This window comes from Streptomyces sp. NPDC008139 (assembly GCF_042957025.1).
GTDB lineage: Bacteria > Actinomycetota > Actinomycetes > Streptomycetales > Streptomycetaceae > Actinacidiphila.
Genome location: NZ_JBIBHM010000013.1, coordinates 169819 through 272134 on the forward strand (window position 1 = coordinate 169819; position 102316 = coordinate 272134).

Here is a 102316-nt window from a genome sequence, read left to right on the forward strand (position 1 = left end):
CGGACCTGCACCTGAACGACCCGCTGTGGAAGCAGTACGTGCTCTACATGGGGAACATCTTCCGCGGCGACTTCGGCACCGCCTTCAACGGGCAGTCCGTCACCTCCCTGATGGGCAGCGCCTTCCCGGTCACCATCCGGCTCACCGTCGTCGCCATCATCTTCGAGATCATCATCGGCATCCTGCTCGGCGTGATCACCGGCATGCGGCGCGGCAAGCCGATCGACACCGGGGTACTGCTGATGACCCTGGTCGTCATCTCGGTGCCCACGTTCGTGACCGGCTACGTGCTCCAGTACCTGTTCGGCGTGAAGCTCGGCTGGGTCAGCCCCTCGGTCTCGCCCAGCGCGCCGTTCAACGAACTGATCCTGCCGGGCCTGGTCCTCGCCCTGGTCTCGCTCGCGTACGTCACCCGGCTGACCCGTACCTCGATCGCCGAGAACACCCGCGCCGACTATCTGCGCACCGCCGTCGCCAAGGGCCTGCCACGCCGCAAGGTGATCTTCCGGCACCTGCTGCGCAACTCGCTGATCCCGGTGGTCACCTTCATCGGCACCGACATCGGCGGCCTGATGGGTGGCGCCATCGTCACCGAGCGCATCTTCAACATCCACGGCGTCGGCTTCCAGCTCTACCAGGGCATCCTGCGCAACAACTCGCCGACGGTGGTCGGCTTCGTCACGATCCTGGTGCTGGTCTTCCTGCTGGCGAATCTGCTAGTCGACCTGCTGTACGCGGTCCTGGACCCGAGGATTCGTTATGCCTGAACAGAGCAACCCTCTCGACCCCGGCCAGTCCGTCTCGGCCGCGGGCGGTGGCGGCGGCTTCGACCTGGCGGCGGAGGAGGCCGGGTCACTGGAGAAGGGGCCGGGGCACGACGGCGGCGACCCCGCGGAGAAGCCGCGCAGCCTGTGGTCGGACGCCTGGCGCGACCTGCGGCGCAACCCCATCTTCATCATCGCCGCGCTGATCATCCTCTTCCTGGTGATCATCTCGATCTGGCCCGGACTGATCGCCACCCAGGACCCGCTGAAGGCCGACCTGTCCAAGGCCCAGCAGGGCGCGAGCCCCGGCCACCCCTTCGGCTACGACCAGCAGGGCCGCGACGTCTACACCCGCGTGGTCTACGGCGCCCGCGCCTCGGTCACCGTCGGCGTCTGCGCGACCCTGGGCGTGGTCCTCCTCGGCAGCGTCCTCGGCGGCCTGGCCGGGTTCTTCGGCGGCTGGTGGGACGCGGTCCTCTCCCGGATCAGCGACATCTTCTTCGGCATCCCGGTCATCCTCGGCGGCCTGGTCTTCCTGTCCGTGGTCACCAACAGCACCGTCTGGCCGGTGATCGGCTTCATGGTGCTGCTCGGCTGGCCGCAGATCGCCCGTATCGCCCGCGGCTCGGTGATCACCTCGCGGGAGAACGACTACGTGCAGGCCGCGCGGGCGCTGGGCGCGGGCAACTCCCGCATCCTGCTGCGGCACATCACGCCCAACGCCGTCGCGCCGGTCATCGTCGTCGGCACCATCGCGCTGGGTACGTACATCGCGCTGGAGGCGACCTTGTCCTACCTCGGCGTGGGCCTCAAACCGCCCACCGTCTCCTGGGGCATCGACATCTCCGACGCGTCCTCGCAGATCCGCAACGCGCCGCACATGCTGCTGTGGCCCGCGGGCGCGCTGAGCATCACCGTGCTGGCCTTCATCATGCTCGGCGACGCGGTGCGCGACGCCCTCGACCCCAAGCTGCGCTGAGGAGCCCGTACATGAGCACCGAGTACCTGGCCGCAGAACACACCAGCGCCCCGCCCAGCGGCAACCTGCTGGACGTCCACGATCTGCACGTCGAATTCCGTACCAGGGACGGGGTCGCCAAGGCGGTCAACGGCGTCACGTACTCGGTGGCCGAGGGCGAGACGCTGGCCGTGCTCGGCGAGTCCGGCTCCGGCAAGTCCGTGACCGCGCAGGCGATCATGGGCATCCTCGACTCGCCGCCCGGCTTCATCACCAAGGGCGAGATCGTCTTCCAGGGCAAGAACCTGCTGACGATGGTCGGCGAGGAGCGGCGCAAGGTCCGCGGCGCGAAGATGGCGATGGTCTTCCAGGACGCGCTGTCCTCGCTCAACCCCGTGCTCACCGTGGGGGAACAGCTCGGCGAGATGTTCACCACCCACCAGGGCATGTCGAAGAAGGACTCGCGGATCAAGGCCGTCGAGCTGATGGAACGGGTCCGCATCCCCGCCGCCGCCGAACGCGTCAAGCAGTACCCGCACCAGTTCTCCGGCGGTATGCGGCAGCGCGTGATGATCGCCATGGCGATGGCCCTGGAACCCGCGCTGATCATCGCCGACGAGCCGACCACCGCGCTCGACGTGACGGTGCAGGCGCAGGTGATGGACCTGCTGGCCGAACTCCAGCGGGAGTTCAACATGGGCCTGATCCTGATCACCCACGACCTGGGCGTCGTCGCCGATGTGGCCGACAAGATCGCGGTGATGTACGCGGGCCGGATCGTGGAGAGCTCGCCGGTCCACGAGATCTACAAGCGGCCCGCGCACCCGTACACCAAGGGCCTGTTGCAGTCGATCCCGCGGCTGGACCAGAAGGGCCAGGAGCTGTACGCGATCAAGGGGCTGCCGCCCAACCTGCTGCACATTCCGCCCGGCTGCGCCTTCAACCCGCGCTGCCCGATGGCCCAGGAGATCTGCCGCACCGATGTGCCCCCGCTGGCGAAGGTGAGCCCCGACCGGGCGAGCGCCTGCCACTTCTGGAAGGAGACGCTCGGTGAGTGAACAGCCCGTCATGCACAAGGACCCGGTCAAGGCGGCGCACGAGCCGATCCTCGAAGTACGCGACCTGGTCAAGCACTTCCCGCTGACCCAGGGCATCGTGTTCAAGAAGCAGATCGGCGCGGTCCAGGCCGTCGACGGTGTCTCCTTCGACCTCTTCCCCGGCGAGACGCTGGGCATCGTCGGCGAGTCCGGTTGCGGCAAGTCGACCGTCGCCCGGCTGCTGATGAACCTCGAAGTGCCCACCGCCGGACGCATCCTGTACAAGGGCGAGGACATCAGCAAGCTGTCGGGGCGGGCCCTGAAGGCCGTCCGGCGCAACATCCAGATGGTGTTCCAGGACCCGTACACCTCGCTCAACCCCCGTATGACGGTCGGCGACATCATCGGTGAGCCGTACGAGATCCACCCCGAGGTCGCGCCCAAGGGCGACCGGCGCAAGCGCGTACAGGACCTGCTCGACGTCGTCGGCCTCAACCCCGAGTACATCAACCGCTATCCGCACCAGTTCTCCGGCGGCCAGCGGCAACGCATCGGCATCGCACGGGGGTTGGCGCTGCGACCCGAGATCATCGTGGCCGACGAGCCGGTCTCCGCGCTCGACGTCTCGGTGCAGGCCCAGGTGATCAACCTGATGGGCAATCTCCAGAAGGAGTTCAACCTCTCCTACATGTTCATCGCGCACGACCTGTCGATCGTCCGGCACATCTCCGACCGGGTCGGCGTGATGTACCTCGGCAAGATCGTCGAGATCGGCGGCGACGAGGCGATCTACGAGCACCCGACCCACCCGTACACCCAGGCCCTGCTCTCGGCCGTCCCGGTCCCGGACCCGGCCGCGCGCGAGCACCGTGAGCGGATCATCCTCTCCGGCGACGTGCCCTCCCCGGCCAACCCGCCCTCCGGCTGCCGCTTCCGCACCCGCTGCTGGAAGGCCCAGGAGCGCTGCACCCTGGAGGAGCCGCTGCTGGCGGTCCCCCCGGCCTTCCGCGGCACGGCGGGCCCGGCCGAACACGACTCGGCGTGCCACTTCGCGGAGGAGAAGCAGGTCGTCCCGAACGACTGACCGCGCGCCGCGGCCGGGAACGTGCGAGGGGCGCCGGCAACGCGAGACGGCCCGTACCCGGGTGGTGCTGGGGTGTCCGGGTACGGACCGTTTCCGAGCGGAGGCTGAACTGAGCCCGGGTCAAAGGGTCTTGTCAGCCGCCTCCTCGATCGCGGCCAGCGCGGGGTCGAGGACGATGTCCTCGTCCCGCGCCGCGATCGTCGGCTCTTCCGGGAAGTGACAGGCCGTCAGGTGCCCGTCCGTGTTCCCGCCGATCTGGACCAGCGGCGGTTCCTCCGTCGCGCACTTGTCCTGCGCCTTCCAGCACCGGGTGCGGAAGCGGCAGCCGGACGGCGGGTTGATCGGCGACGGCACGTCACCGGCCAGCCGGATCCGCTCGCGGTCGTCCGCGTGGTCCACGTCCACCTCGGGCACCGCGGACAGCAGCGCGTGGGTGTACGGGTGGCGCGGGCGCAGGTAGATCGAGTCGCGGTCGCCGACCTCCACGACCTTGCCCAGGTACATCACCGCGACGCGCTGCGAGAAGTGCCGCACGATCGCCAGGTCGTGCGCGATGAACAGGAACGCGATGCCCATCTCCTCCTGCACCTTCTGCAGGAGGTTGACGACCTGGGCCTGGATCGACACGTCGAGCGCCGACACCGGCTCGTCCGCCACGATCAGCTTCGGCTTGAGGGCCAGCGCCCGTGCCACGCCGATGCGCTGCCGCTGACCGCCGGAGAACTCGTGCGGGAAGCGGTTGTAGTGCTCCGGGTTGAGACCGACGGTCTCCAGCAGCTCGCGCACGTGCTTCTCGCGCCCGCCGGGCGGGTTGATCCCGTTGATCTCCATCGGGCCGCCGATGATGGTGCCGACCGTCTGGCGCGGGTTCAGCGACGAGTAGGGGTCCTGGAAGATCATCTGGATCTCGGACCTGATCGGCGCCAGGTCCTTGCGCGAGGAGTGCGCGATCTCCTGGCCCCGGTACAGCACGCTGCCCGCGGTCGGCTCCAGCAGCCGCGTGATCAGCCGGCCGGTCGTCGACTTGCCGCAGCCCGACTCGCCCACCAGGCCGAAGCTCTCGCCGGCGTGGACCTCCAGGTCCACCCCGTCCACGGCCCTGACGGCGCCCACTTGGCGCCTGAACGGAAAACCGCCGTAGATCGGGAAGTGCTTGGTGAGGTCCTTGACCTCCAGCAGCTTCTCGCCGATGGGCCTTTTGTCGCGCTGTTCCGGGACCGTTTCGGTCACGGTAGCGCTGGTGTCGTTGCTCATGGTGGTATGCCTGCCCCTGGTGACCGGTCAGCCCAGCCGGGGCTGAATCTTCTCGATGAATACGGACTGCCGCTGTTCTGCGGTCAGATGGCACGCGGAACCGCGACCAGCCGGCAGGTCGGGCCGCGACGTGACGCAGGTGTCGCCGCCGACCAGCGCGGGGAACTCGCAGCGCGGGTGGAACGGGCAGCCGGTCGGCGGCCTGAGCAGGCTCGGCGGAGCGCCCGGAATCGGCGTCAGCGGGTCGTCGACATTGCCGCTGAGGCGCGGCATCGAGCTGAGCAGACCCCATGTGTACGGGTGCTGCGGCTCCTTGACGATCTCCCGCACCGAACCGCGCTCCACGGCGCGCCCGGCGTACATCACGAGCAGGTCGTCGGCGACCTTGGAGACCACACCGAGGTCGTGGGTGATCAGGATGATCGCGGACCCGAACTCCTGCTGGAGGTCCTTGAGCAGGTCCAGGATCTGGGCCTGCACGGTCACGTCGAGCGCGGTGGTCGGCTCGTCGGCGATCAGCAGATCGGGGTTGCACACCAGCGACATCGCGATCATCGCGCGCTGCCGCATACCGCCGGAGAACTGGTGCGGGTAGTCGTCCACGCGCTGCTTGGGCTGCGGGATGCCGACCTTCTCCAGCATCTCGATCGCCCGGTCCCGGCCCTCGCGCTTGCTGGCGCCCAGGTGCTTCCGGTACGGCTCCGCGATCTGCCGGCCGACCGTGTAGTACGGCGACAGGGCGGTCAGCGGGTCCTGGAAGATCATCGCCATCTTGTTGCCGCGCAGCCGCTCCAGCGTGCGATTGCTCGCACCGGTCAGCTCCTGGCCGTCCAGGATGATCTCTCCGGCGATCTCGGTGGTCGCCGGATTGTGCAGCCCGAGGATCGACAGGTTCGTCACCGACTTGCCGGAGCCGGACTCACCGACGATACCGAGCGTCTGGCCGCGCTCCAGGTCGAAGGAGAGACCGTCGACGGCCTTGACGGTGCCGTCCTCGGTGGAGAAGTGGACGTACAGGTCGCGTACGGACAAGAACGAGTCCGACCCGCCCTTGTGCGTGCCCTCCTCGGGCTTGGTCATGGTGGTCACTGACGTTCTCCTAGGACAGTCGCACGCGCGGGTCGATGAACGCGTAGGCGGCGTCCACGATGATGTTGAACAGGACGATCAAGGTGGCGCTGAAGAGCATCACGCCCATGAGCATGGGCAGGTCCGTCTTCATCACGGAGTCGATCGCCAGTCGGCCGAGCCCGGCGAGCTGGAAGGTGTACTCGGTGATCATCGCGCCGCCGAACAGCGAGCCGAGGTCGATACCGAGGATCGTGACGATGGGGATCAGCGAGCCACGCCAGGCGTACCGGAAGAAGACGTACGCCGACGACATGCCCTTGGCACGCGCGGTCCGTACATGTTCTTCCTGTAGCTGCTCGATCATCGTCGAGCGCGACATACGCGTGTAGTTGGCGGTGAAGATCACCGACAGCACACACCATGGAATGAGCAGTCCGTTGAACCAGGAGAGCGGATTCTGCGTGAACGGCACGTACTTGGGCTGATCCAGGATCTGGTTGTTGTAGACCAGCAGGGCCAGCACGATCGGGCCGAGGAAGTAGATCTGCATCGAGCTGAGAACCAGCGACGCGGAGCTGAAGATCTTGTCGATGAACGTGCCGCGCTTCCAGGCGGCCAGCATGCCGGAGCCGAGACCGACGAGCAGGAAGACCACGGTGCCGCCCGCGGCGAGCGAGATGGTCGTGGGCAGGCGGTTCATCAGGGTCGGCCAGACCGGCTCACTCGTGGCGAACGAGTAACCGAGGCAGGGCGCGGGGCAGTTGCCGGCACTGAACCTGTGGCCGGTGAATATCCGCACCATGTAGTTCCAGTACTGGACCGGCACCGGGTGGTCGAGACCCAGGTTGTGGTGGATCAGCGCGATGTTCTGCGGCGTGCAGTTCTTTCCGCAGGAAAGGAGCGCGGGGTCGTGCGGAATGGCGAAGAAGAGGAAGAACGTGAAGGCGCTGATGAACAAAAGAATGACCAGAGCGCCGAGCGTCCGGCGGACGAGGAATCGAAGCATGGCGGTCGCAGCTCTCAGAGGACGGCGGCGGTGGGCGGGTGATCGCACCCCAGGTGGGGCCGGGCGGCTGCCCGGCCCCACCGAAGGCCGCGAGGGTGCTTACTTCTTGACGTACAGCTTCGTCAGGTCGATGCCCGAGGTGACGTTGTTGTAGACAACGCCGCCCACCTTCGAACCGAAGATCTGGAGCTGCTTGTAGTACACAGTCGGAACACCGGGAATCACCTTGGTGGTGATGTAGGTGTTGAGCTGGAACCAGGCGTCAGCCGCTTCCTTCGGGTCCGTGATCTTCTTGATGCGGTCGATCTCGGAGTTGATGTGCGGGTCGTTCACGTGCGAGTAGTTCGGCGCCTGGTCGGCGATCGTCCGGCCGTCGAAGACCGGGGGGATCACCGTCAGGGTCGACGGCCAGTCGGCACCCCACGCGGAAGCGTAGATGTCGTACGGGTTGTCGACCTTACCGATCAGGTCGTAGTACGTGTCCGACGGCAGTTCCTTGCGCTGGACGTTGAAGCCCGCCTGGGTCAGCGTGTTGGCGATCGCCAGGGAGTACTGCTGGCCGGCGGTGGTGTTGATGTACGCGTAGGTGATCTTCATGCCGACCTTGCCGGCGTCCGTGAGCAGCTTCTTGGCCGCCACCGGGTCACCGTCGGGCTTGGCGACCTTGCCCAGCGGGTCGGCCTTCTGGTAACCGGCGAGGGTCGGGCTGATGAAGCCGCCCGCGTACTCGGCGCCGTAGGAGGCACCGAGCGCCTGCCACACGGGCTTGGTCGGGATCGCGAGCGCCAACGCCTTGCGGATGTTGACGTCCTTGATCTTGTTCATGTTGAAGTTGATCTCACCCACGAACGGCTGGTAACCGGCCACCGTGCGCTTGTAGATCGACGGGGTGCCCACCACGGTCGGGGTGTCGTCCGGGTCGACCGCGTTCGCGAAGCTCAGCGAGGTCTGGTTGTCACCGGAGTCCGACATCAGGCGCTTGGTGGAGTCCTCGGCCTGGTGGTTGAACGTGATGTCGTACGTGTCGACGTACTGGTGACGCGCCGCGTCCGTCTTCGGGTCCCAGGCGGGGTTCTTCACCAGGGTCATGGACTTGCCGGTGTCGAAGGTCTTGATCATGTACGGACCGGACGCGACGGGCGCCTTGTCGTACTTCTCCTTGGTGTCCTTCGCGTGGTCCACCACCGAGTAGCCCGGCATCGCGAACAGGTACGGAGCGTCGGGCTCCGGGTTCGGGAAGTGGAAGACGATGGTCTTGTCGTCCGGCGTCGACAGCAGGCTGTCCGGCAGGTGCTTGCCCTTGTACGGGCCGTCCGGGAGCAGCTTGCGGAAGTCCGAGCCGCTGGTGTTGGCCAGCCACTGCTGCAGGTACTGCGGGCCGTTGGTGACGAACGGGGCGAACAGCCGCTCAACGGTCCAGCGGATGTCCGTGGCCGTGATCGGCGTGCCGTCCTGGAACTTGATCCCGTCCTTCAGCTTGAAGGTCCAGGTCTTGCCGCCGTCGGTCTCCGCACCGCTGTCCGTGGCGAGGTCGCCGACGACGGTGTAGTTGCCCTTGCTGTCCAGCTTGTACGTGGTCAGACCACGGTGGATCAGGGTGGCGAGCTGGCCCTCGTTGCTGACGTAGATCTGGCCCGGGTCGAGGTGCGTGTAGCTGTCGCGCTCCAGGGCGTGCAGCGTGCCGCCCTGCTCGGCGCCCGCGATGGGCTCCGCCGGTCCGGTGGAGGCCGCGGCGTCACCGAAGGTGATCTGCGACTGAAGCTGGGTCTTGCTCTTGTCCTGCTTCTGCTTGGCGTCGTTGTTCTCGCCCTTGCCGCCCCCGCCGCCGCTGCTGCAAGCGGTGAGAACCAGCGCACCGGCGGCGACCGCCACCAACGCAGCCCGGGTTCTACGCATGGAAAGGTTCATAGCGGTGAATGCACCCCTGTTCGTTGTTACCTGTTAGCTGCCTGGCTCTCCTGGTGAGAGGGGCGGCAGCCACCCCCTGTTGCTGTGCTTCCTCAGCGTGCGGTCTTCGGATCGAACGCGTCCCGGACCGAGTCCCCGAGCAGGTTGAACGCGACGATGAAGATCACCATGGCGATACCCGGGAAGAACATGTAAGTGAGGTCGTTCTGGTAGATCTCACCGGCTCTGGCGAACATCCGTCCCCAGTCGGGGGTCGGCTCCACGAGGCCGACACCGAGGAAGGACAGGCCCGCCTCGGCGGTCACGAACCCGGGCAGCATGAGCGTGCTCTGCACCAGGATCGGGGTGACCAGGTTGGGCAGCAGTTCCCGGCGGACGATGCGCCAGGGCGAGGCGCCGGTGACCCGGGCGGCCTCGATGAACTCACGCTCCCGAAGCGTGAGCACCTGGCCGCGCAGCAAGCGGGCCAGACCCATCCAGCCGAGGAACCACTGCACCACGATCAGCGCGATCACGCGGATGTAGGTGGGGGTCGCGTCGGACGGCGACACCAGAAGCGCGGTGACCACGGGCATGAAAGCGACGAAGAAGAGCTGGGCGGGGAACGCCATCAGCAGGTCGCTGATCCGGCCGATGAAGTAGTCCGTCTTGCCGCCCATGTATCCGGCGACCACACCGAGGATGATCGCGGTGATGGTGACGATGATCGTCACCGCGATGCTGATCGCCAGCGAGGTGCGGATGCCGTAGAGGAGCTGGGTGAAGACGTCGCGGCCCAGCGTGGGTTCGATGCCGAACCAGAAGTGGCTGCTGATACCGCCGTTGGGCGCGACCGGGTAGCCGAACTCGTTGAGCAGGTCCGGACTGTTCTGCCCGTAGAGAGTGTACGGGTTCTTGCCGTACAGCTTGGCGATCAAGGGAGCGAAGATCGCTATCGCGAAGAAGAACAGGACCACATAGGCCGATATGACACCGGTTCGGTCGCGCCTGAACCGCCGCCACATGAGCTGGCCCGGTGACCGCCCGACCAACTCGGGGTCCACCTTCGTGGCCGCTGCCCCCTCCTTCCCGGGGTCGCCGGGGTCACCGATCGGCTCGGTGACCGTGGTCGATGTGGAACTCGTCATCGCGATTGCCCCCGCAGCAGGAGTCTGGTCGACGCGACGGGGTTGTGCGTCGCGGGTTGAGCGGACTTTCGCAATGGAATCAACCTTCAGTCAAGGGGGGAAGGAGGGAAGAAAGCTTGTTGTTTGGCATCTTGAGCGAAGATTTTGCAGATCGTCCTCCGTACGTGCTTGACAGTGATCCAAAACATCGGGCATTTCGGATATATCCAGGCGAAGCGCGTTAACATGCGTGCAACTTAGCCGTCGCAACTCCGATATACGGACGTAGCAGTCTGAACAACGTACGGCCGTGCGGGTGCCGTAGGCCGGTCGGGCGTCGCGAGCGACCCCGGCCGGCCGCTCGTCAACTCCCCGCAGTCTCCTCCTGGTTCGCGAACCGACTGTTCCTACCCCAAGTGGCACGGGTATATCTGGGGGAACACTGGGCCATGGGGGAGAAGGCCATGCAGCAGGGTATGCAGCAGCAGTCGCCGTACGGACAGGGGTCCGGCTTCACGCCGCCAGGTCCGGTCGGACCGCGGACACTCGCGCCGGGAGCGCGGATCGCGGGGGCGCTGATCTGCGCGGTTCTCGTCGCGGTGGAGATCGCCTGGACGGTCCGCGACATCAAGCACGTCGGATTCCACGACACGCTCTGGGCCTGGCTCGGCCTCGACCACGCCGTCTACCAGCACGCCTTGCTGGCCACCGCGGCGCTGGACGGCGTACTGCTCGTGGTCCTGCTCGGCGCCCTGGTGTGGTCCGCGCGGCCCGCCGCCGGGTGGGCCTTCGTGACCGCCGGGGTCTTCGCGTTCGGATATCGGTTGCCCGGTCTGTGGATCTTCCAGTCGGACTGGACCGCCGGGGCGCAGATGCACACCCGGGCGCTGACCACCGCGGTCGCCTTCACGCTCGGCGGGATCGCGCTCGTGGTCATCGGCCTCGCGGGCAGGCGCCCGGTGCGGGGCGGCGCGCCGGGCGGGGATGTGCCGCTGAGCGGTGCGCCGTCGGACACCGCGCCGTCGAGCGGGCCCGGCGCCGCGCCGGTGGTGCCGCGGCGCGGAGCGGCGGTGGCCGCGGGGGTGCTGCTGGTGCTGCTCGCGATCGAGGGGGCCGGCTGGCAGATCTTCGAGACGCACAAGTACACGACGGCCAACGACTTCCCGCCGCACTTCTACCGGCACCTGCTGACCGGCGAGGGCACGCTGACCACGCTGCTCGGCATGCCGGTCGCCTACGCGGGCTGGCTGCGGGTCGTGTTCGCGCTGCTCGTCGCCTGGGTCGCCTTCGCGAAGTCGGCGGCTTCCAGGGCGCTCGGCGTCGCCTTCGGCTTCGCGGCGGTCGTCTTCTCCGTCGTCGCGCTGGACAACTGGCACAGCTACCACGAGCTGTTCGAGTTCGACCACCTGCCGCTGTATCAGAAGAGTCAGCAGATCTTCCTGGTGGTCGAGTTGGTGGTGGGGCTGGCGGTGCTCCTGCTGCTGGCGGTGCCCGGTAGGAGTACGGACGGCCCTCGGCCGGTGCCCGGTTGGGGTCCGCCGCAGCAGGGATACGGCGCCGCGCCGGGGTCAGTGCCGGGTTCGGCGCCGGGGTCCGCGCCCGCTCCCGGCGGCTGGGGTCAGCCGCCTCACGCGTCCCCTTATTCCCAACCGCCTCAACAGCCGCCCGCGGGCGGGGGATTCGGCCCGCCGCCGCAGTTTCCGCCGCAGTTTCCGCCGCAGTCCCCGCCGGGCTACCCGCCGCCCCCGCCCGGCTTCCCGCAGGAGCCGGGCGGCGACGGACGCTGATCATCCGCGCGGCTGGACCTCAGGGCTTGTCCAGGCCCAGGGACCGCTTCAGGAAGTCCACTTGGAGCAGCAGCAGATTCTCCGCGACCTGCTCCTGCGGCGTCATGTGCGTGATGCCGGACAGCGGCAGCACCTCGTGCGGGCGGCCCGCGGCGAGCAGGGCGGTGGACAGCCGCAGGCTGTTGGCCACCATCACGTTGTCGTCGGCCAGGCCGTGGATGATCATCAACGGCCTGGCGGGCTCGGCGAGTTCGGTGATGCCGTCCCGCGTGACCACCGAATTCGCCTCGTACACGCCCGGCCGCTCGCCGGGCTGCCCCAGGTAACGCTCGGTGTAGTGCGTGTCGTAGAGCCACTGGTCGGTCAACGGCGCGCCCGAGACGCCCGCGTGGAAGACGTCAGGACGGCGCAGCACCGCCGCGGCGGCCAGCGTGCCGCCGAACGACCAGCCGCGGATCGCCACCCGGCCGAGATCCAGCGGATACGTCCCCGCCAGCGCGTGCAGCGCGGCGATCTGGTCGGTCAGCGACACCTCGATCAGCTTGTCCGCCATGGCCTTCTCCCAGCCGGGGGAGCGCCCGGGGGTGCCGCGGCCGTCCGCGACGATCACCGCGAAGCCCTGGTCGGCGAACCACTGCGAGACCACATGCGCGTTGTGCGCCGCCTGCACCCGCTGGCCGTGCGGGCCGCCGTACGGGTCGAGCAGCACCGGCAACGGCCCGTCGCCCTCGGCGTATCCGCTCGGCAGCAGGACGGCGGCCGGGATGCGGTCCTCGCCCGCCTCGGTCAGCCGCGCCCTGGCGGTCAGCGACGGCGTCTGCGCGTACGAGGCGATCTCCGCGATCCGCTCGCCGTCGCGCAGCACCCGCGCCGTGCGCCCCGGACGGTCCGGCGTCGCCGATTGCAGCACCGTCACCCGCCCCGAGCGCGTCGCCGTGTGCACCCCCGGCTCGGTCGAGACGCGCTCCACGCCCCGCTCGCTCACCCGCAGCACATGCAGCTCGCCGATCTCCGGCTCGGCGGCGGCGGCGCCCGCCGACGCGGCGATCAGCACGTCCTCGTCGCCGACGTCCAGCACCGCCCGCACATGCGACTCGGGACCGGTCAGCGCCCGGTCGCCGACCATCAGCACCCGTACGTCGCCCTCGTCGGCGATCCGCACCAAGGTGCCGTCGGAAGTGGTGGCGGGGACGCCGGGGAAGAGATCCAGCCAAATTCGATCTTCCTCCGTGCGCAGCGTCCGCGTCGTACCGGTCGCGATGTCCACGCTCAGGTAGAGCTGTTCGCGCTGGTCGCGGGCCTGCACCAGCAGGACCGGCGGACCGGCCGCCGACCAGTGGACGGCCGCCAGATACGGGTAGCGCTCCCGGTCCCACTCCACGTCCACCCGGGAGCCGTCCAGGCCGAGCAGCGCGAGCGTCACCACCGCGTTGTCCGTACCGGCGGCCGGGTAGGCCACCTCGGCCGGCGGGCGCTCGGGGTGCGCCGGGTCGGAGATCCACCAGCGGCCGACCGGTGACTCGTCCACCCGCGCGGCGAGCACCGCGGAGCTGTCCGGCGCCCACCAGAAGCCGCGGCTGCGCGACATCTCCTCGGCGGCGATGAACTCCGCCAGCCCCCAGAACACCGACTCGCCGTCCGGCTCCGCCAGCGCCCTGTCGTCCGCGCCCGAGGCAGCCACGACCCGCAGCGCGCCGCCCGAGGCGTACGCCACCCACCGGCCGTCCGGCGAGGGCCGCGGATCGACCACGGGACCCGGCACCGTCAACTCCCGTGGCCCCGCGGCCCCCGGCAGCAGCCCGGCGGTGAACAGCCGCCCGGAGAGCGCGAAGGCGGCCAGCGACACCGTGTCGTCCACCGCGTAGCCCACGACGCCCGCGGAGCCCTCCCGGCTGCGCTCCCTGCGCGCCCGCTCGGCCACCGACAGCTCCTCCTGGCCGCCGCCGAGCAGCGCCGCGGGGTCGGCCGCCGCGTACTCCGTGCCCGCGCCCTCGCCCGCTCCTTCTTCCCGCAGGTCACGGACCCACAGCAGATGTGACGGGTCGTCCCCCGCACGGGATCTGAGGAACACCACCCGGCCGCCGTCGGGCGACACGGTGAAGGAGCGCGGGGCGCCGAGGGTGAACCGCTGCGTACGGGCGTGCTGTCGGGGGAATGAGAGCTGCGTCATATCCGTGACACTAGGCCGTACGTCCGACACTCGCCGTTCTTCCCTGGGGCCGGCCGCCGCTGTACCTCCCCACCTGCGCCGGAGCACCACCGCGAGGACCGCGCCCGGTGGCTGGATCTGGTCATGCGCCCCCATGTGCTTCCGTGCCCCGACATATGCGGTGGCACGGAAAGTTATGATCAGTAGCCGTGGGTGGGTAATAAGCATGTGGCAACTGACATGACCCTGCGTACTGGGAGGTGAGCCGCTGTGGCACTCTCGATTTCGGCGGTGCTGCTGCTGCTGATCGTCGTCGTCCTGTTGATCCGCCGTTCCGGGCTCAAAGCCGGGCACGCGATCGCCTGTACGTTGCTCGGTTTCTACCTGGCGAGTTCAACCTGGGCGCCACAGATCACAGACCTCACCAACAACGTTGCGGGGATGATCTCGGACATCAAGTTCTGAGCGGCCCGTGCCGGGCTCGGTGAGCTGCGGGGAAGAGCGGTACGCCGGGGAGCCGTAGGCTTCCCTCATGACCGATCTTCCCGCGCGGCGTCTGCTGCTCGTCCACGCCCACCCGGACGACGAGACGATCAACAACGGCGCGACCATGGCCAAGTACGCGGCAGAGGGCGCCCTTGTCACCCTGGTCACCTGCACCCTCGGTGAAGAGGGCGAGGTGATCCCGCCCGAGCTGGCGCACCTGGCCGCCGACCGCGACGACACCCTCGGCGAGTACCGCATCGGTGAACTCGCGGCCGCGATGGCCGAGCTGGGCGTCACCGACCACCGCTTCCTCGGCGGCGCGGGCCGCTACCGCGACTCCGGGATGATGGGCGTCTCCCAGAACGACCGCGAGGACTGCTTCTGGCAGGCCGACCTGGACGAGGCGGCGGGACACCTGGCCGAGGTGATCCTCGACACCCGCCCGCAGGCGCTGGTCACGTACGACAGCAACGGCGGCTACGGCCACCCCGACCACATCCAGGCGCACCGGGTCGCGCTGCGCGGCTACGAACTCGCCGCCGAGCGGGGCCACCGGATCGCGCGGGTCTACGAGATCTGCACCCCGCGCTCGGTCGTCGAGGCGGGCTTCGCGCGGCTGGCGGCGGCGGGCAAGGACTTCCCCTTCGGCGGGATCGCCTCCGTGGACGACGTGCCGGGTGTCGTCGACGACGACCTCGTCACCGTCACCGTCGACGGCGCCGCCCACACCGGGCAGAAGACGGCCGCGATGCGCGCGCACGCCAGCCAGATCGCCGTGGACGGCCCCTTCTTCGCGCTCTCCAACGACCTCGGCCAGCCGTTCTTCGCCACCGAGCACTACCGGCAGGTGCGCGGCGAGGCCCTGACCGAGGGCCGCGGCGACGACCTCTTCCCCGCCGAAGGCTCCGACTCCGACTCCGACGGCGGTGCGCGGTGAGCCAGCCGCTGCGCGTGGTCGCGTACGTCGTCCTCGGTGTGCTCGGAGCGCTGGTCGCGGCGGCCGGGGCGCTCGTCCAGGCGGGCTGGTTCCCCGGCGGGCTGCTGCTGGGCCTCGCGGGCTGCGTGGCGGTCTTCTACGGCGGTGTGACGCTCACCCGCACCCGGCTCGGCGCGGTGGTGCCCGCCGGGGTCTGGCTGGTGTGCGTGATGCTGCTGAGCACCACCCGCCCCGAAGGTGACTTCCTGTTCGCGGCCGGACTCGGACCGTATGTGTACCTGCTCGGCGGGGCCATGGCGGGCGTGATCTGCGCCACCCTGCCCCAACTGCCCCCATCCGGGCCGAATACCGCCTGACTTGGCGGGCGGGGGCGGCCTCGTGATTGGCTGAGACCGAGCGTTCCGCCGGACCAGAGTCGTCGTTACACGCCGGTCGGTATGGTGGTGCGCGCCGGCGAGCCGCCCGCGGAGAACCGTGACGGGTGGCGAAGCTAACCGGGAGAGCCTGCTTTGAGTCGTGAAACTGACAGTTCGTCGTCCGGGCCGCAGGGCCGCGGCGGTGCCGCGTACCCCTCGGGCACTCCGCCGTACGGCTCGCGCCCGTTTCCTTCGCTGCACCCGCAGGAGCGTCCGCGACCGGGCGGTACGCCCGAGCCGGCCGCCGCGCCCGAACCGCCGCCGGCCGACGAGCCGAAGACCGAGACCACGCTGACGACGCGCATCCGGATCAACATCCCCGGTTCGCGCCCGATCCCGCCGGTCGTGGTCCGCAAGCCGGTCGACGAGAACAACCCGGCGCCCGAGCCGCCCGCTCCCGAGCCCGCGCCCGCCGCGGAACCGGCCGCCGAGGCGTCGGGCGAGCCGGAGCCGCAGCCGGAGAAGACCAGCGACTGGTTCGCGCCGCGCAAGTCCCAGGCCGGGCAGCCGGGTCCTGGCTCCGCTCCCGCCCCCGGCGCGGGTTCCGGTACGGGTGCCGGACCTGGTGCCGGTGCGGGTGCGGGTGCCGGTGCGGGCTCCGACTCCCGTACCGGTTCGAGCCCGTACCCGTCGTCGGCGTCCGCGCCCGGTACGGCGTCCACGCCGTACCTCCCGCCGCCGGTCGGCACCCCGCAGGGCGGCGACCCTTCCGCGCGCGGCCCGCACGACACCCCGGCCGCCGGTGTCCCGTCGCTCTTCGCCGGGGAGTTCGGCCCGGAATTCGGTACGGAGCCGCAGCCGGAGCCGCCGTACGGCATCGACGCGTTCCCGCCCGGAGTGCCGCGGCCCTCGGGCGCCTTCCCCGGACCCGACCCGTACGGCCGTCCCGAGGGCCAGGGTCAGGGGCAGAGCCAGGGTCCCGATCCGCTGAGCACCCCGTACGGAGCCCAGGCCGCCGCGGCCCCCTACGCGCCGCCTGCCGAAGGGCCCAACAGCCCCTTCCCGGAGTACCAGCCGCCCACGGGGCCGACCTCCGGCCCGGTGACCGGCCACATGCAGGTGCCGCCCGCCGCCGACCAGCGCGGCCGGTCCGCCCCCTCCGCCTTCCGCCCGCCGACGCCCGGCGACGGACCCGGCCCCGAGGACACCAGCGGCGGCTTCCCCGCCCCGACGCCTCCCGGCGACGGGCTCGGTCCCGAGGACACCAGCGGCGGCTTCCGGCCGCCCGTCGTGCCGGACGGCCCGGGCGGACGGCTGTCGGACGACACGTTGGTCAGCGGTATTCCGGCCGTGCAGCCCGGAGGCCCGGGAGCGCGCACGCCGCGTGCGCCGGGCCCCGCCGCGCCCGTGCCGGGCGGCCCCGGCGCCGGTCCCGTGCCCGCCCCCGTCATCGCCGAGCCGCGCGCGGCGCAGCCGGCGCCCGCCGCGCCGCGTCCGCCCGCGAAGAAGAAGGGCCGCTCCAAGGTGGCCCTGCTGGGCGTCGGGGTGTGCACCATAGCGGTGCTCGCGTACGGCGCCGGACTGCTGATGACCCACGGCGACGTGCCGAAGGGCACCACCGTGGTGGGCGTCGACATCGGCAACCAGAACAAGGGCGACGCGGTCAAGATGCTGGACACCGCGCTCGGTGACCGCAAGACCGCGCCGCTCGAACTGACCATCGGCGACCGCAAGTTGAGCCTCAAGCCGTCGGTGGCGGGTCTGTCGGTCGACACCGACGCGACGGTCCGGGGGGTCGCGCACTCCGACTACAACCCGGTCTCCGTCGTCGGCTCGCTCTTCGGCGGCAGCCGCGTCGCCGACCCGGTCATAGTCGTCGACGAGGACAAACTGCGGGTCGCGCTCAAGTCACTGGCGGGCCAGAGCGGTTCGGGCTCCGACGGCATGGTCCGCTTCGCCGACGGCAAGGCCGTCCCGGTGGCGGGCAAGTCCGGCCAGTCCTTCGACGTGAACGCCGCCGCGGCCAAGGTCGCCGCCGCGTACCGCACGCGCGCGGAGACCGGCTCCAACCCGGCCATAGCGCTGCCGGTCACGACCACCCCGCCGAAGGTCACCCAGGCCGAACTGGACGCCGCCGTCAACGGGTTCGGCAAGCGGGCCATGTCCGACTACGTCGTCGTCCGGGCGGGCCTGAAGTCCATCAAGTTCGGGCCGATGAAGTCGATCCCGAAGTTCCTGACGATGGTGCCGGACGCGGACGGCAAGCTTCAGCCGCACATCGACCTCGCGGTCCTCAAGGGGCTGTACGGCGGCACGTTCGACCCCGTCAAGCTCAAGGCGAAGGACGGCTCCACCAGGGCCGTCACCCCGCAGGACGTCGCGGACGCCCTCCTGCCCGCGCTGGACGCGACCGGCGCCAAGCGCGATGTGACCCTGCCGAACGTGGCGGGCTGAGACGGCCCCAGGGGTTCTCAGACGCCGGTCGGACTCGTCTCGTCGGCGCCGACCGGCACCGTCGCCGTCAGGCGGAAGCCGCCGTCGCCCGAGGGCGCGGTGCGCAGGGTGCCGCCGGCCAGGATGAGGCGCTCGGTCAGGCCGTTGAGGCCGTTGCCCGGGGTGTGATGGGGAGCGGGGCCGCGGCCGTCGTCGGAGACGGTGAGGGTGGCGGCGGCGCCATCCTCGCTGGTGCTCAGGGCGATCACGCAGGTGAGGGCGCCGCTGTGGCGTACGACATTGGTCACCGCCTCGCGCAGCGCCCAGGCCAGGGCGCCCTCGCCGTCCGGGGCGAGACCGGGCAGCCGGTCCGGCTGGTGGACGCGCGCGGCGATCCCGGCGGAGGCCAACGCGGAGCGCGCGGAGGCCAGTTCGGTGGCCAGCGTCGGGCGGCGGTAGCCGCTGACCGCCTCCCGTACGTCGACCAGCGCCTGCCTGCTGACCTTCTCGATGTCGGCGACCTGCCGCGCCGCGTCCTGCGGCCGGTCCGGCAGCATCCGCCCGGCCAGTTCGCTCTTGAGCGTGATCAGGGACAGCGAGTGCCCGAGCAGGTCGTGCAGGTCACGGGCGAGCCGCAACCGCTCCTCGGTCGCGGCCAGATGCGCCACCGTCTCCCGCGCCTCGCGCAACTCCCGCATGGTCCGGACGAGTTGCCGCACGCCCACCATCGCGAAGCCGCCGAGCAGGGCCGGGATGACCAGCGCGGGGTAGAGGTCGCCGCTGCTGTCGACCCAGGCGCCGACCCCGGCGAGTGCCGCCGTGACCGCGGGAATCGCCCACCGGGACTGCGCGCCCGGCAGCGACGCCCCGCAGGCGACGGCCACGTAGACGAACATCACCAGCCAGTCCTTGCCGAGCGTCGCGGACAGCGTGAAGGCGAGCGCGAGCTGGGCGGCGAGCACCCCGTACACCCAACGCTCCTGCATGTACGCGGTGTTGGTGCGCAGGAAGACGACGGCGAGGTAGGAGACGACGAAGACGAGCAGGCCGCAGCCGGCGACGACGGTGACCAGGGCGCCGTGGTGGCCGTCGGCCAGGTCGCTGACGGGGGAGCCGAGGTAGAGCAGCCAGATGCCGATCCACATCAGCTTGACCAACGCCTGGCCGCGCGTCTCGGGGGCGCGGCCCATGGCGGTGGTGTCCGCGTCCTCCACCGCCTGCCGCCACGGCGGCCACGGCCGGTCCCGCGCGCGGGCCTGTTCCACCGCCCGGTCCCGGTCCTGTGCCCGCTGCTGCCGCGCCCGCTCCTCCTTCGCCATCCGCGTCACGCCTTCTGCGTGTCCTTGCGGTACAGCCAGGCGGCCGTACCCGCGAAGAGCAGCAGGTAGAAGGCGAGGACGGCGATGTCACGGGCGTGCGGCGCGTTGCCGAACTCGATGGACTGGCCGAGCGCCGCGTACGGCCGTCCCGGCAGGTAGTCGGCCATCGTCCGGAGCCAGTGCGGGAAGGTGGTGATCGGCACCCACAGCCCGCCGAGCATCGCCAGGACGAAGTAGGCGAGCATCGAGATCGGGCGGGCGACGTCGGCCGTGGCCACGTATCCGATGGCGACGCCGAGCGCCGCGAAGACCATGCTGCCCGCCCAGGTCGCGGCCAGGATCGCGATCCACTGCCAGGCGTCGAGCCGGACGTTCTTCACGGTCGCGCCGAGGATCAGCACGATCAGGATCGACGGCAGGCTGACAGTCGCGGCGGAGGCGATCTTCGCGGTGACATAGCCGCGGCCGGGCAGCGAGGTCAGCCGCAACTGCCGCACCCAGCCCTTCTCGCGCTCCCGCGCGATCCGCTCGGCGTTGCCCATCAGCACGGCCGTCATCGCGCCGAACGCCGCCATCGCGACCATGTAGTACGCGACCAGCGTGAGATTCAGGCCGTCGATCCTCTTCGTCTTGTCGGCGCCCGCCGTGATGATCAGGAAGAGCAGGCCCGGGTAGAGCACCGAGAAGAACATGAACTTGCGGTTCCGCAGGGTGCGGACGATCTCCAGTCTGACCAGGGTCTTCATCGGTTCTCCGCCTCCTCGGCGGACGCTGCGTCGGTGATGGCGAGGAAGGCCTGCTCCAGGCCGAGGCCCGAGACCTCCAGATTGCGCGGGTACAGGCCGAGCGCGTACACGGCGTGCGTCGTGGCGTCCGCGTCGTCGGAGCGGATGCGGACGGTCGGGCCGGTGATGTCGATGCCGACGATGTGCGGCAGCGCGCTGAGCGCCCGCTCGTCCGGCGTGCCGTCCAGGTCGAAGGTGATCCGGCGGGCGCCCGCCCGCGCCTTGATCTCCGCGGCCGTCCCGTCGGCGATCAGCCGCCCCCGGTGCAGCACCAGGACGCGGTCCGCGATGGCGTCCGCCTCCTCCAGGTAGTGGGTGGCGAACAGCACGGTCCTGCCCTGCTCCACCTGGCCGCGCATCGTGGCCCAGAACGCCTGCCGCGCGCTGACGTCCATGCCGACCGTCGGCTCGTCCAGCACGATCAGGTCGTTCGCCCCGGCCGTCGCGAGCGCGAACCGTACGCGCTGCTCCTGACCGCCGGAGAGCTTGTTGACCTTGCGGTCGCGGATGTCGGCGATGTCGGCGCTGGCCAGTACCTCGTCCACCGGGTACGCCTTCGGGTGCAGGTCGCACGCCAGGCCCACCAGCTCCCGTACGGTCACTTCCTCCATCAGGCCGCCGCTCTGGAGCATCGCGCCCACCCGGCCCGCCGCGATGGCCTGCGCCGGGGTCGTGCCGAACAGCCGCACGCTCCCGCTGTCCGCGTTCCGCAGCCCCAGCATCAGGTCGAGCGCGGTCGACTTCCCCGCGCCGTTCGGGCCCAGCAGGGCCACCGTCTCGCCCGGGTGCAGCGTCAGGCTCAGCTCCGCGACGGCCCGCACCGGCCCGAAGCTCTTGTTCACATCGCTGAAGGCGACCACGGGCTCGCCCTTGACGGCGGCCCCCGGCCCGTTCACGGTCGTCATCCCCATCGCGCTCATGCCACCAAGCTTCGCCCGCCCGCCCCTCGCCCGTGCAGTGCCGCGAGTCGTGTCTTCCCCATGACAGATGTCATACGGCGGTCCGCGTCCGGGGCCGGCTGTCACCGCCGGGTCCTCACGCTGTAACCATCCGTGCCGGGGGTGGGACGCCGGGCCTCCGCGCTCGGTACGGTCCGGCCACCGGGCGCCGCCGTGGCGCCTTCTTGGGGGGAGTCGACGTGACGCGTTCCGCTACGAGACGTGTGATCAGACGTACGGTGCCGACGGCCGGGGTCGCGGTGGCAGGAGTGCTCCTGCTGGCCGCCTGCGGCGGGGGCTCGGGGGGTTCCAGGCCGTCCGCCACGGGGTCGGCCAAGGCCACCGGCAGCGCTCCTGCCGCCTCTCCGTCCGCCTCCGCCTCCGCCACCGGTGGCTCCGGCGGTGCCAATCCGGTCGACGGCCCGACCTTCTGCGCCTTCCTCGCCAAGGAAGGGCCCCGCATCAAGGACTCCGGCGCCCCCGCGGGCGCCAAGGCGTTCTTCGCCATCGACCTCGCCAACTGGATCGAGCAGCACCCCGATCAGAAGCCGCGCACCGCCGCCGATCTTGACGCTGCCGCTCTGGGCTCCTGCCCCAAATACCGTGCCACCGTCACCTCTGCCATGGGCGCCACCAGCTTCACCGAAGCCCTCGGCTAACCCCGCCGCGGGGGTTCCCCCACGCCCACGCCCCGCCGACCTTTCGCGGGGCCCCTGGGCGGTACTTCTGCGGGGTCGGTGGGCCGATCTTCTCAGGGGCGCGGCCCCTGTACCCGCGCTCGCGGGCCGGCGGTCCGCCGATTCAACCTGGGCGGTGGGCCGATCTTCTCAGGGGGCGCGCCCCGGGGCGCGTTCTTCTGCCGGGCGCCGGCCACGTGTTTTTAGGGGCGCGGGGAACTGCGCGCTCAGCCACGACGGTGGCGCGGTGTTCGCACGGGCGGGTCGTGCCCCGAAGGGGCGCGGGGAACTGCGCGCTCAGCCACGGCGGTGGCGCGGTGTTCGCACGGGCGGGTCGTGCCCCGAAGGGGCGCGGGGAACTGCGCGCTCAGCCACGGCGGTGGCGCGCCTTTGAAAACCGGCCCCAGCGGGGCAGATGCTGTGTGTTCTCGGGCTGAAAGCCCGGTGGGGGCTGGCCGCGCAGTTCCCCGCGCCCCTGAAAGGATCGGCCCACCGCCCTGGCAGAAGAACTGCCTCGGGGGTGCGCGCCTGAGAGGATCGGCCCGCCGCCCTGGCAGAAGGACTGCCTCGGGGGCGCGCCCCTGAGAGGACCGGCCAGCCGCGCTGGTGAGGAAGCCGTCTGGGGCCGCGCCCCTGAAAGATCGGTCTGCCGCCCGGGTAGAGGAACCGTCTGGGGGTGCGGCCCAGGGGATCGGGGCTGCCGTCCCACGGCGGGGGACCGCCGGCGGGGTGGACCTTCTAACCTGGGCGCATGAGCGTGAGGAATGTCCGGGTGCTGCTCGCGGAGGATCAGTCGATGGTGCGAGAAGCACTGGCGACGCTCCTCGGCCTCGAAGAGGACCTCGAGGTCGTCGCCCAGGTGGCCCGCGGCGACGAGGTGCTGGCGGCGGCCAGGACGCACCGCCCGGACGTGGCGCTGCTGGACATCGAGATGCCGGGCCTGACCGGCATCGAGGCGGCGGCGCGCCTCCGCGAAGAGCTGCCGGAGGTCAAAATCGTGATCGTCACGACCTTCGGCCGCCCCGGCTATCTGCGCAGAGCGATGGAATCGGGCGCGGAGGCGTTCCTGGTCAAGGACGCTCCGGCGGCCCAACTGGCCGACGCCGTACGGCGGGTGCTGCGCGGCGAGCGCGTCATCGACCCCACGCTGGCCGCCGCGGCGCTCGCCGACGGCGCCGACCCGCTGACGGCCCGCGAGCGGGAGGTGCTGCGGGCCGCCGCCGACGGTTCGGTCAACGCCGACATCGCGCGCGGCCTGCTGCTGTCGGAGGGCACGGTCCGCAACTACCTGTCGACCGCGATCCAGAAGACGGGCGCGCGCAACCGCGCGGAGGCGGTCCGTATCGCCCGCGAAAAGGGCTGGCTCTAAAGCGGCGCGCTCAGTTCAGCAGCGCCCGCGCCGCACGGGCCTTGCGGCGGATCTTCTCCGCGGTCTCCGGGTCGAAACCGCCGATCAGTTCGGCGTATTCGTCGAGGGCCGCGGCGCCGCCGGTGAAGTCGCCGAGGCGGACGAGGAGTTGGGCGCGCTCGTAGCGCAGGCGGGCCGGGTGGCGGGGGAGGAGCAGGGCGAGGTCGATCGTCCACAGCTCGACGGGGGCCTGTTCGAGGCGGGCGGACGCCCAGGCGCGGATGTTGTTCAGGACGCGGTGCACGGTGTCCAGCGGATCGGCGGGCGTGAGCATGCCGGGGGCCAGCGGGGCGCCGGTCGCGCCCGCGACCAGGAGTTCCGCGTCGGGCCCCGACAGCACCCGGCCGCCCTCGAAGGGGTCGACCAGGACGTACGCGCCCGCCGGATCGCCGAAGCCGACGACGTAGTGGCCGGGCAGCGCGACCCCGTACACCGGCGCGCCGGCCCGCCGGGCGACCTCCGTCCAGACCACCGACAGCAGGATCGGCAGCCCGCGCCGCCGCCGCAGCACCTGCTGGAGCAGCGACGACGAGAGCTTCTGGTAGTCGCCGGGCTCGCCGTGGAAGCCCAGCCGGGCCCCGAGCAGCCGGTGCAGGGCGTTCGCCCACTCCAGCGGCGTCGTCAGGCCGTACGGGAGCATCCCGGCGAGCCGGTCCAGCTCGATCTGGGCCGCGTCGATCGCGACGCCGTCCAGCGCCGGGTCGGCCTCCGCGCCGATCAGCAGGCACAGCTCGGCCAGGTCGGGGCGCTCCTCGCGCGCCGCCGCCGCGAACCGTTCCCGTACGTCCGCGCTCATACCGAGGGACGCCGGTAGTGGTAGCCGTGGTGGTCGGTGAAGCCGAGCCCGTCGTAGAGCGCGCGGGCCGCCTCGTTGTCGGCCTCCACCTGGAGGTACGCGCTCCTCGCGCCCTCGTCGGCGGCGCGCCGGGCGAGCGCGCCCATGACGGCGGTGGCCAGGCCCCTGCGGCGGTGCGAGGGCGCCACCTCGACCGCGCCGAACAGCACCCACGGCCCGTCGACCACGGCCCGCCCGATGGCGCCGGGGGCGGTCGCGAACCACACCGAGGGCCCGCCGGAGACCACTTTCAGCGCCGCGTCGGCGAGCGAGCCGGTGCGGTGGTACGCGGCCAGCCACGCCGCGTCGGGCGTCCGGGACAGCGTGACGGCGTCCGCGCCCGGCAGCCGGGTGAGCGGCGCCAGCGGCGCGACCCTGACCAGCGTGTCCGCCTCCCGCACCCACCCGCGGCGCTCCAACTCGGCCGCGTAGGGCGAGGTGTCGGGCACCTGGAGATACGGCGTCGTGCCCCGCGCCCCGTACCAGCCGACGACGTGGTCGAGCGCGGCGTCCAGCGGGCGGTCGGGATCGCCGTCCACCAGGACGGAGTTGGCGCGGCGGGTGAATCCCTCCCGTCGCCCACCACCACCCTTGACCTGATGCGCTTCGCGCGCCCCTCCTGTCGGCCGCCCGCCGCCGCCCTTGTCCTGATCCGCTTCGCGCGCCCCCGCGACGGCCGAGCGCAGCGTCCACCGGCCCAGCGGCTCGGTCTCGGTGGCGGGCCAGGCGCGCGAGGCGAAGGCCTCAAGCTCCTCGGGGGACGCGGACGTCACACGCGACATTCTCCGTGACGGCGGGGTGGGCGGCACCACCTTCCCCGCGACGAGGAGCGATTCGTCGATGCGTACCGTTTCCCCGGACCTCCGCGTGACGCACACCACTCCCGCGTCCCACGATACGAGAACACCGACCGTATCGGTGAACGTAGGATGCCCGTCGGTGATCTCCAGAACCTGCCGTACCGATACGCGTTTTCCCACATCAGACGGGGTAATCCGGATCACGAGCCGCGCTCCGGAAGAGAAATCCCCTGCCATGCGTGCCCCTCCTGTTCGGATCGTGCTCAGGAACGGAGATACTAGGTGCGGGCATCGACGACGCCGCGCTCCCGCGCGAGATGAGCCCTATCGAGGAGGAACGACAGCGTGACCTACGTCATCGCGCAGCCTTGTGTCGACCTGAAGGACAAGGCGTGCATCGAAGAGTGCCCGGTCGACTGTATCTACGAGGGCTCCAGGTCCTTGTACATCCACCCGGACGAATGCGTCGACTGCGGCGCCTGTGAGCCGGTCTGCCCCGTCGAGGCGATCTTCTACGAGGACGACACCCCGGAGGAGTGGAAGGACTACTACAAGGCGAACGTGGAGTTCTTCGACGAACTGGGGTCGCCCGGCGGCGCGTCCAAGCTCGGTCTCATCGAGCGCGACCACCCCTTCATCGCAGCGCTGCCCCCGCAGAGCCAGGACCACTGATCCCGGTCGGGCAGTCTCCGCCCGGCCCCGTACGGCGCACCGAGCCACGCTCGGCGCTGTGCGGGGCCGCGGCGTACGTCCGTCATGGACATTTCGATCACGGACAATCGATCGACAAGCGAGAGTGAGCACGTGAGCATCTCCGCCCGCCTACCGGTCTTCCCGTGGGACCGTCTGGAGCCCTACAAGGCGACGGCCGTCGCGCACCCGGACGGCGTGGTCGATCTGTCGGTGGGGACCCCGGTGGACCCGGTGCCCGAGGTGATCCGCCGCGCGCTCGCCGCCGCCGCCGACAGCCCCGGCTATCCGCTGACGTACGGCACGCGCGCGCTGCGCGAGGCCGCCGCCGGATATCTCAGCCGCTGGCACGGCGTGAGCGGCGCCGACCCGGCGAACATCCTGCCGCTGCTCGGCTCCAAGGAACTGGTCGGCTGGCTGCCGACGCTGCTGGGCATCGAGGCGGGCGACCGGATCGCGTACCCGCGGCTCGCCTACCCGACGTACGAGATCGGCGCGCTGGTGGCCCGCGCGGAACCGATCACGTACGACGACCCGGTGACCGAACTCGACCCGGACGGCCTGAAGCTGCTCTGGCTCAACAGCCCGTCCAACCCCACAGGCCGCGTGCTGTCCGCCGCCGAGCTGCGCCGGATCGTGGCGTGGGCGCGCGAGCACGGGGTGCTCGTGGTGTCCGACGAGTGCTACATCGAGCTGGGCTGGGAGGGGACGGAGCCGGTCTCCGTACTGCACCCGGACGTGTGCGGGGACAGCCACGAGGGGCTGATCGCCGTCCACTCGCTGTCCAAGCGGTCCAACTTCGCGGGCTACCGCGGCGCCTTCCTCGCCGGTGACGCGTCCGTCGTCGCCGGTCTGCTGGAGGTCCGCAAGCACGTCGGCATGATCGTGCCCGCGCCCGTACAGGCCGCGATGGTCGCCGCGCTCGACGACCGCGAGCACGCCGTGGAGCAGAAGGAGCGGTACGCGCGCCGCCGCGCCGCGCTGCGGACCGCCTTCGAGGGCGCGGGTTTCCGGATCGAGCACAGCGAGGCCAGCTTGTACCTGTGGGCGACCCGCGCGGAGAACTGCTGGGACACCGTCGGCGACCTGGCCAAGCGCGGCATCCTGGTGGCGCCCGGCGAGTTCTACGGGCCGACGGGCGAGCGGTTCGTCCGGATCGCCTTCACGGCGGTCGACGAGCGGGTGGCGGCGGCCGTCGAGCGGCTGCGCTGAACCGCTCCCGCTGGGCTGACCCGCTGGGCTGACCCGCTGGGCTGAGCCGACCAGGCCGGCCTGAGGGCGCCTCGCTGGTGTGAGAGCGCTGCCCGGCAGACACGCGCGGGGGCCGGGAGCGGTCGCTCCCGGCCCCCGCTGTCGTGCGGTTCGGCGATCAGCCCAGGGGGAGGCCCTTGAGCGGCAGCATGTCGGTGGTGGGCAGCGCGCCGGTCGGCAGTTGGCCGGCGTTGGGGAGCGCGGAGACCGGCAGCGTCTCGGTGTGCGGGGCGACGCCGCCGGCGGACTCGGCGGTCTGGCCGACGATCCGGCCCGCGGAGTCGGCGGCGTCGCCCGCGGCCTTCTGCGCGGCCGGGGCGGCGGTCTTGCTCGCGGTGCCCACGATGCGGCCGGTGGCCGGGAGCGTGGTCCTCATCGTCTGGGTACCGGCCTGCCCGGCCACCCCGGTGGCCTGCTGGGAAGCGCTGTCCAGCGTGTTGCCGACATTGGCGCCGTCCAGATTGCTCAGCCCGCCCAGGTCCGTCGGCGGCAGCGCGGCGGCCTGCGCGGCGCCCGCTCCGATCAGCGGCGCGGCGGCGGCGCCGATCAGCAGGGCGGCTTGGGCGAAGCGGCGGGTCAGGGGGAGGGACATGGTGCTCCTTTTACGGAGTTGGCTCCGTGAGGGGACGTATTGCGTCCGCCGGGCGGACGTCGTGACTACCGCTCAAGGAGCCCGAAGGTTGCGGCCGTTCGAAGTAAAGAGTTGGCAATGTGTCGCATTATAGGAATCCGACAGATCGGATATAGCGGACAGCTCATATGACTTTGATGAAACGTCACATCCCTGCTGCGGCAAGGGAATTGCCACCCGGTCGAGCGGTTTTCCCGCAGCCCGCGTTTGACCGCGGGAGCGGGCACTTCCGAGTGAATGCGCGCACTATTGCGCGACGGTGATCCGTACGTATCCGTCCGGCTTGACGGCCGCGGAACCCTGCGCGCCGCCCGCTTTCTGCTTCTGCCAGCCCTTGCCGGACTGCGCCGCGGCCCACTTCTGGCCGCCGAAGGTCACCTGCTCGACCTTCAGGTCCTGCGCGTGCGCGACCGCCCACTGCGCCAACTCCCAGCCGCGCCGGGTGCCGTCGCCCTCCGCCGCGCCGCCCGCGGGCCTGGCGGGCACCGCGACCGTACGCGGCTCGTCGGCCGCCACCGGCTTGACCTGGCTGCCGAACTCCCGCGTCAGCCTGGCCGTGACCTGCGACGTACTGCCCAGCTTGCCGCCCGCGCTGAAGGGCGTGTCCGAGCCCGTCGTACAGCTCAGCGCGCCCGCCTTGCGGCCGTACAGCGCCGCCGACAGCAGCGTCGCGTCCGCCTCGTGCTTCGCGTACGCCTGGGGGAAGCCGCTCTTCTGCACGCGCTGCGCCGCCACGGTCAGCGGCAGCCGCGAATAGCCCTCGATCTTCACCAGGCCGTCGAAGAAGGCATTCGTCGAGTACACCGGGTCCTGGACCTGCTGCGCGGTGCCCCAGCCCTGCGAGGGGCGCTGCTGGAACAGGCCGAGCGAATCCCGGTCGCCGTGATCGAGATTGTCCAGCCGTGACTCCTGCAACGCCGTGGCCAGAGCTATGGTGAGCGCCCTTTCCGGCAGCCCGCGCGAGGTGGCCACCGCGGCGATCGTCGTCGCGTTCGCCGCCTGCGACGGGCTCATGTCCAGCGTGTCGCCGTCCGCCGTCACCGTGCAGTCCGCGCTTTCCGGCGCTTTGTTCTCCTCCGCGGCGCGGTAGAGGCCATAGGTGGCGAGCCCCAGCAACACCACGGCCGCTGTGGCGATCCTGCGGCCCCGGCGCTTGCGCTTGGGGGGCTTCTGAGGGGGGGAGCTGGGCACGCGCCGAGCGTACCGAAGGCGGCGGGCCCCGAATGACCTACGACGGCGCCGTCTTCGGCTTTCTCCTCCGTGCGCGTGAACGGGGCAGGCGCCCGGGGCCTTCGGGGCATCCGGGCCCGAGGCCCTACGCTCGGCGTATGCGCAGCGAACTCGACCTCAGCCAGGATGCCGCTCGGCTCACCGCCCAACTCGTGGACGTGCCGTCCGTGAGCCAGCAGGAGAAGGCGCTGGCGGATCTGGTGGAGGACGCGCTGCGGGGGCTGCCGCACCTGACGGTGGACCGGGACGGCGACGCGGTGGTGGCGCGAACCCGGCTCGGGCGCGCCGAGCGGGTGGTGCTCGCGGGCCACATCGACACCGTGCCGATCGCGGACAACCTGCCGTCGCGGCTGGACGAGAACGGGCTGCTGTGGGGCTGCGGCACCTCGGACATGAAGGCGGGCGTGGCGGTGCAGCTGCGGCTGGCGGCGACGCTGACCGCGCCGAACCGCGACCTGACCTACGTCTTCTACGACGCCGAGGAGATCGCGGCGGAGTTCAACGGACTCAAGCGGCTGGTCGAGCGGCACCCCGAGTGGCTGGCCGGGGACTTCGCGGTGCTGATGGAGCCGACCGACGGCAAGGTCGAGGGCGGCTGCCAGGGCACCCTGCGGATCCGGGTCGAGACCACCGGCCGCCGGGCGCACTCGGCGCGGAGCTGGCTCGGGGACAACGCCATCCACAAGGCCGCGCCGATCCTGGACCGGCTCGCCGCGTACGAGCCCCGCCGGGTCGTCATCGACGGCCTGGAGTACCGCGAGGGGCTGAACGCGGTGCTGGTCGAGGGCGGCCACGCGGGCAATGTGATCCCCGACTCCTGCGCGGTGACCGTCAACTTCCGCTTCGCGCCCGACCGGAGCGAGGCCGAGGCGCTCGCGCACGCCGAGGAGGTCTTCGACGGCTTCACCGTGGTGCTCACCGACAGCGCGCCGGGCGCGCTGCCCGGCCTCGCGCACCCGGCCGCCGCCGCCTTCCTGCACGCCATCGGCACCGAACCCGCCCCCAAGGACGCCTGGACCGACGTGGCCCGCTTCTCCGCGCTCGGCGTGCCCGCGGTGAACTACGGCCCCGGCGACCCCAAGCTCGCCCACGCCCGCGAGGAGCACGTCGCGGTCGCCGCCGTACTGGAGGCCGAGGAGCGGCTGCGCGGCTGGCTCACCGACTGACCGGGCCCGATCCCGCGGCCCCGGCGACCGCCCCGCCTCACTCGTCCGACTGATCCGGCGAAAGGCGGAGCAACCGAACAGGGGTGCCCATCGGTCTTCCCTCGCGGCATGGTGTGATCGGAGCCGTAGGGATCGGTTGGGGGAAGAGGCGTGTCGTGGGACTGACCAGCAGATGGTTCGCCGTACTGCTCCTCGCCGTCGCGGTGGCCGCGGTGGCGGGCGCGGTGCTGCTCTGGCCGCGGGTACGGGGCCCGCGGCCGGTACGGGTCGCCGCCCGCGTCGGGATGATCGTGCTCTGTCAGGTCACCGCGATATTCGTGGTGATGGTCACGGTCAACAACGACTACGGCTTCTACGCCTCCTGGGACGACCTGCTCGGCAACGCCAACAGCGGCGGCAAGTCCGTCGCGGGCCCCACCGCCACGCCCACCCCCACCAAGCCCGACTACCGGGTCAAATTCGCCTCGTACTCACAAGGCTTCGAGAAGGCCACCGTGCGCGGCTGGAAGTCCGGGACGAAGGGCGACGTCATCGTCTGGACGCCGCCGCAGTACAAGAAGAAGGAGTTCGCGCACACCCGCTTCCCCGTCATAGAGGTCCTGCACGGCATCCCCGGCACCCCGCACAGCTTCCTGCGCGGCATGCGGCTCGGCCAGATCATGCAGGACGAGATCACGGCCGGCCGCGCCGAGCCCGCGATACTCGTGCTGCCCACCATCACCCCCGACCGGGCCAACACCGGCTGCGCCGACGTGCCGGGCAAGAGCAAGGTCGGCACCTGGCTCACCGACGACGTGGCGCAGACGATCGCGCACAATTTCCGTACGCTTCCGGCGCCGCGCGGCTGGGCCGTGATGGGCATATCCACCGGCGGCTACTGCGCGGTGCGGATGGCGCTCGAACACCCCGACCGGTTCGTGGCCGCCGCCGCGATGGCCCCGGACAATCCGGCCGAGTCCGCCCGCGGTGTCCGCTCGCCGCTGTGGCTGGCCCAGAACACCCGCCCCGACGTGCACATCCTCATCGAATCCAGCAAGCAGGACCCGGAGAGCCCGCCGAAATTCGGCGACCGGATCACCGCCGCCGTCCGGCCGCCCACCTCGGTCAGCACGCTGCGGATCGACCGCGGCGGGCACAACTGGAAGACCTGGGGCGGAATGTTCCCGGCGGCCTTCACCTGGGTCAGCGCCCGCCTCGAAGCGCCCCGGGCGGTCCCATTGGCGCCGTCCGCCGCACCTTGATGCGTACGCTTCCCGTATGACTGACTCACACACGGGAGCGGCCGGGCAGAGTCCGGACGCGCAGGAGGCGGCTGCCGCGGCGAACGAGGCGGCGGAGACCGTGCTGACCGGCAAGGGCTGGCCGGAACGGCACACGGGCCCTGTCGTACGGCGGCGCGGCCAGGTGCAGGCGGGGACCACCGATCAGCGGTTGCTGGACAGTCGAGGAGAGTCGGACTGGGTGCACGGCGACCCGTGGCGCGTGATGCGGATCCAGTCGGAATTCGTCGAGGGCTTCGGCGCCCTGGCCGAACTCGGCCCCGCCGTCAGCGTCTTCGGCTCCGCCCGCACCCCGGTGGACTCCCGTGAGTACGCGGCGGGCGTACGGATCGGCCGCGCCCTGACCGAGGCCGGTTTCGCCGTCATCACCGGCGGCGGTCCCGGCGCGATGGAGGCCGCCAACAAGGGCGCGCTCGAAGCGGGCGGAATCTCGGTCGGCCTCGGCATCGAGCTGCCCTTCGAGCAGGGCCTCAACTCCTATGTCGACATCGGCGTGAACTTCCGCTACTTCTTTGTCCGAAAGACGATGTTTGTGAAGTATGCACGGGGATTCGTCGTGCTCCCCGGCGGCTTCGGCACCCTCGACGAACTCTTCGAGGCGCTCACCCTCGTCCAGACCAAGAAGGTCACCCGTTTTCCGATCGTGCTCTTCGGCACCGAGTACTGGGGCGGCCTGGTCTCGTGGATCCGCTCCACGCTCGTCGCGGGCGGCAAGGCGTCCGAGGCCGACCTGGAGCTGTTCCACGTCACGGACGATGTGGACGAGGCCGTGGCGCGGGTGACGAAGGAGAGTGCCTAGGGCGTGCCCGGCTGCCCCCAGGGCCTGTCGTGTGGATCTCCGCGGCGTCCCCGGGGCCCGGCGCGCACGTCTGCCGCGTAGTCCTCGGTCGACGACGCTCCGCGTCGCCTCCCTTCTCCGCCTTGCGTCCGCACGCACCGGACACCGCTCCTTCCCCACCCAGATCCACACGACAGGCCCTAGGCCAGGCCCCTGCGGGCCACGGCGGGCGGGCGGTGACCCGCGATCGAGGCCACCATCTCCAGCACCTGACGGGTCTCGGCGACCTCGTGGACGCGGTAGACCCGCGCCCCGAGCCACGCCGACACCGCCGTGGTGGCCAGCGTGCCGATCAGCCGCTCCTTGACCGGCCGGTCGAGCGTCTCCCCGACGAAGTCCTTGTTCGACAGGGAGACCAGCACCGGCCACCCCGTGGCCGTCATCTCCGGCAGCCGCCGGGTCGCCTCCAGCGAGTGCCGGGTGTTCTTGCCGAAGTCGTGACCCGGGTCGATCAGAATCCCGTCGCGCGGCACGCCCAGCGCCGCCGCCCGCTCGGCCAGCCCCACCGTCACCCGCAGGATGTCGGCCATCACGTCCTCGTACCCCACCCGGTGCGGCCGGGTCCGCGGCTGCGCCCCGCCCGCGTGCGTGCACACCAGCCCCACGCCGTACCGCGCCGCGACCTCCGCCAGCCGCGGGTCCACCCCGCCCCACGCGTCGTTCAGCAGGTCGGCGCCCGCCTCGCACACCGCCTCGCCGACCTCGTGCCGCCAGGTGTCCACGCTGATCACCACATCCGGGTGGCGGCGGCGCACCTCCGCCACGAAGGCGACCGTACGGCGGATCTCCTCCTCCGCCGAGACCTCCTCGCCGGGGCCCGCCTTCACCCCGCCGATGTCGATGATCGCCGCGCCCTCCGCGACGGCGCCTGCGACCCGCTCCAGCGCGGGTTCGTCGGTGAAGGTGGCGCCCTGGTCGTAGAACGAGTCCGGCGTACGGTTCACGATCGCCATGATCACCGGCTCCCGCTCGCCGAATTCGCGGGTCCCCAACCGAAGTGCCACTGCCGCTCCTCATCTCAGACTCATGCGATCGTGGCACGATCGTGCCTGACACGTAGGCCGGACCCCGGGAGATCGAGTTGTTCTGGTTCATGCTCATCGCGCTGGTCGCGGTGGTCGCCGCCGTCGCGATGGCCGTACTCGGTGACGGCGGCACCCTGCGGGACTCCGAACCCGACCGGATCGACGACCGGCTGCCCGCCGACCGCCCGCTCATCAGGTCCGACATCGACGCCGTCCGGCTGCCGATCGCCGTACGCGGCTACCGCATGCTCGACGTCGACGAGGTGCTGGACCGGCTCGGGGCGGAACTCGCCGAGCGGGACGCCAGGATCGCCGACCTGGAGGCCGTGCTGGCCGGGGCGCGGGCCGGCGCGGTCGGCGCCCCCGTGACGCCGTCCCTGGACAAGGACGAGTCGCCGCGGGACGACACCGGTGAGTGACGCGATCGTCGGGCCCGACGGGCTCGCGCGCTGCCCCTGGGGGCTGTCCGCGCCGGATTACGTGACCTACCACGACACCGAGTGGGGGCGGCCCGTGCACGGGGACGACGCCCTGTTCGAGCGGACCTGCCTGGAGGCGTTCCAGTCCGGGCTGTCCTGGATCACGATTCTCCGTCGCCGCGAGGGGTTCAGGGCCGCCTTCGACGGCTTCAAGATCGACGCGGTGGCGGGCTTCACGGCCGAGGACGAGGCGCGGCTGCTGCTCGATCCCGGGATCATCCGCAACCGGGCGAAGATCGCCGCCTCCGTCGCCAACGCGCGGGCCGCGCAGGTCCTGCGCGACAGCTACGACGGCGGGCTCGACGCCCTCATCTGGTCCTTCGCGCCCGACCCCGCGACCCGCCCGGCGCCGCGCCGCCTCGCCGACGTGCCCGCCACCACCCCCGAGTCGGTGGCTCTCGCCAAGGCGCTCAAATCCCACGGGTTCCGCTTCGTCGGCCCCACCACCGCCTACGCCCTGATGCAAGCCTGCGGCCTGGTCAACGACCACCTCGCCGACTGCTCCGCCCGCTAGGGCCTGTCCACCCGGACGGGCCGGGGGTCGCGCCACACCCGCGCCCCCTTCAGCCGGTCCGGCGATCGATGACCGGCCGGAGCGGCGACGGGCGTCCCGCGTCAGCGGCCCACGTAGCGCGGGGGCTGCTTGGCCACGAAGGCGTCGACCGCGATGCGGTGGTCCTCGGCGGCGCCGGCCAGGGTCTGGAGCTCGTCCTCCTTGGCGAGGGTGGAGAGCAGGGAGTGGGCGGCCCCGTGGGCGAGGGACGCCTTGATGGCGGCGTAGGCGACGGTCGGGCCCTCGGCGAGCCGCCGGGCCACGGCGACGGCCTCGGCGGGAAGATCCGCGGCGGGCACGACCCGGTTGGCGATCCCCAGGTCGTACGCCTCCGCGGCCCCCACCGAGCGCGGGAAGAGCAGGAGATCCGAGGCCCGGCTGTGCCCGACCAGCCGCGGCAGCGTCCACGACACACCCGAGTCCGCGCTGAGCGCCACCCCGGCGAAGGACGTGTTGAAGGCGGCGGTGTCCGCCACGATCCGGTAGTCCGCGGCGAAGGCGAACCCGGCCCCGGCGCCCGCGGCGACCCCGTTCACCCCCGCCACCACCGGCTTGGGCATCGTCGCGATCGCGGTGACGATCGGGTTGTAGTGCTCGGCCACCGTCGTGAGCCCGCCGCCCGCCGCCAGCGTCGCCAGATGCTCCTTGAGGTCCTGTCCGACGCAGAAGGCCCGCCCGGTCGCGGTGAGCAGCACCGCCCGCACCGCGGTGTCGTCGGCCGCTGCCCGCAAGGCGTCCCGCAGGGTGTTCTTCGTGTCCGTGTCGAGCGCGTTCATCGCCTCGGGACGGTTGAAGGTGACGGTCGCGAGCCCGTCGCTCACCTCGTACAGAACGCTGTCGGCCATGGCTGAACCCCTTCGTCGCGGCATCGGTCCTGGCCAGAATGCCGGACTTCACGGCACCCCGACATGTGACGTACGTCAAACGTCCGACCGAACCGATACCCTTCGGGAACCCGGTCGATCACTGTCCACTCGCCGAATTGGCCGGTTTTGGGGAGGGCCCATGCTGAACGTAGTGCGACCGATGTTGGTCATCGGGTCGATAGATGCGGGATAATGGCCGAGAACCAATGTGTTCGAGTCCGAGCTGGTTTCAGGAAGGGGAACGAGCATGGCGGCCATGAAGCCGCGGACGGGTGACGGCCCGCTCGAGGTGACCAAGGAGGGGCGGAGCATCATCATGCGCGTTCCGCTTGAGGGCGGCGGGCGGCTTGTTGTCGAGCTGACCCCGGACGAGGCGGATGCCCTCGGCGACGCGTTGAAGAAGGCCATCGCCTGAGACCAGCGGTCCCATAAATCGTCGCGGCCCCGTACACGGAATGTTGTGTACGGGGCCGCCGTCGTTTTCTTACGCGCGCCGCCGCGTCACTTCCGGCGCACCGCGCACAGCAGACCGTCGTCGGTCGGCAGCAGTACGGGGGAGAGCCGGGGGCTGTCCCGGACCGCGCGCATCAGCTCGCGCAGCCGCACCGACTCGGCGTCCTGGTGGGCGGCGTCCAGCGCGCGCCCGCGGGCGAAGGCACCCTCGAAGCAGACCAGGCCGCCGATCCGCAGCAGCCGCAGCGCCTCGTCGAGGTAGTCCAGGTACTCCAGCCGGTCGGCGTCGCAGAAGACCAGGTCGTAGCCGCCATCGGTGAGCCGGGGGAGCACGTCCAGGGCCAGGCCGGGGATGACGCGGGAGCGGTTGGCGGCGAAACCGGCCTCGCGGTACGCCTCGCGCGCGAGCTGAAGGCGGTCCGGCTCGGTGTCGACGGTGGTCAGGATGCCGTCGGGGCGCATGCCGCGCAGCAGGTGGATGCCGGAGACCCCGGTGCCGGTACCGATCTCGACGACGGACTTCGCGTCCCCCGTGGCGGCCAGCAGCCGCAGGGCCGCACCGGTGCCGGGCGAGACGGGCCGCAGACCCGCCGCGTGGGACCGGGCGCGGGCGCGTATGAGGGCGTCGTCCTCGGCGACGAACGCGTCGGCGAACGCCCAGCTCGCCTGCCGGTTGCCGGTAATGTCCCTCTCCCTGTCCCCGGGTCGATCCCTGTCGTAGGTGCAGCCCGCCCGGCGACTGTATCCGCTGGGGGCGGGAACCCGCTGATGGGACTGTGCGTTATCCGTAAGGACGGCTACCGGCGGGAGAAGGCCCCGGCTCTCCCCGCCGGGTGGAAGTCCTTGGAAGTCAATGGCAACAGCGCACTTATCCGGAGCTAACGGGCGAGGTGGATATGGTAGGGGCTCTACTGGACACCACCAGAGCCGACAGGGGAGGTGCGGCTGCGGCCGGTGACAAGGGAGGAACGCTCAGGCGTATTCTCCGGTCCGCCGGACAGCCGAAATCCGTGACCAACACTGCTGATGACCGTTCACGCGAAAACACTCCCGCGACCGCGACGTTCGCCACCGACGGGGACGCTCAGGCGTGGACGCCTCCCTCTTGGGAGGAGATCGTCAGTACCCACAGTGCCCGGGTGTACCGGCTGGCGTACCGCCTGACCGGCAACCAGCACGATGCGGAGGACCTCACCCAAGAGGTCTTCGTGCGGGTCTTCCGTTCCCTGTCCACCTACACGCCCGGCACGTTCGAGGGCTGGCTGCACCGCATCACGACCAATCTCTTCCTGGACATGGTGCGCCGCCGCCAGCGGATCCGCTTCGACGCCCTCGGGGACGACGCGGCCGAGCGGCTGCCCAGCCGCGAGCCGTCCCCCGCGCAGCACTTCAACGACACGCACTTCGACGCGGACGTCCAGCAGGCGCTGGACACCCTCGCCCCGGAGTTCCGCGCCGCCGTGGTGCTCTGCGACATCGAGGGACTGTCGTACGAGGAGATCGCCGCGACGCTGGGTGTGAAGCTGGGCACGGTGCGGAGCAGGATCCACCGTGGCCGCTCCCACCTGCGCAAGGCTCTGGAACACCGGGCGCCCGGCGCCCGGCCGGCTCCCGCGCTCGCTGCCGCCACACAGAAACCTGGCCAGGAGGGCGGGAGAACGTGAGCAGTAGCGGTTCAGGCGAACAACGTGCAGCGCCTGCCGAGCAGCACCTTGGCGACCGGCTCGCCGCATTTGTCGACGGCGAGCTCGGTGACGACACCCGGGACCGGGTGCTCGCCCATCTGGTGACCTGTCCGCAGTGCAAAGCCGCTGCCAGCGAGCAGCGGCGTCTCAAGAGCGTCGTGGCGGCCTCCGAGCAGCCGATGCTCTCCGCCGGGCTGCTGGCCCGGCTCCAGGGCCTGCCCGGCCTACCACCGACCGGCGACGGGACCGAGGACGCCGACCGTACGCGTGACTGGCGCGACCGGGACGACGAGGGCCACGGCCCCGGCGCCGCCGGCGGGCGCGACCAGGAGCGGCGCGGCCCCTTCGACGGCGGCCTGCTCGGCTCCGGCGTGTTCGGCTCCGGCGGTTCCCGGCGCCGCGAGGAGTTCTCGTACCTCACACCGGGCCGCGACCTCGTGCCCGGCGGCTCCGGCGGTCGCGGTTTCCGCATCCATGAGCTGACCCGCGCCGCCGCGGCCGACGGGCGCCCCGAGGACCGGGAGCGGCCGGAGCCCCCCGCGCACAGCGGCTCCGGCACCGCGGCCTCCCGCGGCAGGCGGTTCGCCTTCGCCGCCGCGGGCGCCTTCTCGATGGCGGCCATCGCCCTGGGCAGCGCACTGCCCATGGAAGCCGCGGTCGACGGCGGCGCCCGCCCCGACGACGGCCCCGCGGTCAGCCCACTGAGCGCCAACTCCGTGCCGGACACCCGCGGGGTCACCCCGCGCGGCGTGCTCGACGCCGGGGACCGGCGCACGCTCCGCGCACCCGCCGCGGTCACCTCGGTGACACCCGTTTCGGTGACCCGGCCGCTGATGGCGCCCGGCGCCCTGCCGCTCGTGACGCCCGCCGCTTCCCCCGTATCGCCCGGCCCCCAGGCCCCCGCGATACGGCGCTGACCGGCTACCGGCCGGCCACCGGAGCGGGCTCGGGGGCTGACCCTTTACCCCCTGGCGACGTACTGTTAGCCGGAGCCACTCCCGCACCGCCCGCGTGGACAGGTACCGTAAAGTCCGCCGGACCCTGCCTTCCCGGCTGTGGACGTCCCAAGGAGCTGCAAGGTGTTCTTCGACATAGGCCCGCTGGAGCTGGTCGCGATCGTGGTCCTTGCCGTCCTCGTCTTCGGCCCCGACAAGCTGCCGAAGGTCATCCAGGACACCATGAACTTCATCCGGAAGATCAGGGAGTTCTCGGACAGCGCCAAGGAAGACATCCGGCGGGAGCTGGGTCCGGAGTTCAAGGACTTCGAGTTCGAGGACCTCAATCCGAAGACGTTCATCAAGAAGAATCTGATGAGCGACAGCGACATGGACGAGTTGGGCCTCAAGGACATCCGCAACGGCTTCGACTTCCGCAAGGAGATGGCCGAGGTCACCGACGCGGTCAACGGGGTGGAGCCCGCCTCCGCCGCCAACGGCTCGTCCGGCGCGGCCGGTTCGTCCTCCGGCGTGCCGGGACCGACCTCCGGCGGCGGCTCCTCGGCCACCCCCGACAGGCTCCGCAAGAAGGACGGCCTGGAGCCCGGCGAGGCTCCGCCGTTCGATTCCGACGCGACCTGAGTCAACCAGATCACGCCTTTTCACCCCTCCAGGTGGCTATTGTCCGTGTGTTCGCCGTCACCGTGAGCCGGTTCGGCTCCCGAACCCACCCAGGGTCGGGCAAGATGGCGAGTCGCCCAGATGGGCACGGAGGAGGCGTAACACCGCATGGAGACGAAGACCGGCAGTGCTCGTGGGACGGTCGACGGCTACTTGATGGCCGACTTCCCTTGGTACGGGCTGGACGAGGCGTTCACCGGACGGCGCTGGCTGGGCACGGTCGGCGTGAGCGGGGACGGCACGGTCGAGCACGGCTCAATAGGGCATGGTGACGAGCCTTCGCTGAAGGCGGCTCCGGCGGATGCGGAAGGGCTGCGGTTCGCCGCGGTCGTCACCCTCGCCAACCGCCCCGGACGGCGCAGCTCCGACGGCACCGGCGTACTGGAGGCGACCTCGGTCTCCTCCGCGGCCTGGCTCGCCGGGTCCGGGCTGCTGTCCTGCACCTGGCCCACCACCATGGACCGGGCCCTGCGCCAGGACTGGCTCGACCAGCAGACCGCCACCGCGTGGGAACTCGCCGACGACCTGGCGGGCAGCGGCTGGTCGACGCTGACCCTTCCGGTCGACGGCGACCCGACGCCGTTCCACTACCGCGAGTCCGAGTACGGCTGGGTCATGGCGGGCTCGGCCCGCGGTGTCCACCTCGGCGCGTACGGCCGCGGCATGAGCGCGTACGGCCTCGGACTGGCCGTGGTCAAGGACGTGACCCTGTACGAGGTCTGAGGCGCCCTCAGGGCGCTCTCAGGGACCTTTGAGGCGCTACGCGGACGGCGGGGGCGGGCTGATCACCGATCAGCCCGCCCCCGCTGTCCCGTACCGGTCGGCTGTCCCGTACCGGTCGGCCGCTGAGCGCTCAGAACTTGTTGCGCGGCGTGATCCCCAGCGACATCCCCGCCAGGCCGCGCTGACGGCCGCCCAGCTTGCCCGCGATGGACCGCAGGGCAGCGCCCGCGGGGGACTCGGGGTGGCTGAGCGCCACCGGACGCCCGTCGTCGCCGCCCTCGCGGAGCCGCACGTCGATGGGGATCTGCCCGAGGACGGGCACGGTCGCGCCGGTCATCCGGGTCAGCCCCTCGGCGACCCGCTCGCCGCCGCCCGAGCCGAAGACGTCGATGACCTCGTCGCAGTGCGGGCACGGCATGCCCGCCATGTTCTCCACCACGCCGACGATCTTCTGGTGGGTCTGCACGGCGATCGACCCGGCGCGCTCGGCGACCTCGGCCGCCGCCTGCTGCGGGGTCGTGACGACCAGGATCTCCGCGTTCGGCACGAGCTGCGCGACGGAGATGGCGATGTCACCGGTGCCGGGCGGCAGGTCGAGCAGCAGCACGTCGAGGTCGCCCCAGTACACGTCCGCCAGGAACTGCTGGAGCGCGCGGTGCAGCATCGGCCCGCGCCACACCACCGGCTCGTTGCCGGGGGTGAACATGCCGATCGAGATGACCTTCACGCCGTGCGCGGACGGCGGCATGATCATGTTCTCGACCTGGGTGGGCCGGCCGTCCGCGCCGAGCATGCGCGGCACGCTGTGCCCGTAGATGTCCGCGTCCACGACGCCGACCTTCAGCCCGTCGGCCGCCATCGCCGCCGCCAGGTTGACCGTCACCGAGGACTTGCCGACACCGCCCTTGCCGGACGCGACGGCGTAGACGCGGGTCAGCGAGCCGGGCTGGGCGAACGGGATCTCGCGCTCCGCCTGCCCGCCGCGCAGCGACGACGCCAGGCCGCGGCGCTGCTCGTCGCTCATCACGTCGAGCGTGACCTGTACCGAGGTGACCCCGGCGACGCCCTCGACCGCCGCCGTGACGGCGTTGGTGATGGTGTCGCGCATCGGGCAGCCGGACACCGTGAGATAGACGGTGACGGCGACCGAGCCGTCGGCGCCGATGTCCACGGACTTGACCATGCCGAGGTCGGTGATCGGTTTGTGGATCTCCGGGTCGTTCACCGTCGCGAGCGCGGCGCGCACGGCGTCTTCGGTCGGCGTGGAGACTGCGGTGTCGGTAGCCATACGTCGATGGTACGGCGGTGGCCGAGCGCCGTTCAGCGCCCCCGGCCGTCGCCTTCGTCACTGCCCTCGCCGTCGGAGCCGGGGCCGGTCCCGGAGCCGCGCCCGCCGTCCGTGCCGCGCCTGGCCTCGGGGCCGCGTTTGGTGTGGGTCCTGCCGCCGCTGGGCCTGCCTCCGGGGCTCGTGCCGTGGCCGCCCCCGGCCTGCCGGTCCTCGATGTCCTTGAGCAGGTCCTGGAGTTCGGAGCGGATCCAGTCGCGGGTGGCGACCTCGCCGAGGTTCATCCGCAGCGCCGCGACCTCGCGGGTCAGGTACTCGGTGTCGGCGATGCTGCGCTCGCCCTGCTTGCGGTCCTGTTCGAGGTTGACCCGGTCCCGGTCGTCCTGCCGGTTCTGCGCGAGCAGGATCAGCGGGGCCGCGTACGACGCCTGGAGGGACAGCATCAGGGTCAGGAAGATGAACGGGTAGTTGTCGAAGCGGATCGACGGCGGCGCGAAGATGTTCCACAGCACCCACAGGATGATGAGGACCGTCATCCAGACGATGAACCGTCCGGTGCCCAGGAAGCGGGCCACGCGCTCGGAGAGCTTGCCGAACGCCTCCGGGTCGTACGTCGGCAGCAGGCTGCGACGCGGGGCGCGCGGCTGGTCGAGCCGCACCCGGGGGCGCGAGGTGGCGGTCGCGCCGGGCGGGTGCCGGAAGCGCTCCCGGTCGTGGTCATCGGCCGCCATCGTCGCCCACCCCCGTCATGCCGCCCCGCGCGTCGTCGTCCGCCGCGTCGTCCGTGCCGTCGTCCGTGCCGTCGTCCGTCATGTGGTGCCCGTGCGGCCCGACCGCGCCGTGCAGATCCGTCTCGCGCCAGTCCTCGGGCAGCAGGTGGTCCAGCACGTCGTCCACCGTGACCGCGCCCAGCAGCCCCCCGGTCGCGTTCACCACGGGCGCCGAGATCATGTTGTACGTCGCCAGATAGCTGGTCACCGCGGGCAGCGGGGTGTCGGGCGTCAGCGGCTGGAGGTCGGTGTCCACGATCGAGGCGAGCAGCGTGAACGGCGGGTCGCGCAGCAGCCGCTGGAAGTGCACCAGGCCCAGGTACTTGCCGGTCGGCGTCTCGTCCGGCGGCCGGCACACGTAGACCTGCGCGGCCAGCGCGGGGGACAGGTCGGGGTTGCGGATCCGGGCGAGCGCGTCGGCGACCGTGGCGTCCGGGCGCAGCACGATCGGCTCGGTGGTCATCAGCCCGCCCGCGGTCCGCTCCTCGTACGACAGCAGCCGCCGTACGCCCGCCGCGTCCTGCGGCTGCATCAGCGTGAGGAGTCGTTCCTGCTCGTCCGCGGGCAGTTCGGCCAGCAGGTCGGCCGCGTCGTCCGGGTCCATCGCCTCCAGGACGTCCGCGGCGCGCTCCTCCTTGAGCTTGCTGAGGATCTCCACCTGGTCGTCGTCGGGCAGCTCCTCCAGGACGTCCGCCAGCCGGTCGTCGTCGAGCGCCGCGGCCACCTCGCCGCGTCGCTTGGGCGACAGGTGGTGCAGGACGTTCGCCAGGTCGGCCGGGCGGAGCTGCTCGAAGGTCGCCACCAGGTTCTCCGCGCCCTGGCCGTCCTCGGCCAGCCGGAAGCCGGTCACCGCCGACCAGTCGACGGTGAGGGTGGCGCCCGCCCGTCGCCCGCCACCACCCTTCCAAGGAAGCGCTGCGCGCGCCCCTCTTGACCGGCGCAGTGCGCCGGGCCTGCCGCGGCGGACGAAGACCTTGTCGATCTCCCAGTCGCGGCGGGCCGGGAGCTGGGTCATGGAGACGTCGAGGACGGTGACCTCCGCGCCGGACTCGCCCGCGCTCGCGTCCGCCGCGCCCTGCCCGCCGTCCCCTCCGGCGTCCTGCCCCGCGTCCTGCCCCGGATCCTCGGAGACCAGGCGCACCCGGCGGTCCAGCAGCTCGCCCAGCACCAGCGTCTCGGTCGGCCGCTGCTCGAAGCGGCGCATGTTCAGGACCCCGGTGGTGATCACCTGGCCGGACTCGACCCCGGTGACCCGCGTCATGGGCAGGAAGATCCGGCGGCGGCTGACCACCTCGACCACCAGGCCGAGCACCCGCGGCGGCCGTCCGCCGACCCGCAGCATCACCACGACGTCACGGACCCGGCCCACCTGGTCGCCGTTCGGATCGAAGACCGCGACGCCCGAAAGATGGGAGACGAAGACCCGCGGGCTGCCTGCGGCCATCGGGGGGCCTCCTACCGGTCCACGGAGGGCTGCTCCGGTCCACTCGTCATCCGTCGCCAGGCTACTCCCAGCCGATCTTGCCCGCCCCATGGGGTGCTCGCCGGGGGTACCGTGCGGTAGCTTCTGGACGCCTCCCCGGACTCGTCCGGGGTGCCCCCCGCCGTCTCCGCAGGAGGACGAGAACACGTGTATCCCGGCCGCCGGACCGCAGCCGCCGCTCTCGGAACACTGTGCGCGGCGACCGTACTCACCGGATGCCTCGGCTTCGGCGGCGACCCCGACGCGGGCACCAACGGCGTCGCCAAGCTGCCTCCCGCGACCGTCGAGCAGAAGGCGAAGACCGCCGCCGAGACCGCGCCGACCGTACGCCTGGCGGGCACGGTGATCAGCAAGGGGCAGAGCTTCCGCCTCGACATGCGGCTGCGGGACAACGGCGGCGTCGGCGAGGTCACCACCAAGGGCACGACCTTCCAGCTCCTGCGGGTCGGCGCCGACCTCTACCTCAAGGCGGGCGCCGACTTCTACGGCGACGCGGGCGCCGACAAGAACGGCAAGGCCGCCGCCCAGAAGCTCGACGACAAATACGTCAAGGTGCCCACCGACGACCCCGCGTACAAGCAGTTCAGCGGCTTCACCGACAAGAAGGTGCTGCTCGCCGACCTCTTCGTGCTCGACGGCGACCTCAAGCTCGGCGACCACCGCAAGGTCGGCGACACCAGGACCGTCGCCCTCAACGGCACCAAGGGCGGCTCGCTCGACGTCTCCCTCAAGGGCACGCCCTACCCGCTGCGCTACCAGCGCGCGGGCAACGCGGGGACGCTCACCCTCTCCGACTGGGGCGAGGAGTTCACGCTCGCGGCGCCGAACAAGTCCTCGGTGGTCGACTACGGCAAATCGGTGACGACGAAGTAACCGAGGCCCGGCGCGCTACGCCTTGCGGCGGCGGGCCAGCAGCTTCGGCAGACCGGCCGGGACCGGGTGCCGGGTCGTGGCCGAGGTCGCGGCCGGGACCGCCGCGCCCGAGGCGTCCGGCATCGCGCCGGGGTGCTCGACCGGGGCACCCTCGGGCGTCAGCCGGAAGACCCGGCAGTCGCGGGCCCAGCGCTCGGTGACCGTCTCGGCGTCGACGGAGTTGAGCCGCTTGCCCTTCAGCTCCGCGACGGCCGCCTCCCACGCCTCGCCGTCCGGCGGCAGTTGGGCGACCAGGGCCGTCCAGGCCACCAGCCGCCCGCCCTTGTCCTTGCTGCGGACGACGACCGTGGCGCGCCCGCCGTCGGCGAGCCCCGGCGGCAGCGGCTGCTCGACGGGCCCGCCGCCGACCACGCACATCGCGCCGTCCACCCACGCGTGCCACAGCGCCTGGCCGTCCACCCACACCAGGCCCGACTTCTTGGTGGCCTCCTCGACGAGGGCGGTCTGCTCTGCGCTCACAGCGGTCGTCATGCCGCCACTTTATGGCCTGCCCGCCGGGGCCGGACGGGCCCGTCCGTATCCGGCCCCCTGCCCACGAAGGCTCGGGCTCGTACGTGCCGGACCGACTGGGCCCCGGGCGGGGCTCCCGGCGGCACGGCCTGACGGTACGACAGGTACGTGAGTCCGTCATGGGCCTTACGCTGGTGGCTGCCGTCCACGACCCCGGACCGTCACGGCCGCCTCGGCCGGTACACGTCCAGGGCGTGGACTCGTACGTGATCGGCAGCCGTGCCGCGTCCGCCGACCCGTAGCCGTAGCCGTAGCCGTAGTCCCAGTCCCACCACCAGCCGTATCCGCACCGCGTCCGCCTGAGGAGTCCCGTGACCGCCGAGCCCGCCGCCGCCGCGCTTCCGCTGCCGGACACCGGTACGGGGCCCGCCGCCGCGGGAGGGCCGGGCGCCGAGCCCGCCGCCACGCGGACGCTGGACTTCACGCTGCTCACCGTGGCCATCGCCAGCGTCTCGATGTCGGCCCCGCTGATCGCCTCGACGGCCGCGCCGGCGCTCGCCATCGCCTTCTGGCGGAACGCGATGGCGGTCGGCGTCCTCAGCCCGTTCGCCCTGTGGCGGGGCCGCGCCGAACTGCGGCGGATGGGCCGCAGGGCGCTGACGCTCTCGGTGCTGGCCGGTGTGGTGCTCGCGCTGCACTTCGGGCTCTGGCTGCCGAGCCTGTCGATGACGTCGGTGGCCACCTCGACCGCGCTGTGCACCACCACGCCGATCTGGACCACGATCATCCTGCGGATACGCGGCCACCGGCCGCCCCGGCTGGTGTGGGTGGGCACCGCGCTCGCCGTGGTGGGCGTCGTCATCCTCACCGGCATCGACCTGTCCACCGACACCCGAGCCCTCGCGGGCGACGCCCTGGCCCTCGGCGGCGGCATCGCCGCCGCCGGATACGTCCTGCTCGGCTCCGAGGTGCGCAGGACCGCGAGCACGACCGCGTACACCTACGTCTGCTACGCGACCACCGCCGCGGTCCTGCTGGTCACCTGCCTGGTCTCCGGCTCCGCGCTCGGCGGCTACGACGGCCGTACGTGGCTGAAGATCGCCGCCCTCACCGTCGTCGCGCAACTGCTCGGGCACTCGCTGCTCAACCGGGTGGTACGCGGCCTCGGCCCGTCCACCACCTCCACCGCGATCCTGCTGGAGACGCCGGGCGCGGCGCTGATCGCCGCGCTGTGGCTGGGTCAGATCCCGGCCTGGTCCGCCTACCCGGCGCTCTGCGTGATCCTCGTGGGCCTGGCCCTGGTGATCCTCGCCGACCGCCGGAAGACCGCCTGAGCGCCGCGCGGACCCGCGTCGGAGCCGCCGCGCGGACCCGCGTCGGAGCCGGAGCGCGGACCCGCGTCGGAGCCGGAGCCGGAGCCGGAGTTTAGAGCCAGCCGTTGCGCCGGAAGCCGCGGTGGATCACGTAACAGATCGCCACGATGCCGATCAGCACGGTCGGATAGCCGAACTTCCAGCGCAGCTCCGGCATCGTGTCGAAGTTCATCCCGTACACGCCGGTGATCATCGTCGGGACGGCCAGGATCGCCGCCCAGGCGGTGATCTTGCGCATGTCCTCGTTCTGCACGACGGTGGCCTGCGCGAGGTTGGCCTGGAGGATCGAGTTCAGCAGGTCGTCGAAGCCCATGACCTGCTCGTGGACGCGGGCCACGTGGTCGGCGACGTCACGGAAGTACTTCTGGATCTCCGGGTCGATCAGCCGCATCGGCCGCTCGCCGAGCACCTGCATCGGCCGCAGCAGCGGCGCCACCGCGCGCTTGAACTCCAGCACCTCGCGCTTGAGCTGGTAGATCCGGCCCGCGTCGCCGCCGCGCGACGACTTGCCGTTCTCGGCCGAGAAGACGTCGATCTCGACCTCGTCGATGTCGTCCTGCACGGCCTCGGTGACAGCCAGGTAGTCGTCCACGACCTGGTCGGCGATGGCGTGCAACACCGCGGACGGGCCCTTGGCCAGCAGTTCGGGGTCGTCCTCGAGGCGGTGCCGCAGCGAGCGCAGCGAACCGTGGCTGCCGTGCCGCACGGTGATCACGAAATACCGGCCGGTGAAGACCATCACCTCGCCGCTCTCCACCACCTCGCTGGTGGCGGTCAGCTCGGCGTGCTCGACGTAGCGGATCGTCTTGAAGACCGTGAACAGCGAGTCGTCGTACCGCTCCAGCTTCGGCCGCTGGTGGGCGTGGACCGCGTCCTCGACCGCCAGCGGGTGCAGGCCGAACTCCTGGGCGATACCGGCGAATTCCTGCTCGGTCGGCTCGTGCAGACCGATCCACACGAAGCCGTCGCGCCCGTCGCACTGCTCGCCGCTGCGCCCGGCCCGCACGCTCGCCAGCGCCTCGCTGAGACCGACGGTGTCGCTGCACCGTACGCCGTCGCGGTAGACCGCGCAGTCCACCACCGCGCTGCCGACGGCGGAGACGTCGTGAGTCGGTCCGTAGTCGTAGGACGCGGTGCTCTTGCGCAGCGCGGGGCGTACGACAGCGCGCAGATCACGGATCATCGACATGGCAAGCTCCTTCACGGACTGGCCGACGGCATCACGCCGCACTGAATGCTGATCAGGACGGGATCAGTACTGGCTGATCACCAGGCAGTTCAGGGCGCTCTTCCGACGCGGATTCGCTCCGCGGGCAGATCGTGAGGATCGTGAGGTCACGCGTTTCACGGCACAAGGGCCGGGTAAGTAGCGCGCAGGCTCACATCACGGGACGGCGTTCGGAAGAGCTGCCGGTACTGCACGGTCGACTCGGATCCACTGCAGTCCCCACCTCCTCCGGCCATGCCCCGCTGGGGGATGTCGTATATGAACACCCCACCTTAGCGCGTCCGCGTGCCCCCTCGACCGCGCTTGGCCGGTTCCATACGCGATCTATGCTCGCCGCATGGGTGATCTCCTGACGCAGGTCGAGGCGCGACTGCGCTCCGCCTTCGGCGCGCCGGACGCGCGCGCCGCCGTGACGTTCCTCGGCGTCGACCGCATCGAAGTGCTCCGCTACCGCGACGGTGACCTGCTGCGATACGCCACCCTCGGGATGTCGGCGCAGCCCATGAACGATCCTCTCGCCACCGTCGCCGATCCCGTACGCGGCCCGCGCGCCGAACTGCTGCTGTCGGTACGCGCCGGTGTGGCCGAAACCGACAAGGTGCTGCGGCCGCTCGCCGTACTCGGCGCCTCTCCGCAGGTCGAAGGGGTCGTCGTCGCCCCGGGCAACTCGCTGGACGTCGGCGAGCCGCTCTGGCCGGGCGCGCCCTTCTCCGCCGTGCTCGTCGCCGAGGGCGGCGGCCTGGTCGAGGATCTGGTGCTCGACGCCCTCGACCCGCCGCTCGACCCCGTCCGCTTCCTGCCGCTGCTGCCGATGACCCACACCGAGGCCGCCTGGAAGCGGGTGCACGGCGCCGCCGCTCTCCAGGAACGCTGGCTCTCGCACGGCACGGACCTCCGTGATCCGCTGCGCGGGGCCGTGGCCCTCGGCTGATCCGGGCCGCCGGTCGCGGTCGCGTCCCGCGCTCCGCCAGACGCGTGGTGTCGCTGAACCACCTGGGTGATCGTCCTTGACGGGGGCACGCACCCGGAGGACCGTTGGGCGTTATGAGGGGCGAACCCAGTTGCCCGAAGTGCGGTGGCAGGGTGCGAGCGCCCGGCCTCTTCGCCGACTCCTGGCAGTGCGACGAGCACGGGACCGTGTATCCGCTGCAACCCGTCGTGCCCCCGAGCGTCGAGGCGCTCGGCGTCGTCGTACACCGCGCCCAGGTGCCCGTCTGGATGCCGTGGCCCCTGCCGGTCGGCTGGCTCTTCTCCGGCGTCGCCGCCGCGGGTGACGACCGCAGCGGCGGACGGGCCACCGCCGTGGCCTGCTCGGGACCCGGTCCGCTCGGCGGACCCGGTGAACTCATGCTCATCGCCGAGGAGCTGGGCGTCGGGCTCGGCGCCCGCCATGCCGGGATTCCCGGGCCCGATCCGGGGCCCGGCATGTGCGTCGACAAGCCCCCGCACGCCAAGGTGCTCGCCGCCGGGCGGCCGACTCCTCTCTGGCACGTCAACGGCGCCCCCGACGACCGCGTCGTCTTCGCCGGCGAGGCCCGCGGGCTCTGGCTCTGGGCCATCGTCTGGCCCGAGCAGACCGGGCTCCTCATGTACGACGAGCTCGTCCTCACCGACCTCCGCGACGCCGGGGCCGAGGTCGACATGCTCCCCTGCGGCGCCCTCTCCCCCCGCCTCCTCGCCTGACCCCTCCCGGGGGGCCACCCCACCCCCTACCCGCGCCTTGCGCCAGGTGCTCGCTCTTCAGGGGCACGCCCCTGTACGTCCACCTCGCGCCAGTGGGCACGCCCCAGGGGCGCGGGGAACCGCGCGGCCCGCCCCCACCGGCCGGTGGTCCGGCGACATCCGATCTGCCCCGCTGGTGCGGGTGGTGACGTGCGGGAGCGTCGTGGCTGAGCGCGCCCCGCGCCCCTTAAAGATCGGCTCGCCGTCCGGACGAAAGGCGGTGGGCCCCGTCAGGGGCGCGGGGAACTGCGCGGCCCGCCACCACCGGCGGGTGGTTCGGCGACATCCGATCTGCCCCGCTGGGGCGGGTGGTGACGTGCGGGGGCGTCGTGGTTGAGCGCGCCCGCGCGGCGGCGGCCGCAGATCAAACACAGTCCCGCGCCCCTGAAAAGATCGGCTCGCCGTCCGGACGAAAGGCGGTGGGCCCCGTCAGGGGCGCGGGGAACCGCGCGGCCCGCCCCCACCGGCCGGTGGTCCGGCGACATCCGATCTGTCCCGCTGGGGCGGGTGGTGACCTGCGGGAGTTCCGGACGAAAGACGGTGCGCCCCTAAAAATCAGGTCCTCCGCCCACCTGGGCGAAAGTGGGTGGTCCCCGTGAGGGGCGGAGGGGCTGCGGGGGCGACGTACCAGCGGCGGGCGGGGTGGGGGGAAGGCTTATGCTGGCGGCTGGCCGAGAAGACACTACTGCCCAGCGGAGCGCCCCGGTGCGGATTGATTTGCACGCTCACTCCACCGCGAGTGACGGCACCGACGCGCCCGCCGAGCTGGTGCGGAACGCGGCGGGGGCCGGTCTGGACGTCGTGGCGCTGACGGACCACGACACGGTGGGCGGGTACGCGGAGGCGACGGCGGCGCTGCGCGAGCTGACGGTGCCGTTGACGCTGGTCACCGGCGCGGAGCTGTCCTGTCGGATCGACGGGATCAGCATGCACATGCTGGCGTACCTGTTCGACCCGCAGGAGCCGGAGCTGTACCGGGAGCGGGAGCTGGTACGGGACGACCGGGTGCCGAGGGCGCGGGCCATGGTGGCGAAGCTCCAGGAGCTGGGCGTGCCCGTGACCTGGGAGCGGGTGGCCGCCATCGCCGGGGACGGCTCCGTCGGCCGCCCCCACATCGCGACCGCCATGGTGGAGCTCGGCGTGGTCCCCACCGTCTCCGACGCCTTCACGGACGACTGGCTGACGAACGCCGGGCGGGCCTACGTACCCAAGCACGAGCTGGACCCCTTCGACGCGGTACGGCTGGTGAAGGGCGCGGGCGGGGTCACCGTCTTCGCGCACCCCGGCGCGCACACGCGCGGCGAGACCGTACCGGAGTCGGTGATAGCGGAACTGGCGTCGGCCGGGCTCGACGGGATCGAGGTCGACCACGTGGACCACGACGCCCCGACCAGGGCCCGGCTGCGGGCCTTCGCGGCCGAGACGGGGCTGCTCGCCACCGGGTCGAGCGACTATCACGGCAGTCGCAAGACCTGCCGTCTCGGCGACTGCGTCACCGACCCCGAGGTCTACCGCGAGATCGCCCGGCGGGCGACGGGCGCGGTACCCATCAGCGCCGTCTAGCGCCACTACGTGGCCCCGCTCCTCGCTTCGGGGAGCCCCCGGGCCTCTTCCCGCGCCTGCGGCGCGGTGCGTTTTCCGGCCCCCAGCCACCCGTGCGGATGTGATGTCGGCTGACAGCCTCCCGCGGGGGTTTCCGCCGGCCCGGTGGGCCCGTCCCCCCCACACGCCGTCTGCCGGGCGCAGCCCGACTCGCCCCCCTCACCAGAAAGTCGCCCCATGTTCGACGTCACCCTCTTCGGGTCGGTATTCGTCACGCTCTTCGTGATCATGGATCCGCCCGGTATCACGCCCATTTTTCTCGCGCTGACCTCGGGGCGCGCCACGAAGGTGCAGCGCCGGATGGCGTGGCAGGCGGCGCTGGTGGCGCTCGGGGTGATCACGGTGTTCGGGATCTGCGGGCAGCAGATCCTCGACTATCTGCATGTGTCGGTGCCCGCGCTGCGCGTGGCGGGCGGGCTGCTGCTTCTGCTGATCGCGCTGGATCTGCTGACCGGGAAGGCGGACGAGCCGACGCAGACGAAGGACGTGAACGTCGCGCTGGTGCCGCTGGGGATGCCGCTGCTGGCGGGGCCCGGCGCGATCGTGACCGTGATCCTGGCGGTGCAGCACGCGGACGGGTTCGGTCAGCAGCTGTCGGTGTGGGTGGCGATCATCGCGATGCACGCCGTGCTGTGGCTGACGATGCGGTACTCGCTGGCGATCATCCGGCTGATCAAGGAGGGCGGTGTGGTGCTGGTGACCCGGCTGTCGGGCATGCTCCTGTCGGCCATCGCCGTCCAGCAGGTCGCCAACGGCATCTTCGGCTTCATCCACGGCGAGGGTTGAGCCCTGCCGCAGCCCCTCCCACGGCCTCCCGCGGCCCGTCCCACGGCCTCCCGTGGCCCCCGCCGGGCCCCCGGACACGCGAAAGCGCCCCGTACGTCTTCATGTACGGGGCGCCGATGCGGTGGGCCAGGCCCTGTGGTGTCGTCAGTCCGCGGGGCGGATGTAGATGCGCTGGCCTATGGCAGCGGCCTGCTGCACGATCTTGTTGACGGCGGAGGCGTCCACGACGGTGCTGTCCACGGCGTTGCCGTTTCGGTCGTCGAGTCGCATGATCTCGAAGCGCATGGGGCTTCTCCCTTCGTCGCTCGTTACATGTGTAGTCAACCAACACCCCCTCGAAAACATTCCCTAGACTAAAGAAACACTTTCTCGATCTAATTACTCACCGGTAAGGCTTGTGCCGAAGTCCCCCGCGCCGCCGGTCCAGAAGGCGATCAGCGCCGCCGCCGTCTCGGCGGGACGCTCGGTGTTCGGCGAGTGCTCCGCGCCCTTGATCACCGCGCGCTCGGCGCCCAGCCGAGTCGCCATCGCGTCCATCCACGACGGCGGCCACACATGGTCGACCTCGCCCGAGATCACCAGCTTCGGCAGCGGCCCGGCCGCGGCCAGCTCGTCCACCCGGTCCGGCTCGTCCATCAACTGCCGTGCGGTGACAGCGAGTTGCTCTGGCAGCGTAGTCACCCAGCGGCGGTGCAGAAACGCCTCGACGGCGGGCGGGGTGTCCGGCTGCTCGCCGTTCTCCGCGTCCATCGACCGCATCGCCTGCCAGACGGCCTCCAGATCCATCACCGGCAGCACATCGATCAACAACTGGGTGCGGGTCTGTTGTTCCTCGGAGATCGCACCCGGACCCGTGCTCATCAGCGTCAACGACGCCCACGCGCCGGGACCTTGGTCGATCACCGCCGCCCGTACGACGAGACCGCCCAGCGAGTGGCCCAGCAGATGCACGGGGCCGCCCCCGCCGTCCGCCGCGAGCGCCGCCGTCTGCGCGACCACGTCGGCCGCCAACTCGCCCTGCGCGTAGGCGCTCTCCTCGCGCGGGCCGCCCGACTCGTACTGGCCGCGGCCGTCCACCGCCACCACCCGGAAACCGGCCGCCGACAGCGGGGTGAGCAGCGGGAGGAAGTCCTCCTTGCTGCCGGTGAAGCCGGGCACAAGCAGCGCGGTGCCGCGCGGCGGGGCGTCGGGGGCGGGGGAGGCGTCGAGTACGGCGAAGGATCCGCGGGCCGTCTCCAGCCGATGGGCGGATGCGTTCTCCGGCAGATCCAGGGCAGTGGGTCGGCTCATGAACCGAGATTACGCGGTGCATATGTCCGACAGGTTGCCTCCGCCCGATCCCGGTGTCCCCGGCACGCGAACGCCCCCGGCCGAGGGGCCGGGGGCGTTCGTCCGTACGGGTGCGGCGGCGGAGACGGCCGAGGTCAGCCCTCGTCCGCGGCCGTCGCGGCGACCGCCTTGCGAGTATGGCGGCGCGGGGTCTTCGGCGCCTCGTCCCCCGCCGTGGCGGGAGCCGGTACCTCGGCGACCTCGACCGCCGCGGCAGCGGCGGCGGTCTTGCGGGGCGCCCGCTTGCGCACCGGCTTCGGCGCGTCCGCGGTGCTCTCCGCCTCCGGCGCGACCGCGGGTGCGGGCACCTCGGCGGTGACGGCCGTCGCGGCCTTGCGGGTGCGGCGGCGCGGCGTCTTGGGCGCCTCGTCCGCGACCGGGGTGACCGGGGCCGCGGTCTCCTCGGGCTCGCCGTTGAGGATCGAGCGGCGGGCCGGGCGGCGGGGCGCCTTGGGTGCCTCCTCCTCGACCACCGGCGTCACCGCGGCGGGCGCCTCGGCGACCGCCTTGCGGGTGCGGCGGCGCGGTGCCTTGGGCGCCTCCTCGGCGACCGGGGTGACCGGGGCCGCGGTCTCCTCGGGCTCGCCGTTGAGGATCGAGCGGCGGGCCGGGCGGCGGGGCGCCTTGGGCGCCTCCTCCTCGACCACCGGCGTGACCACGGCGGCGACCGGAGTCTCCGCACCGACCGGCTCAGCGGCGGCCTTGCGCAGGCGGCGGCGCGGTGCCTTGGGGGCCTCCTCGGCGACCGGAGCGGCGGCGACCGGCTCGACAGCCGTCACCGTCTCCACGGCGACCGCCTCGGGAGCGGCGCCGCGCGTACGACGACGGCGGCGCGGGGTGCGGGGCGCGGCCGTCTCGTCCGTGCCGGGCTGGGAGACCGCGACGGCGGACTCCACGGCTTCGGCGGCGACGGCCGACGTGGTGGCCGTATCCGACGCGGCCTCGCCACCGCGCGTGCGGCGGCGCTGGCGCGGAGTGCGCGTACGGGCCGGGCGGTCCTCGACGGGCGCGGCGGCGGGCTTGCCGCCGGCCGGCCGACGGCCGTTGCCACGGGCGCCGCGGCCACCGGTCTCGCCCAGGTCCTCGACGACCTCGGCGTCAAGACCGGCACGCGTCCGGTCCGCCCGAGGCAGTATCCCCTTCGTGCCGACCGGGATGCCCAGCAGCTCGTAGAGGTGCGGAGACGTCGAGTACGTCTCCTCCGGGTCGTTGAAGGACAGCACCAGCGCCTTGTTGATGAGCTGCCAGCGCGGGATGTCGTCCCAGTCGACCAGCGTGATCGCGATACCCGAGGCGCCCGCGCGGCCGGTGCGGCCGATGCGGTGGAGGTAGGTCTTCTCGTCCTCGGGCGTCTGGTAGTTGATGACGTGCGTGACGCCCTCGACGTCGATACCGCGCGCGGCCACGTCGGTGCAGACCAGCACGTCGACCTTGCCGTTGCGGAACGCCCGCAGCGCCTGCTCGCGCGCGCCCTGGCCGAGGTCGCCGTGGACCGCGCCGGAGGCGAAACCGCGCTTCTCCAACTGCTCGGCGACGTCGGCGGCGGTCCGCTTCGTACGGCAGAAGATCATCGCGAGACCGCGGCCCTCGGCCTGGAGGATGCGGGAGACCAGCTCGACCTTGTCCAGCGAGTGGGCGCGGAAGACGTGCTGCGTGGTGTTCGCGACGGTCGCGCCTTCGTCGTCCGGCGCGGTGGCGCGGATGTGGGTGGGCTGCGACATGTAGCGGCGGGCCAGGTTGATCACGGCGCCGGGCATGGTCGCGGAGAACAGCATCGTCTGCCGCTTGACCGGCAGCATGCCCATGATCTTCTCGACGTCGGGCAGGAAGCCCAGGTCGAGCATCTCGTCGGCCTCGTCCAGGACGAGCGAACGGATGTGCTTGAGATCGAGCTTCTTCTGGCCCGCGAGGTCCAGCAGGCGGCCCGGGGTGCCGACGATCACGTCGACGCCCTTCTTGAGCGCGTCGACCTGCGGCTCGTACGCCCGGCCGCCGTAGATCGCGAGCACGCGTACGTTCCGGACCTTGCCGGCCGTCAGCAGGTCGTTGGTGACCTGCTGGCACAGCTCGCGGGTGGGGACGACGACCAGGGCCTGCGGGGCGTCGGTGAGCCGGTCGGCGGTGGCGCGCCCGGCCTCGACGTCGGCGGTCACGGTGACGCGCTCCAGCAGTGGCAGACCGAAACCGAGGGTCTTGCCCGTGCCGGTCTTGGCCTGGCCGATGACGTCGTTGCCCGCGAGGGCGACCGGGAGCGTCATCTCCTGGATCGGGAAGGGGGTGATGATGCCGACGGCCTCAAGTGCCTCGGCGGTCTCGGCCAGGATGCCGAGACTGCGGAAAGTCGTGGTGGTGGACAGGATGCTTGCCTCTTCTGTGAGACGCGGCACTGTGCGGCGAGGGGGGTCGAGCGGCCGTGTCGCGGAAAAGACGACGCCGGTCACTGACCGCGCAGAGGTGTCGTACAGCCGTGGGCGGCTGTTCAGCGCGGGACCGCTGCCCTCGCTTGTGTCGCGAGTGGGCCCCTCCCGATGTCAGGAGGGCGGTCGGTGTCGGAGCCGATCGGGCCACCGACCGGGCATCCAGGTGTTGCATACGTCGCCCGCCGAGGATCGGAAGCAAGCCGATTTTCGGCGGGTGCAATACCACTCTACCCCGGAAACACGTAGCTGCACCCGATCAAATGTTTCGTTCGGGACGGCACCGGCACGTCATCGGCCTGTCACCGGCCCCGCGAAGATCACCGCACGGGTGCGTACGGGCCGCTCCGACTTGGCTATTGTGCCCAGCATGGAGACGCCTGACGAGAACACCACGCCCGCCACCGGAATCGCCGCCCAGGACTGGACCGCCGCGTCCGCGGACCCGCAGTACCGGGCCGCCGTCGTCGATCTGCTCGGGGCCCTGGCGTACGGCGAGCTGGCCGCTTTCGAACGGCTCGCGGACGACGCGAAACTCGCCCCGACCCTGGAGGACAAGGCGGAGCTGGCCGCGATGGCCGCCGCCGAATTCCACCACTTCGAGCGGCTGCGCGACCGGCTCACCGAGATCGGCGAGTCGGCGAACAAGGCGATGCAGCCCTTCGGCGCCGCGCTCGACGAATTCCACCGGCAGACCGCGCCCTCGGACTGGCTCGAAGGGCTCGTCAAGGCGTACGTCGGCGACTCCATCGCCTCCGACTTCTACCGCGAGGTCGCCGCCCGGCTCGACACCGATACGCGCACGCTGGTGCTCGCGGTCCTGGACGACACCGGGCACGCGACCTTCGCCGTGGAGAAGGTGCGCGCCGCCATCGCCGCCGAGCCGCGCGTCGGCGGGCGGCTCGCGCTGTGGGCGCGGCGGCTGATGGGCGAGGCCCTGTCGCAGGCGCAGCGGGTGGTCGCCGACCGCGACGCGCTGTCCACCATGCTCGTCGGCGGGGTCGCCGACGGCTTCGACCTCGCGGAGGTCGGGCGGATGTTCTCGCGGATCACCGAGGCGCACACCAAGCGGATGGCCGCGCTGGGCCTGGCCGCGTAACGCCTCACCCCGTAACTCTCCACCCCGTCACGCCCGGTCCCGTCACGACTCCTGAGGACGCCGGTGGCCGCGTCAGACGCTCGACGCGGTCACTTTGGCATGGCGGCCACGCTTCGGCGGGCGGGCCAGGACACTCAGCATGGCCGCCCCCACCGCCAGCGCGGCGGGCAGCGTCGCCTCGGGGTGGCCGGGGCCGACGATCGTGCGGGTGACGAGGCCGCCGAGCAGCGCGGCGATCGGTCCTGTGGCCAGCAGCAGCGGACTCAACGGGAGCCGGAGCGGGAAGAGGCGGGCGGCCGCGTAGGCGGCGCCGAGCCCGAGGGCGACGTAGGCGACGGCTTCCCAGAGCATCGTGGTCCCTTTCCGGTGGTACGGCTGGTACGGACCGGTGCGCTCTGGTCCTACCCCCGTGGAGGCCGGGACAAAACGAAGGGCGGCAACCGGTTGCACCGGTTGCCGCCCTTTCGGCCCCTTTCAGGGCCGGACGTTCAGAGCGAAGCGCCGAAACCGACCTTGCGGGCGGACGGCTCGCCGATCTCCACGTACGCGAGCCGGTCGGCGGGGATCAGGACCTTGCGGCCGTGCTCATCCGTCAGACTCAGCAGCTTCGAGGCGCCGGACAGCGCGTCGGCGACGGCCTGCTCGACCTCCGCGACGGACTGCGCGCTCTCGATGTTGATCTCGCGCGGCGCGTGCTGCACGCCGATCTTGACCTCCACGGCTTGGATACCTCCGATGGTCTGGCGGTGTGCGCGGTTGGTTTCGCGCCGTACGCAGCAAAGACTAGCCCGGAGCGGCCGGTGGAAATCCGTACCTCGGCAACGCCGTGAGCGAACAGGCCCGAGGCGACGGGGAGGGGCGGCGGGGCACCGCCTCAGTGGTGGCCCTCCGCGCCGTGCAGCGGGAATCCGGCGATACCGCGCCAGGCCAGGGAGGTCAGCAGGTCCACCGCGGTGTCGCGCGGCACGGTGCTCTGGCTCGCCAGCCAGTAGCGGGCGACGACCTGGGAGACACCGCCGAGGCCGACGGCCAGCAGCATCGACTGGTCGCGGGAGAGCCCGGTGTCCTCCGCGATGACCTCGCTGATCGCCTCGGCGCACTGGAGCGAGACCTTGTCGACGCGCTCGCGGACCGCGGGCTCGTTGGTCAGGTCGGACTCGAAGACCAGCCGGAAGGCGCCGCCCTCGTCCTCGACGTACGCGAAGTACGCGTCCATGGTGGCCTCGACGCGCTTCTTGTTGTCCGTGGTGGACGCCAGCGCGGTCCGCACCGAGTGCAGCAGGGACTCGCAGTGCTGGTCGAGCAGCGCGAGGTAGAGCTCCAGCTTGCCGGGGAAGTGCTGGTAGAGCACGGGCTTGCTCACGCCGGCCCGCTCGGCGATGTCGTCCATCGCGGCCGAGTGGTAACCCTGCGCCACGAAGACTTCCTGGGCCGCGCCCAGCAATTGTTCACGTCGGGCCCGGCGGGGCAGGCGTGTGCCGCGCGGCCTCGCCTGAGCTTGCTCGATGGCTGTCACGCCGCCTCCCAAATCTGAAGTGAGGAACGAAAGAACACTGCGATGGCCATCGTACTTTTCAGTAACGACCCTGTGCGCCGTGCGGTCGCACATTCTCACTACCTGGAACCTCCGCGCGAGAGCGCCTGCGGTATCCGTCGGTGAGCGGCGACCGTCAGCGGTAGTCGTCCTCGTCCGGCGCGACGACCCTGCGCTGCTCCGCCGCGTCGGCCGGATCAGCCTCTTCCACCTGGTGGGAGGGGCGCGCGGTGATCGGTTCGTCGTGCTGCTGGAGCAGTTCCGCGTGCTGTTCGGCGGTGTCGGCCTCCGGCGCTTCCAGATCCAGATCGGTGTCGCGGGCGATCTGGGCGGCGTCGAATTCGTCGGCCTCACGCTCGAAGCGTTCGATGTCCCCGCTGCCGTTCCCGGTGTTCTCGGACATGGCCCCTCCTTCTCTTGCCTCACCCTTGAGCCTAGGCGGCCGGGCAGGCGCGTGCATGGCGGCTTCCCGGCCGCGGTGTGCGGCGCGCGCCCGTCGGAGCGCGTGGCGGCTTCCGGCCCTTGCGGAGGTTCTTGTGACCGCGAACACGCGGCCGTACGCGTGATCGTCTCGTAACATTCATCCATGCCCTCGACCGACGTTCCCCAGACGGCCGCAGAACCGGCGGTCGTACTCCCGCCCGGGCCGCGGCTCGCCCCGGGGGAATCGGTGCGCACGGCGAGCCTGCCCGGCCTCACCCTGGTGGTCAGATCGCGCGGTACGGACGGGCCGGGGACGGCGCCCGCGCTCTTCGTGCACGGCCTCGGCGGCTCCTCGCAGAACTGGTCGGCGCTGATGGCCGCGCTGGCCGACCGGGTCGCGGGACAGGCGCTGGACCTGCCGGGATTCGGCCATTCCCCGCCGCCCGACGACGGCGACTACTCGATCCCGGGGCACGCGCGGGCGGTGGTCCGGCTGCTGGAGGCCGAGCGCCGCGGCCCGGTCCACCTCTTCGGGAATTCGCTGGGCGGCGCGGTGGCCGTCAAGGTCGCCGCCGCCCGGCCGGACCTGGTCCGCACCCTCACCCTGGTCTCGCCCGCGCTCCCCGAACTGCCGCCGCAGCGCACCGCCTGGCCCACCGGGCTGCTCTCGGTGCCCGGCGTCCCCGCGCTGTATCTGCGCGCGACGAGGAACTGGCCGGCCGAGCGCAGAACCCAGGAGCTGCTGGCGCTCTGTTACGGCGACCCGGGGGTGGTCGGCGAGCAGGCCCGCGCCGACGCGGTCGTCGAATACCAGCGGCGGATCGAACTGCCGTATTTCTGGGACGTCATGGTGCGTTCCACCCGTGGGATCGTGGACGCGTACACGCTCGGTGGCCAGCATTCGCTGTGGCGGCAGGCGGAGCGCGTCCTCGCCCCTACGCTGCTCGTGTACGGAGGCCGGGACAAGCTCGTCTCGGTCAAGGTCGCCCGCCGGGCGTCCAGGGCTTTCCGCGATTCCCGGCTGTTGGTCATCCCCGACGGCGGCCATGTGGCGATGATGGAGCACCCCGAGCTGGTGGCCCGGGGCTTCCGTGACCTCCAGGACGAGGTCGCGGAAGCCGAGGACGACGGCCGGGGCCGTACGGACACGGGGCCCGTCGGCGCCGAGGCGACCGGGAGCTGATCGAGGACGTGGGTGGGCGACGTGGGTAAGCACAGCGCGCGGGACGGTCAGGACGGCCGTGACAACGGCGTTCCGGGCGCGCCCGGAACGCCGGGCGTCCCAGGACCCCTGCGGCCCGGCGTCCCCGGCAGCGGGCGCCGTCGCCGCGGTCCCGGCCCGCTGTCCGGCCACGACACGGGGAGCTTCCCGCAGTACCGGCCGCAGGACCACGGCGGTCCGGCGCCCGCCCACCCCGAGCACCGCGAGCACACCGCGTGGGGCCCGGCCGACGACTGGGCGGCGGACACCGGCCGCTACTCCGGGCCGCCGCGCACCCGTGAGCTGCCCTTCGACCTCGTCGACGAGTGGGCGGAGGACTGGGAGGCGTACGACACGGCGTCCGCGCTGAGCTCCCCGCCCGCGGGACCCGCGCTGGGCCAGGGGCAGGGCTCGTACGCCCGGCACGCGTCGGCGCCCGGCCCCGGCCAGATGCAGGCGCCGGGCCGACTGATCCCGCGCCCGCGGCAGGAATTCCTCGACGCCTTCGGACCGCAGGAGCCCGAAGGGCCCGCGGACCCGCCGCCGGGCGGCCCGGCCGCCGCGCCCGAGCCGGACCCGGAGCCGGAGGAGGACGCGGGCACGGCCGTGGACACCAAATCCGGCGGCAAGGGGCGCACGCTCAGCGGGATCGCCGCCGCGGCCGTCGTCACGGTGCTCGCCGTGGTGGTCGCGGGACAGGTGGGCGGAAGTGAGAAACGGCACAGCGAGGACAGCGGCAAGGACACCGCGACGCGCTCGGCGGCCGACGAGGCGTCGCGCTCGCAGGACCGTGCGTCCGGCGCGGCGAGCGCGCCCGCGGGGGCCCCGGCGGCGACGCCCGCCGCCGCCACGTACGACGAGCTGATGGCCAAGCTCTATCCGCTGGACCCGGACCTGAGGCTGTCCGGCGCCTTCAGCACGGTCGGCGGCCACCAGGCCGCGCCGGGCAAGGGCAAGGTCATGCGCTTCCGGGTGGACGTCGAGCGCGGGCTGCCGCTGAACGCGCAGCTCTTCAGCGACTCCGTCTTCAAGACCCTGAACGACAGCCGGAGTTGGGGCCACGGCGGACAGATGTCCTTCGAGCGGGTCTCAACCGGCCCCGCGGACATCGTCATTACGCTCGCCAGTCCCGGCACCACCGCGAAGTGGTGCGCGAAGTCCGGTCTGGACACGACAGTTGAGAACGTGTCATGTGACTCCGCGTCAACTCCGCGCACGATGATCAACGCCTACCGGTGGGCGCAGGGTGCCAGTACGTACGGCGCCGCGCGGGTGCACGAGTACCGGCAGATGCTGATCAACCACGAGGTCGGGCACCGTCTCGGGCACAGCCACGTCGGCTGTCCCAAGGAGGGCGCCCCGGCCCCGGTGATGATGCAGCAGACCAAGTTCCTGTCGCTCGACGGCGGCCCCACGTGCAAGCCGAACGCGTGGCCGTTCCCGTAGGCGGAGCCGTCCGCATCCCGTAGGCGCGGACCCGCTCAGCGGTGCGATCCATAAGTGATCGTTTGAGATCGCATTGATCTGGCTTTGACAATTGGTGTCGCGTCGCTGCACGCTTCTGTCCATGCAGCACCACCACGCACATCCGTATGCACGCGCCGGCATCGAGCTGGCGCTCATCGGCGTGGCCGCGCACTGCGTCGCCGACGTTCACTGTCGCTGACCGCATCCAGCCCCACCGCGTAGAGGCCCGGCCGCCGTCACAGGACGGCGTCTCCTCCGCCACGGGCTGCTCCGGCCGGACCCTTCGGTCCCGCACGTCACGACCCGTTTCCGCTTTTCCGCGCGCACCGCTGTGCGCGCCCCTCCTCGCTGCCGCGAAAGGTTCCTCTGATGCGTCAACTGTCCTCCACATCCCGCCGCATAGGCGTGATCGCCGTCGGTCTGGCCCTTGCCGGAGGGGCCGTCGCCTGCGGCCCCAAGAACGGTGACGACGCCAAGGCGGGCGGCGACGGCAAGCCGGGCAAGGGCGGCACGCTGTACGTCCTGAACAACCAGGCGCAGGAGAACTTCGACCCCGCCCGGCTCTACACCTCCGGCGGCGGCAACGTGCCGTCGCTGGTCTACCGGACGCTCACCACCCGCAACCGCGCGGACGGCGCCGCGGGCGCCAAGGTCGTCCCCGACCTGGCCACCACCACCGGCGAGCCCAGCGAGAACGCCACGGTGTGGACGTACCACCTCAAGGACGGCCTGAAGTACGAGGACGGCTCGCCCATCACCACCGCCGACATCAAGTACGACATCGAGCGGTCCTTCGCCGCCGAGCTGTCCGGCGGCGCGCCCTACCTGCGGGACTGGCTGGTCGGCGCGGCCGACTACCAGGGCCCGTACAAGGACCCCAAGGGCCTGTCCTCGATCGAGACGCCCGACGCGAAGACCATCGTCTTCCATCTGAACAAGCCCGAGGGCGAATTCCCGCTGCTCGCCACGCAGACCTCCTTCGCGCCGGTGCCCAAGGCCAAGGACACCGGCACCAAATACGCGGCGCACCCGGTCTCCTCCGGCCCGTACAAGGTGGTCAGCAACGAGAACAACGGCGAGCACCTGGTGCTGAAGCGCAACCCCAACTGGTCGGCCGCCACCGACGACCAGCGCAAGGCGTACCCCGACACCATCGATGTGCAGTCCGGCCTCGACCAGGCCGTGATCAACCAGCGTCTGGCGGCGGGCGTCGGCAAGGACGCGGACGCGGTCACCACCGACACCAACCTCGGCCCGGCCGAGCTGGCCAAGGTGACCGGCGACAAGAACCTCGCCCAGCGGGTCGGCACCGGGCACTTCGGCTACACCGACTACATCGCCTTCAACCCGAAGGTGAAGCCGTTCGACAACATCAAGGTGCGGCAGGCCATCGCGTACGCGATCAACCGCACCACGGTGATCAACGCGCAGGGCGGCTCGTCGCTCAACGACCCGGCCACCACCTTCCTGCCCGCGCAGGCGTCCTTCGGCTACACCGCCTACGACCCGTTCCCCGCGGGCAAGACCGGTGACCCGGCCAAGGCCAAGGAGCTGCTGAAGGAGGCCGGTTACCCCAACGGGCTGACCGTCTCGCTCACCCACGACGTCACCAAGGGCGACGAGCAGGGCCCCGAGGTCGCCACCGCCGTCCAGGAGGCGCTCAAGGCGGCCGGGATCACCGTCAAGCTCGACGGCCAGGAGCACGCGGCCTTCTCCGACAAGATCCACACCCTGAAGACCGAGCCCGGCTTCTTCCTCACCGGCTGGGGCGCGGACTGGCCGTCCGGCGGCCCCTTCCTCGGCCCGATCTTCGACGGCCGCCAGATCGTCAAGGACGGCGCCAACTTCAACAACGCGCAGCTCGACGACCCGGCCGTGAACAACGAGATCGACCAGATCAACAAGATCACCGACCTCAAGGCCGCCGCCGTCCGCTGGGGCGCGCTGGACAAGCGGATCGGCGAGCAGGCGCTCACCGTGCCGCTGTTCCACCCCGTCTACAAGCGGCTGTTCGGCAAGAACATCAAGAACGTCGTGATCAGCGACTGGACCGGTGTGCTGGACATCTCGCAGGCCGCGGTGAAGTAGTCCGTGACCGTCGAAGCACTCTCGGCCGTCTCGGCCGCGGGGGAGGGCGCCGCCACCGCGGCGCCCCCCTCCGGGGCCCGGCAGATCTGGCGGCGGCTGCGCGGACAGCGCGCGGCCCTCGTCGGCGGCGCCGTCATCGTCCTGTTCGTCCTGGTCGCGGTGGCGGCACCGCTGCTCGCCGCGCTCGAAGGGCAGGACACCACCACCTACCACGCCGACCTGGTCGACTCCGCGGCCGGCGGCGTACCGGTCGGCACCTTCGGCGGGGTCTCCGGCAGCCACTGGCTCGGCCTCGAACCCGGCACCGGACGCGACCTGTTCGCCCGGCTCGTCTACGGCTCGCGGATCTCGCTCGTCGTGGCCCTCGGCGCCACCGTCCTCCAGGTCGCGCTCGGCGTGGCCCTCGGCCTGGGCGCGGGCCTGGGCAACCGGTTCCTCGACAGCGTGCTCAGCCGGATCACCGACGTCTTCGTCACCATGCCCGCGCTGATCTTCGCCATCGCGCTGCTCGCGGTCGTCCCCGACGGCTTCCCGCGGCCCGTGCTGCTGATGCTGGTCCTCGGGCTGCTCGCCTGGGGCGGCATCGCGAAGATCGTCCGCGCGCAGGTGCTCACCCTCAAGTCCCTCGACTACGTGGCCGCTTCACGGCTCGCGGGCTCCAGCCGGTGGCGGACCGCGCGCCGCGAACTGCTGCCCGCGCTCGTCGCGCCCGTCGTCACCTACGCGGCGATCCTGCTGCCCTCCAACATCGTCTCCGAGGCGGGCCTGTCCTTCCTCGGCATCGGGGTCACCCCGCCCACCCCCTCCTGGGGGCAGATGCTCTCCAGCGCCTCGACCTGGTACCAGGCCGACTCCGCGTACGTCCTGCTGCCCGCCCTCCTGCTCTTCGTGACCGTGCTCGCCTTCACCGTCTTCGCGGACGGTGTGCGGACGGCCCTGGACCCGCGGGTCGCCAGCAGGCTGCGGGTGGGGACGGGACGGAAGTCGGCGAAGGCGGACGCTTCTTCGGACGCGGCTTCTTCGGACGCGGCTTCCTCGGACGCGGGTCCGACGGTTGCGGGTCCGAGGGACGCGGCTTCTTCGGACACGGCCGCGACGGATACGGCTGACCGCGCCTCGGACACCAAGGCGGTGGACGGCGCGTGATCCGCTTCCTCGGGCGGCGGCTCTTCCAGGCCCTCGTCGTCCTCCTTGTCCTGGCCGCCGTGCTCTACGCGTGCTTCTACCTCGCGCCCGGCGACGCGGCCCGGCTGGCCTGCGGGCCCAAGTGCTCGACCGCGCAGATCGTGCAGATCCGCGGCCAGATGGGCCTCGACGACCCGGTGTACGTGCAGTTCTGGCACTTCCTCAGCGGCATCGTCGCCGGTCACGACTACAGCACCGGCACCGATGTGCTGCACTGCCCGGCGCCCTGCCTCGGCCAGTCGTACCGCACCGGCGAACTCGTCACGTCGATGGTCGGCGAGAAGCTGCCCGCCACCGCGTCGCTCGCCTTCGGCGCGATGGTGCTGTGGCTGGTCATCGGCGTCGGCACCGGCCTGCTGTCCGCGCTGCGGCGCGGCACCGTCACCGAACGGGCCCTGACCGGCTTCACGTTGGTCGGCACGGCGACCCCGGTGTTCATCACGGGCATCCTGCTGCTCCTGCTCTTCTGCTCCTGGCTCCAGTGGCTGCCGTACCCCTCGTACGTCCCGCTCACCGAGGACCCGCAGCAGTGGGCGTGGAATCTGCTGCTGGCCTGGCTCGCCCTCGCCCTGGTGGAGGCCGCCAAGTACGCCCGGCTGACCCGCAGTTCGATGCTGGAGACGCTGGCGGAGGACCACATCCGCACCTTCCGCGCGTACGGCGTCAGCGAGCGGGCCATCGTCGTACGGCACGCGCTGCGGGGCGCGCTGACCCCGGTGATCGCGCTGTCCGCGCTGGACCTCGGCACGATGTTCGGCGGCGCGCTGCTCACCGAGACGCTGTTCAACATCCCCGGACTCGGGCAGCAGCTCGTGCAGTCCGTACAGATCAAGGACGTGCCGGTGGTGGTCGGGATCGTGCTGGTCATGGGCCTGGCCGTCGTCGTGGCCAACGCTGTCGCCGACGTGCTGTACGCGGTGGCCGACCGACGGGTGGTACTGGCATGACCGGGCAACTCACCGACCTGGCAGACCCGTTGGTGGAGGTCGCGGGACTGCGGATCGAATTCCCCACCGAGGGCGGGGCCGTACGGGCCGTCGACGGGCTGGACTTCACGCTCGGGGCGGGCGGCGCGCTCGGGCTCGTCGGCGAGTCGGGCTCCGGCAAGAGCGCGACCGCGTACGCCCTGCTCGGCCTGCACCGCGGTACGGGCGCGCGGGTCTCCGGGACCGTACGGGTCGCCGGGACCGACGTACTCGGCGCGGACGACGCCGAGTTGCGCGAGCTGCGCGGCGGGGTGGCCGCCATGGTCTTCCAGGACCCGCTGTCCTCGCTCGACCCCTACTACGCCATCGGCGACCAGATCGCCGAGGTCTACCGGGTGCACCACCGCGGCTCGCGCGCCGCCGCGCGGGCCCGCGCCGTCGAGGTCCTGGACCGCGTCGGCATCCCCGACGCCGCCCGCCGGTCCCGCTCCCGGCCGCACGAATTCAGCGGCGGCATGCGCCAACGCGCCCTGATCGCCATGGCGTTGGCGTGCGAACCGCGCCTGCTCATCGCCGACGAGCCCACGACGGCTCTCGACGTCACCGTCCAGGCCCAGATCCTCGACCTGCTGCACGAACTGCGGGCCGAGACCGGCATGGGGCTGCTGCTCGTCACCCACGACCTGGGCGTCGTCGCCGGGAGCGTCGACGACATCCTCGTCATGCGGGACGGCGCCGCCGTCGAACGCGGTCCGGTCGCCGAGGTGCTGGCCGCCCCGGCGCACGACTACACGCGGGCGCTGCTGTCGGCGGTGCCCCGGATCGACCCGCGGCCGGCGGACGGCGGGGAGCCGGGCGCGGCCGCCGCGCCCGTGGGCGCGGTGACCCGCGCCGGCGGCGCGCGTACGGGCACGGCCGAAGAGCCCGGCTCCGAGCCCCTGCTGGAAGCGGTCGCGCTGCGGCGGGAGTTCGGCAAGGGGCGGCAGCGGCTCACGGCCGTGGACGACGTGTCGCTCCAGGTCAGGGCCGGGGAGACGCTCGGCATCGTGGGCGAGAGCGGCAGCGGCAAGACGACGCTCGGGCGGATGCTCGTGCGGCTGCTCGACCCGAGCGCGGGCGAGATCCGCTACCGGGGCCGGGAGATCGGCCAACTGGGGGACAAGGCGCTGCGCCCGCTGCGGCGCGAACTGCAAATGGTCTTCCAGGACCCGGTCTCCTCGCTCAACCCCCGCCGCAGCATCGGCGAGTCCATCGCGGACCCGCTGCGGGCGGCGGGCGAACTGGGCGACAAGGCCGTCGTCGGCCGCGTGAAGGAACTGCTGGAGCGGGTCGGCCTCGACCCGGAGTGGTACCACAGGTACCCGCACGAGTTCAGCGGCGGGCAGCGCCAACGCGTCGGTATCGCGCGGGCCCTGGCGCCCGAGCCGAAGCTCATCGTGTGCGACGAGCCGGTCTCCGCGCTGGACGTCACCACGCAGGCGCAGGTCGTCGCGCTGCTCGCGGAACTCCGCCGCGACCTCGGCCTGTCACTGGTCTTCATCGCCCACGACCTCGCCGTGGTACGGCAGGTGAGCGACCGCGTCGCGGTGATGCGCGGGGGCCGGATCGTGGAGTCCGGCACGGTCGACGAGGTCTACGACGCGCCCCGGGACCCGTACACCAAGGGCCTGTTGGCGGCCGTCCCGGTGCTGGACCCGGCCGAATCCGCGGCCCGCAGGGCGGACCGCAAGGAACTGCGGAGCGTGATGGTGACCGCACCTTAGGTCACATCAACGCGTGGCAGTGTGAGAAGTTACGCCCGTTCACCCCTTTTGGTGGCGCGGTGGACAACCGTCCGCCGCGCCACCGCCGTACCGGAATAACGTCTTCGCGCCGGGCGGACGCAGGTCCCGTGGGCGCCACCCGGCCGACATTCCGTTGTGGCCGAGCCAGGGAGAAAGGGGGCGTGCACGTGCGTATCGCATTGCTCACCGAGGGTGGTTACCCGTACGCGCGAGGTGAAGGGGGTGCGTGGTGCGACCGGCTCGTCCGCGGTCTCGCGCACCACGAATTCGACGTGTACGCGCTCAGCCGGTCACCGCGGACGGAGGCGGGGGGCCGCGTCGAAGTGCCGTCGCACGTACGGCGGTTCCGCGCGGAACGCCTCTGGGGGGAGCCCCCGGCCGCCGCCCTCGCGCCGACGTGCGGCGGCGGCCGGGCGGCCAGACGCGCCAGACGCGCCGACTTCCTCACCCACTACCGCGACCTGGTCGCGGCGCTGGCCGGCGGCGCCGGGCTCGGGTCCGCCGACCGGGCGGACCGTTTCGCCTCCGGGCTGTACGGCCTCGCCGAGGTCGCCGTCGAACACGGCGGCCTGCCCGACCTGTTGCGGGGCGAGGACGCGCTCGCCGCCCTGGAGTCGGCGTGCCGCGCCCCCGGCGTGCGTCCCGTGCTCGGCGACATCGTCGTCACCGAACTCCTCGCCGTCGCCGAGCTGTTGGAACGCCAGCTCAGGCCGCTGTCCGCGCCCTGGTACGGGTCGAGCGAACTGGGCGCCGTCGATGTCTGCCACGCCGTCTCCGGTGGCCCGGCGGCCTTGCCCGGACTGCTGGCCAAACGGTTCTGCGGAACGCCGCTCATCGTCACCGAGTACACCGTGCGGGTACGGGAAGCGCTGCTCGGGAACCGGGCGGCCGGACTGGCCGGAGCCGTAAGGGTGGTGCTCGGCGACTACCACCGGCTGCTCGCCGGGGAGAGCTACCGGCAGGCCGCGCTCGTCACGCCCGGCTCCACGCATGTGCGGCGCTGGCAGGAGCGGTGCGGGGCGCCGCGCGACCGGATGCGGACCATCTATCCGGGGATCGACGCGGCGCGCTTCGCCCTCGCGGGCGAGGCCGCCGAGGCCGAGGCCACCGCCCCAGCCGCGCACGCCGACCCCACGCTCGCCTGGGTCGGCAGGATCGATCCGGCCAAGGACCTCATCGCGCTGCTGCACGCCTTCCGCGCGATACGCGCGGACGAGCCGCGGGCGCGGCTGCGGATCTTCTACCTGCGGCTGCGCGCCGCCGACGAACGCGCCGCCTCCTACCTCGGGCACTGCCGGACGCTCGCCGCGCAGCTCTTCCCGTACGAGGCCGCCGACGCCAACGCCGTCGGTGAGAGTCCCGTCAGCTTCGAGGAGATCGGGTCGCCCGGCGCGCCCGAACTCGCCGACGCGTACGCCGCGGGCGATGTCGTGGTGCTCTCCAGCAGCGCGGAAGGCTTTCCGCTGAGTCTGGTCGAGGCGATGTTCTGCGGGCGGCCCACCGTGTCCACCGACGTGGGGGCCGTCCGCGAGGTCATCGGCGGCACCGGGCTCGTCGTGCCGCCGCGCAACCCCAAGGCGCTGGCGGACGCCGTCGTCGATCTGCTGCGCGGGCCCGAGCGGGCGTCGCGGCTCGGGGCCGCGGCCCGCGAGCGGGCGCTCGCGCTCTTCACCGTCACCCGGTGCGTGGACGCCTTCCGCGAGAGCTATCTCGACGTGGTCGCGCACCATCCCGTGCGGCGCGAGCCGCTGCTCGACGCGGCGGGCGATCCGCGGCCGTTCACGGCCCCCGCCGAGTCGCACGTCCCGGCCCGCCTGGCCCCCACCCCCGCCCACCCCGCCTGGTCCCGCACCCCCGAACCCGTAGGTGCCCCGTCCGCCTCCGGAGGCTCCCCCTCATGACCACGCCCACCCCCGCCCACGCCTTACTCACCCGCCTCACCGCCCAGGCCGCCCCGCCCGCCTCACCCCTGCGGCTCCCGCCCCACGACCCCGACGACGACCCCACCGCCATAGACATAGACGCCTACGACGACGAGGCCACCCCCCACTCCCTCGACGAGACGGTCACGGCCCTCTTCGGCGCCTCCCGCCTCCCGGCGCGGAAGCCGGACTCCGACGAGCACCCGGCCGAGTTGCGTCCGGCCGCCCCGGACGGCGACCCGTCGCGCGTACGGCCTCGGACCGTCGTCGCGGACGACGCGGAACCGTCCGCCGCCGCACCCGAGACCGACCAGTCACGCCCCGCCGCCCCCACCGACCCGACCCGCGCAGAATCGTTCGGAGCCGCCTCCCCACGCGCCGCCGCGCCGCCGAGTCCGGGCGCTTCCGTATCCGAAGTGCCCGTCGTGGACCGGGACTCGGCCCTGCCTGGCGGCCCGGCTCCCGGGCGGCGCGAATCGCGCGCAGGCGCGGGCCCCCGCGTCACCGACGAGCCGCAGGCCCACGCGGATTCGGCGCGGCGGCCCGAGCCGTGGTCGGCGAACCCTGGTGGAGACAGGGCGCATGGCTTGCATGACGTCCGAGTCATGGACCCGGACGGTGCCGTCTCGGTGAGCGGCGGGGATGTCGTGCGGGACGAGGTGCGGCCGGGCGCGGACGCTTCCGCATCCGAAGTGCCCGTCGTGGGCCGGGACTCGGCGGTGCTTGGCGACCCCGCTCGCGAGCGGGGCGGGCCCGTACCGGTCGGCTTGGACGCCGACGGCGAGCCCCGCTCGGGCGCGGGCCTCCGCGTTGCCGAGGGCCCCGAGGCGGAGGGGGATTCGGCGGGCCGGAACGGCGGCGGGGCGCGCGGCGTGGAACGCGTGCGGGACGAGGTGCGGCCGGGCGCGGACGTTTCCGTATCCGAAGTGCCCGTCGTGGACCGGGACTCGGCGGTGCTTGGCGACCCCGCTCGCGAGCGGGGCGGGCCCGTACCGGTCGGCTTGGACGCCGACGACGAGCCCCGCTCGGGCGCGGGCCCCCGCGTGACCGAGGGCCCCGAGGCGGAGGGGGATTCGGCGCGCGCGAGCGCTTCCGAAGTGTCGGTCGTGGAGCGGGACTTGGCCCTGTCCGGCGGCAGAGCCCCTGAGCGGCGTCGGCCGCGGCCGGTCGGCCTGGACGCTGACGGCGAGTCGCGCGCAGGCGCGGGCCTCCGCGGTGCCGGGGCGGAGGCGGGTGGGGAGGCGCGGCCCGGAGGGCGGTTGGTGGGGATCGACGGCGGGCGATGGGCCGCGCGGGGCGGGCCGCAGGCCGGCGGGCGGCCGGCGGACTTTCGGGCGGGGGCTCGGCCGGGCGGTGCGGACGAGCCGCGGCGCAGGGGGCCCGCCGACCCCGTACGGGGAGTGATGCACCGGCACGAGGCGCTGATCGCGGGAGCCGTGGACGAGTGGGAGATCGCGGCCGGGCTGGAAGCCCACGGCGTGACGGACGGAGCCGCGCGGCGCCTGCGGCACCGGGACGTGTTCGGGCTCGCGGAGGAGCTGTACGCGCGGGTGCCGAGGGCGGTACGCCGACTGGAGGCGGCGCCGGGGGAGCGGGAACGGGCCCTGCCGCGCTGGCGGACCGGGGCCGCGCAGGCGGTGCCGGGCGCGGTGTGCGCCCTGGCGGCCGGAGCCCCCGGGAGCGTACGGCTGCCGCTGCTGGCGTTCGTCGCCGTCGTCGCGTGGGCCGCCGTAAGGATCGGACCGCTGCGGGTCGAGCGCGGCGCGGGCGCCGCCGTATGGACGTACGGCCTGCTCGGCTTCGCGCTGTACGCCGGGCACGCCACCGGCCGCACCGCAGGCGCCGCCACCCTCGCGGCGCTCACCTTCGCCCTGCTGCCCGCCGCGTACTGCGCGCACTGGCTCGCCGTCCGCTCCAGGGCCCAACTCGCCCCCAGCCACGGCCTGTCGGACTTCGCCGACGCCGTACGCCCCCGCCTGGCCGCGGCCCTCGCCGCGTACGCCGTCGCGCTGATCGCCCTGCTCGACACGGCCACCGCCGTCGCGGGCTCCGCACCACTGGCCGGACCGGCCGCCCTCGGCCTGCTGCTCTTCGCCGCGCGCCTGCTGTCCGTGCACGGCTTCCCCGGCCACGCGGCGGCCGGTCTCGGGGCGGCCTGCGCCGCCGAGGCGCTGACCCTCGCCGCGACCCCCCTGCACCTCGGCCCTGCCCCCGCCACCGCGCAAGCCGTCATCTGCGGCGCCGCCGCACTCGCGCTGACCGCGCAGGCGTTCCGCGTACTGCCCCGTGCCTCCGCGCACCGGCCGCCGCCGCGCCACCACCCCTGACCTCAGTAGAACGAACGACCAGGAGAACACCCCTTGACCAGGTACCGAACCGCCCCGACCCCGACCGCGGCGCGACGCCCGGCGCTCCCCCTCCTCGTCCGCGAGGGCGGCCTTCCGCCCCGCGGGCGGACGACGGGACACTCGGCGCAGGCACTCGGAGGCACGCGATGAGAGTGCTGCTGCTCGGAGCCGACGGCTTCCTCGGCCGGCATGTCGCGGAGCGGCTCCTCGCCGACCCCGCCGTCCAGCTCACCGCGCTCGGCAGGAGCGACGACGCGGATGTCCGCTTCGACCTGGCGAGCGGCGCGCCCGGCGTCCTCGCCAGGTTCCTGGACGCCGTGCACCCCGGAGTGGTGATCAACTGCGCCGGTACGACCAGGGGCGGCGCCCGCGAGCTGACCCGGCAGAACACCGTCGCCGTCGCCACCGTCTGCGAGGCGATGCGCCGCAGCCAGGTCGACGCCCGGCTCGTCCAGCTCGGCTGCGGCTCCGAGTACGGGCCCTCGCCGCAGGGCGCGTCCACCGGCGAGGACGCGGTGCCGCGCCCCGGCGGCCCGTACGGCGTCAGCAAGCTCGCCGCGACCGAGCTGGTGCTCAGTTCAGGTCTCGACGCGGTGGTGCTGCGGGTGTTCAGCCCGGTCGGCCCCGGCACCCCCACCGGGGCCCCGCTCGGCCGGGTCGCCGAGACCCTGCGCCGCGCGATGCAGAACGGCGACGGTGAGCTGAAACTCGGCGGCCTCGGCGTCCAGCGCGACTTCATCGACGCCCGCGACGTGGCCCGCGCCGTGCACGCCGCGTCGCTGTCCGCCGCGCAGGGCGTGGTGAACATCGGCAGCGGCCGGGCCGTCCGGATGCGTGAGATGGCCGCGGCCCTCGCCCATGTGGCGGGCTACGAGGGATCGCTGCACGAGCTGGACGAGACGCCCGCCTCCGCCGGGCCGCCCCCGTACCCCGACGGCTGCGGCGGCTGGCAGCAGGCCGACGTCCGTACCGCCAGGGACCGGCTCGGCTGGCGGCCCCGGATCGGCCTGGAGGAGTCCCTGGCCGATGTGTGGATGGAGGCGGCATGTCGCGTCTGACGCGACCGCACCAGTGGGGCACGGGACTGCGCCGCCGTGCGGGCGCGGGCCGGGACGCGATGGGCTTCGGCGTCCCGGCGTTCGCGCACCCGCTGGTCGCCCCCACCGAATGGGCCGAACTGGCCCGGCCGGGGGCGCCTCTGCACTGGGCCGCCTTCGACGTGGCCCGCGGCCCCGGTACGCGGCCCGACCCCCTGTACGGAGAGGTCGTCGGCCGCGTCCGTGAGAACGGCGTCCCGGTCCTCGGACTGCTGGACTGCCGCAACGGCACCCGGTCCTTCGGCGACCTGCTCGCCGACGCCTCCCACTACCTGGACTGGTACCGGGTCGACGGCTTCTACCTGGACCGCGCCCCGACCGGCCGCGCCGACGTCGCCGAGTGCCGCCGGGTGGTGACCACGCTGCGGGCACTGCTGCACTCGGACGACGAGGACACCGAGGGCACGGAGGGCAACGAGGACGCCGAGGACGCCGAGGACAGAGGGGACAGCAGGGGCAGAGGTGGCAGAGGGGACGGCGGGGACAGCGGGAAAGCGGGAGCCGCCGCCTCGCGCCTACCGGAGAGCGGCGGCGGCCAGATCGTCCTCGGCCACGGCGAGCACCCGTGGCCCGGATACGCCGAATTGGCCGACCAGCTCGTCACCTTCTGCGGGCCCTGGACCAGTTACCGCTGGTCGGAGGCGCCGGAGTGGACGGCCGCGTACCCGCCGGAACGCTTCGTGCACCTGGTGCACGGCCTGCCCAGGTCCCATCTGGACACCGCCCTGCGGATCGCCCGCTGGCAGGGCGCGTCCACGGTGTGCCTCACCGACCGCACGGACCGGGACGGCGCCGACCCGTGGGCGGGCCTGGCCGGATACTGGCACGAATCCGTCCGTATGCTGCGCAAACAGCCCTCGCCGAGCACGTAGCACCGGCGCGGCGGCCCCTCGGACGGGGCACGGCCAGGGCGCGGGGGGAGCGTGACCGGGACGTGACCGGGATGTGAGCCGAATCCGTCTCGGTCCTCGGACCGGGTGTCTTGGAATGAAGACCGGCGTGGCAGTGTTGCAGGGACAGCACGTACCGCACGTACTGACTGATGACCGACCAACCGTATTGCTGAGGTCCCTGTGTCGCTGCCACCCCTGGTCGAGCCGGCCGCCGAGCTCTCCGTTGACGAGGTCCGCAGGTATTCGCGCCATCTGATCATCCCCGACGTGGGAATGGACGGCCAGAAGCGGCTGAAGAACGCCAAGGTGCTGTGTGTCGGCGCCGGCGGCCTCGGCTCTCCGGCCCTGATGTACCTGGCCGCCGCGGGCGTCGGCACGCTCGGCATCGTCGAATTCGACGAGGTCGACGAGTCGAACCTCCAGCGTCAGATCATCCACAGCCAGGCCGACATCGGCCGCTCGAAGGCCGAATCCGCCCGCGACTCCGTCAAGGGCATCAACCCGTACGTGAACGTCGTCCTGCACGAAGAGCGGCTCGAAGCCGAGAACGTGATGGAGATCTTCTCCCAGTACGACCTGATCGTCGACGGCACGGACAACTTCGCGACCCGCTACCTGGTCAACGACGCGTGCGTGCTGCTGGGCAAGCCCTACGTCTGGGGCTCCATCTACCGCTTCGACGGCCAGGCCTCGGTCTTCTGGTCCGAGCACGGCCCCTGCTACCGCTGCCTCTACCCGGAGCCCCCGCCCCCCGGCATGGTCCCCTCCTGCGCCGAGGGCGGCGTCCTCGGCGTGCTGTGCGCGTCCGTCGGCTCGATCCAGGTCACCGAGGCCATCAAGCTGCTCGCGGGCATCGGCGAGCCGCTGCTCGGCCGCCTGATGATCTACGACGCCCTGGAGATGACGTACCGCACGGTGAAGGTCCGCAAGGACCCGGACTGCGCGGTCTGCGGCGAGCACCCGACCGTCACCGAGCTGATCGACTACGAGGCGTTCTGCGGCGTCGTGTCCGAGGAGGCCCAGGAGGCCGCGCTCGGCTCGACCATCACTCCCAAGCAGCTCAAGGAGTGGATGGACGACGGCGAGAACATCGAGGTCATCGATGTCCGGGAGCCGAACGAGTACGAGATCGTCTCCATCCCCGGCGCGAAGCTCATCCCGAAGAACGAGTTCCTGATGGGCAGCGCCCTGGAGCACCTGCCGCAGGACAAGCGGATCGTCCTGCACTGCAAGACCGGTGTGCGCTCCGCGGAGGTCCTCGCCGTCCTGAAGTCCGCGGGCTTCTCCGACGCCGTGCACGTCGGCGGCGGCGTGATCGGCTGGGTCAACACGATCGAGCCCGACAAGCCGGTGTACTAAGCCAGTTGAAGCGGTCTCACGGCGGAGGGGCCCGGTGCCACGCACCGGGCCCCTCCGCCGTCCCGTCATGTCCTGTTGTTCCAGATGCCCTTGACGGTATCGAAACTGTGACGGACCTATGACCTGCCCATGAGAGAGCCGGGGGGCGAAGGAGGTAGCGTCAGGGGCTCCCGTGCGGAGTGATCCGTACGGAGCAGGGACATTTCACTGAGGGGGACCACTACGTGAAAACGCAGAAAAACCGGCGGACCGGACGGGGAATGAAGGCCAGGGCCGCCGCGGTGACCGCGGGCACGCTCGCCATGGTGCTGGGCGCCTCCGTCGCCGCCAGCGCCGAGGGCGGCTCGCCCGCGCTCACCACCGTCAAGGACGCGCAGAGCCACACCGCCGCACCCGGCGTCTCGACGTTCTCCACGAACGTCGCGCAGGACGACAAGATCTGGTCGTTCGGCATCGACGGCCGCGACTCCAGCGGCCGGATCTGGAGTTACCCGCCGAAGGCGAGCGGCTTCGGTACCCGGACCCAGACCGGCTACGGCATGGGCAGCGCGAACGCGTTCTTCAAGAACAACTCGGGCAACGACACGCACGTGAACGTCTACGCGCGGTTCGGCGGCACGCTCCGGATCTTCTCGGCGGCCTCGCCCGACGAGGGCACCGTGATCGGCACCGGCTGGAACGTCTACAACGCCTTCGTGACGCCGGGCAACGTCGGCGGCGCCGCCAACCCGGACCTGCTCGCCCGTGACAGCAGCGGCGTGCTGTGGCTCTACCTGTCCTACGCGGACGGCACGTTCGCCAAGAAGCGCAAGGTCGGCGGGGGGTGGAACACCTACAACCAGATCGCCGGCCGCGGTGACCTCACCGGTGACGGCAAGCCCGACATCGTGGCCCGTGACAGCAGCGGTGCGCTCTGGCTCTACAAGGGCACCGGGAACATCGACGCGCCGTTCGCCGCGCGGACGAAGATCGGCGGCGGCTGGAACACCTACAACAAGATCCTCGGCCTGGGCGACACCAGCGGTGACGGTCGCAACGACCTGATCGCCCGCGACACGTCGGGTGTCCTGTGGCTGTACAAGGGCACCGGCAACGCCGGCGCGCCGTTCGCGGCCCGCGTGAAGATCGGCGGCGGCTGGAACACGTACAACTACCTGTTCTAAGCCGCGCCGTCCTCCGGATCGCGCCGTTCGACCGTGAAACGAGGCCCGCCGCCCGGAACTCCTCCGGGCGGCGGGCCTTTCGCATGGTCCGGTTCAGCGGTTGACGGTCTGGATCTCCTGGACCGTGACCGGGTGGTTCTGGGTGATCACACCGTTCGGCAGCGGCGGGTTGTCGGCCGCGCCGTCCGAGCCGCGCCAGGAGACCTTCCAGGTGGCCGTCACGTTCAGGTTGTACGCGCCGGTGCTCTGCGTGGAGCGCAGATACGTCACACCGCACGGCGGGTTGCCGGTGGCGCCCTCGGTGTACGGGGCGCCGACCTGGCCGCCCTTGCCGATGGGGCACTCGGCGGAGGACGGGTACACGGTGGCGTCCGACGTCCCAGGATCGATGTGGACGCTGGTCGGCGTGGCCGTCGTCTCGGCCCACATGGCCTGCGCGCCGGGGATGTCGAGTTCGGCCCTGACGGTGATCGGCGCGTAGTTCTCGTTCAGCGTCACCCAGGTGGGCAGATTGACGGTCTGGGTGCCCACCGGATTCGTCCGGATGTCCACGCCCGGCACCTTGGTGTGCGCGAAGGCGAGCCTGGCCAGCATCTCCGTGGTGATCACATTCGGCGTACCGGCGGGCGGGCGCTGGCCGTTGGGCACCCAGAAGGGCAGCGTGCCGTTGCAGTCGAAGCGGTCGGGGCTGTCGGAGTTCGGATTCGTCACCGGACCCCAGAAAGCGCCCTTGCCCTGCTGGTCGAGATTGAAGTTCTTGTACGCCTTCTCGCCGTTGCCGCTCCAGGTCTTGCCCTCCGAGTAGTGCTTCTTGTACTCGTCCATGGCCTGCATGGCGTAATTGGCCTGGCCCGGATACTCGTTGGTCTCCTTGACCTGCTTCTCGACCATCTTCTTGAATTCGGCGGGGCCGGCGACGGGGCCGATCCAGCACGGCGGCGGCGTCCACGTCACATTGTTGGCGGCGCCGAGCGAATGGCCTCCCGAGCCCTTCGTGCTGGTGTCCGTGGGATAGGTGACCTGGACGCCCGCGCTCAGATTGCCCCTGTCGTCACCCGAGCCGCTGGTCTTGCCGCCGGGCACGTCGGCGAAGGCCGGGGCCGCGACGGTGGCCGTGGCGGCCGTCACGAGGAGCGCGGTGGCCGCGCCAAGAGCCGCACGGCGCAGGCCCGTTGCCGGGCCCGATGGGGTGGTCACTCCTTGCATTGCGTTGCCTTCGCTTTCGCATCGACGGACACGGCTTGCCACAGGTCGGCCCCCGCGGGGAACTTGGCCATGACGATCGTGAAGTACACGTAACTGCTGTCGGTGACCGCGGTGCCGAGGAGCTTTCCCGACCTGACGTCCTTGCCGTAGACCTTGCCCTGGAAGTCGCAGAAGCCGACCGTGGCGGCGGTCTTCGCCGAGGTCACCTTCACCGTGGGCCGGTAGAAGCGGTCGGTGCCGGTCTCGGTCCAGCCGCCGTTCACCGCCTGCCCGATCTGCGTACGGGCATACGCGGCGGCGCTGCCGCCCGGCTGCGCGTACTGCGCCACCAGCGGCTCGTTGACATTCCGCTTCACGATGCCGTGGGCGATGCTGCGCATGAAGTTGGCGGCGTTGCCCAGAGCTGCGGCCTCGGCGTGACCGGTCGGCGCGGGCCAGTCGAAGACCAGCTTCAGATCGCTCGGCAGCGCCAGGTTCGGATCCTGCGTCACGGGCGGTGCGGTCGGCTCGGCGGACGCCGACGCCGTGGGAGAGGCGGCCGTCGCGGTGGGGGAGGCGGTGTGCGCCGAATCCCCGTCGATCTTGTCGGAGCCGCCACCTCCACCGCCGCCGCAGGCGGACAGCGCCAGGACGGCGGTCGCCGTCAACGCGGCGGCCGTGGCGCCGCAGTGGACTCGCATGGTCAACGCCCCCGATCGGTGCTCACCGGGCACCGACGGGCACCGGCCGAACAACACGTCGAACGCCGAACACCCCTTGGCCCCGTATCCAAGTGGAATCCACCGTACCCAAGGTGGCGGCCCGTGTTGAGAGGGGAAGTGTGCTGGTTCGGTCACGCGCGGGTCACCGCGACGGCACAGGCGCCGATTCCACCCGGATGCCGCACAACCCAGCAAGGACACAATCCCTCCTAACGGATAGTCGGCGACCTATTGGATACAAGTGGTGGGTCCCGAACAAACGCTACAAAAGCAGCGAATGGGCTCGAACGCGTCGAACACCGCGGAGAACACCACGACTTCGCGTGGCGCGGAGCACCCGAGCCCTCGAAGAACCTTCGAAAGGCAAGGCACGTCATGCAGCAGAGCCGCACCACCGGTACCCGTACCGTCCGCCGTATCGCCCTCACCACGGCCGCGGTGGCGCTCGCGGTCGCCGTACCCGCCGCCGCGGCGCAGGCGCAGTCCCAGCCGCGGACCGCGTCCCACACGACCGGGCAGTCCCACACGACCGGGCACGGGCACGCGGTCGCGCACAAGGCGCCCACGGCGCACAAGACCCACAAGGGCGCCAAGGCCGAGCCGGTGATCGGCTCCGGCAGCCCGCAGTCCACGACGGGACGCGTCGCCGACTTCTACGGGTCCTACATCGACGCCGTCTGGGACACCGACAGCGGCCACCTCGGCGCCGACCTGCGGTCGCACTTCCTGACCAAGGGCCTGCAGAAGAAGCTCGCCGCGTGGGAGAAGAAGAACCACGCGGACGGCGTGCTGCGCGCCCAGGACGCGCCGACGGCGTGGCGCGTGACGTACGCGGGCAGCGGCGCGGGACACGCCTTCACCCATGTGCGCCTGACGTTCGGCGGGAAGGGCCACGAGACGTACCAGACGCTCAAGGTGCAGTCGGACCTGGCGACGAAGAAGATCTCGGACATCAAGTAGCGCCCAGGGCCCGCTGATTCGGTGCTTCGGACCGGTCGGCGGGGTCGGTCGGCAGGTTCCCGGCGTCGTACGGCGCCGGGGTCCTGTCGGCCGCGGAGTACGTCAACCCGCGCGCTACAGCTCGCCCTTGCGGGTGAGGTGGTGGAAGGAGACCCAGCCAGGCAGCACCGGCAGCCAGAAGGTCAGCAGCCGGAAGAAGAGCACGGCCGGGGTGGCGACCTCCTTCGGCAGCCCGGCGGCGATCAGACCACCGGTGAGGGCGAGTTCGACGGCCCCGACGCCACCGGGGGTGGGCGCGGCGGACCCCAGCGCGTTGCCCGCGAGGAAGACGACGGCGATGGCCGCGTAACTGAGGTGGCCGCCGAAGGCCCGTACGCAGCCGTCCAGGCAGATCACGAAGGTGACCGTCAGCATCAGCGTGCCGCCGATGCCGGTGATCAGCTTCGCGGGCCGCTGGAGCACGTCCAGCATGCGCGGCACGACCCCGGCGAACAGCGCGCGTACCCGCGTCGAGACGAACTTCCGCAGCGCGGGCACCGCCGTGACGACCAGCACCAGCACGCCCGTGGTCAGCAGCCCGGCCATGACCGTACGGGACGGCGACAGCGACGGCGTCTTCTCCGTACCGGTGATGAAGCCGAACGTCATCAGCAGCACCACGTGCGAGCCGAGGCCCACGAGCTGGGAGGCGCCGACGCTCGCCACCGCCAGGCCGGGCCGTACGCCCGCCTTCTGCAAGTAGCGGGTGTTGAGCGCGACACCGCCGACCGCGGCCGGGGCGACCAGCTTCACGAACGACCCGGCGACCTGCGCGAGCACCGTCTTCACCAGCGACAGCCGCTCCGGTACGAACCCGGAGAGCGCGCACGCGGCGGCGACGTAACTGGCCGCGGAGCCGAGGACCGCGATCACCGCCCACCGCCAGTCGGCGTTGGCGATGGCGTCGCCGATCGGCACGGAACTGAGCTGGGACAGCAGGAAATACGCGGCGAAGGCGCCCGCGATCACCGTGATCAGCGTGCGCGGCTTGATGCGTTCGAGACGGACCGGCTCGACCGGCGCCTGCGGACGGATCAGCAGCACCTGCTGGCGGATGAGGGAGAGCAGGTCGTCCTCGCGAGCCTCCTCCAGCGCGTCCTCTATGGCCCGCTTCTCCGCCTTGCTCTCGGCCTTGCGCTCGGCCTTCCGGCCCGCCTTGAGCTTGCCCGCCTTGAGGTCTCCGGCTTTGAGGTCCCCGGTCTTGAGGTCCCCGGTCTTGAGGTCCCCGGTCTTGAGGTCCCCGGCTCTGAGGTCCCCGGCCTTGAGGTCCTCTGGCGGCACCGCCGCCGTCGCGCCGCCATGCGGCCCGTCCACGCCGTGCGCGCGCTCCGCGGCCCGCGCCTCCTTCTCCGCAGCCGACGCCGCGAGCACCGCGTCCCGCTCCCGCTGCGCGCGGGCCCGCCCGAGCACCTTCAGACGCGCCCGGGTCTCCCGGCTCAGCGCGATCGGCTGGAGCAGCGGCAGCGAGTTGGCGACCCGGTCGGGACCGAGCACCGCGAGCCCCGAGGCCACCGCGCGCTCGGGCCCCACCCGCAGCGCCAGCGTCGTCAGCATCTGCGCGATGTCCATCCGCAGCACGATGTCCCCGGCCGCGATCTCACCGCCGCGCAGCTCGGTCAGCACGACCTTGCCGGAGCGATCCACCAGCAGCGACTCATCGACCAGCCGCCGGTGCGCGATCCGCCGCGACTGGAGCGCCCGCACCTGCGTCCACGCCTCGCGCAGCAGGTCGTCGGTGATCTCGTCGTCCGTGAGCGAGTCGAACCGTCGGCCGCCGATGTGCTCGTAGACCAGCATCACGGCGTCGGGGCCCAGCTCGGAGGTGGCGATCAGCTTCGGCGCGTTGGCCCCGGCGGCGATGGCCGCGTACGCCAGCAGCGCCTCCTGCTCCAGCGCCTGCCGCAGCGACAGCAGACTGCGCCGCTGCGTGATCCCGCCGACCAGGGCGAGCCGCCGCCACAGCCGGTAGAAGAAACCGTGCGCCTGCTGCTCCCGGTCGACCACCGTGACGTCCAGCGGCGGCCCGTCCTCCAGCGTCACCAGATACGCCCGGCCGCGGTCGGAGTCCGCGGTCTCCGGGCCGTCCAGCTCGACGCGGCGCGCCGTCTGCGGCGCGAAGCCGACCCGGCGCAGGCCCGCGAGCAGGTGCTGCCCGGTCGGCCGGACGTTCGGCGAGCCGACCGCGTAGACCGTGCCGTAGGCGACCGTCCAGCCGATCAGCACGGTCACGGCGATCGAGAACGGTGTCGTGTAGCCGCCGACCAGCACCGCGAAGGCGTCCAGCAGCAGCACGAACCACAGCGCGACCCGCCAGCGCGGTCTGCGCGCCATCCCGACCGCCGTCACATAGGCGATGACGGGCGCGAGATAGCCGTGCACGGGGTCGGTGAGGCCGGTGCCGCCGGGCGCGCTGTGGGTCAGCGCCTCCTGGATCGGATTCGGCGCGGAACTGGTCACCCACAGGTCGGTGGCGAGGGCGGCGCCGTGCGCGAGGACGGCCGCCAGGACGCCGTCGGCGATCCGCAGCCCGTCCCGCTTGACCAGCCGCTCGATCGCGAAGGCGACCGGCACGATCAGTACGGCGATGCTCGCGGTCAGGCCCGCGAAGGACGACAGGGCGTCGGGCGCGTGGTCGGCGCCCTTGGAGATGTCCGTCTCCAGGCCGGTGGTCGTCGCGTGCGCGAAGCCCGCGATGGCCAGCACGACCGCGATGCCGAGCAGCCCGAACAGGAAGCGCATGAGGTCGGCGGGGCGGTGCACACGGGCGGCGAGCAGTGGTTCGTCGACCAGGACGGTGCCGGGTCCCGGCCCCGGGGTCAGGGTGGGAGCGGGGCCGGGGGCGGTGCCGGACGTGGTGTCCGGCGTCTTCTCGACCGTGGCGCCGGACGCCGTGCCGGGCGCGGTGTCAGGTGTGGCGTCGGGCGTGGAGTCGTCTGCGGTGGCCCGGTCGGCGTCCGTGCCGGTGTCCGTCGCGGTTTCGGCCACGGCGTCAGGCGTGGTGTCGGGCACGGGCAGGTCGGAGAGGCGCGCCCTGTGGGCCCCGTTCGCGGCCGGCGCGGCGGGGTGCGCGGGCAGCGCGTCGGAGGCGCGGTCGGCCGGTCCGGCCTGCTCCGCGCCCGGCTGCTGCTCCCCAGCCGTCTCTTCTTCTTGATCTCGTATCACCAGTCACCGCCCGGACGATGGTGGCATGAGAGGTCTGCGAATGGGACCGGAACCCCCCGTTGTCGGTGGTCTGGGGCAGGATTGTTCGGATGAGCGAGGAGTACGACCCCGGTGCCCCCACGGAGTACGCGGAGCGGGTGCTGGACACCGTAGAACTGATCCCGCCCGGCCGCGTGATGACATACGGCGATGTCGCGGAATACCTGGGCGAAGGCGGTCCGCGACAGGTCGGCCGGGTCATGGCGCTGTACGGCGGCGGCGTGACCTGGTGGCGTGTCGTGCGCTCCGACGGGACGCTGCTGCCCGGCCACGAGCTGAGCGCGCTGGACGCGTACCGCGCCGAGGGCACCCCGCTGCGCGAGCGCGGCCCGGCCGCCGAGGGGCACATACCGCGCGTCGACATGCGCAGGGCCCGCTGGGACGGGGGCGCCGCCGACCTCGCAAGGGGCGGCAGCGGCTGACGGCCGGGGACTCATGTCCTCCAGCTTCCGTCATCGCCGCCGCCGCGATGGCATCGGCCGCCCGTACGGAGTACATCCCGCGCGTGGCGTAGCGTCGACAGCTCCCGTCCGGGAACGCGATCCCGGCGGCGTACGTGACCCGGTACGCGGTCCCGTACGAGTCCCCGTACGACCGCCAGAGCCCGTGACCGACCCCGTGACCGACCCCGTGACCGACCCCGTGACCGGTCCTGTGACCGACCTCCTGCCCGAGCTTTTGCCAGAGCCCGCGGCAGAATCCGTGACCGAATCCGTGACCGACCCCGCACCCGACTCCGTACGCGCATCTGATCCTGGCCCCGACAGAACCGGCGAACCACGTGACATCCTCCTCGGTCTCCTCCGCCTCCTCCGCCACCTCGGCAGTGCCGCACCAGGCGCACCGGGGTGCGGGCGGCGGCGGGTACCGGTTGGTGCGGACGCCGCCGGTGGCCGCGACGCCTCCTGTGCTGGACGCGGCACAGCGCGCGGTGGTTGAGCACGGGCAAGGGCCGCTGCTGGTGCTTGCGGGGCCCGGCACCGGGAAGACGACCACGCTCGTCGAGGCGGTCACGGCGCGGGTGCGGGCCGGGACGGATCCCGACCGGATTCTCGTGCTCACCTTCAGCCGCAAGGCCGCCGTCGAGCTGCGCGACCGGCTGGCGGCGCGGGCGGCGGCGGAACCCGACGGTCCGGGCGGCGCGACCGGCGGAGTGGTGGCGCCGCACGCCACCACCTTCCACTCCTTCTGCTACGCCCTGGTCCGCGAGCACCAGGCGCCCGAGCTGTTCGCCGACCCGATCAGGCTGCTGTCGGGACCCGAGCAGGACCTGCTGGTCCGCGAACTGCTGGCCGGAGAGGCCATGCTCGAACGCGACGGGCGCGGCAAATTCCGCTGGCCGGACGACCTGCGGGCCGCGCGCACCACGCGCGGATTCGCCGACGAGGTGCGCGCGGTGGTCGCGCGCAGCCGGGAACTGGGGCTCGGCCCGCGCGCCCTCGCGGACTTCGCCCGCCGCATCGGGCGGCCCGACTGGACCGCGGCGGCGGCCTTCCTGGACGAATACCTGGAGGTCAGCGACCTCCAGGGGGTCATCGACTACACCGAACTCGTCCACCGGGCCGCGCTGCTCGCCGAACGGCCCGAGACGCACCGGGAGCTGGCGGGGCGGTACGACGCCGTCTTCGTCGACGAGTACCAGGACACCGACCCGGCGCAGGTACGGCTCCTCCAGGCGCTGGCGGGGCAGGGCCGCACGCTGGTCGCCTTCGGCGATCCCGACCAGTCGATCTACGCCTTCCGCGGTGCCGACATCAACGGCATCCTCGACTTCCCCACCGACTTCCCGCCCCGCGACGCCAAGGCCGCCGCAGTCCGCGTCCTCACCGTCTCCCGCCGCGCCGGGGCCGAACTCCTGGACGCCACCCGGCGGCTCACCACCCGCATGCCGCTGCCCAAGCTGCCCGCCGCGGCCGTACGGCAGCACCGCGCGTTGCACGCCGTACGGTCCGATGGCGCGGTCGCCGTCCGCACGTACCCGACCTCCGGCGCGGAACTCGACGGCATCGCCGACACCCTGCGCCGCGCGCACCTCGAAGACGGCATCCCCTGGCACGACATGGCCGTCCTCCTGCGCTCCGCCTCCCCCCTCCCGGCCCTGCGCCGCGCCCTCACCACCTCCGGCGTCCCCGTCCACCTCGACGCCCCCGACATCCCCCTCCACGCCGAGCCCGCCGTCGCCCCCCTCCTGCTCGCCCTCCGCCTCGCAGCCGAGTCGGCTGCCCCTGAGCCCCCCACTTTGCCCGGTGGGCCGGGAGCGCCTGGCGGGGACGTGGACCTCGCTCTGCCCGGTGGCCCGGGAACGCCCGGCGGGGACGTGGACCTCGCTCTGCCCGGTGGCCCGGGAACGCCCGGCGGGGACGGGGACGCCGCTCTGGCCGGTAAGCCGGGAGCGCCCGGCGAGGACGCGGACGGGCGGGCCGCCGACGCTGCCCGGTCGGACGGCCTGGGAGCGCCCGGCGGGGACGCGGACTCCGCTCTGCCTGGCGGCCTGGGAGCGTCCGGCGGGGACGCGGACGCCGTTCTGCCTGGTGGGCCGGGAGGGCCCGGCGCGTCCCCGGCCCCGACGGCCGACCCCGCCGAGCCCGGCCAATCGTCGGCCCCCCTTCCCGCGCCAGCGCCGTCCGGCGGCCCGCAGGGGCAGGGGGAGGCCGCTTCTTGGTCGTCCGGCCCCGACGTCTCCTCTCAGCCTGCGGAGCCTGAGTCGTCGGGGGCGCCGTCCGGCGTCCCCGACCCTGCGCCTGGGGCGGGTGCCCCGCCGGGGCAGGGCGAGGTCGCTGCTTCGGCGTCGGACCCCGACGGGTCTTCGCGGGGCGACGGGCGGGGGGCGGGGCGGGTGGTTGTCGGGGTGGAGGACGCCGTCGCGCTGCTGACGTCGCCGCTGGGGGGGATGGACGCCGCGGATCTGCGGCGGTTGGGGCGGGCGTTGCGGGAGGAGGAGCGGGCCGCGGGCCACGCGGTGCCGCGCGGGTCGGACGAGCTGATCGCGGAGGCGGTGGGGGAGCCGGAGCGGCTGGTGGCGCACGACCCGGCGTATGCGCGGGGGGCGCTGCGGGTGGGCGGGCTGCTGAGGGCCGCGCGGGACACGTTGGCGGGCGGCGGGACGGCGGAAGAGGCGCTGTGGGGCCTGTGGGACGGCTCGCCCTGGCCGGGGAGGCTGGAGCGGGCGGCGCTGCGGGGCGGGGCGGGCGGCCGCCACGCCGACCGTGACCTGGACGCGGTGTGCGCGCTGTTCGAGACGGCGGCGCGGGCCGAGGAGCGCACCGGCGGCCGGGGCGCGCTGAACCTCATCGAGGAGCTGTCGGCGCACGACATCGTCGCCGACACGCTCGGCGGGCCGGCCGTACGCCCCGACGCCGTACGCCTGATGACCGCGCACCGGTCGAAGGGCCTGGAGTGGCGGCTCGTCGTGGTGGCCGGGGTGCAGGACGGCGTCTGGCCCGACCTGCGGCGGCGCGGCTCGCTGCTGGAGGCGGACCGGATCGGCACCGACGGCCTCGCGCCGCCGCTCAGCCAGGGCGCGCTCCTCGCGGAGGAACGGCGGCTGTTCTACGTGGCGGCCACCCGCGCCCGCGAGCGCCTGCTGGTCACGGCCGTGAAGTCGGCCAACGACGACGGCGACCAGCCCTCCCGCTTCCTGGCCGAGCTGGGCGTGCCCCCGCAGGACGTCACCCACCGCTCGCGCCGCCCGCTGGCCGTCGCGGCGCTCGTCGCCGAACTGCGGGCCACCACCGTCGACCCCGCCGCGTCCCCCGCCCTGCGCGACGCCGCCGCGCGCCGGCTGGCCAAGCTCGCGGCGCTCAACGACGACGGGTACGCGCTCGTGCCCGCCGCGCACCCCGACCGCTGGTGGGGCCTGTACGAGCCGACCCGCTCGACGGTCCCGCTGCGCGACCGCGACCAGCCCGTCGTCCTGTCCGGCAGCGCGCTCGACCAGCTCGCCAACACCTGCGCGCTCCAGTGGTTCCTCGGCCGCGAGGTCAAGGCGGAACCGCCGTCCACCGCCGCCCAGGGCTTCGGCAACGTCGTCCACGTCCTGGCCGACGAGGTCGCCTCGGGACGCGCCCCCGCAGACCTGGACGTCCTGATGGAACGGCTGGACTCGGTCTGGGACGCCCTCGCCTTCGACGCCCCGTGGAAGTCCCGGCAGGAGAAGGAGAACGCCCGCGCGGCCCTGGAGCGCTTCCTGCGCTGGCACGTCATGGAGCGCGGCCGTACCCCCGTCGCCACCGAGCACGGCTTCGACGTCACCTTGGAGGCGGGCGACGCCCGGGTACGGATCCGCGGCAGCATGGACCGCGTCGAGACCGACGCCGAGGGCAACGCGTACGTCGTCGACTTCAAGACCGGCCGCTCCAAGCCCACCGCGGCCGAGGTCACCCACCACCCGCAGCTCGCCGTCTACCAGCTCGCCGTGCGCGAAGGCGCCGTCGACCCGCTCTTCAACGACACCCGCCCGCCGTCCGGCGGCGCCGAACTCGTCCAGCTCAGGCTCGGCGCGACGCGCAAGGAGGGTGGCGAGACCGTACCGGCCGTGCAGCGCCAGGAACCGCTGGAGGGGGAGTGGGCGCAGGAGCTGCTCGCCGAGGCCGCGGGCCGCGTCCTGGACGAGCGCTTCACCCCGTCCACCGGCCAGCACTGCGCCAACTGCGCCTTCCGCGCGGCCTGTACGGCGCGACCGGAGGGACGCCAGGTGGTGGAGTGAACGGCGGCCGTGCCCCGGTGTGAGCGACGGCCGCCGTACGGGCCGCCCAGCGTGCGTACGGCGGTGTCGTACGGATCGCGGAATGAAGGGTTCCGCCGCCACGGCTGTCGGCGGAGCCGGATAGCCTCACCCGAGTGGCAACCCCCCTCACCGACCCCGAGCAGCTCAAGGAGCTGCTCGGCATCCCGTTCACCCCGGAGCAGATGGCGTGCGTCACCGCACCCCTCGCGCCGGGCGTGATCGTGGCCGGGGCCGGGTCGGGGAAGACCACGGTGATGGCCGCGCGGGTGGTGTGGCTGACCGGCACCGGGCAGGTGGCGCCCGAGCAGGTGCTGGGCCTGACCTTCACCAACAAGGCGGCGGGCGAGCTGTCCGAGCGGGTCCGCAGAGCCCTCGCGCGGGCCGGGATCACCGACCCCGACCCGGACCCGGCGGCGGAGGGCGACCCCGAACACCCGCCGGGCGACCCGCAGATCGCCACCTACCACTCCTTCGCCGGGCAGCTCCTGAAGGACCACGGGATGCGGATCGGCCTGGAGCCCGGCGCGCGGCTGCTCGCCGACGCCACCCGCTACCAGCTCGCCGCGAAGGTGCTGCGCCGCGCGCCGGGACCGTATCCGGCGCTCACCAAGGGCCTGCCCACACTCGTCGGCGACCTGCTGGCGCTGGAAGGCGAACTGGCCGAGCACCTGGTGCCGGTCGAGCGGCTGACGGCGTACGACACGCGCCTGGCCGAGGAGCTGGCCGACATCGACCCCGCCACGCGTGGCTACGCCTGGGCGCGCGAGGTGAAGCAGGCGGTACGCGCCCGGCTCGACCTCGCCGGGCTCGCCGCCGACTACCGGGCCGAGAAGCGCTCCCGCGACCTGCTGGACTTCGGCGACCAGATCGCGCTGTCCGCGACGCTCGCGCAGGACAGGGCCGAGGTCGGCGCGATCCTGCGCGACCAGTACCGGGTGGTGCTGCTCGACGAGTACCAGGACACCTCCGTCGCCCAGCGGCTGCTGCTCGCCGGGCTGTTCGGCGGCGGCACCGGGCACGCCGTCACCGCCGTCGGTGACCCCTGCCAGGCCATCTACGGCTGGCGCGGCGCCTCCGTGGCCAACCTGGACGACTTCCCCCGGCACTTCGCCCACGCCGACGGGCGCCCCGCCGACCGCTACTCCCTCAGCGAGAACCGCCGCTCCGGCGGGCGCCTGCTCGACCTCGCCAACACCCTCGCCGTCGAACTGCGCGCCCGCCACGAAGGCGTCGAGGCCCTGCGGCCCGCCCCCGGCGCCGAACGCGACGGGCTGGTGCGCTGCGCCCTGCTGCCCACCCAGGACGACGAGACGGCCTGGCTCGCCGACTCCATCGCCCACCTCGTGCGCACCGGCACCCCCGCGGGCGAGATCGCCGTCCTGTGCCGTACGGCCGCGCACTTCGCCGACTTCCACGCCGCGCTCGTCGCCCGCGACATCCCCGTCGAGGTCGTCGGCCTGTCCGGGCTGCTGCACCTGCCCGAGGTCGCCGACCTCGTCGCCGTCTGCGAAGTCCTGCACGACCCCACCGCGAACGCCGCCCTCGTCCGCCTCCTCACCGGCCCCCGCTGGCGGATCGGCCCCCGCGACCTGGCCCTCCTCGGCCGCCGCGCCCGGCAGCTCGTGCGGTACGGGGCCGGGGGGGACGGGCGCGATCCGCTGGCGGCGGCCGTCGAGGGCGTCGACCCGGCGGAGGTGATCTCGCTGGCGGACGCGCTGGAGACATTTCTCGAACCGGCGTCCCCGGGGTCCGACGGGAGCGACGGCCGGGACGACGACCTGCCGTTCTCACCCGAGGCACGGGTCCGCTTCGCCCGGATCGCCGCGGAGATAAGGGATCTGCGGCGCGCGCTCGCCGACCCGCTGATGGACGTGCTCCACCGGGTTCTGGCCGTCACCGGCCTCGAAGTCGAGCTGTCCGCGTCCCCGCACGCGCTCGCCGCCCGCCGCCGCGAGACCCTGCACGCCTTCCTCGACATCGCCGCGGGCTTCGCCGCCCTCGACGGAGAGGCCACGCTGCTGGCCTTCCTCGGCTTCCTGCACACCGCCATCCAGTACGAGAAGGGCCTCGACAGCTCGCTGCCCGGCGGCGAGAACACCGTCAAGGTGCTCACCGCCCACAAGTCCAAGGGCCTGGAGTGGGACGTCGTGGCCGTGCCGGGCCTGGTCGCCAAGGGCTTCCCGAGCGAACGCGGACGCGAGCTGTGGCCCGCCAACGCGAAAGTGCTGCCGCACGGGCTGCGCGGCGACGCGGCCACCCTCCCGGACGTGGCCGAATGGAGCCGCGCCGGGCTCGACGGCTTCCGCGCGGCCATGAAGGAACACCAGCGCGTGGAGGAGCTGCGCCTCGGCTACGTCACCTTCACCCGCCCGCGCTCCTTGCTGCTGGGCTCCGGCCACCGCTGGGGCCCCACCCAGAAGAAGCCGTTCGAGCCGTCCGCCTTCCTCGACGCCCTGCGCACCCACTGCGAGGCGGGCCACGGCGAGATCGAGCACTGGGCGGAGCCCCCGGCCGAGGACGAGCAGAATCCCGCCCTCGCCGCCCCCGTCGAGCCCCCCTGGCCGCTGCCCCTCGACCCGACCGCCCTGGAACGGCGGCGCCGGGCGGCGAAGACCGTCCTCACCTACCTGGAGGTCGGCGCGGGCCCCGTCCCCGGCGCGGATTCCCCGGCGGCGCTGCCGTACGAGCCGTCGTACGAGCCGGACGATCAGCCGGACGATCAGCCGGACGACGAGCCGCCCTACGACGACGTGGGCGACACGGACGACGTGGACGACGTCGCGGACTGGGACGCGCTGCCCACGCAGCGCCCGCCGGTACGGGAGCCGGACGGCGTACGCGAGGACGTACCGGCGCGCCGCCTCGTGGCGGAGGACGCACCCGTACGGGAACCCGCAGGGGAAGGTGAACCCGGTCTCGTAGCGGAAGAGGCGCGGCTGGTGGCGTCCTGGGACCGGGACCTCGACGCGCTCGCCGACGAGCTGCGGCGGGCGCGGGCGGGCGTACGGGACGTGCCGCTGCCCGCCGCGCTCACCGCGACCCAGCTGCTGCGCCTGGCCGCCGACCCCGACGGTCTCGCCCGCGACCTGGCCCGGCCCATGCCGCGCCCCCCGGCGCCCGCCGCCCGGCGCGGCACCCGCTTCCACGCGTGGGTCGAGTCGCGGTTCGACGCCCGCCCGCTCTTCGGGCCCGAAGACCTCCCCGGCATCGAGGGCGACGACGACATCGCCGACGAACGCGACCTCGCCGCGCTCAAGGACGCCTTCCTGCGCGGTCCGTACGCCGACCGCACCCCGTACCGGGTCGAATTCCCCTTCCACCTGGTCCTCGCGGGCCGCGTGATCCGCGGCCGGATGGACGCGGTGTACCGGGACGGCGACCGCTACGAGATCCTCGACTGGAAGACCGGCCGCGCCACCGACGCCGACCCCCTCCAGCTCGCCGTCTACCGCCTGGCCTGGTCGGAGCACCAGGGCGTCCCGCTCGACCGCGTCACCGCGGCCTTCCTCCACATCCGCACGGCGACGGTCATCCGCCCGCCGGACCTCCCGGACCGGGAGGGTCTTGAGCGGCTGCTGGGCCCGACCGCGTGAAAGCAGGGCCCGACCGCGTAAATCGGGACCACACCCGCCAAGCTAGGCTGCACGTATGTGCACGACCACCGGGAGTTGAAAGCAGCCTTGACCGGATTCGACGCTATGTCGCAACCGCTCGCCCTCACCCATGAGGGCGTCGACCGAGCCGCGCACCACCGCCTGGACGAGGCGTGGCTGGCCGCGGCCTGGAGCCACCCGACAACCCGCGTCTTCGTCGTCTCCGGCGGCCAGGTGCTGGTCGAGGACGGGCCCGACGGGCGTACGGCCCTGGTGATGACCCCCGCCTTCGACGCCCCGGAAACCGAGACGCACCGCTACTTCCTGGGCACGGCCCCGGACGGCGTGCGCTACTTCGCGCTCCAGAAGGACACCCTTCCCGGCCGGATGGACGAGGAGGCGCGTCCCGCGGGGCTGCGCGAGGTCGGCGGGCTGCTGTCGCCGCTGGAAGCCGGACTCATGGTGCACGCGGTGGCGCTGGAGAACTGGCAGCGGATGCACCGCTTCTGCTCCCGCTGCGGCGAGCGCACCGTCATCGCCGCCGCGGGCCACATCCGCCGCTGCCCCGCCTGCGGCGCCGAGCACTACCCGCGTACGGACCCGGCCGTGATCATGCTGGTCACCGACGAGGAGGACCGCGCCCTGCTCGGCCGCCAGGTCCACTGGCCCGAAGGCCGCTTCTCGACCCTCGCGGGCTTCGTGGAGCCCGGTGAGTCCATCGAGCAGTCCGTACGCCGCGAGGTCTTCGAGGAGGCGGGCGTCGTCGTCGGCGACGTCGAATACGTCGCCAGCCAGCCCTGGCCCTTCCCCTCCAGCCTCATGCTGGGCTTCAACGCCCACGCCACCTCGTCGAAGATCACCGTCGACGGCGAGGAGATCCACGAGGCCCGCTGGTTCTCCCGCGAGGATCTGCGCGCCGCCTTCGAGTCCGGCGAAGTGCTGCCGCCCTTCGGCATCTCCATCGCCGCCCGGCTCATCGAGCTCTGGTACGGCAAGCCCCTGCCCCGCCCCGGCGCCAACGCCTGAGCCTGCCGCGGCAGCAACGCCTGAGCCCGCCGCGGTGCCAACGCCTGAGCCTGCTGCTGCGCCAACGCCTGAGCCCGCCGCGGCGCCCACGCCTGAGCCCGCCGCGCCTCACGGCGACGACGGGCTCATGCGTACGGTGCGGGTCAGGCGCCGATCTTCTGCTTCACCTGCGCCAGCGACGGGTTGGTGAGGGTGGAGCCGTCGGGGAACAGCACGGTCGGCACCGTCTGGTTGCCGCCGTTCGCCTTCTCCACGAACTTCGCCGACTCCGCGTCCTCCTCGATGTTCACCTCGGTGTACGCGATGCCCTCGCGGTCCATCTGGCTCTTCAGCCGACGGCAGTAGCCACACCAGGTGGTGCTGTACATGGTCACGGTGCCCGACATCGCTTCTCGCTCCTCGTCGCCTGCGGGTGAAGGGGGTTGTGCGCCAGTAGAACACCATGGCGGGAGTGGGCATTCCGGGGGGCGACCGGTCGGTCGCGAGGGGGTTACGGGGCGGGTTACGGGTGCGGGTCCAGGGGCAGGTGCCGGCGCAGGTCCCCAGGGGGTTTCGCGTGCGGCTGTGGATAACTTCGCCGGGGTGTCGGTCGGACCTGGCAAAGTGGCGGGGTGACTGCGACAACCCACGAATCGCTCTTTCCCGCGCAACCCGACTCCGCGGACGCGGTGCTCGCCGGACTCGACCCCGAGCAGCGCGCCGTCGCGACGGCGCTGCACGGGCCGGTGTGCGTGCTGGCGGGGGCCGGTACGGGCAAGACCCGGGCGATCACGCACCGGATCGCGTACGGGGTGCGGGCCGGGATCCTGCAACCCGCGAGTGTGCTCGCGGTGACCTTCACCGCGCGGGCGGCGGGGGAGATGCGGGGGCGGCTGCGGCAGCTCGGCGCGGGCGGTGTGCAGGCACGGACGTTCCACTCGGCGGCGCTGCGGCAGCTCCAGTACTTCTGGCCGCGGGCGATCGGCGGGGAGATCCCGCGGCTGGTGGAGCGCAAAGTGCAACTGGTGGCGGAGGCGGGAGCCCGCTGTCGGATCAGGCTGGACCGCAACGAACTGCGCGATGTCACCGGCGAGATCGAGTGGTGCAAGGTCACGCAGACGGTGCCGGAGGAGTACGCGGCCGCGGCGGCCAAGACCGGCCGTGACGTGCCGCGCGACCCGGCCGAGGTGGCGAAGATCTACACCACGTACGAACAGCTCAAGCGGGACCGCGGGGTGATCGACTTCGAGGACGTGCTGCTGCTGACCGTCGGGGTGCTCCAGGACCGGCCGGACGTGGCGGACACCGTGCGGTCGCAGTACCAGCACTTCGTCGTGGACGAGTACCAGGACGTCAGCCCGCTCCAGCAGCGGCTGCTGGAGCTGTGGCTCGGCGGCCGGGACGACCTGTGCGTGGTCGGCGACGCCTCGCAGACCATCTACTCCTTCACCGGCGCCACCCCGGACTTCCTGCTCGGCTTCCGCTCCCGGCACCCCGACGCGACCGTGGTCAAGCTGGTCCGCGACTACCGCTCCACCCCCCAGGTCGTCGGCCTCGCCAACGGCCTGCTCGGCAAGGCCCGCGGCCAGGCCGCCGCCCACCGGCTGGAACTGATCTCGCAGCGCGAGGCCGGACCCGAGCCGGTGTACTCCGAGTACGCGGACGAACCCGCGGAGGCCGAGGGCGCCGCGCGCCGGATCAAGGAGCTGATCGCCTCCGGCGTACGCCCCAGTGAGATCGCCGTCCTCTACCGGATCAACGCCCAGTCCGAGGTCTACGAGCAGGCGCTGGCCGACGCCGGGGTGCCGTACCAGCTCCGCGGCGCGGAACGCTTCTTCGAACGGCCGGAGGTGCGCGAGGCCGGGCTGCTGCTGCGCGGCGCCGCCCGCGCGTCCACCGACCCGGAAGAGGCCGACAACACCGTGCCGCAGCAGGTGCGCGCGGTGCTCAGCTCCCGCGGCTGGGCCTCCGAGCCGCCGGCTGGCTCCGGCGCGGTACGGGACCGCTGGGAGTCGCTGGCCGCGCTGGTCCGGCTGTCGGAGGACTTCGCGGCGGCCCGGCGGGACGCCACCCTGTCGGACTTCGTCGCGGAACTGGACGAGCGGGCCAACGCGCAGCACGCCCCGACCGTCGAGGGCGTCACGCTCGGCTCGCTGCACGCCGCCAAGGGCCTGGAGTGGGACGCGGTCTTCCTGGTCGGCCTCACCGAGGGCACGCTGCCGATCACCTACGCCAAGACCGACGAGCAGGTCGAGGAGGAGCGGCGGCTGCTGTACGTCGGGGTGACCAGGGCCCGGCTGCACCTGTCGCTGTCCTGGGCGCTGTCCCGCTCGCCCGGCGGGCGCGGCGGGCGCAGGCCCTCGCGCTTCCTGGACGGGCTGCGCCCCGGCTCCGCGCCGCGCGGCGCACGCGGTGCGGGCGGCAGCGGCGGCGTGGAGCGCGGCTCCGGCGGTCGCAAGCGGCGCGGCCCGGTGCTGTGCCGGGTCTGCGGCCGGACGCTGTCCGAGGCGGGCGAGATCAAACTGATGCGCTGCGAGGACTGCCCCTCGGATCTCGACGAGGCGCTGTACGAACGGCTGCGCGAGTGGCGGATGGAACAGGCCAAGGCGCTCGGCCAGCCCGCGTACTGCGTCTTCACCGACAAGACGCTGCTGGCCATCGCCGAGGTCAGGCCCGGCGGCGAGGCGGAGTTGTCGCAGATCGCGGGGGTGGGCGCGCGGAAACTCGACAAGTTCGGCGCGGACGTTCTGGCGCTGTGCGCGGGGGAGGAACCGGGCGGAAACGAGGCCGTCGAAGGATCTTCCGAAGAAACTGAAGAAGAGGCGGAAAAATAGTTTGCGCATCCCGAGGAAGTCCCCATAGCCTTCGGGAGCACGGTCGAGAGCGGCTCTTCCAAGAGCGGGTCTGATCGTGATGTACTAGCAGTCCGTTCCATCCGCACTACGACGCCGAGAGGAGGCGAGCCCAATGATCAGCATCATGACCACCGTGAAAATGACCGATCGTTCGGTCGTCGCCACCTGCCCGCTCGGCGTTTCGCCGCGTGCCACCCGTCTGTCCTCCGCCCTGCTCCCGGTTCTGCCGATCCGTGAGCGGAACGAGCGACCGATGCAGGCGCCCGCGGCAGCAGTAGCGGCGAAGGTTCTGGCGCATGCCTCTGCCTTCGCGGCGGCGGCCAACGGCGCCGGCGCTGGTACCGCCAAGGCTGCGATTGAGGCCAAGGGCGCTATCGACGGCTTCGCCAACGGCGGCTTCGCCAATGGCAATGGACAGCAGAAGACGCAGCAGTACGGCAAGTGGGCCTTCCGCGGGCTCGAACCCTGGAGTGATCCAGCCTGATAACGCATCAGGTCGGCGCCTCAGGGCCGCGGAATCCCAGACCGGGATCCGCGGCCCTTCTGTTTTCTCTCCAGACAGAAAGCCTGTTCCGCAGGACAGGCAGAAACAGAAAACCGGCCCACCGGCCGGACCGACAGACGAGGAACGAACCAACCGTGCCTACCGCCCAGCACGCACCGTCCGGACCCCAGCCCGACCTGAACCGCTCGCCCGCAGAAGCACACCACGACCCGGAGACTCCCTTGCTGCCCCTCACCGAGCTCGACGACGAGATCGAGCGACTCGGCGTGCCCGTCCCGTGCCGCACCTACGACCCGGAGGTCTTCTTCGCCGAGTCGCCGGCGGACGTCGAGTACGCGAAGTCCCTGTGCCAGACCTGTCCCGTCCGTGAGGCCTGCCTCGCCGGGGCCAAGGACCGCCGCGAGCCCTGGGGTGTCTGGGGCGGCGAGCTGTTCATCCAGGGTGTTGTCGTGCCCCGCAAGCGGCCCCGTGGCCGTCCGCGCAAGGACGCGGTCGCGGTATGACCGCCAGGAGGACCCGGCCGACCCGGAACGTCAGGAAGGCCCGCACCACCCGAGGCGCCACCACGGCGCATCTGCCCGGAACGATTGACCGCCCACTCACGCTCGACCCGAAGAATCAGGCCCCGATGAACCCCACACTCACCGAGATCCCCGCAGCCCGTACTTCCGACGCCCCCGCGTCGTACCAGAACAGGAACCTCGAAATGCAACTCATGCCAGAAGCACTGGCGCGTGCCCATATGCAACAGCGCCTGTACGAGGCCGAACACGAACGAAGGTCCGTGCGGCTGCTCGCCGCCCGCCGACTCCAGCGCCGTGCCGAACGCGCCTCGCTCCGTGCCCGCCGGGCACTGGCGATGGCCGTCATGCAGTAATCAGTCAGGCAGTTACCAACATTTGACGCGGGGCCGGTCCGAAAGGACCGGCCCCGCGGTGCGTTACGGCGACAAACGCGGCGCATGCGGAGGTATCGTCAACCAGTGGATCAGAAGAACTCTCAGACCACGACCACGTGCGCCCGCTGCGGCGAGACCCACGATGGCCTGCCGCTGACGTGGACCTGCTCCGTCGAGAACGGACACCGCGTGTACTTCTGCGTCAGGTGCGCGCGCCAGCACCTCCGCAGCATCGAGAGCCGCCTCGACTCCGCGTGGTGGTAGCGCCGCCCCGCACCCAGCCTTCAGCCCTAGCCGTCCCCTGCCGCCCGGCGTCTGCGCCCGCTCAGGCCGACTCCGCCGTGCCCTCGGGGTCGAAGCCGGGGAGCCACGCGTTGAGCTCGTCGCGGAGCCGGACCGTCGCGCCGAGCTGGCACAGCACCCCGACGGTGCTGAGGGTGACGCGGTGGATCAGCAGATAGGAGGGCGGCAGATTGAGCTGCTTGCCGAGCTGGTGCGCGGGTGAGCGCGGGTCGGCGATCCGGGCCGCCTGAGCGCGCATCCACGCCCGGTCGAAGGTGAACTCCTCGCGCCCTGCCGGTTCGATGATCGGCCGCAGATAGTCCAGCACGGCCTCGGCGTCCAGCTTGATCGTCGGCTTCACGAAACCCTCCTGGCGGAGCATCGCGTAGACCTCGTCGGCGTCGCTCTCCAGGGCCAGCCGCAGGGCGGTGCCGATCGGCAGCGGCAGCCCCTCCGGCAGCCGGTCGACGGTGCCGAAGTCCAGCACGCCCAGCCGCCAGCCCTCGGCGGGCCCGTCGTCGACCAGCAGCCGGAAATTCCCCGGATGCGGATCGGCGTGCAGCAGCCCGGTGCGGGCGGGCCCGGCGAACAGGAAGTGCGCCAGGAGCTGCCCCGCGCGGTCCCGCATCTCCTGACTGCCCCCGGAGATCACCTCCGACATCGGCACGCCGTCCATCCACTCGGTGACCAGCACCTCGTCGGCCTGGTGCACCACATCCGGCACGTGGACGTCCGGGTCCTCGGCGAACTCCTCCGCGTGCGCGTGCTGCGCCCTGGCCTCCAGGGCGTAGTCCAGCTCCTCCTCGACCCGCTCGCGCAACTCCACCAGCAGCGGCTTCACGTCCACCCCCGGCACCAGCGGCCCGAACAGCCGTGCCACCCGGCCCAGTTGCGTCAGGTCGGACAGCAGCGCGTCGCCCGCCCCCGGATACTGGACCTTCACCGCGACCTTGCGCCCGTCGCTCCACACCGCCCGGTGCACCTGGCCGATCGACGCGGCGGCGGCCGGGGTGTCCTCGAACTCGCTGAACAGCGAGCGCCAGTCCTTGCCCAGCCGCTCCGCCAGCACCTTGTGCACGGTGCGGGCGGGCATCGGCGGGGCGGCCTCCTGGAGCTTGGTGAGCGCCGCCCGGTAGGGTCCGGCGATGTCCTCCGGCAGCGCCGACTCGAAGACCGACAGGGCCTGGCCGAACTTCATGGCCCCGCCCTTCAGCTCGCCGAGCACCTTGAAGAGCTGTTCCGCGGTCCGCTCCTGCAACTCCGTCGCGACCTCGTCGGCCGGTCTGCCCCCCAGCCGCTTTCCCAGTCCGAGCGTGGCCCGTCCGGCGAACCCGAGAGGGAGCGCCGCCAGCTTCGCGGTACGGGTCACAGCCTTGCGCGGAAGATCAGACATGCGCCCCTCATTTCCCGTCGGTCACATGGCCATTGTGCCCCCCGGTACCGGCGCCCCGTCCCAGCGAGCACCGGTTGTCGTCGGCTCCGCCGCTTTGCCCCCGTCTGCGTCGCCCCAGGTGTCCCGGCCGTCCCGCGCCCCGCGGGCGGTCCCGGCACCGCACCCGCAGCGGCTGTCACCGGGCAGCGCCCTGACCTTGGTGGTGAGCCGGGACAGCGACATCTCCACCCGGCCGCCTACCCCCGGCGCCACCCGTCCATCCAGGTGCGCCAGCACGTGTCCGGCCGCCAGCCCGGCCACCGAGGTGGCCAGCGCGATGTCGCAGGCGGGCACCGCGGGCTGCCGCCCCGACCTGAGCTGGGCCAGCATCCGGGGCCAGGCCGGGTCCTCGTCGGCCAGCCGCAGCCCCAGGCACTCCCCGCACGCCGTCCGCCCCGGCAGCACCAGCGGACCGACCACGCCCGTCCCCTCGACTACACCCGTGTAGAGATGCGGCACCCCGGAGGCGACCAGCCGCCGGGACTCGCCCGGATCCGGCGCCCAGGCGTCCAGCCCGTCCCTCGGCGCGATCACCACCACCGTGGCGCCGGGCCTGCCGCGCTCGCCCGGCGTCGTGCGCGGACCCGGCGCCGCCCGCCGTACCGCGCCACGGGCCGCCGCGTCCCGCCGGTCCCCGATGTGGTCGGCCGGGATGCCGCCGGGGCCGGTGTCCCACGGCTCGACGCGCCCGCTGTCCAGCACGTCCACCGAGCCCACCCCGGCCGCCGACAGCACCGAGGCCACGGCGGCGCCGACCCGCCCGGCCCCGTGCACCCGCACCCGTGCCGCCCTGCGGTGCCGTATCCGGCCCGCCGCCCCGCCGGGGCCGGGGTGGACCACGGAGAGCGCCGCCAGATCGGGTCTCAGCCGGTCCAGGGCCGCCGCCCGGTGCCGTACCGCCTCCGCCAGCGCGCCGTGCGCCGCCGCGTCGTCCAGCACACCGCCCTCGGCGAGCAGCCCCAGCAACCGTCTGACCTGCGCGGGCCCGAGGCCCAGCGCACCCGCGTCACGGGTCAGCGTGTCGGCGCCGCGCGTGCCGTCGAGCAGGTCGAGAAAACCGGCCGCCGCGCCGTCGACCGGCTCCAGCACCACCGCGTGCGCCGGGTCCACCCCGAACTGCACGCTCTCCCTGTCCCGCCAACTGCGGCGCAGCGCGCTCTTGAGCATGGGACGCATGACCGTCACCCCCGTCCATCCGTTCACTCGATCCACCAGGAGGTCCACCGGGAGGTCCACCAGGAGGTCCACCGGGAGAGCCACCCACCGGCCAGCCCGTCCGGTCCAGCGACCCGCCCGGCGAAATTCCCCATTCCGACTTCCCTCGTCACTCTCCGTAAGCGACAGAACTCAGCATGCCATTTCCCGGCGAAACTCCCGGAGAGTTATCCACAGGTTGTGGGGGATAGTCGTTCAATATGCGTATGAAGCGAGGTGATTCCCATGCGAACCGGCCGGGAGACGGGACTTCCCGGACGCGCAGCGGGTAACGTCGAAGGCGTGTCCGCCGATCCAGCGCGTAGCCTCTCCAGCCAGCCCGCAAGCGGCCTACGGACCAATGCGGTGGAAGTGCGCCGCAGTGCCCGCAGGCGCCGAACGGTTTCGGCATATCGCGACGGCGACCGAACTGTCGTGCTGATTCCGGCCCGAATGTCGGCGGCCGAGGAGCAGCGCTGGGTGACCACGATGCTGGAGAAGCTGGCGGCGCAGGAGAGCCGCCGGATGCCCGGCGACGACGAGCTGGCCGCCCGCGCGGAACGGCTGTCCGAGCAGTATCTGCTCGGCCGGGCCGTGCCCGACACGGTCCGCTGGGTCACCAACCAGAATTCCCGCTGGGGCTCGTGCACGCCCTCCGAGGGCAGCATCCGCCTGTCGCACCGCCTTCAGGGGATGCCCGAGTACGTCATCGACTACGTCCTGTTGCACGAGCTGGCGCACCTGCTCGTGCCGGGACACGGCCCGAGCTTCTGGCGACTGCTGGAGAGCTATCCGCGCACCGAGCGCGCCCGCGGCTTCCTGGAGGGCGTCGTGGCGGCCGACCGGCTGCCGCATCCGCCCGGTTCCCGCGAGGAATAGCCGCTGTCGGCACGACCGGTTAGCCTGTCGCCACGTCGGCGCGGCACCACAGGCGCCGCATCGCGAGCGCAGCAATGAGGGGATGGGGGACGGTCGTATCCATGGCCAGGGAATTCCAGCGTGGCCACAAGGCCAAGATCAGTGATCTGACGGCGGGGACGGATCTGTATGTCGGTGTACAGATCTCCGGCCCCGGCCTGACCTTCGACATCAGTTGTTTCGGGCTCGACGACAAGGAACAACTGTCGGACGACCGTTACTTCATCTTCTTCAACCAGCCCAAGTCGCCCGAGGAGTCGATCCAGCTCCTCGGCGCGCAGTCCGGCGACACCGAGTCCTTCCGCGTCACTCTCGACCGCATACCGGCGAACGTGCACAAGCTGGCGTTCACCGCGACGATCGACGGCAACGGGCAGATGTCGCAGGTCGCCCCCGGTTATCTGCGGCTCGTCGCGGGCGGTGAGGAAGTCGCCCGGTACGCCTTCACCGGCGCGGAATTCACCACCGAACGCGCCGTGATGGTCGCGGACATCTATCTCAAGGACGTGTGGCGTTTCGCCGCCGTCGGCCAGGGCTTCGACGGCGGGCTCGACGCGCTGTTGCGGAATTTCGGCGGCGAGGTCGCCGAGGACGAGCCCGCCGCGCCCGAGCAGGCCGCGGCCCCCGGCTTCGCGCCGCCCGGCGCCGTACCCGGCTTCGCACCCCCGCCCGGCCCCGCGGCGGCCCCCGCTCCGGCCTTCGGAGCACCCGCGCCGGCCGCCCCCGTACCGCCCCCGGCTCCCGCGCCCGCCTTCGGCGCGCCTCCCGGCCCGCCCGCCGCGCCCGCGCCCCAGGGCTTCGCGCCGCCGCCCGGCAACCCCGGCCTCCACCAGGCGCCCACCATGGTCGCGCCCCTGACCGCGCCGCCTGGCCAGGCCCCGCCGGGACAGCCGCCCTTCGGCCAGGTCCCGCCGCCCGGCGCGCCCCCCGCCGCCCCCGGATTCGGCGGTCAGCCGCCCTTCGGCCAGGTGCCGGGCCAGCCGGGTCCCCTCGGCCCGCCCGGCGGCGGCTACGCGGCCCCCGCCGTCCCCGCGCAGAACGCGGGCCTCGCCGCCGCCATGCAGAAGTACCGCGAGACGCCCACCGGCCAGCGCTGGACGCAGCAGAATCCGAAGATGATGCGCGCCGACCTCGGCCAGGGCGGCGGCCAGCCGGTCCTCGCCCGGCAGGGCAGCATGGTGCTCTACCAGGGCAAAGTCGATTTCGGCTACAAGGGTGCCGGTTTCACCGGCCGCATCGTCGGCAACGCCACGGGCCAGGAGATGCAGCTCATGCGCTGCACCGGCGGCGGCCAGGTCTTCTTCGCGGAGAACGCCGCCTATCTGCACCCCATCGAGCTCCAGGGCGACGCCATCTGCGTTTCCGCGGAGAATGTGCTGGCCTTCGACGAATCCCTCCAGCACGAGGTGCGCAGGATCGAGGGCCACGGCATCCCCGGCGGCGCCCTGTTCACCATGCAGTTCCAGGGCACCGGCACGGTCATCGTGAAGACGCACGGCACCCCCGTGGTGCTGCCCGTCACCCCGACCACCTACGCGGACAGCAACGCGATCGTCGCCTGGTCGGCCGCCTCGCAGGTGATCGTCTCCAGCCAGGTACGGCTGCGCAGGACCGCGTATCCCGGCCACAGCGGCGAGACCGTGAACCTCCAGTTCCGCGGCGCCCCCGGTAATTTCATCGTCGTCCAGCCCTACGAGGTGTGACCCGCCATGGACCAGCAGATGATCGCGGGCTACGCACCGGCACCGGTGGCCGCCCGGATGGAGAACCACGGCTCGTCGATGCTCAAGGTCGCCATGGTGACCGGCCAGGACCTCTTCGCGCGCACCGGCTCGATGGTCGCCTACGAGGGCTTCGTGCAGTACGAGCCCAACCCGCCCGCCGTCCGGCAGATGGCCTCGGCCTGGCTGACCGGCGAGAGCGCCCCGCTGATGAAGTGCAGCGGTGACGGCCTGCTCTACCTCGCCGACTACGGCGCCGACGTGGTCTGTCTCAATCTCAACAACGAGTCGGTCTCCGTCAACGGCACGAATCTGCTCGCCTTCGACGCGCACCTCACCTGGGGTGTCGAGCGGGTCAAGGGACTGGCCAAATTCGCCGGTCAGGGCCTGTTCAACGTCGCGGTCAGCGGTCAGGGCTGGGTCGCGGTGACCTCGCGCGGCACGCCGATCGTGGTCGACTGCGGCAGCGGCGCCGACGAGACCTACGTCGACCCGGACGCGCTCGTCGCCTGGTCGTCGGGGCTGAAGATGAAGGCCAAGCGCAGCTTCAGGGCCGGGGCGCTGATCGGCCGCGGCAGCGGGGAGGCCTTCCAGATCGCCTTCTCCGGCCAGGGCTTCGTGGTCGTCCAGCCCAGCGAGGACAGCACTGACCGTCTCCGGATCCGGGGCTGAGGGGGAGCGACACCATCATGCAGAGCCCGCTTTTCGCATTCACCGAGGTCCAGAACCAGGACCACTACACCTTGCAGAATTCCTACCTCCTGCGGGTCCGCCTCGACGGCAACACCGGCCCCGACTGCCTGGCCCGCAAGGGCTCGATGGTCGCCTACCAGGGCATGATCGAATTCGACGGCGAGTACCAGTCGCAGGGCCAGCGCGGCGCCCGCCGCCACACCGGCGAGGGCCTCGACCTGATGCGCTGCTCCGGGCAGGGCACCGTCTACCTCGCCAACCTCGCCCAGCAGATCCACATCCTGGACGTCGACCACGAGGGCCTGACCGTCGACAGCGCGTACGTCCTCGCGCTCGACTCCGGGCTGCACTGGGACGTGATCGCGGTGGACAGCCAGTTCGGCCTGTCCGGCACGGGCGCGTACAACCTCAACATCTCGGGGCAGGGCAAGGTCGCCCTGATGACGTCGGGCAAGCCGCTGCTGATGCCGGTCACGCCCGACAAGTACGTGTCCTGCGACGCGGACGCCGTGGTCGCCTGGTCGACCAGCCTGCGCGTCCAGATGCAGGCGCAGACCAGCAGTTCCTCCGTCTTCCGCCGCCGCGGCAACACCGGCGAGGGCTGGGAGCTGAACTTCGTCGGCCAGGGACACGTCCTGGTCCAGCCCAGCGAGCTGATGCCGCCGCAGAACGCGGTGATCGGCCAGGGCGTACGCGCCCAGTACGGCATGGGCCCGCAGGGCCACGGTCAGAACCAGGGCAACATCTGGTCCAACTGACCTCGCCGCACGAAAGCCGCTGACCCCGTCGTACGAAGGCCGTGAAAAGCCGCACAAAAGAGGTGGGGGGGGGGGCCCCGGGGGGGGGCCCCCCCCCATTTTAAAACCCGGGGAGGGGCGCGGCCCGCCGGGGCGGGTGACGGCCCGCCCCGCGCGGGAGGGGGGGGGGTGGGTCGCC

91 protein-coding genes (1 of these 91 cut by a window edge) are annotated in these 102316 nt (G+C 72.1%); 57 read left to right on the forward strand and 34 right to left on the reverse strand.

All coding sequences use genetic code 11. The features are described 5' to 3' along the window. The 4 genes in view from ACFZBB_RS26930 to ACFZBB_RS26945 are tightly spaced (at most 11 nt apart) and all read left to right on the forward strand, a layout consistent with a single transcriptional unit that may run on beyond the window. Positions 1 to 767 carry the 3' portion of an ABC transporter permease subunit gene (locus tag ACFZBB_RS26930; RefSeq protein WP_391127327.1) on the forward strand. 157 nt of this gene lie to the left of the window's left edge, so 767 of the gene's 924 nt are visible here — the last part of the coding sequence; the start codon falls outside the window, past its left edge; the stop codon is at positions 765 to 767. After that, the gene (locus ACFZBB_RS26935) at positions 760 to 1743 is read left to right on the forward strand and encodes an ABC transporter permease subunit (protein WP_391127330.1); all 984 of its coding nucleotides are present in this window, start codon (positions 760 to 762) and stop codon (positions 1741 to 1743) included. The genes ACFZBB_RS26930 and ACFZBB_RS26935 overlap by 8 nt, the downstream gene beginning before the upstream one ends. An 11-nt stretch (positions 1744 to 1754) precedes the next feature. Next, positions 1755 to 2780, forward strand: a complete 1026-nt coding sequence (locus tag ACFZBB_RS26940; RefSeq protein ID WP_391127333.1) for an oligopeptide/dipeptide ABC transporter ATP-binding protein — start codon at positions 1755 to 1757, stop codon at positions 2778 to 2780. Between the two features lie 10 nt (positions 2781 to 2790). Beyond that, on the forward strand, positions 2791 to 3843 hold the full coding sequence (locus ACFZBB_RS26945; RefSeq protein WP_391127528.1) for a dipeptide ABC transporter ATP-binding protein: 1053 nt from the start codon (positions 2791 to 2793) through the stop codon (positions 3841 to 3843). Between the two features lie 120 nt (positions 3844 to 3963). Here ACFZBB_RS26945 and ACFZBB_RS26950 read toward each other — a convergent pair whose 3' ends face one another. The 5 genes from ACFZBB_RS26950 to ACFZBB_RS26970 all read right to left on the reverse strand — a co-directional run bounded on the left by ACFZBB_RS26950 (position 3964) and on the right by ACFZBB_RS26970 (position 10209). Next, positions 3964 to 5097, reverse strand: coding sequence for a dipeptide ABC transporter ATP-binding protein (locus ACFZBB_RS26950; RefSeq protein ID WP_391127336.1), 1134 nt, complete (start codon positions 5095 to 5097; stop codon positions 3964 to 3966). Positions 5098 to 5124: 27 nt separating this feature from the next. Then, a complete protein-coding gene (locus ACFZBB_RS26955) occupies positions 5125 to 6186 on the reverse strand; it encodes an oligopeptide/dipeptide ABC transporter ATP-binding protein (protein WP_391049281.1) in 1062 nt (353 codons plus the stop codon). Positions 6187 to 6196: 10 nt separating this feature from the next. After that, positions 6197 to 7174 carry an ABC transporter permease gene (locus tag ACFZBB_RS26960; protein WP_355348256.1) on the reverse strand — a complete coding sequence of 326 codons (978 nt, stop codon included), beginning with the start codon at positions 7172 to 7174 and terminating at the stop codon, positions 6197 to 6199. Positions 7175 to 7273: 99 nt separating this feature from the next. Then, on the reverse strand, positions 7274 to 9070 hold the full coding sequence (locus ACFZBB_RS26965; RefSeq protein WP_391127339.1) for an ABC transporter substrate-binding protein: 1797 nt from the start codon (positions 9068 to 9070) through the stop codon (positions 7274 to 7276). 104 nt (positions 9071 to 9174) lie between these two features. Then, positions 9175 to 10209, reverse strand: coding sequence for an ABC transporter permease (locus ACFZBB_RS26970; RefSeq protein ID WP_355348251.1), 1035 nt, complete (start codon positions 10207 to 10209; stop codon positions 9175 to 9177). A 443-nt stretch (positions 10210 to 10652) separates the two neighbouring features. Here ACFZBB_RS26970 and ACFZBB_RS26975 point away from each other — a divergent pair, with 443 nt between their 5' ends. Beyond that, on the forward strand, positions 10653 to 11975 hold the full coding sequence (locus ACFZBB_RS26975; protein WP_391127342.1) for a hypothetical protein: 1323 nt from the start codon (positions 10653 to 10655) through the stop codon (positions 11973 to 11975). A gap of 19 nt (positions 11976 to 11994) precedes the next feature. Here the strand turns inward: ACFZBB_RS26975 and ACFZBB_RS26980 are convergent, their stop codons facing one another. Continuing rightward, positions 11995 to 14145 (reverse strand): prolyl oligopeptidase family serine peptidase, encoded by a 2151-nt coding sequence (locus ACFZBB_RS26980; RefSeq protein ID WP_391127345.1) that lies wholly within the window; start codon positions 14143 to 14145, stop codon positions 11995 to 11997. 249 nt (positions 14146 to 14394) lie between these two features. On the opposite strand from ACFZBB_RS26980, the gene ACFZBB_RS26985 reads away from it, so the two are divergent. The 4 genes from ACFZBB_RS26985 to ACFZBB_RS27000 all read left to right on the forward strand — a co-directional run bounded on the left by ACFZBB_RS26985 (position 14395) and on the right by ACFZBB_RS27000 (position 18357). Continuing rightward, positions 14395 to 14589, forward strand: a complete 195-nt coding sequence (locus tag ACFZBB_RS26985; protein WP_355348242.1) for a hypothetical protein — start codon at positions 14395 to 14397, stop codon at positions 14587 to 14589. Positions 14590 to 14656: 67 nt separating this feature from the next. Then, positions 14657 to 15547, forward strand: a complete 891-nt coding sequence (gene mshB, locus ACFZBB_RS26990; protein WP_391127348.1) for an N-acetyl-1-D-myo-inositol-2-amino-2-deoxy-alpha-D-glucopyranoside deacetylase — start codon at positions 14657 to 14659, stop codon at positions 15545 to 15547. Beyond that, positions 15544 to 15903 carry a DUF6113 family protein gene (locus tag ACFZBB_RS26995; RefSeq protein WP_317453004.1) on the forward strand — a complete coding sequence of 120 codons (360 nt, stop codon included), beginning with the start codon at positions 15544 to 15546 and terminating at the stop codon, positions 15901 to 15903. The genes mshB and ACFZBB_RS26995 overlap by 4 nt, the downstream gene beginning before the upstream one ends. Before the next feature lie 153 nt (positions 15904 to 16056). Next, positions 16057 to 18357, forward strand: coding sequence for a hypothetical protein (locus ACFZBB_RS27000; protein ID WP_391127352.1), 2301 nt, complete (start codon positions 16057 to 16059; stop codon positions 18355 to 18357). A gap of 17 nt (positions 18358 to 18374) precedes the next feature. On the opposite strand, the gene ACFZBB_RS27005 is transcribed toward ACFZBB_RS27000, so the two are convergent. From ACFZBB_RS27005 to ACFZBB_RS27015, 3 genes are all read right to left on the reverse strand, one after another. After that, positions 18375 to 19526 (reverse strand): histidine kinase, encoded by a 1152-nt coding sequence (locus tag ACFZBB_RS27005; RefSeq protein ID WP_391127531.1) that lies wholly within the window; start codon positions 19524 to 19526, stop codon positions 18375 to 18377. A gap of 134 nt (positions 19527 to 19660) precedes the next feature. After that, positions 19661 to 20401, reverse strand: a complete 741-nt coding sequence (locus ACFZBB_RS27010; protein ID WP_391127355.1) for an ABC transporter permease — start codon at positions 20399 to 20401, stop codon at positions 19661 to 19663. Beyond that, entirely contained in the window at positions 20398 to 21351 is a 954-nt protein-coding gene (locus ACFZBB_RS27015) for an ATP-binding cassette domain-containing protein (protein WP_391127534.1), read from the reverse strand. Before ACFZBB_RS27015 ends, ACFZBB_RS27010 begins: the two co-directional genes overlap by 4 nt. 251 nt (positions 21352 to 21602) lie before the next feature. On the opposite strand from ACFZBB_RS27015, the gene ACFZBB_RS27020 reads away from it, so the two are divergent. Then, on the forward strand, positions 21603 to 22037 hold the full coding sequence (locus ACFZBB_RS27020; RefSeq protein WP_391127358.1) for a hypothetical protein: 435 nt from the start codon (positions 21603 to 21605) through the stop codon (positions 22035 to 22037). Between the two features lie 769 nt (positions 22038 to 22806). Then, positions 22807 to 23424 carry a response regulator gene (locus ACFZBB_RS27025; RefSeq protein ID WP_391127361.1) on the forward strand — a complete coding sequence of 206 codons (618 nt, stop codon included), beginning with the start codon at positions 22807 to 22809 and terminating at the stop codon, positions 23422 to 23424. A gap of 10 nt (positions 23425 to 23434) precedes the next feature. On the opposite strand, the gene ACFZBB_RS27030 is transcribed toward ACFZBB_RS27025, so the two are convergent. Further along, positions 23435 to 24259, reverse strand: a complete 825-nt coding sequence (locus ACFZBB_RS27030; RefSeq protein WP_391127364.1) for a tetratricopeptide repeat protein — start codon at positions 24257 to 24259, stop codon at positions 23435 to 23437. Continuing rightward, positions 24256 to 25071: a GNAT family N-acetyltransferase gene (locus ACFZBB_RS27035; RefSeq protein ID WP_391127367.1), complete on the reverse strand. Its 816-nt coding sequence runs from the start codon at positions 25069 to 25071 to the stop codon at positions 24256 to 24258. Before ACFZBB_RS27035 ends, ACFZBB_RS27030 begins: the two co-directional genes overlap by 4 nt. A gap of 372 nt (positions 25072 to 25443) precedes the next feature. Here ACFZBB_RS27035 and fdxA point away from each other — a divergent pair, with 372 nt between their 5' ends. Both fdxA and dapC read left to right on the forward strand, forming a co-directional pair. Then, positions 25444 to 25770 (forward strand): ferredoxin, encoded by a 327-nt coding sequence (fdxA, locus tag ACFZBB_RS27040; RefSeq protein WP_355348214.1) that lies wholly within the window; start codon positions 25444 to 25446, stop codon positions 25768 to 25770. A gap of 84 nt (positions 25771 to 25854) precedes the next feature. Next, a complete protein-coding gene (dapC, locus tag ACFZBB_RS27045; protein ID WP_391127370.1) occupies positions 25855 to 27000 on the forward strand; it encodes a succinyldiaminopimelate transaminase in 1146 nt (381 codons plus the stop codon). A gap of 157 nt (positions 27001 to 27157) precedes the next feature. On the opposite strand, the gene ACFZBB_RS27050 is transcribed toward dapC, so the two are convergent. Continuing rightward, on the reverse strand, positions 27158 to 27631 hold the full coding sequence (locus ACFZBB_RS27050; RefSeq protein ID WP_391127372.1) for an ATP-binding protein: 474 nt from the start codon (positions 27629 to 27631) through the stop codon (positions 27158 to 27160). Between the two features lie 285 nt (positions 27632 to 27916). Continuing rightward, on the reverse strand, positions 27917 to 28861 hold the full coding sequence (locus ACFZBB_RS27055) for a heavy metal transporter (RefSeq protein ID WP_391049305.1): 945 nt from the start codon (positions 28859 to 28861) through the stop codon (positions 27917 to 27919). 137 nt (positions 28862 to 28998) lie between these two features. Between ACFZBB_RS27055 and dapE the strand changes: the two genes are divergently transcribed. The 3 genes from dapE (at position 28999) to ACFZBB_RS27070 (ending at position 32145) form a co-directional block, all read left to right on the forward strand. Then, the gene (gene dapE, locus ACFZBB_RS27060; protein ID WP_391127375.1) at positions 28999 to 30066 is read left to right on the forward strand and encodes a succinyl-diaminopimelate desuccinylase; all 1068 of its coding nucleotides are present in this window, start codon (positions 28999 to 29001) and stop codon (positions 30064 to 30066) included. A gap of 155 nt (positions 30067 to 30221) precedes the next feature. Beyond that, positions 30222 to 31307 carry an alpha/beta fold hydrolase gene (locus ACFZBB_RS27065; protein ID WP_391127378.1) on the forward strand — a complete coding sequence of 362 codons (1086 nt, stop codon included), beginning with the start codon at positions 30222 to 30224 and terminating at the stop codon, positions 31305 to 31307. A 16-nt stretch (positions 31308 to 31323) separates the two neighbouring features. Beyond that, positions 31324 to 32145 carry a TIGR00730 family Rossman fold protein gene (locus tag ACFZBB_RS27070; RefSeq protein ID WP_391127380.1) on the forward strand — a complete coding sequence of 274 codons (822 nt, stop codon included), beginning with the start codon at positions 31324 to 31326 and terminating at the stop codon, positions 32143 to 32145. 179 nt (positions 32146 to 32324) lie between these two features. Here the strand turns inward: ACFZBB_RS27070 and folP are convergent, their stop codons facing one another. Further along, positions 32325 to 33137, reverse strand: a complete 813-nt coding sequence (folP, locus tag ACFZBB_RS27075; RefSeq protein WP_391127537.1) for a dihydropteroate synthase — start codon at positions 33135 to 33137, stop codon at positions 32325 to 32327. A gap of 128 nt (positions 33138 to 33265) precedes the next feature. Between folP and ACFZBB_RS27080 the strand changes: the two genes are divergently transcribed. Together ACFZBB_RS27080 and ACFZBB_RS27085 are read left to right on the forward strand one after the other, a co-directional pair. Next, positions 33266 to 33628, forward strand: a complete 363-nt coding sequence (locus tag ACFZBB_RS27080) for a DivIVA domain-containing protein (RefSeq protein ID WP_391127383.1) — start codon at positions 33266 to 33268, stop codon at positions 33626 to 33628. Beyond that, positions 33621 to 34202, forward strand: a complete 582-nt coding sequence (locus ACFZBB_RS27085) for a DNA-3-methyladenine glycosylase I (protein ID WP_391127386.1) — start codon at positions 33621 to 33623, stop codon at positions 34200 to 34202. The genes ACFZBB_RS27080 and ACFZBB_RS27085 overlap by 8 nt, the downstream gene beginning before the upstream one ends. 101 nt (positions 34203 to 34303) lie before the next feature. Here the strand turns inward: ACFZBB_RS27085 and ACFZBB_RS27090 are convergent, their stop codons facing one another. After that, on the reverse strand, positions 34304 to 35086 hold the full coding sequence (locus ACFZBB_RS27090) for an enoyl-CoA hydratase-related protein (protein ID WP_391127389.1): 783 nt from the start codon (positions 35084 to 35086) through the stop codon (positions 34304 to 34306). Between the two features lie 268 nt (positions 35087 to 35354). On the opposite strand from ACFZBB_RS27090, the gene ACFZBB_RS27095 reads away from it, so the two are divergent. Next, positions 35355 to 35522: a DUF3117 domain-containing protein gene (locus ACFZBB_RS27095; RefSeq protein WP_069464762.1), complete on the forward strand. Its 168-nt coding sequence runs from the start codon at positions 35355 to 35357 to the stop codon at positions 35520 to 35522. 86 nt (positions 35523 to 35608) lie between these two features. Here the strand turns inward: ACFZBB_RS27095 and ACFZBB_RS27100 are convergent, their stop codons facing one another. Next, positions 35609 to 36244 (reverse strand): O-methyltransferase, encoded by a 636-nt coding sequence (locus tag ACFZBB_RS27100; protein WP_355348344.1) that lies wholly within the window; start codon positions 36242 to 36244, stop codon positions 35609 to 35611. Between the two features lie 212 nt (positions 36245 to 36456). Here ACFZBB_RS27100 and sigE point away from each other — a divergent pair, with 212 nt between their 5' ends. From sigE to ACFZBB_RS27120, 4 genes are all read left to right on the forward strand, one after another. Further along, positions 36457 to 37224 carry an RNA polymerase sigma factor SigE gene (sigE, locus tag ACFZBB_RS27105; RefSeq protein ID WP_355348341.1) on the forward strand — a complete coding sequence of 256 codons (768 nt, stop codon included), beginning with the start codon at positions 36457 to 36459 and terminating at the stop codon, positions 37222 to 37224. Further along, entirely contained in the window at positions 37221 to 38162 is a 942-nt protein-coding gene (locus tag ACFZBB_RS27110; RefSeq protein ID WP_391127392.1) for a zf-HC2 domain-containing protein, read from the forward strand. Before sigE ends, ACFZBB_RS27110 begins: the two co-directional genes overlap by 4 nt. 162 nt (positions 38163 to 38324) lie before the next feature. Next, complete coding sequence (locus ACFZBB_RS27115; RefSeq protein ID WP_391127395.1) at positions 38325 to 38822, forward strand: sec-independent translocase; 498 nt, start codon at positions 38325 to 38327, stop codon at positions 38820 to 38822. 147 nt (positions 38823 to 38969) lie between these two features. Continuing rightward, positions 38970 to 39584, forward strand: coding sequence for a hypothetical protein (locus ACFZBB_RS27120; RefSeq protein ID WP_391127398.1), 615 nt, complete (start codon positions 38970 to 38972; stop codon positions 39582 to 39584). 130 nt (positions 39585 to 39714) lie between these two features. On the opposite strand, the gene ACFZBB_RS27125 is transcribed toward ACFZBB_RS27120, so the two are convergent. Genes ACFZBB_RS27125 through ACFZBB_RS27135 form a run of 3 tightly spaced genes read right to left on the reverse strand, consistent with a single transcriptional unit; the run spans position 39715 to position 43083 of the window. After that, positions 39715 to 40872: an Mrp/NBP35 family ATP-binding protein gene (locus ACFZBB_RS27125; RefSeq protein WP_355348575.1), complete on the reverse strand. Its 1158-nt coding sequence runs from the start codon at positions 40870 to 40872 to the stop codon at positions 39715 to 39717. A 32-nt stretch (positions 40873 to 40904) separates the two neighbouring features. Beyond that, positions 40905 to 41600 (reverse strand): DUF1003 domain-containing protein, encoded by a 696-nt coding sequence (locus ACFZBB_RS27130; protein ID WP_391127401.1) that lies wholly within the window; start codon positions 41598 to 41600, stop codon positions 40905 to 40907. Beyond that, positions 41587 to 43083, reverse strand: a complete 1497-nt coding sequence (locus ACFZBB_RS27135; protein WP_391127403.1) for a magnesium transporter MgtE N-terminal domain-containing protein — start codon at positions 43081 to 43083, stop codon at positions 41587 to 41589. The genes ACFZBB_RS27130 and ACFZBB_RS27135 overlap by 14 nt, the downstream gene beginning before the upstream one ends. A 186-nt stretch (positions 43084 to 43269) precedes the next feature. Between ACFZBB_RS27135 and ACFZBB_RS27140 the strand changes: the two genes are divergently transcribed. After that, positions 43270 to 43995: a hypothetical protein gene (locus tag ACFZBB_RS27140; protein WP_391127406.1), complete on the forward strand. Its 726-nt coding sequence runs from the start codon at positions 43270 to 43272 to the stop codon at positions 43993 to 43995. Between the two features lie 15 nt (positions 43996 to 44010). On the opposite strand, the gene ACFZBB_RS27145 is transcribed toward ACFZBB_RS27140, so the two are convergent. Beyond that, positions 44011 to 44526, reverse strand: a complete 516-nt coding sequence (locus ACFZBB_RS27145) for a hypothetical protein (protein WP_391127409.1) — start codon at positions 44524 to 44526, stop codon at positions 44011 to 44013. Between the two features lie 350 nt (positions 44527 to 44876). Here ACFZBB_RS27145 and ACFZBB_RS27150 point away from each other — a divergent pair, with 350 nt between their 5' ends. Continuing rightward, positions 44877 to 45839 (forward strand): EamA family transporter, encoded by a 963-nt coding sequence (locus ACFZBB_RS27150; RefSeq protein ID WP_391127412.1) that lies wholly within the window; start codon positions 44877 to 44879, stop codon positions 45837 to 45839. Between the two features lie 91 nt (positions 45840 to 45930). Here ACFZBB_RS27150 and ACFZBB_RS27155 read toward each other — a convergent pair whose 3' ends face one another. After that, positions 45931 to 47067 carry a CorA family divalent cation transporter gene (locus ACFZBB_RS27155; RefSeq protein ID WP_391127415.1) on the reverse strand — a complete coding sequence of 379 codons (1137 nt, stop codon included), beginning with the start codon at positions 47065 to 47067 and terminating at the stop codon, positions 45931 to 45933. A gap of 376 nt (positions 47068 to 47443) precedes the next feature. On the opposite strand from ACFZBB_RS27155, the gene ACFZBB_RS27160 reads away from it, so the two are divergent. From ACFZBB_RS27160 to ACFZBB_RS27175, 4 genes are all read left to right on the forward strand, one after another. Then, positions 47444 to 48037: a suppressor of fused domain protein gene (locus ACFZBB_RS27160; protein ID WP_391127418.1), complete on the forward strand. Its 594-nt coding sequence runs from the start codon at positions 47444 to 47446 to the stop codon at positions 48035 to 48037. Between the two features lie 113 nt (positions 48038 to 48150). Continuing rightward, positions 48151 to 48789 carry a DUF6758 family protein gene (locus ACFZBB_RS27165; protein ID WP_355348593.1) on the forward strand — a complete coding sequence of 213 codons (639 nt, stop codon included), beginning with the start codon at positions 48151 to 48153 and terminating at the stop codon, positions 48787 to 48789. A 744-nt stretch (positions 48790 to 49533) separates the two neighbouring features. Beyond that, a complete protein-coding gene (locus ACFZBB_RS27170) occupies positions 49534 to 50391 on the forward strand; it encodes a PHP domain-containing protein (RefSeq protein WP_391127421.1) in 858 nt (285 codons plus the stop codon). Between the two features lie 216 nt (positions 50392 to 50607). Then, complete coding sequence (locus ACFZBB_RS27175) at positions 50608 to 51216, forward strand: MarC family protein (RefSeq protein ID WP_391127424.1); 609 nt, start codon at positions 50608 to 50610, stop codon at positions 51214 to 51216. A 144-nt stretch (positions 51217 to 51360) separates the two neighbouring features. Here ACFZBB_RS27175 and ACFZBB_RS27180 read toward each other — a convergent pair whose 3' ends face one another. The 3 genes from ACFZBB_RS27180 to ACFZBB_RS27190 all read right to left on the reverse strand — a co-directional run bounded on the left by ACFZBB_RS27180 (position 51361) and on the right by ACFZBB_RS27190 (position 54803). Continuing rightward, the gene (locus tag ACFZBB_RS27180; protein ID WP_355348600.1) at positions 51361 to 51501 is read right to left on the reverse strand and encodes a hypothetical protein; all 141 of its coding nucleotides are present in this window, start codon (positions 51499 to 51501) and stop codon (positions 51361 to 51363) included. Positions 51502 to 51594: 93 nt separating this feature from the next. Beyond that, the gene (locus tag ACFZBB_RS27185; RefSeq protein WP_391127427.1) at positions 51595 to 52506 is read right to left on the reverse strand and encodes an alpha/beta fold hydrolase; all 912 of its coding nucleotides are present in this window, start codon (positions 52504 to 52506) and stop codon (positions 51595 to 51597) included. Positions 52507 to 52640: 134 nt separating this feature from the next. Further along, entirely contained in the window at positions 52641 to 54803 is a 2163-nt protein-coding gene (locus ACFZBB_RS27190; RefSeq protein ID WP_391127540.1) for a DEAD/DEAH box helicase, read from the reverse strand. A gap of 529 nt (positions 54804 to 55332) precedes the next feature. On the opposite strand from ACFZBB_RS27190, the gene ACFZBB_RS27195 reads away from it, so the two are divergent. Continuing rightward, positions 55333 to 56061 (forward strand): ferritin-like fold-containing protein, encoded by a 729-nt coding sequence (locus ACFZBB_RS27195; protein WP_355348606.1) that lies wholly within the window; start codon positions 55333 to 55335, stop codon positions 56059 to 56061. Between the two features lie 72 nt (positions 56062 to 56133). Here the strand turns inward: ACFZBB_RS27195 and ACFZBB_RS27200 are convergent, their stop codons facing one another. The 4 genes from ACFZBB_RS27200 to ACFZBB_RS27215 form a co-directional block, all read right to left on the reverse strand. After that, positions 56134 to 56412 carry a hypothetical protein gene (locus ACFZBB_RS27200; RefSeq protein ID WP_355348609.1) on the reverse strand — a complete coding sequence of 93 codons (279 nt, stop codon included), beginning with the start codon at positions 56410 to 56412 and terminating at the stop codon, positions 56134 to 56136. A 137-nt stretch (positions 56413 to 56549) separates the two neighbouring features. After that, entirely contained in the window at positions 56550 to 56780 is a 231-nt protein-coding gene (locus ACFZBB_RS27205) for a DUF3107 domain-containing protein (protein ID WP_188281577.1), read from the reverse strand. Between the two features lie 155 nt (positions 56781 to 56935). After that, a complete protein-coding gene (locus ACFZBB_RS27210; protein WP_188281576.1) occupies positions 56936 to 57577 on the reverse strand; it encodes a TetR/AcrR family transcriptional regulator in 642 nt (213 codons plus the stop codon). A gap of 154 nt (positions 57578 to 57731) precedes the next feature. Continuing rightward, the gene (locus ACFZBB_RS27215) at positions 57732 to 57998 is read right to left on the reverse strand and encodes a hypothetical protein (RefSeq protein ID WP_391127431.1); all 267 of its coding nucleotides are present in this window, start codon (positions 57996 to 57998) and stop codon (positions 57732 to 57734) included. A 183-nt stretch (positions 57999 to 58181) separates the two neighbouring features. Here ACFZBB_RS27215 and ACFZBB_RS27220 point away from each other — a divergent pair, with 183 nt between their 5' ends. The 13 genes from ACFZBB_RS27220 (at position 58182) to ACFZBB_RS27280 (ending at position 75451) form a co-directional block, all read left to right on the forward strand. Continuing rightward, entirely contained in the window at positions 58182 to 59201 is a 1020-nt protein-coding gene (locus ACFZBB_RS27220; protein WP_391127433.1) for an alpha/beta fold hydrolase, read from the forward strand. Positions 59202 to 59222: 21 nt separating this feature from the next. Continuing rightward, positions 59223 to 60665: a DUF3152 domain-containing protein gene (locus ACFZBB_RS27225; protein WP_391127436.1), complete on the forward strand. Its 1443-nt coding sequence runs from the start codon at positions 59223 to 59225 to the stop codon at positions 60663 to 60665. A 121-nt stretch (positions 60666 to 60786) separates the two neighbouring features. Beyond that, positions 60787 to 60885: an Ms4533A family Cys-rich leader peptide gene (locus tag ACFZBB_RS27230; RefSeq protein ID WP_355348626.1), complete on the forward strand. Its 99-nt coding sequence runs from the start codon at positions 60787 to 60789 to the stop codon at positions 60883 to 60885. A gap of 170 nt (positions 60886 to 61055) precedes the next feature. Further along, a complete protein-coding gene (locus tag ACFZBB_RS27235; RefSeq protein ID WP_391127438.1) occupies positions 61056 to 62774 on the forward strand; it encodes an ABC transporter substrate-binding protein in 1719 nt (572 codons plus the stop codon). 3 nt (positions 62775 to 62777) lie between these two features. After that, entirely contained in the window at positions 62778 to 63920 is a 1143-nt protein-coding gene (locus ACFZBB_RS27240) for an ABC transporter permease subunit (protein WP_391127441.1), read from the forward strand. Beyond that, positions 63917 to 64906 (forward strand): ABC transporter permease, encoded by a 990-nt coding sequence (locus ACFZBB_RS27245; RefSeq protein ID WP_355348635.1) that lies wholly within the window; start codon positions 63917 to 63919, stop codon positions 64904 to 64906. The genes ACFZBB_RS27240 and ACFZBB_RS27245 overlap by 4 nt, the downstream gene beginning before the upstream one ends. Next, positions 64903 to 66648, forward strand: coding sequence for a dipeptide ABC transporter ATP-binding protein (locus ACFZBB_RS27250; RefSeq protein ID WP_391127444.1), 1746 nt, complete (start codon positions 64903 to 64905; stop codon positions 66646 to 66648). The genes ACFZBB_RS27245 and ACFZBB_RS27250 overlap by 4 nt, the downstream gene beginning before the upstream one ends. A 188-nt stretch (positions 66649 to 66836) precedes the next feature. Then, positions 66837 to 68570, forward strand: coding sequence for a DUF3492 domain-containing protein (locus ACFZBB_RS27255; RefSeq protein WP_391127447.1), 1734 nt, complete (start codon positions 66837 to 66839; stop codon positions 68568 to 68570). Further along, positions 68567 to 70918, forward strand: coding sequence for a hypothetical protein (locus ACFZBB_RS27260; RefSeq protein ID WP_391127449.1), 2352 nt, complete (start codon positions 68567 to 68569; stop codon positions 70916 to 70918). The genes ACFZBB_RS27255 and ACFZBB_RS27260 overlap by 4 nt, the downstream gene beginning before the upstream one ends. A 167-nt stretch (positions 70919 to 71085) precedes the next feature. Beyond that, a complete protein-coding gene (locus tag ACFZBB_RS27265) occupies positions 71086 to 71997 on the forward strand; it encodes an NAD(P)-dependent oxidoreductase (protein WP_188283310.1) in 912 nt (303 codons plus the stop codon). Between the two features lie 59 nt (positions 71998 to 72056). Then, a complete protein-coding gene (locus ACFZBB_RS27270; RefSeq protein WP_391127544.1) occupies positions 72057 to 72908 on the forward strand; it encodes a spherulation-specific family 4 protein in 852 nt (283 codons plus the stop codon). 201 nt (positions 72909 to 73109) lie between these two features. Then, positions 73110 to 74288, forward strand: coding sequence for an adenylyltransferase/sulfurtransferase MoeZ (gene moeZ / locus ACFZBB_RS27275; RefSeq protein WP_391127452.1), 1179 nt, complete (start codon positions 73110 to 73112; stop codon positions 74286 to 74288). A 224-nt stretch (positions 74289 to 74512) separates the two neighbouring features. Beyond that, positions 74513 to 75451 carry an FG-GAP-like repeat-containing protein gene (locus ACFZBB_RS27280; RefSeq protein WP_391127456.1) on the forward strand — a complete coding sequence of 313 codons (939 nt, stop codon included), beginning with the start codon at positions 74513 to 74515 and terminating at the stop codon, positions 75449 to 75451. 93 nt (positions 75452 to 75544) lie between these two features. Here the strand turns inward: ACFZBB_RS27280 and ACFZBB_RS27285 are convergent, their stop codons facing one another. Both ACFZBB_RS27285 and ACFZBB_RS27290 read right to left on the reverse strand, forming a co-directional pair. Then, the gene (locus tag ACFZBB_RS27285) at positions 75545 to 76648 is read right to left on the reverse strand and encodes a hypothetical protein (protein WP_391127458.1); all 1104 of its coding nucleotides are present in this window, start codon (positions 76646 to 76648) and stop codon (positions 75545 to 75547) included. Next, positions 76645 to 77337, reverse strand: coding sequence for a hypothetical protein (locus ACFZBB_RS27290; protein WP_391127461.1), 693 nt, complete (start codon positions 77335 to 77337; stop codon positions 76645 to 76647). The genes ACFZBB_RS27285 and ACFZBB_RS27290 overlap by 4 nt, the downstream gene beginning before the upstream one ends. Positions 77338 to 77733: 396 nt before the next feature. Here ACFZBB_RS27290 and ACFZBB_RS27295 point away from each other — a divergent pair, with 396 nt between their 5' ends. Beyond that, positions 77734 to 78318: a hypothetical protein gene (locus ACFZBB_RS27295; RefSeq protein WP_391127464.1), complete on the forward strand. Its 585-nt coding sequence runs from the start codon at positions 77734 to 77736 to the stop codon at positions 78316 to 78318. A gap of 114 nt (positions 78319 to 78432) precedes the next feature. Here ACFZBB_RS27295 and ACFZBB_RS27300 read toward each other — a convergent pair whose 3' ends face one another. Continuing rightward, positions 78433 to 81519, reverse strand: coding sequence for a lysylphosphatidylglycerol synthase domain-containing protein (locus tag ACFZBB_RS27300; protein WP_391127467.1), 3087 nt, complete (start codon positions 81517 to 81519; stop codon positions 78433 to 78435). Positions 81520 to 81608: 89 nt separating this feature from the next. Between ACFZBB_RS27300 and ACFZBB_RS27305 the strand changes: the two genes are divergently transcribed. The 4 genes from ACFZBB_RS27305 (at position 81609) to nudC (ending at position 90903) form a co-directional block, all read left to right on the forward strand. Continuing rightward, the gene (locus tag ACFZBB_RS27305) at positions 81609 to 81980 is read left to right on the forward strand and encodes an MGMT family protein (RefSeq protein WP_391127469.1); all 372 of its coding nucleotides are present in this window, start codon (positions 81609 to 81611) and stop codon (positions 81978 to 81980) included. 359 nt (positions 81981 to 82339) lie between these two features. Beyond that, positions 82340 to 86263 (forward strand): UvrD-helicase domain-containing protein, encoded by a 3924-nt coding sequence (locus ACFZBB_RS27310; protein WP_391127472.1) that lies wholly within the window; start codon positions 82340 to 82342, stop codon positions 86261 to 86263. Between the two features lie 134 nt (positions 86264 to 86397). After that, positions 86398 to 89877, forward strand: a complete 3480-nt coding sequence (locus ACFZBB_RS27315) for a UvrD-helicase domain-containing protein (protein ID WP_391127475.1) — start codon at positions 86398 to 86400, stop codon at positions 89875 to 89877. Positions 89878 to 89982: 105 nt separating this feature from the next. Next, on the forward strand, positions 89983 to 90903 hold the full coding sequence (nudC, locus tag ACFZBB_RS27320) for an NAD(+) diphosphatase (RefSeq protein WP_355348668.1): 921 nt from the start codon (positions 89983 to 89985) through the stop codon (positions 90901 to 90903). A gap of 143 nt (positions 90904 to 91046) precedes the next feature. On the opposite strand, the gene ACFZBB_RS27325 is transcribed toward nudC, so the two are convergent. After that, the gene (locus tag ACFZBB_RS27325) at positions 91047 to 91289 is read right to left on the reverse strand and encodes a mycoredoxin (protein WP_355348671.1); all 243 of its coding nucleotides are present in this window, start codon (positions 91287 to 91289) and stop codon (positions 91047 to 91049) included. A gap of 225 nt (positions 91290 to 91514) precedes the next feature. Between ACFZBB_RS27325 and ACFZBB_RS27330 the strand changes: the two genes are divergently transcribed. From ACFZBB_RS27330 to ACFZBB_RS27350, 5 genes are all read left to right on the forward strand, one after another. After that, a complete protein-coding gene (locus ACFZBB_RS27330) occupies positions 91515 to 93716 on the forward strand; it encodes a UvrD-helicase domain-containing protein (RefSeq protein WP_391127478.1) in 2202 nt (733 codons plus the stop codon). Positions 93717 to 93849: 133 nt separating this feature from the next. Then, positions 93850 to 94221, forward strand: a complete 372-nt coding sequence (locus ACFZBB_RS27335; protein WP_391127481.1) for a hypothetical protein — start codon at positions 93850 to 93852, stop codon at positions 94219 to 94221. A 155-nt stretch (positions 94222 to 94376) separates the two neighbouring features. Continuing rightward, a complete protein-coding gene (locus ACFZBB_RS27340; protein WP_391044318.1) occupies positions 94377 to 94745 on the forward strand; it encodes a WhiB family transcriptional regulator in 369 nt (122 codons plus the stop codon). 125 nt (positions 94746 to 94870) lie between these two features. Then, positions 94871 to 95119 carry a hypothetical protein gene (locus ACFZBB_RS27345; RefSeq protein WP_188283322.1) on the forward strand — a complete coding sequence of 83 codons (249 nt, stop codon included), beginning with the start codon at positions 94871 to 94873 and terminating at the stop codon, positions 95117 to 95119. Between the two features lie 105 nt (positions 95120 to 95224). Further along, positions 95225 to 95404: a hypothetical protein gene (locus ACFZBB_RS27350; RefSeq protein ID WP_391127484.1), complete on the forward strand. Its 180-nt coding sequence runs from the start codon at positions 95225 to 95227 to the stop codon at positions 95402 to 95404. Positions 95405 to 95465: 61 nt separating this feature from the next. Here ACFZBB_RS27350 and ACFZBB_RS27355 read toward each other — a convergent pair whose 3' ends face one another. Then, entirely contained in the window at positions 95466 to 96815 is a 1350-nt protein-coding gene (locus ACFZBB_RS27355; RefSeq protein WP_355348681.1) for an AarF/ABC1/UbiB kinase family protein, read from the reverse strand. Between the two features lie 21 nt (positions 96816 to 96836). Then, a complete protein-coding gene (locus ACFZBB_RS27360; RefSeq protein ID WP_391127487.1) occupies positions 96837 to 98030 on the reverse strand; it encodes a ThiF family adenylyltransferase in 1194 nt (397 codons plus the stop codon). 264 nt (positions 98031 to 98294) lie between these two features. On the opposite strand from ACFZBB_RS27360, the gene ACFZBB_RS27365 reads away from it, so the two are divergent. From ACFZBB_RS27365 to ACFZBB_RS27380, 4 genes are all read left to right on the forward strand, one after another. Beyond that, the gene (locus ACFZBB_RS27365) at positions 98295 to 98927 is read left to right on the forward strand and encodes a YgjP-like metallopeptidase domain-containing protein (RefSeq protein ID WP_391127489.1); all 633 of its coding nucleotides are present in this window, start codon (positions 98295 to 98297) and stop codon (positions 98925 to 98927) included. Positions 98928 to 99028: 101 nt separating this feature from the next. Beyond that, entirely contained in the window at positions 99029 to 100669 is a 1641-nt protein-coding gene (locus tag ACFZBB_RS27370; protein ID WP_391127491.1) for a TerD family protein, read from the forward strand. Positions 100670 to 100675: 6 nt separating this feature from the next. Further along, on the forward strand, positions 100676 to 101359 hold the full coding sequence (locus ACFZBB_RS27375) for an AIM24 family protein (RefSeq protein WP_391127494.1): 684 nt from the start codon (positions 100676 to 100678) through the stop codon (positions 101357 to 101359). Positions 101360 to 101376: 17 nt separating this feature from the next. Beyond that, positions 101377 to 102138: an AIM24 family protein gene (locus ACFZBB_RS27380; protein ID WP_391127497.1), complete on the forward strand. Its 762-nt coding sequence runs from the start codon at positions 101377 to 101379 to the stop codon at positions 102136 to 102138. The last annotated feature ends 178 nt before the right edge of the window (positions 102139 to 102316 follow it).

What these genes read in the sequence shown, in the direction of transcription:
- ACFZBB_RS26935 (WP_391127330.1), top strand. Translation starts at nt 760, where the DNA reads ATGCCTGAACAGAGCAACCCTCTCGACCCCGGCCAGTCCGTCTCGGCC.
- ACFZBB_RS26940 (WP_391127333.1), top strand. Translation starts at nt 1,755, where the DNA reads ATGAGCACCGAGTACCTGGCCGCAGAACACACCAGCGCCCCGCCCAGC.
- ACFZBB_RS26945 (WP_391127528.1), top strand. Translation starts at nt 2,791, where the DNA reads ATGCACAAGGACCCGGTCAAGGCGGCGCACGAGCCGATCCTCGAAGTA.
- ACFZBB_RS26950 (WP_391127336.1), bottom strand. Translation starts at nt 5,097, where the DNA reads ATGAGCAACGACACCAGCGCTACCGTGACCGAAACGGTCCCGGAACAG.
- ACFZBB_RS26960 (WP_355348256.1), bottom strand. Translation starts at nt 7,174, where the DNA reads ATGCTTCGATTCCTCGTCCGCCGGACGCTCGGCGCTCTGGTCATTCTT.
- ACFZBB_RS26965 (WP_391127339.1), bottom strand. Translation starts at nt 9,070, where the DNA reads ATGCGTAGAACCCGGGCTGCGTTGGTGGCGGTCGCCGCCGGTGCGCTG.
- ACFZBB_RS26970 (WP_355348251.1), bottom strand. Translation starts at nt 10,209, where the DNA reads ATGACGAGTTCCACATCGACCACGGTCACCGAGCCGATCGGTGACCCC.
- ACFZBB_RS26975 (WP_391127342.1), top strand. Translation starts at nt 10,653, where the DNA reads ATGCAGCAGGGTATGCAGCAGCAGTCGCCGTACGGACAGGGGTCCGGC.
- ACFZBB_RS26980 (WP_391127345.1), bottom strand. Translation starts at nt 14,145, where the DNA reads ATGACGCAGCTCTCATTCCCCCGACAGCACGCCCGTACGCAGCGGTTC.
- mshB (WP_391127348.1), top strand. Translation starts at nt 14,657, where the DNA reads ATGACCGATCTTCCCGCGCGGCGTCTGCTGCTCGTCCACGCCCACCCG.
- ACFZBB_RS27005 (WP_391127531.1), bottom strand. Translation starts at nt 19,526, where the DNA reads ATGGGCCGCGCCCCCGAGACGCGCGGCCAGGCGTTGGTCAAGCTGATG.
- ACFZBB_RS27010 (WP_391127355.1), bottom strand. Translation starts at nt 20,401, where the DNA reads ATGAAGACCCTGGTCAGACTGGAGATCGTCCGCACCCTGCGGAACCGC.
- ACFZBB_RS27015 (WP_391127534.1), bottom strand. Translation starts at nt 21,351, where the DNA reads ATGGGGATGACGACCGTGAACGGGCCGGGGGCCGCCGTCAAGGGCGAG.
- ACFZBB_RS27025 (WP_391127361.1), top strand. Translation starts at nt 22,807, where the DNA reads ATGAGCGTGAGGAATGTCCGGGTGCTGCTCGCGGAGGATCAGTCGATG.
- ACFZBB_RS27030 (WP_391127364.1), bottom strand. Translation starts at nt 24,259, where the DNA reads ATGAGCGCGGACGTACGGGAACGGTTCGCGGCGGCGGCGCGCGAGGAG.
- dapC (WP_391127370.1), top strand. Translation starts at nt 25,855, where the DNA reads ATGGACATTTCGATCACGGACAATCGATCGACAAGCGAGAGTGAGCAC.
- ACFZBB_RS27050 (WP_391127372.1), bottom strand. Translation starts at nt 27,631, where the DNA reads ATGTCCCTCCCCCTGACCCGCCGCTTCGCCCAAGCCGCCCTGCTGATC.
- dapE (WP_391127375.1), top strand. Translation starts at nt 28,999, where the DNA reads ATGCGCAGCGAACTCGACCTCAGCCAGGATGCCGCTCGGCTCACCGCC.
- ACFZBB_RS27070 (WP_391127380.1), top strand. Translation starts at nt 31,324, where the DNA reads ATGACTGACTCACACACGGGAGCGGCCGGGCAGAGTCCGGACGCGCAG.
- folP (WP_391127537.1), bottom strand. Translation starts at nt 33,137, where the DNA reads ATGGCGATCGTGAACCGTACGCCGGACTCGTTCTACGACCAGGGCGCC.
- ACFZBB_RS27090 (WP_391127389.1), bottom strand. Translation starts at nt 35,086, where the DNA reads ATGGCCGACAGCGTTCTGTACGAGGTGAGCGACGGGCTCGCGACCGTC.
- ACFZBB_RS27095 (WP_069464762.1), top strand. Translation starts at nt 35,355, where the DNA reads ATGGCGGCCATGAAGCCGCGGACGGGTGACGGCCCGCTCGAGGTGACC.
- sigE (WP_355348341.1), top strand. Translation starts at nt 36,457, where the DNA reads ATGGTAGGGGCTCTACTGGACACCACCAGAGCCGACAGGGGAGGTGCG.
- ACFZBB_RS27120 (WP_391127398.1), top strand. Translation starts at nt 38,970, where the DNA reads ATGGAGACGAAGACCGGCAGTGCTCGTGGGACGGTCGACGGCTACTTG.
- ACFZBB_RS27125 (WP_355348575.1), bottom strand. Translation starts at nt 40,872, where the DNA reads ATGGCTACCGACACCGCAGTCTCCACGCCGACCGAAGACGCCGTGCGC.
- ACFZBB_RS27130 (WP_391127401.1), bottom strand. Translation starts at nt 41,600, where the DNA reads ATGGCGGCCGATGACCACGACCGGGAGCGCTTCCGGCACCCGCCCGGC.
- ACFZBB_RS27135 (WP_391127403.1), bottom strand. Translation starts at nt 43,083, where the DNA reads ATGGCCGCAGGCAGCCCGCGGGTCTTCGTCTCCCATCTTTCGGGCGTC.
- ACFZBB_RS27145 (WP_391127409.1), bottom strand. Translation starts at nt 44,526, where the DNA reads ATGACGACCGCTGTGAGCGCAGAGCAGACCGCCCTCGTCGAGGAGGCC.
- ACFZBB_RS27155 (WP_391127415.1), bottom strand. Translation starts at nt 47,067, where the DNA reads ATGTCGATGATCCGTGATCTGCGCGCTGTCGTACGCCCCGCGCTGCGC.
- ACFZBB_RS27160 (WP_391127418.1), top strand. Translation starts at nt 47,444, where the DNA reads ATGGGTGATCTCCTGACGCAGGTCGAGGCGCGACTGCGCTCCGCCTTC.
- ACFZBB_RS27165 (WP_355348593.1), top strand. Translation starts at nt 48,151, where the DNA reads ATGAGGGGCGAACCCAGTTGCCCGAAGTGCGGTGGCAGGGTGCGAGCG.
- ACFZBB_RS27175 (WP_391127424.1), top strand. Translation starts at nt 50,608, where the DNA reads ATGTTCGACGTCACCCTCTTCGGGTCGGTATTCGTCACGCTCTTCGTG.
- ACFZBB_RS27180 (WP_355348600.1), bottom strand. Translation starts at nt 51,501, where the DNA reads ATGCGCTTCGAGATCATGCGACTCGACGACCGAAACGGCAACGCCGTG.
- ACFZBB_RS27185 (WP_391127427.1), bottom strand. Translation starts at nt 52,506, where the DNA reads ATGAGCCGACCCACTGCCCTGGATCTGCCGGAGAACGCATCCGCCCAT.
- ACFZBB_RS27190 (WP_391127540.1), bottom strand. Translation starts at nt 54,803, where the DNA reads ATGACGCTCCCGGTCGCCCTCGCGGGCAACGACGTCATCGGCCAGGCC.
- ACFZBB_RS27195 (WP_355348606.1), top strand. Translation starts at nt 55,333, where the DNA reads ATGGAGACGCCTGACGAGAACACCACGCCCGCCACCGGAATCGCCGCC.
- ACFZBB_RS27200 (WP_355348609.1), bottom strand. Translation starts at nt 56,412, where the DNA reads ATGCTCTGGGAAGCCGTCGCCTACGTCGCCCTCGGGCTCGGCGCCGCC.
- ACFZBB_RS27215 (WP_391127431.1), bottom strand. Translation starts at nt 57,998, where the DNA reads ATGTCCGAGAACACCGGGAACGGCAGCGGGGACATCGAACGCTTCGAG.
- ACFZBB_RS27220 (WP_391127433.1), top strand. Translation starts at nt 58,182, where the DNA reads ATGCCCTCGACCGACGTTCCCCAGACGGCCGCAGAACCGGCGGTCGTA.
- ACFZBB_RS27230 (WP_355348626.1), top strand. Translation starts at nt 60,787, where the DNA reads ATGCAGCACCACCACGCACATCCGTATGCACGCGCCGGCATCGAGCTG.
- ACFZBB_RS27235 (WP_391127438.1), top strand. Translation starts at nt 61,056, where the DNA reads ATGCGTCAACTGTCCTCCACATCCCGCCGCATAGGCGTGATCGCCGTC.
- ACFZBB_RS27250 (WP_391127444.1), top strand. Translation starts at nt 64,903, where the DNA reads ATGACCGGGCAACTCACCGACCTGGCAGACCCGTTGGTGGAGGTCGCG.
- ACFZBB_RS27260 (WP_391127449.1), top strand. Translation starts at nt 68,567, where the DNA reads ATGACCACGCCCACCCCCGCCCACGCCTTACTCACCCGCCTCACCGCC.
- ACFZBB_RS27265 (WP_188283310.1), top strand. Translation starts at nt 71,086, where the DNA reads ATGAGAGTGCTGCTGCTCGGAGCCGACGGCTTCCTCGGCCGGCATGTC.
- ACFZBB_RS27270 (WP_391127544.1), top strand. Translation starts at nt 72,057, where the DNA reads ATGGGCTTCGGCGTCCCGGCGTTCGCGCACCCGCTGGTCGCCCCCACC.
- ACFZBB_RS27290 (WP_391127461.1), bottom strand. Translation starts at nt 77,337, where the DNA reads ATGCGAGTCCACTGCGGCGCCACGGCCGCCGCGTTGACGGCGACCGCC.
- ACFZBB_RS27295 (WP_391127464.1), top strand. Translation starts at nt 77,734, where the DNA reads ATGCAGCAGAGCCGCACCACCGGTACCCGTACCGTCCGCCGTATCGCC.
- ACFZBB_RS27305 (WP_391127469.1), top strand. Translation starts at nt 81,609, where the DNA reads ATGAGCGAGGAGTACGACCCCGGTGCCCCCACGGAGTACGCGGAGCGG.
- nudC (WP_355348668.1), top strand. Translation starts at nt 89,983, where the DNA reads ATGTCGCAACCGCTCGCCCTCACCCATGAGGGCGTCGACCGAGCCGCG.
- ACFZBB_RS27325 (WP_355348671.1), bottom strand. Translation starts at nt 91,289, where the DNA reads ATGTCGGGCACCGTGACCATGTACAGCACCACCTGGTGTGGCTACTGC.
- ACFZBB_RS27335 (WP_391127481.1), top strand. Translation starts at nt 93,850, where the DNA reads ATGATCAGCATCATGACCACCGTGAAAATGACCGATCGTTCGGTCGTC.
- ACFZBB_RS27345 (WP_188283322.1), top strand. Translation starts at nt 94,871, where the DNA reads ATGAACCCCACACTCACCGAGATCCCCGCAGCCCGTACTTCCGACGCC.
- ACFZBB_RS27355 (WP_355348681.1), bottom strand. Translation starts at nt 96,815, where the DNA reads ATGTCTGATCTTCCGCGCAAGGCTGTGACCCGTACCGCGAAGCTGGCG.
- ACFZBB_RS27360 (WP_391127487.1), bottom strand. Translation starts at nt 98,030, where the DNA reads ATGCGTCCCATGCTCAAGAGCGCGCTGCGCCGCAGTTGGCGGGACAGG.
- ACFZBB_RS27365 (WP_391127489.1), top strand. Translation starts at nt 98,295, where the DNA reads ATGCGAACCGGCCGGGAGACGGGACTTCCCGGACGCGCAGCGGGTAAC.
- ACFZBB_RS27370 (WP_391127491.1), top strand. Translation starts at nt 99,029, where the DNA reads ATGGCCAGGGAATTCCAGCGTGGCCACAAGGCCAAGATCAGTGATCTG.
- ACFZBB_RS27375 (WP_391127494.1), top strand. Translation starts at nt 100,676, where the DNA reads ATGGACCAGCAGATGATCGCGGGCTACGCACCGGCACCGGTGGCCGCC.
- ACFZBB_RS27380 (WP_391127497.1), top strand. Translation starts at nt 101,377, where the DNA reads ATGCAGAGCCCGCTTTTCGCATTCACCGAGGTCCAGAACCAGGACCAC.